The 115343-nt window shown below is 60.3% G+C and carries 74 protein-coding genes and 3 tRNA genes (1 of these 77 running past the window's edge); 41 read left to right on the top strand and 36 right to left on the bottom strand.

Going from position 1 to position 115343, the window contains the following annotated elements:
* From L6R21_21430 to L6R21_21410, 5 genes are all read right to left on the bottom strand, one after another.
* Window positions 1-1110 carry the 5' portion of an FAD-binding oxidoreductase gene (locus L6R21_21430; GenBank protein ID MCK6561768.1) on the bottom strand. Its footprint begins 297 nt before the window's first position, so 1110 of the gene's 1407 nt are visible here — the first part of the coding sequence; it begins with the start codon at window positions 1108-1110; the stop codon falls past the left edge of the window.
* 360 nt (window positions 1111-1470) lie between these two features.
* The gene (locus L6R21_21425) at window positions 1471-2448 is read right to left on the bottom strand and encodes an SMP-30/gluconolactonase/LRE family protein (GenBank protein ID MCK6561767.1); all 978 of its coding nucleotides are present in this window, start codon (window positions 2446-2448) and stop codon (window positions 1471-1473) included.
* A 117-nt stretch (window positions 2449-2565) separates the two neighbouring features.
* On the bottom strand, window positions 2566-3261 hold the full coding sequence (locus L6R21_21420) for a cyclase family protein (protein MCK6561766.1): 696 nt from the start codon (window positions 3259-3261) through the stop codon (window positions 2566-2568).
* Window positions 3262-3532: 271 nt separating this feature from the next.
* Window positions 3533-4429, bottom strand: a complete 897-nt coding sequence (locus tag L6R21_21415; protein ID MCK6561765.1) for a class I SAM-dependent methyltransferase — start codon at window positions 4427-4429, stop codon at window positions 3533-3535.
* A 200-nt stretch (window positions 4430-4629) separates the two neighbouring features.
* Window positions 4630-5763 carry a hypothetical protein gene (locus tag L6R21_21410; protein MCK6561764.1) on the bottom strand — a complete coding sequence of 378 codons (1134 nt, stop codon included), beginning with the start codon at window positions 5761-5763 and terminating at the stop codon, window positions 4630-4632.
* A gap of 1191 nt (window positions 5764-6954) precedes the next feature.
* Between L6R21_21410 and L6R21_21405 the strand changes: the two genes are divergently transcribed.
* Window positions 6955-9903 (top strand): Ig-like domain-containing protein, encoded by a 2949-nt coding sequence (locus L6R21_21405; protein MCK6561763.1) that lies wholly within the window; start codon window positions 6955-6957, stop codon window positions 9901-9903.
* A gap of 143 nt (window positions 9904-10046) precedes the next feature.
* On the opposite strand, the gene L6R21_21400 is transcribed toward L6R21_21405, so the two are convergent.
* The 3 genes from L6R21_21400 to L6R21_21390 all read right to left on the bottom strand — a co-directional run bounded on the left by L6R21_21400 (window position 10047) and on the right by L6R21_21390 (window position 14279).
* Window positions 10047-10853: a hypothetical protein gene (locus tag L6R21_21400; protein ID MCK6561762.1), complete on the bottom strand. Its 807-nt coding sequence runs from the start codon at window positions 10851-10853 to the stop codon at window positions 10047-10049.
* A 13-nt stretch (window positions 10854-10866) separates the two neighbouring features.
* Entirely contained in the window at window positions 10867-11442 is a 576-nt protein-coding gene (locus L6R21_21395) for a hypothetical protein (protein ID MCK6561761.1), read from the bottom strand.
* Between the two features lie 128 nt (window positions 11443-11570).
* The gene (locus L6R21_21390; GenBank protein ID MCK6561760.1) at window positions 11571-14279 is read right to left on the bottom strand and encodes a tetratricopeptide repeat protein; all 2709 of its coding nucleotides are present in this window, start codon (window positions 14277-14279) and stop codon (window positions 11571-11573) included.
* Window positions 14280-14489: 210 nt separating this feature from the next.
* On the opposite strand from L6R21_21390, the gene L6R21_21385 reads away from it, so the two are divergent.
* From L6R21_21385 to L6R21_21370, 4 genes are all read left to right on the top strand, one after another.
* Window positions 14490-15224, top strand: coding sequence for an SDR family oxidoreductase (locus tag L6R21_21385; GenBank protein ID MCK6561759.1), 735 nt, complete (start codon window positions 14490-14492; stop codon window positions 15222-15224).
* A 379-nt stretch (window positions 15225-15603) separates the two neighbouring features.
* The gene (gene typA / locus L6R21_21380) at window positions 15604-17448 is read left to right on the top strand and encodes a translational GTPase TypA (protein MCK6561758.1); all 1845 of its coding nucleotides are present in this window, start codon (window positions 15604-15606) and stop codon (window positions 17446-17448) included.
* 15 nt (window positions 17449-17463) lie between these two features.
* Complete coding sequence (locus L6R21_21375) at window positions 17464-18366, top strand: YihY/virulence factor BrkB family protein (GenBank protein MCK6561757.1); 903 nt, start codon at window positions 17464-17466, stop codon at window positions 18364-18366.
* A 132-nt stretch (window positions 18367-18498) separates the two neighbouring features.
* Window positions 18499-19878, top strand: coding sequence for an SPOR domain-containing protein (locus L6R21_21370; GenBank protein MCK6561756.1), 1380 nt, complete (start codon window positions 18499-18501; stop codon window positions 19876-19878).
* A gap of 128 nt (window positions 19879-20006) precedes the next feature.
* Here the strand turns inward: L6R21_21370 and L6R21_21365 are convergent, their stop codons facing one another.
* The 5 genes from L6R21_21365 to L6R21_21345 form a co-directional block, all read right to left on the bottom strand.
* Entirely contained in the window at window positions 20007-20693 is a 687-nt protein-coding gene (locus L6R21_21365; GenBank protein MCK6561755.1) for a zinc metallopeptidase, read from the bottom strand.
* Between the two features lie 90 nt (window positions 20694-20783).
* The gene (locus L6R21_21360) at window positions 20784-21065 is read right to left on the bottom strand and encodes a hypothetical protein (protein MCK6561754.1); all 282 of its coding nucleotides are present in this window, start codon (window positions 21063-21065) and stop codon (window positions 20784-20786) included.
* 391 nt (window positions 21066-21456) lie between these two features.
* Window positions 21457-22374 carry an ATP-binding protein gene (locus L6R21_21355; GenBank protein ID MCK6561753.1) on the bottom strand — a complete coding sequence of 306 codons (918 nt, stop codon included), beginning with the start codon at window positions 22372-22374 and terminating at the stop codon, window positions 21457-21459.
* 459 nt (window positions 22375-22833) lie between these two features.
* Window positions 22834-25605: a DUF5666 domain-containing protein gene (locus L6R21_21350; GenBank protein MCK6561752.1), complete on the bottom strand. Its 2772-nt coding sequence runs from the start codon at window positions 25603-25605 to the stop codon at window positions 22834-22836.
* Window position 25606: 1 nt separating this feature from the next.
* Window positions 25607-26035 (bottom strand): hypothetical protein, encoded by a 429-nt coding sequence (locus L6R21_21345; protein ID MCK6561751.1) that lies wholly within the window; start codon window positions 26033-26035, stop codon window positions 25607-25609.
* A 110-nt stretch (window positions 26036-26145) separates the two neighbouring features.
* On the opposite strand from L6R21_21345, the gene L6R21_21340 reads away from it, so the two are divergent.
* From L6R21_21340 to L6R21_21325, 4 genes are all read left to right on the top strand, one after another.
* On the top strand, window positions 26146-27138 hold the full coding sequence (locus L6R21_21340) for a carboxypeptidase-like regulatory domain-containing protein (GenBank protein MCK6561750.1): 993 nt from the start codon (window positions 26146-26148) through the stop codon (window positions 27136-27138).
* A 506-nt stretch (window positions 27139-27644) separates the two neighbouring features.
* Window positions 27645-29129, top strand: a complete 1485-nt coding sequence (locus L6R21_21335) for a sigma 54-interacting transcriptional regulator (protein ID MCK6561749.1) — start codon at window positions 27645-27647, stop codon at window positions 29127-29129.
* Window positions 29130-29406: 277 nt separating this feature from the next.
* Entirely contained in the window at window positions 29407-31029 is a 1623-nt protein-coding gene (locus L6R21_21330) for a protein kinase (protein MCK6561748.1), read from the top strand.
* A gap of 76 nt (window positions 31030-31105) precedes the next feature.
* Entirely contained in the window at window positions 31106-33202 is a 2097-nt protein-coding gene (locus L6R21_21325) for a prolyl oligopeptidase family serine peptidase (GenBank protein ID MCK6561747.1), read from the top strand.
* Between the two features lie 80 nt (window positions 33203-33282).
* Here the strand turns inward: L6R21_21325 and glgA are convergent, their stop codons facing one another.
* The 7 genes from glgA to L6R21_21290 form a co-directional block, all read right to left on the bottom strand.
* Window positions 33283-34737, bottom strand: a complete 1455-nt coding sequence (gene glgA, locus L6R21_21320) for a glycogen synthase GlgA (GenBank protein ID MCK6561746.1) — start codon at window positions 34735-34737, stop codon at window positions 33283-33285.
* A 97-nt stretch (window positions 34738-34834) separates the two neighbouring features.
* Window positions 34835-35176 (bottom strand): hypothetical protein, encoded by a 342-nt coding sequence (locus L6R21_21315; protein MCK6561745.1) that lies wholly within the window; start codon window positions 35174-35176, stop codon window positions 34835-34837.
* Between the two features lie 76 nt (window positions 35177-35252).
* Window positions 35253-36227 (bottom strand): hypothetical protein, encoded by a 975-nt coding sequence (locus L6R21_21310; GenBank protein MCK6561744.1) that lies wholly within the window; start codon window positions 36225-36227, stop codon window positions 35253-35255.
* A 60-nt stretch (window positions 36228-36287) separates the two neighbouring features.
* Window positions 36288-37448: a PLP-dependent aspartate aminotransferase family protein gene (locus tag L6R21_21305; protein ID MCK6561743.1), complete on the bottom strand. Its 1161-nt coding sequence runs from the start codon at window positions 37446-37448 to the stop codon at window positions 36288-36290.
* A 152-nt stretch (window positions 37449-37600) separates the two neighbouring features.
* A tRNA-Leu gene (locus L6R21_21300) sits at window positions 37601-37687 on the bottom strand.
* A 19-nt stretch (window positions 37688-37706) separates the two neighbouring features.
* Window positions 37707-37779, bottom strand: a tRNA-Cys gene (locus tag L6R21_21295).
* A 109-nt stretch (window positions 37780-37888) separates the two neighbouring features.
* A tRNA-Gly gene (locus L6R21_21290) sits at window positions 37889-37963 on the bottom strand.
* Between the two features lie 136 nt (window positions 37964-38099).
* Between L6R21_21290 and L6R21_21285 the strand changes: the two genes are divergently transcribed.
* On the top strand, window positions 38100-38321 hold the full coding sequence (locus tag L6R21_21285; protein ID MCK6561742.1) for a hypothetical protein: 222 nt from the start codon (window positions 38100-38102) through the stop codon (window positions 38319-38321).
* A gap of 50 nt (window positions 38322-38371) precedes the next feature.
* Here the strand turns inward: L6R21_21285 and L6R21_21280 are convergent, their stop codons facing one another.
* Window positions 38372-46618, bottom strand: coding sequence for an FG-GAP-like repeat-containing protein (locus tag L6R21_21280; GenBank protein MCK6561741.1), 8247 nt, complete (start codon window positions 46616-46618; stop codon window positions 38372-38374).
* A gap of 481 nt (window positions 46619-47099) precedes the next feature.
* Here L6R21_21280 and L6R21_21275 point away from each other — a divergent pair, with 481 nt between their 5' ends.
* On the top strand, window positions 47100-47735 hold the full coding sequence (locus L6R21_21275; GenBank protein ID MCK6561740.1) for a radical SAM protein: 636 nt from the start codon (window positions 47100-47102) through the stop codon (window positions 47733-47735).
* A gap of 308 nt (window positions 47736-48043) precedes the next feature.
* Here the strand turns inward: L6R21_21275 and L6R21_21270 are convergent, their stop codons facing one another.
* The 7 genes from L6R21_21270 to L6R21_21240 all read right to left on the bottom strand — a co-directional run bounded on the left by L6R21_21270 (window position 48044) and on the right by L6R21_21240 (window position 60170).
* Window positions 48044-48766, bottom strand: coding sequence for a lytic transglycosylase domain-containing protein (locus L6R21_21270; protein MCK6561739.1), 723 nt, complete (start codon window positions 48764-48766; stop codon window positions 48044-48046).
* 975 nt (window positions 48767-49741) lie between these two features.
* Window positions 49742-50500, bottom strand: coding sequence for a hypothetical protein (locus L6R21_21265; protein MCK6561738.1), 759 nt, complete (start codon window positions 50498-50500; stop codon window positions 49742-49744).
* Between the two features lie 47 nt (window positions 50501-50547).
* Window positions 50548-52110 (bottom strand): tetratricopeptide repeat protein, encoded by a 1563-nt coding sequence (locus L6R21_21260; protein ID MCK6561737.1) that lies wholly within the window; start codon window positions 52108-52110, stop codon window positions 50548-50550.
* Between the two features lie 32 nt (window positions 52111-52142).
* Entirely contained in the window at window positions 52143-53330 is a 1188-nt protein-coding gene (locus L6R21_21255) for a hypothetical protein (protein ID MCK6561736.1), read from the bottom strand.
* A 372-nt stretch (window positions 53331-53702) separates the two neighbouring features.
* On the bottom strand, window positions 53703-55475 hold the full coding sequence (locus L6R21_21250; GenBank protein MCK6561735.1) for a type IX secretion system membrane protein PorP/SprF: 1773 nt from the start codon (window positions 55473-55475) through the stop codon (window positions 53703-53705).
* A gap of 208 nt (window positions 55476-55683) precedes the next feature.
* Window positions 55684-59100: an FG-GAP-like repeat-containing protein gene (locus L6R21_21245; GenBank protein MCK6561734.1), complete on the bottom strand. Its 3417-nt coding sequence runs from the start codon at window positions 59098-59100 to the stop codon at window positions 55684-55686.
* Entirely contained in the window at window positions 59097-60170 is a 1074-nt protein-coding gene (locus L6R21_21240; protein MCK6561733.1) for a tetratricopeptide repeat protein, read from the bottom strand. Before L6R21_21240 ends, L6R21_21245 begins: the two co-directional genes overlap by 4 nt.
* Before the next feature lie 476 nt (window positions 60171-60646).
* Between L6R21_21240 and L6R21_21235 the strand changes: the two genes are divergently transcribed.
* Together L6R21_21235 and L6R21_21230 are read left to right on the top strand one after the other, a co-directional pair.
* Window positions 60647-61315 carry a tetratricopeptide repeat protein gene (locus L6R21_21235; GenBank protein MCK6561732.1) on the top strand — a complete coding sequence of 223 codons (669 nt, stop codon included), beginning with the start codon at window positions 60647-60649 and terminating at the stop codon, window positions 61313-61315.
* Window positions 61316-61543: 228 nt separating this feature from the next.
* Window positions 61544-62767: a response regulator gene (locus L6R21_21230; protein ID MCK6561731.1), complete on the top strand. Its 1224-nt coding sequence runs from the start codon at window positions 61544-61546 to the stop codon at window positions 62765-62767.
* Between the two features lie 193 nt (window positions 62768-62960).
* Here L6R21_21230 and L6R21_21225 read toward each other — a convergent pair whose 3' ends face one another.
* A complete protein-coding gene (locus tag L6R21_21225) occupies window positions 62961-64148 on the bottom strand; it encodes an acetyl-CoA C-acetyltransferase (protein ID MCK6561730.1) in 1188 nt (395 codons plus the stop codon).
* A gap of 784 nt (window positions 64149-64932) precedes the next feature.
* On the opposite strand from L6R21_21225, the gene L6R21_21220 reads away from it, so the two are divergent.
* The 9 genes from L6R21_21220 to L6R21_21180 all read left to right on the top strand — a co-directional run bounded on the left by L6R21_21220 (window position 64933) and on the right by L6R21_21180 (window position 77711).
* Window positions 64933-68025, top strand: coding sequence for a choice-of-anchor J domain-containing protein (locus L6R21_21220; protein ID MCK6561729.1), 3093 nt, complete (start codon window positions 64933-64935; stop codon window positions 68023-68025).
* A gap of 96 nt (window positions 68026-68121) precedes the next feature.
* Window positions 68122-68349, top strand: a complete 228-nt coding sequence (locus L6R21_21215; protein ID MCK6561728.1) for a hypothetical protein — start codon at window positions 68122-68124, stop codon at window positions 68347-68349.
* A gap of 488 nt (window positions 68350-68837) precedes the next feature.
* On the top strand, window positions 68838-69725 hold the full coding sequence (locus L6R21_21210; GenBank protein MCK6561727.1) for a dihydrodipicolinate synthase family protein: 888 nt from the start codon (window positions 68838-68840) through the stop codon (window positions 69723-69725).
* A gap of 88 nt (window positions 69726-69813) precedes the next feature.
* On the top strand, window positions 69814-70557 hold the full coding sequence (locus L6R21_21205) for a nucleoside 2-deoxyribosyltransferase (protein ID MCK6561726.1): 744 nt from the start codon (window positions 69814-69816) through the stop codon (window positions 70555-70557).
* Between the two features lie 142 nt (window positions 70558-70699).
* Window positions 70700-71851 (top strand): M4 family metallopeptidase, encoded by a 1152-nt coding sequence (locus tag L6R21_21200; GenBank protein ID MCK6561725.1) that lies wholly within the window; start codon window positions 70700-70702, stop codon window positions 71849-71851.
* Between the two features lie 101 nt (window positions 71852-71952).
* Window positions 71953-72261, top strand: a complete 309-nt coding sequence (locus L6R21_21195; GenBank protein MCK6561724.1) for a hypothetical protein — start codon at window positions 71953-71955, stop codon at window positions 72259-72261.
* Between the two features lie 37 nt (window positions 72262-72298).
* Window positions 72299-73012, top strand: a complete 714-nt coding sequence (locus L6R21_21190; protein ID MCK6561723.1) for a hypothetical protein — start codon at window positions 72299-72301, stop codon at window positions 73010-73012.
* Between the two features lie 43 nt (window positions 73013-73055).
* Window positions 73056-75464: a carbohydrate binding family 9 domain-containing protein gene (locus tag L6R21_21185; GenBank protein ID MCK6561722.1), complete on the top strand. Its 2409-nt coding sequence runs from the start codon at window positions 73056-73058 to the stop codon at window positions 75462-75464.
* A gap of 210 nt (window positions 75465-75674) precedes the next feature.
* Window positions 75675-77711, top strand: coding sequence for an oligopeptide transporter, OPT family (locus tag L6R21_21180; GenBank protein MCK6561721.1), 2037 nt, complete (start codon window positions 75675-75677; stop codon window positions 77709-77711).
* 152 nt (window positions 77712-77863) lie between these two features.
* Here the strand turns inward: L6R21_21180 and L6R21_21175 are convergent, their stop codons facing one another.
* The 4 genes from L6R21_21175 to L6R21_21160 all read right to left on the bottom strand — a co-directional run bounded on the left by L6R21_21175 (window position 77864) and on the right by L6R21_21160 (window position 84464).
* Complete coding sequence (locus L6R21_21175; GenBank protein MCK6561720.1) at window positions 77864-79519, bottom strand: carboxypeptidase regulatory-like domain-containing protein; 1656 nt, start codon at window positions 79517-79519, stop codon at window positions 77864-77866.
* 340 nt (window positions 79520-79859) lie between these two features.
* Window positions 79860-81038 carry a hypothetical protein gene (locus L6R21_21170; protein MCK6561719.1) on the bottom strand — a complete coding sequence of 393 codons (1179 nt, stop codon included), beginning with the start codon at window positions 81036-81038 and terminating at the stop codon, window positions 79860-79862.
* A gap of 72 nt (window positions 81039-81110) precedes the next feature.
* Entirely contained in the window at window positions 81111-83540 is a 2430-nt protein-coding gene (locus L6R21_21165; GenBank protein MCK6561718.1) for a PP2C family protein-serine/threonine phosphatase, read from the bottom strand.
* A 24-nt stretch (window positions 83541-83564) separates the two neighbouring features.
* On the bottom strand, window positions 83565-84464 hold the full coding sequence (locus L6R21_21160; GenBank protein MCK6561717.1) for a toast rack family protein: 900 nt from the start codon (window positions 84462-84464) through the stop codon (window positions 83565-83567).
* A 178-nt stretch (window positions 84465-84642) separates the two neighbouring features.
* Here L6R21_21160 and L6R21_21155 point away from each other — a divergent pair, with 178 nt between their 5' ends.
* The 6 genes from L6R21_21155 (at window position 84643) to L6R21_21130 (ending at window position 93684) form a co-directional block, all read left to right on the top strand.
* Entirely contained in the window at window positions 84643-84840 is a 198-nt protein-coding gene (locus L6R21_21155; protein MCK6561716.1) for a hypothetical protein, read from the top strand.
* 550 nt (window positions 84841-85390) lie between these two features.
* Window positions 85391-88006, top strand: a complete 2616-nt coding sequence (gene clpB / locus L6R21_21150; protein ID MCK6561715.1) for an ATP-dependent chaperone ClpB — start codon at window positions 85391-85393, stop codon at window positions 88004-88006.
* Window positions 88007-88261: 255 nt separating this feature from the next.
* Window positions 88262-88513 (top strand): hypothetical protein, encoded by a 252-nt coding sequence (locus tag L6R21_21145; protein MCK6561714.1) that lies wholly within the window; start codon window positions 88262-88264, stop codon window positions 88511-88513.
* A gap of 151 nt (window positions 88514-88664) precedes the next feature.
* Window positions 88665-91964: a S41 family peptidase gene (locus L6R21_21140; protein ID MCK6561713.1), complete on the top strand. Its 3300-nt coding sequence runs from the start codon at window positions 88665-88667 to the stop codon at window positions 91962-91964.
* An 8-nt stretch (window positions 91965-91972) separates the two neighbouring features.
* Window positions 91973-92353, top strand: a complete 381-nt coding sequence (locus tag L6R21_21135) for a DUF2255 family protein (GenBank protein MCK6561712.1) — start codon at window positions 91973-91975, stop codon at window positions 92351-92353.
* 284 nt (window positions 92354-92637) lie between these two features.
* Entirely contained in the window at window positions 92638-93684 is a 1047-nt protein-coding gene (locus tag L6R21_21130; protein MCK6561711.1) for an alcohol dehydrogenase family protein, read from the top strand.
* Window positions 93685-93767: 83 nt separating this feature from the next.
* On the opposite strand, the gene L6R21_21125 is transcribed toward L6R21_21130, so the two are convergent.
* Together L6R21_21125 and L6R21_21120 are read right to left on the bottom strand one after the other, a co-directional pair.
* The gene (locus tag L6R21_21125) at window positions 93768-94418 is read right to left on the bottom strand and encodes a class I SAM-dependent methyltransferase (protein MCK6561710.1); all 651 of its coding nucleotides are present in this window, start codon (window positions 94416-94418) and stop codon (window positions 93768-93770) included.
* Window positions 94419-94428: 10 nt separating this feature from the next.
* On the bottom strand, window positions 94429-95547 hold the full coding sequence (locus L6R21_21120; GenBank protein MCK6561709.1) for a HupE/UreJ family protein: 1119 nt from the start codon (window positions 95545-95547) through the stop codon (window positions 94429-94431).
* 273 nt (window positions 95548-95820) lie between these two features.
* Here L6R21_21120 and gcvP point away from each other — a divergent pair, with 273 nt between their 5' ends.
* From gcvP to L6R21_21090, 6 genes are all read left to right on the top strand, one after another.
* Window positions 95821-98709 (top strand): aminomethyl-transferring glycine dehydrogenase, encoded by a 2889-nt coding sequence (gene gcvP / locus L6R21_21115; protein ID MCK6561708.1) that lies wholly within the window; start codon window positions 95821-95823, stop codon window positions 98707-98709.
* 402 nt (window positions 98710-99111) lie between these two features.
* A complete protein-coding gene (locus tag L6R21_21110; protein ID MCK6561707.1) occupies window positions 99112-99582 on the top strand; it encodes a hypothetical protein in 471 nt (156 codons plus the stop codon).
* A gap of 119 nt (window positions 99583-99701) precedes the next feature.
* The gene (locus L6R21_21105; GenBank protein MCK6561706.1) at window positions 99702-100421 is read left to right on the top strand and encodes a hypothetical protein; all 720 of its coding nucleotides are present in this window, start codon (window positions 99702-99704) and stop codon (window positions 100419-100421) included.
* A gap of 132 nt (window positions 100422-100553) precedes the next feature.
* Entirely contained in the window at window positions 100554-100718 is a 165-nt protein-coding gene (locus L6R21_21100; GenBank protein MCK6561705.1) for a hypothetical protein, read from the top strand.
* A gap of 172 nt (window positions 100719-100890) precedes the next feature.
* Complete coding sequence (locus L6R21_21095; protein ID MCK6561704.1) at window positions 100891-103053, top strand: patatin-like phospholipase family protein; 2163 nt, start codon at window positions 100891-100893, stop codon at window positions 103051-103053.
* A gap of 61 nt (window positions 103054-103114) precedes the next feature.
* Window positions 103115-104194: a cytochrome c gene (locus L6R21_21090; protein MCK6561703.1), complete on the top strand. Its 1080-nt coding sequence runs from the start codon at window positions 103115-103117 to the stop codon at window positions 104192-104194.
* A 103-nt stretch (window positions 104195-104297) separates the two neighbouring features.
* Here the strand turns inward: L6R21_21090 and L6R21_21085 are convergent, their stop codons facing one another.
* A complete protein-coding gene (locus tag L6R21_21085) occupies window positions 104298-105125 on the bottom strand; it encodes a hypothetical protein (GenBank protein ID MCK6561702.1) in 828 nt (275 codons plus the stop codon).
* Window positions 105126-105660: 535 nt separating this feature from the next.
* Between L6R21_21085 and L6R21_21080 the strand changes: the two genes are divergently transcribed.
* The 7 genes from L6R21_21080 to L6R21_21050 all read left to right on the top strand — a co-directional run bounded on the left by L6R21_21080 (window position 105661) and on the right by L6R21_21050 (window position 115285).
* Entirely contained in the window at window positions 105661-106344 is a 684-nt protein-coding gene (locus L6R21_21080) for a response regulator transcription factor (GenBank protein ID MCK6561701.1), read from the top strand.
* Window positions 106338-107726, top strand: a complete 1389-nt coding sequence (locus tag L6R21_21075; protein MCK6561700.1) for an ATP-binding protein — start codon at window positions 106338-106340, stop codon at window positions 107724-107726. The genes L6R21_21080 and L6R21_21075 overlap by 7 nt, the downstream gene beginning before the upstream one ends.
* A gap of 302 nt (window positions 107727-108028) precedes the next feature.
* Window positions 108029-109111 carry a sigma-54 dependent transcriptional regulator gene (locus tag L6R21_21070; protein ID MCK6561699.1) on the top strand — a complete coding sequence of 361 codons (1083 nt, stop codon included), beginning with the start codon at window positions 108029-108031 and terminating at the stop codon, window positions 109109-109111.
* Between the two features lie 255 nt (window positions 109112-109366).
* Window positions 109367-109642 (top strand): hypothetical protein, encoded by a 276-nt coding sequence (locus L6R21_21065; GenBank protein MCK6561698.1) that lies wholly within the window; start codon window positions 109367-109369, stop codon window positions 109640-109642.
* Between the two features lie 364 nt (window positions 109643-110006).
* On the top strand, window positions 110007-112616 hold the full coding sequence (locus L6R21_21060; protein ID MCK6561697.1) for a carbohydrate binding family 9 domain-containing protein: 2610 nt from the start codon (window positions 110007-110009) through the stop codon (window positions 112614-112616).
* 171 nt (window positions 112617-112787) lie between these two features.
* Window positions 112788-113765 carry a hypothetical protein gene (locus L6R21_21055; protein MCK6561696.1) on the top strand — a complete coding sequence of 326 codons (978 nt, stop codon included), beginning with the start codon at window positions 112788-112790 and terminating at the stop codon, window positions 113763-113765.
* A 560-nt stretch (window positions 113766-114325) separates the two neighbouring features.
* Window positions 114326-115285 carry an efflux RND transporter permease subunit gene (locus tag L6R21_21050; GenBank protein ID MCK6561695.1) on the top strand — a complete coding sequence of 320 codons (960 nt, stop codon included), beginning with the start codon at window positions 114326-114328 and terminating at the stop codon, window positions 115283-115285.
* The last annotated feature ends 58 nt before the right edge of the window (window positions 115286-115343 follow it).

The following is a 115343-nucleotide window of genomic DNA, read 5'->3' as shown; positions in this document are numbered from 1 at the left end:
ATCATCCGGGAGTCTGCGGATCGCGCCGTCGATCGGAAAGAAGATGATGGCCGCGTGCGGCGATTTGAAATCCTTCGCGTGCGCGATCGCGCGCGGGAAAATCTCCGCGTCGAGCTTGGACAGATACTCGGATTTCCAGTAATACCGCCGGCCCTTGGGCTGGGTGGCATCCAGCAGACTTTGCTGCGCCACATAAGGCCGCCGCTGCACAATATCGCCCACTGGCGCGCCAAACGCTTTGATTGCGGCCACCACCTTCTCCCCCTCTGCAATCGGTCCGGAATAACACACGAACAAGGCCACGATGGGCCGGCCGTGAATTTCCTTCGGCAACCAGGGAGCCGGCGGTGCCAGGCGCAAGGCCGCCGCGCAAGTGAGTTCCGGCGGCGCCTGTTGCGTGAGGGCATGATACATCTGCAGCACTTCGGCAGCGTCTTCACCACGCCAGGCAATTCCGCCGGCAATGACCTCCGGGCCGATCGCATGGAGTTGGTATTCGAAATTCGTCACAATGCCGAAATTGCCGCCGCCGCCGCGCAATCCCCAAAACAAATCGGCATTCTCCTTCTCGTCCGCCCGCACCACTTGCCCGCCGGCAGTGACCATTTCCACACTCAGCAGGTTGTCCGTGGTCCAGCCGAAGCGGCGGGTGAGATACCCGAAACCGCCGCCCAGGGTGTAGCCCGCAATGCCCGTGTTCGAAACGAAGCCCATCACCGTTGCCAGGCCGTGGATCTGTGTCTCGCGATCGACATCGCCCAACAAGCAACCGGCTTGGGCGCGGGCCCTGCGGGCGGCGGGATCCACCCACACGCCGCGCATGAGGGAAAGATCGATCATGAGTCCGCCGTCCGTAACCGCAAGTCCCGAAATGTTGTGGCCGCCGCCGCGGATCGAAAAGGGCAGCCGGTGCTCGCGGACAAAATTCACGCACGCCTGCACGTCGGCCACGCCGAGACAACGCGCGATCAGCGCCGGCCGCCGGTCGATCATTGCATTCCAAATGGAACGCGTTTCCTCGTAAGCGGACTCAGTGGGGAAAATGAGAGGACCGCGCAGGCGGGACTTGAAATCGTCGATGACGTTTTGTTTCAGCTTGAGGTCTGGCATTGCTTCTCCTTGGGATTGTGGTTCACCGCTGCGCACGCTTCTCCTGCTCGTGAATGCTCCGCAAACACCGGGCTTGCTTCACCAGAAAGTAGGAGAGGGTGCGTCGAATAGACGCACGCGTCTGAGCCTGCCCTCACTGCCGGCTGATCTCGATGCGGAAGGCGGCACCGGCAGAAAGGGAATGTGAACACCAAAGGTCGCGCGGTCGTGTCTGGACAGCGGCGGGGAATATACGCAGGCATATGCCAGTTGTTCCAGCGCGCTTGCAACTTGGGGTGTCTCTCCAGGCACGACGCGAGTGGGGGAATCTCCGGCGAGGTCAAAATCTTGGCCGCAGGCGGCGTTGGTATGCGGTTACCATCATTTCCCATGCCCGCCCAGATGAAGCTTGGCGCCGCGGGCGCCGACCTGCAGTCGGAGCACGCGACCGCCGCGAATCTGCATCGCATAAAGAGATTGATGATCGAATGCGCCCCGGCCAAACGCAATGCTCGCCAAACCGGGCAGCTCGTCTACCAGCAATTCGCCTTTGCCGGATTGCGGCGTAATGCGCCAAAGCTGGCCGGCGCGTGCCGCAGCCAGGTAGATTCGCCCCTCCCCATCCACCGCCAAACCGTCCGGCCCCGATTCTCCACCGGTGCGAAAAATCACTTCCGGTGATGCTGCCGGCCGGCAGTTGCGCAACGGCAAGCGCCAGACTTCATCACTGAAGTCCTGAAAACGCGCCGGCGCCGGCAAATCAGGCGCGCGGCGGAAAATGCGCGCCACGTAGAGCACGCCGGCGTCAGGGCTGAGCGCGAGGCCGTTGGGAAACGGAATCGCCTCGGTAAACACACTCACTGTGCCTGCTGGTGTGACCTGGTAGATGAAGTGCGTGAAGTCGTCGGAAACGAGAAACGAACGGTCGGGCAGCACGACGATTGCGTTGGGATCACCGATGCCGCTTGCCACGGTCGTGGTGTCGCCCTCCGGCGTGAGGCGATACACGACGCCGTCATGATTGGGGCCATGTTGCGGGAACACCAGCGGGCCAAAATCCGCCTTGAGCAGATCACGTTCGCCGATGGGTGCCATGCCCAAATTCGAAGTGAACTCTGCCAGCTTGCGGGCTTCGCCCTCGGGCGTGATTTCCCACACGGCGCGGTTGGCGCCGACAAACAGGCGGCCCTCGCCATTGAAACACAATCCCTCACCGGCGTTGAAGCGATTCTCAATCAGTACCTCGACCGGCACCCGCTGGCCGGCGGCCGGGCTTGCCAGCGCAATGGCCAGGGCCAGCCGGAGTGCGAGGCCGGAGTGAATCGGATGGCGGCAGCGTATCGATGGCTTCAGGTCCAACACTATTTCCCTCTCGGTTACACATTGTGTGCGCGCTTGCAGCATGAGACGCGGGGCAGCGTATTCCGTTCAACTCGTCCGAACGCCGGCGCGGGAATCAACGGCAACTCTTCTCGCTCATTCTTCCCAGACCGCCACCGCGCGCACCGGCGAGCCGGTTCCACCGCGAATTTTGAGTGGCAACGCAATGAAGCGAAAACGGCCGCGGCCGATGAGCTGATGCAAGTTGATCATGTTCTCATAATGCGTGAAACCCATTTCGCCGCAAATATGATGAACCTGCTGGTTGGAAACATGGCGCACGCCCGGCGCAGCCGGTTCCACACCGAACGCGGCAATTTTGTGTTGCCCCAGCCAGCGCGCGGCTTCCGTGCTCAGGCCCGGTCCGTGGTGCCAATCATCGGTGCCGAAGGCGCGGCGATAGTGATCGGTGTAGAGCAGCACGGTATCGCCCGGTTTGATCGCAAGCGCCGCGGCGGCCAGCGCCCGTTCGAGATCCTCCGGCGTGATCAGCTCGCGCAGACGTTTGTACGACAAATCCAGGCAGAGGCCTGCGGTGTAAAACAGCGTGAGCGGCATCGTGTCGATGGATTGCCCACGATACTGCCGGGCCATGTGATTGAAGGCATCGACGTGCGTACCGGTGTGTTCGCCCAGTTCGAGGCGATTCACCGCGGGTGAGACGATTTCGTTTCCTGCGAGGCCGTCCCACTCTTCGTGCGAAACGTGCATGGTGATCTTGACTGCCGGCAGGCCGGGAAACACCGGCATGTCCGAAAAGATTTCCTGACTCAAATCAACGATCTCCAGCATGCTTTTCACTCCGGTTGGTTTGGTGGACAAAAGGCGGCGGGCGGCAAGCTCGATAAGCGCATGCACTCCTGCTGTCATCCGGCAAGGATTTGGTGAATGGTTGTAGCAAGAGAGACGCGGGGGAGAAACCACGGCCTTGCCGCCTCTCGCGGCGGGGTCGCGAGAGGCGGATTCGCCGGCAAGGGCCGGCGTGCCGGGCAACGCTGCAAGAGGCGCTGGCGATCAGGGGGCTTGCGCAGGCCATGGTACCGGGCCGGCGTAGCGCAGCAAGTCACGCCGTTTTTCTGAGCCACAGGCTGCCGCCGGCATTCTTCAGAGCGAGCGGCATCTTTTCCCGGAGCCTCTCATGATGCCGTACCGCCATGTACGAATTGAAGTAGACGATCTCAAAGGCGGTGTTGAACTGCAGAAAGGAATGGAGAAAATATGCTTCATTCCAGGCATGTCCGCCGAACACCCATTCTTCCGGATATTCAAACGGCCAAAAAATGTCGTGGAAGTGCACCACCACGCCGGCGCGCAGGCGCGGCAAAACTTGGCTGAGAAGATGCCGGACATCATTTCCGATCTTGACGACGTGGGAAGAGTCCACAAAGAGAACGTCACCGGCCGCGAGTGCAGCGAATGTTGCCAGATTTACTTTTTGCACCGGCATTTGCAGCACCGAGCACCGGTGCAAATCCTGCTGCCGCAACAACGCCAGCAGCCGTTCCGGATGCGGCTCGATGAAGGTAAACTGCGTCTTGCCGCCGAGAAAGCGCTCGTCAATATCCAGCATGGCCGCCGAGGAAAATCCCGAACCCACCTCCACGACTCGCTGCGGCCGGAGGCGGCGCAGCATGGCATACAACACCACCGCATCGCCATATGAGAAATAACGATTCTCATAGTGGTAGCGAAACAAAGGGTCGGGCGAGGCCGGGAATGGGAGTTCATCGTAGAAGACCGCCAGCTCATCGAGCACTTCTTGCTGCTGTGCCTCGCGGAGGTCGACACCGGGGCATTCGGTGGCGGTGCGGTCGAAGAGAGCACGCCGTTGGCGGCGCAGCCATTTGACGTCGGGCAAAGGTGAATAGAAGTGGCCGGCAGAAAAATGCTGCACAAACGGCGACATCGTTGATTGGGCGGCGTTGGCGAGCCGCATCGCCAAACGGGCAATAGCCTTCATTCCAGGAATCCTCCTGAGTGCGTCCTGCATGTTGTCCTCATAGAATTGTTGCGTCTTCCAAGCTGTTGCTGCAACCACGGCCGCTCCCCCCGGCACCTGGTCAGTTGCATTGAAATAGAGAGGCGCCAAAGTGCCGGCACGGCTCGGGGAGAAATCGCGACGGGCTCCAGCGTCCACGACTTCTCCCGCCGGAATCGTTCCTAGGCCCCGTAGAGATCGAAAGCAGTATAATCCCTGAAATCCCAAAACGGGATTGCCCCTTCCTGCCTGACTTTCTCAATGACTTTCAGCAAAGCATCCTTGATCGCCTCCGTGAGATTCACCTCTTGGTCGCGATCGAGTATTTCGATGACAATAACTCTGCGCTCGTCGCGCGTGGCCTGCGGATTGAAACTCTTCTGCTTGTGTTGAAACTGGCCCAGGCTGAGGCTGTACAACGCCGGCACATTGTTGAATTCTTCGCGAAAGATGATCTGCAGCCTTTCGGCGCGGCCTTTGGCGCGGGATTCTTCTTCTCCCCTTTCGCCCTCGGAGGAGGCCGTGCCGACGCAAACAATGCCGAACTTGGCGTTGCTGATGTTCAATTTTTTCACGTGAGCTCGCGGATCAATGGGAGGCGAGTAGGCTTCCACCACATCCGAACGTGCAAAGACCCAGCGGTATTCCTGCGTCAGCGTGTTGATTCTCACCCGCACCCGCCGGCCGGCCGCGTCCCGGCCCTCTCCTTCATTGCTTTTCCACGCGCTGTCACATTCCTTTTCAGGAAGCCAGTTGTGCGACCGGGCGATGGCACTCCATTCCGAGGCTTTCAACTGCTCCAAGCGCGACTGCGCTGCCTGCACTTCCTGTTGAAGCTGTTGGATCGCTTCCCGGGCTTGCACCAGCTCGTCTTGTTTGGTGGCGTTGCCCGCCTCCGGCTTGGTCCCCGGGAAGGGATTCTCGCTTTTCCATTTGATGAATTCTTCGGCGGTCGGACCCGTGCGCATGAAGCTGGTCAATTCTTCCAAGTACGCTGCCTGTTCCTTGGTGTAGCCGTCGCGATGGATGGCCAGGCATCGCAAGTAGCTGCTGATTCTGGAATCCGTCACCGCCTTGCTTGCCAGGGAAATGACTTCGGGATTGGTTTTGAGGTTGATGTCGCCGGTGACGATTTTGCCGAATTTCGATTGCGCGAATTCGGCGTCAATGCCCGCGGCGGTGAACACCGAGGGTGGCGGTTCCTGGCAGCCAAATTGATCCGTTTCACCAGTAACCCGGGCCGCTTTGGGGCCGCAACTGTTCAATACCCATAGGCAAAGCGCGATACCCAAAATCCACGAGATCTTCTTCAGCATGTCACATTCCTCCCAACAATCTTTGTTAATGTCAAAAGCTAAATGGAATGATCTGCTCGCTTGACACTGCTTCCGGCTGCACTTGCCGCGGAGTGTTTCGGCGTCGCCAATGCAAATACGCCGGTGGTAAGCACCAGCCGCAAACGGCTTGCGTTTCTTGCCAGAACTGGTCGTGTTGTTTGAATGGGGGATCATTGACTTGCCCCGCAGGCACCCGAAGCGCCGGCATGACCAAACTCCTCCTGTTCTGCCGGCCTCTCGCTTGGTTGCACGCAGCAGCCCCTCAAGCCAAGTGGCGGCAGTTTGCGAAAACAGGGCCTCTTTGTCAAGAAGATTCTGATGGAATTTTCAGAGCGCGGCTCGGCTGCTCTCCAATCGCGTCGTGCCCTAGCGCCTATTGCTCGCCGGTCAAGTGCAGGACGGTGGAAAACGTATCAGGAGAATTCACTGTAGCAAGACCGGCCAAGCCTGAAACAACGGCCCGCCGAATCAAACCAAAGAAAACCAGCCGAATGCGGTGTGACCATCAAAAAGAACTCCCACTGCCGGCCTTTTTTCGTTTCCAAGGAGTTGCCGCTCTTTCCAGGAGGGTCTCCTTGATGCTGCTCTCGTGCTGCGCGACGCGATGCGGACAAGATCCGGTGTACGTGTTTGCATTGGATTCATTCTGAAATGCAGATATCTGCTGCCGGCCTGCGCGAGAGGCCCGCTGCCATCATGGCCGCGTTGATCGAGGTACGGAGTCACCTGGACGATTTCAGTCCGTCTGATTTCGCAAACACATGGGCACGTCACTTGCTGTAGATGCGCAGGAGGGGCGAAAGCATGCAGCAAGTCTGGCGGTTCCAGCCTCGCCCCGAGCAGTGAGTTCCCGGACCGCATTCCGACAGCAAGAGTGGCGGGCAGTGATTCACCCGCCGCGCTTTCCGCAGTCTCTGCGGCTCAACGCTAGTATTGCCTTTGAGTTTTGCCAGGCAAGGCAGCAGGTGCCGGCTCCCGCCCCCAACGCGGAAATGGCCCGGTCTATCGCACGGTTGCGATCACATGACAAATTTCCTTGAACCTTGCCGGGCGCTGACAATGAAACGAAGCCTCCTTGCAGTTCTTGGCGTGAGCGCAGCATTCTGGGTGAACGCAGCAACAGCAATATCTCCTTCCGATTCAAAACAAACCAAACCGGAACCAGCGCACGTGGCCGCCTTGCGGCGCGAGCTGGGCCTGTCCGACCATCTCCAACTCGAATGGCGCACCAGCAGCAGCGGCATGGATACCCTGCGGGTGGTGGACAATTTCAACCGCAGCGAGGTCGGGCCGGATTGGGCCTACGATCCGCAATACTGGCAGATTGTCGACGGTGAGTTGTGGCTCACACCGGCCGCGATCTACGAATGGCGCTACCTGGCGGTGTTCAAGCCGGTATTCAACCAACCCGGGCGCACCATCACTTCGGTCTCCTACCGCTGGGGCAAAAACGCCGATGCCCTGGGCATTCGCGAAGGGGCGCACGCGCTCATGCTCGATGACGCCTCTTCCGATGCCAGCGGCTATTGGCTGTGGCATCGCAACAACTGGAATCAAGTCTGGTTGTGGATCATCAAGAACGGCACGTGGGAATACTATCCCCGCCAGGGCAAATCCGTGGATCAGCAGCCCGCCCATGCCAATCCGGTGGCCGGCGACGTGGTCACCGCCTACATTCGCCAGCAGCCGGAAGCAGTGTACTTCGATTACTACGTCAACAACGATTGGGACGCCACGCTGGAAGACCGCAGCAAGGAATTTCCCAAGGACAACTATTGGTATGCCGGCGTTTTCATTCACGGCGAGCAATTGAACAACCAGGTCGATGACTTCACCATCACCTGGGTGCAGAGCGATGCGATTCCGCCCGGCGAGGTGAAGGACTTGCGCGCGATCGACAGCACGATGAATTCCGTGACGCTGCAATGGACCGCCACCGGCGACAATGAGAACGCCGGTCGCGCCAACAGCCTGGAGATTCGTTATGCCACCTGGCCGATTGCCGCCTACAATTTCAACACCGCCACGCTGGTGCCCAATCCGCCGGCGCCGCTGGCCGCCGGCCTGACCCAGACATTCACGGTAACCGGCTTGCAGCCGCAGACGCCGTATTATTTCGCGCTGCGCGTGTTCGATGAAGCTGGCAATGGCAGCGGCATGTCCAACGTGGTCGAAGCGGCGACCGTCCGCAACGCCGTGGCGCAGCAGTTGAGTCTGGTGAGCGGTTGCGGTCAAACTGGCGAAGTGGGCTTGGCGCTGGCGCAGCCGCTGGTGGCGCTGGTGAGGGATCAATATGGCAAGCCGTTCAAGAATCATCCCGTGCAGTTTGTGGTGGTGAGCGGCGCCGGCACGTTCAATGGCGTCAATCAAGTCACCGTTGCGACGGACAGTACCGGCAAAGCGGCCGCCCGGCTGACGCTGGGCACCACGCCGGGCGAGGTGCAGGTCGAGATGCGCGCGCCCGGGCTGACCGGCTCGCCGATCTCCTGCCTCGCGAGCGCACATTCCGGCAAACCCGCAACGCTGGCCAGGCTGAGCGAAAGAGAGCAACTGGTGCCGGTCAATTCTCCGGCCGCGCCGCTGACCGTGAAAGTCAGTGATCGTTTCAACAATCCGCTCACGCAACAGCCGGTCACTTTCCGGATTGTCAACGGCAGCGGCCATTTTGCGCACGGGCAGCTTCCGCTCGAACAGACAGTGCTCTCCGACAGCCTGGCGCAAGCGGGCACGGCTTTGATCGCGGGCGACGTCTATGGCGATACCATCCGCGTACTGGTGCGGCCGGACAGCGCCGTGAGCGACACTGTGCGGGCCGAGTTCATCGTGATCACCGCGCCGCCGGACACGATGGCAGTCGTGAGCGGCAACGGGCAAAGCGCGGCCATTGCCACACCGCTGCCGCAACCGCTGGTGGTGCAACTTTGGGATGCCGCGGGCGCTCCGTTGCGCGATTATCCGGTACTTTTCAAAGTCGTGGAGGGTAATGGTTCCCTGGCAAGCTGGCAACCCAGCCAGGAAGTCGTCACGGACAGCGCAGGGCTTGCTGCGGTGAAGTGGACGCTGGGCACCGCTGCCGGTCAGCAGCGCGTGACTGCAACCGCGGGATTCCGCGGCCGGCCCCTGCCGCCGGCGCCGCTGCATTTCGTCGCCACGGCGATCACCGGCGCAGTGAGTCCATTGCGTTCGAAAATCACGCTGGTCAACGGAACCGTCGTACCGGCAGACAGTCAATCTGCCGCGCACATTCAGATCACCCTGCAGGACGATTTCGGCAATCCCGCTGCGGGCAAACTGGTGGCGATCAGCGCCACGGGCGAGAACAACTTCATCATTCAACCCAAAACACCCACCGACAGCTTGGGCGTTGCCATCGCGGAGTTACGCTCGACCAAAGCGCAGCGCAAGGCCGTCAAGGCGCGGGTGATGTCTGACGATCTCGCTTTGCATGACAGCCTGCTGGTTCGCTTCGTGGCGCTGCCGGCAACCCGGATCGAGATTGCCGGCGGCAATCAACAAACCGGCCGGGTGAATCAGTTGCTGGCGCTGCCGGTGATGGCGCGGATCAGTGACCAGTTCGGTAATTTGGTGAATGCGGGCCGGGTGAAATTCACTGTTGTCGCCGGCGGCGGCAGCGTGGCCGGCAACAGCAGCGTGTCTTCCGACAGCAATGGTGTGGTGCAGGCGCAATGGCGCTTGGGCCCGCAGCCCGGCCTCAACCGCCTGACCGCAAGTTTGGATTCGCTGCCGCGCGCCAGCGTGGAGTTCATTGCGCAAGCCAGGGATTCCACCACCGGCGTGGCGGAAAATCCAGTTGTCGTGCCGGAGCAATTCACTTTGTATCAGAATTCGCCGAATCCATTCAATCCTGAAACCGTGATTCAATTCGCGCTGCCGCAGGCGGCGCAGGTGGAACTGCAGCTTTATGATTTGACCGGCCGGCAAATCCGCGTGCTGTTGGCCGAAACCCTGCCGGCAGGACGGCATCGCGCGCGGTGGAACGGCCGCGACCACGCCGGCCAGCCGCTGCCCTCCGGCGTTTATTTCTATGTGTTGCGCGCCCGGCTGCAGAATTCCGGCGAGGAAATGATCGCCACCCGCAAGCTGGCGCTGATCCGGTAGCGTGCAGGCGCAAGCTCTTGCTTGTTCAATTTAACTGGTAATCGCGACGGGCCGGCCGGTTTTCAGGCGCCGGCCCTTTTTTTTGGTGTCATCCAGAAATGAAAAAAACCGCCCGGGCGGTGGTGTTGTGGGAGGGACGCTTTTTAGAAGGAGATGCTGAAGGTGAGCGCAGCCGCCTCAGCGGCGAACTGCACGCGGGTGTGAACCGCACTGCTTTTCTCCGGCGGGGTGACGCGCAAGATCAGCGCATCGAGGCAGGAGGCCCCCCACACGACTCCAAGACCGAGCGCCAGATTGTTGCGTAGCAGATGATAACGATTGAGGGTGTGATAGCGCGCCTGCACCTCTGCGGCCCCGGCCCGCAGGTAACGCTCTTCGGCGCGTTCCCGCAAGACATGGGCGGTGAGCGTGGCGCCGGCCAGCGTGGCCGCAGAGATCAGGAAAACCTGGCCGCGTGTTTTCTGTCCCTTGAAACGTTGCCCCCAGCCCGGCAGCACCAGCGAACGCCAGGCGGCAGCCACCCGCTGATCCGGAATCATCAGGTAGCGTGTTTCCAGGCGCACGGGTGCTTCGGTCTGCGGCATTTGACTGCGGATTTGTTCGAAGCGATGCTGCAGCGCCGGCGAGAAGAAAATCGGATCGAGCTGAATCGTACGCGAGAGCTGCAGGGCCGAGCGGAAATGGGCGTCAACGGCAGCGGCCTCATTGCGCCGGTAAGCGAGCAGGCCGCGCAGCGCATGAATCTCCGCGAGCTGGGCGGGCGCGAAATCTTGAAAATGGGCAATGGCGCTGTCCGCCAACGCCGTGGCAAGCTGAAACTCGCCACGTTGCAACGCCCGCTTGATTTCGGCGCTGCGCTCGACGTTGGCGCTTTGCGGCCACAACCTCACGCACCAGCATGCGGAGAGCACGAGCAGAAGCATCACAGAATGGTGAAACAAACGGGACACGAGGTTTCCTGCATTAACTGAGGGTTGCAATCGACAAGAACAGCAACATGGCCAGCCACGCGGCCACCAACAGAACCAAACTTTCCCAGACGCGGGCACCTTGCCGGCCGGGTACGCGGCGCAGCGTGCGGTAATACACTCCCCAGCCCACGAGCAGCAGCAACAATTCCAGGCCGTGGGCCGCCATCGGCGAGAAGGCCTGCAGCCCAAGCCCCAGTTGGGTGGCCGGGCCGAAATTCGCCAGCGGCAAATCGGCGTGATGCACGAGCCAGTCCAGCGGCCAGTGGGAGAGCACGCCCAGGCTCAGGGGCAGGGCCCAATGCCGCTGCGCGCGCGCGCCAATGAACAGCAGGAACACAACCAGAGAGTAAAATCCCATCCAAAAAAGGGAATGCGAATAGGGGACGTGATCGAATTGCACATAGTGCAGGCCGCCGGCCGGGATCAAACGGCTGTGCTCTTCCCCCAGCCAGGACAGCACCAGCCAAATCCAATCCAACAGTTGCACCGCGAGCAGAATCAACACCATCGGCACGCGCTGAAACCGGGCCTTGATCAACAGCCCAACGGCAAAATGGCCAATGAACATCACTCCTCCCCGCGGCCGGCAGATTTCCCCTCCCGCCACCACCAGCCCAGACTCACGAGCAGCAACAGCGTCGCATAGAAAATCAAGAACTCTTGCACCGTCATTCTCCTCCCGCCGTCAAGCACGTCTTAACGTTTTTGTTTGAGCGCAGCCAGCCGCTGTTGCGAGGCCTGCACCCATTCCGGCTTGATGGGGAATTTCTCGATCACCTGCCGGTAGAGGCGGCGCGCTTTTTCATACTCGCGCAGCCGTTCGCAGGCCTGCGCGGCAGCAATCACGCCTTGCGCCGCCCACTCCGGATAGTCGCCATAAACCGGCTGCAACGCCAGAAATTCTTCCACCGCCTGCCGGTCATTCTGCTCCTGGACGTAACTCTGCCCAAGCTCGAATTGCGCTTCGGCCGCGACTTCAGAGTCAGACAGCTCGCGCGCGGCGCGCAAATGCGTGCGCGCCAGCTCTTCACGATCTTCGGCCAGCGCCAGCTTGCCCAGGCCCAAGAGCGCCAGCGCCTGCACATTCGATTCCGGGTGGGATTGCCGCATGGCGGCAAAGCGGGCGCGGGCCTGGTCGAATTGGCGCAAAGCGATTTGCATCAAGCCGCCGCGATAGTTGGCGCGCACGGCCAGCGAGTGCAGCGGATGCATCAATCGCAATTGTTCGTAGGCAATCAACGCGCGCTCGGAATCGCCGGCTTTTTCCAACAGTCCGGCGGCGCGGAACAGCGCTTCGGCGCTGTAGAACGAAGTGGGATGCGTCTGCGCCTGCTCGAAGTAAGCCGCAATGGCCTGATCGAAATCACCGCTTTGTTCAAAGCAGGAACCGGTTTTGAACCAGGCCTGTTGCGCTGCCGGCGTGGCGGGGCAATCACGCGTGATTTGCCGCAATGCCGCCACCGCACACTCGGTGTGGCGCAATTGCGCACACAACTCCGCCTTCTGCAGCAGAAGCTCCGCAACGTCAGCGGGATCGTCGAAACGGCCGAGGTATTTGTCGACGACCTCGATCGCCTCGGCGCTGCGGCCCTGTTGCGCCAACGCCCATTCCATGCCGGTAACCGCCTCGTCCAGCCGCTCGCTGTTGGGATAGTTGTCGAGCAGCGCCTGATAGGCGGCGCGTGCGTGTTCATATTGCTGCAGCCGGAAATAGCATTCCCCCAGCGCGAACTGCGCCTCCGCGGCATGTTCGCTGTCGCTGAAATGGATCAGCACCGCGCTGAAAGCGCCGAGCGCCTGCTCATAATCCTGCAAATGAAACCAGGCGCGGCCAGTCATGAGCTGGGCGGCGGCCGCGAGCCTGGCTTGCGGATGAAGTTGCACGACGTCCGTGAAACTCGCGATGGCCGGCCGAAGTTGATCGCGCTTGTACTGGCACATGCCGATTTGAAAGTGCGCCTCGGCTTCCTGGCTGGGCAACGGCTGGAGATTGAGCGCCGCGCGATATTGCTGAATCGCCAGTTCGAAGCGCCGTTGTGCAGCGTAAGCGTCGCCGGCGCGCAACAGCGCCGCAATGCGGTCGGACGAGTCCGCGCTGAGTTCCGCAGCGCGACTGAAAAGCGCGGCGGCCTCCGGCATTTCATTGCGTTCCAGTGCCGCCCAACCCTTGCCATAATAGGCCTGACCCGCGTGTCCGGTCTGCGGCCACTGTTGCAGCAATTCTTCGTAATGCTGCTCAGCCTGGGCGGACCAACCGGCTTTGTAGCTGGCTTCGGCTAGCCAGAATTGCGCCTCAGCGGCCAATTCCGGCGCGGGATTCAGCGCGAGCAGTTGTTGAAATCCGGCCGCGGCCTGCTCAAATTTCCCCTGCTGGAATTGCGCCTGCGCCATTTGATAACGGGCGCGCGCGGCCGCGGGATCATCAAGATGGGATTGCAGCGCCGCAGCATAAGCCTGTTCGGCGAGAACATACTCCCCGAGGCCCAGGCGGCACTCCGCGAGCATGAAGGAGGCCGCCGCGGCGTTTGCGCTTTGCGGAAACCGGTCGAGCAGATCCTGAAAATGTCCGGCGGCGGCTTGGTAACGTGCCGCGCGAAATTCCAGCGTGCCCAGTCCATAGCATGCCGCCGCAGACTCTGCCTCGGTTGCGCCATTCTGCCGCACCTGCAGGAAGCGCGCGCGCGCTTGCGCCGTGTCACCCGCCGCGACCGCAACGCGGCCGCTTTCGAGCATGGCGGCATTGCGCAAGCGGTGTTCGGGGAACTCGCGCAGCAGCCGCTCGAAAGCCCGGCCGGCAGCCTCATGCTCTTTACGTGCCAGATGCGCCAGTCCGAGGGCGTGCAGGGCCTCGGCGGCCAGCTCGCCGTTCGGATATTCCTTCAACAGACGGGCATAAGCGGCGAGCGCTGCTTCATACTCTTGATGCTGCAAATAGGCTTCGCCCAGCAAAAATACGGCGCGCTGGTGCAGCGGATGCTCGGGATATTGTGCCAGCGCGCGGGTGAGCGTGCTCACCGCCAATTGCCATTTCCCCAGTAGAAATTCCGCAAACCCGCCACGGTACCACGCGGTTGGTGCGAGCGGGCTGTCGGGATGCAGATCCTTCACCGCGCGATAGACCGTCAGTGCGCGTTCGTACTGTTTGAGCTGCATGCAGGCTTCCGCCAGCAGAAAACGCGCGGGCGCTGCTTCCGGGCTGTCCGGATGCTGCTGCACGAAGGTCTCGAGCTGCTCGGCGGCGGATTGATACGCGCCGCGCTCATGGAGACGCTGCGCCGCGAGAAATTCTTGGTATTCGGGAGCACTGCGCACGGGCACCGTCACAGGGGTTTGGGAGAAAACAACCGGGGCGGCAACCAACAACAGCAGGCGGGTGCAACGGGGAAACAGCTTTGGCATGGCCATGATCATTCCGTAGTACAGAGTCCTCACATCTGCCATTTGAAAAAAGATAGTGAATATGAATCTATATTGCCAAGACTAATTTCGGCCCACCGCAAGCGGCCGCCACTTTGCGATTGCCCTTTGGGTTGGAATTGCCTTATTTGGGCGCATGCCGGGAGGCGTCAGCATTCACCGGTTCACGCAGCAGAAGAAAGAGAGAAGAGGCTGAGCATGACTGAAAAAGTTGCCTTCATTGCCGGTGGCAGCCGCGGCATCGGTCGCGCGCTGGGCTTGGCGCTCGCCGAGGCCGGCTGGGATATTGCGCTGTGCCACCGCAAAAGTCCGGCAGCGGCCGGCAGCGCGGCCGCCGCGATTGCCGCCGCGGGCCGCCGCGTCATCAGCCGGCAGTGCGATGTCTCCGATCCCGAGGCGGCCACTGCGTTCGTGCGGGAGGTGGAAGACAAGTGGGGCCGGATCGATGCGCTGCTCAATTGCGCCGGCGCCTTCCACCGTGTGCCGTTGTTCGAGGAAACCCTCGCCGGCTGGCATGAAATGTTCGATCACAATCTGCATCCGGTGTTCTATCTCAGCCGGTTGGTGGCGCCCGGCATGCAGCGCCGGCGCTGGGGCCGCATAGTCAATTTCAGCATCGTGCATGCCGATCAACTGGCGAGCTCGCCCAATTTGACCGCGCATTACATCGCCAAAGTCGGCGTGCTCATTCTCACCCGCACGCTTGCCAGGCTGCTCGCGCCTGACGGCATTACGGTGAATGCCATCTCGCCGGCATTCATCGACTCCGGCACGGCCCTGCCCGCCGAGTTGGAAAAGACGATGCAGGGAATTCCAGCGGGGCACGCCGGTTCAGTGGCGGATGTTGTGGCCGCGGTCAAATTTCTGCTCTCCCCCGAAGCCGGCTACGTGACCGGCACCAACCTTCACCTGAGCGGCGGCTGGGGAATTTGAGTTGCGCACAGCCGTGGCGAGGCATGCTGCGACAGGATCATCAGGATTGCAGCACTGCACGGACAATCGCATTCAGCAAATCCATCACACCGTCCCACTTGACCTGTGATTCAGTGTCCGCCCGAAAATGTTCCACCCTCGGCTAAGCCGAGGTTTCCAGAACTGCGAGCACCGTGAAGACTCCGAGGCCTTCGGGCAACGGCCAAGTCGTTGCCCCCCGTTGCCACGAACACTTTAGAATTGTGTTTTCAATTTTAGGGTTTATTTCGTATTATTGCCGTTCGCGTTTCCCGGCGCGTCTTTTTGTTCAATCTTATCGAGAACTGCCGGCGGCAGGGCCGGCCGGTTCGCACCTTGTTTGAGGAGCCTCGAGCAGTTTATGGTCAAAGACAGCATTCGCAACATTGCCATCATAGCCCATGTCGATCACGGCAAAACCACCCTGGTCGACGGCATGCTGAAACAAAGCGGCACTTTCCGCGACAATCAAGTCACCGGCGAACGCATCATGGACAGCCTGGATCTGGAGCGTGAACGCGGCATTACCATCATGGCCAAGAACACCGCGATCTGGTTTCAGGACGTCAAGATCAACATCGTCGATACCCCCGGCCACGCCGATTTCGGCGGTGAAGTCGAACGCGCCCTCAGCATGGTGGACGGCGCGCTGTTGCTGGTGGATGCCAGCGAAGGCCCGCTGCCGCAAACCCGCTTTGTGTTGAAAAAGGCGCTGGCGGCGCAACTGCCGGTGGTCGTGGTGATCAACAAAATCGACCGCAGCGATGCGCGCATTCAGGAGGTCACCAACGAGATTTACGGCCTGTTCATCGATCTCGATGCCAACGACGCCCAACTCGAGTTTCCCATCATCTATACCAACGCCAAGCGGGCCGTGGCCCATCGCCGCCTGAACGACGGCGCGGTGAACCTCTTGCCGCTGTTCGAAACCATCCTGCAATCCATTCCCGGGCCGCAGGCCGAGGATTCCGCGTTGCCGCAGTTTCTCGTGACCAACCTCGATTACGATGACTACGTCGGCCAGTTGGCCATCGGCCGGTTGCGCCACGGCGTGCTGGAGATGGGCAGAAACTACTGCCTCTGCGCCGAAGAGGACGAACGCCGGACGGTCAAGTTTACCGCGCTGTATTCCTTCAAAGGCCTGCAGCGCGTGCCGGTGGACCGCGTCGTCGCCGGCGACATCGTGGTGGTGGCGGGCGTGGAGAACGTGCACATCGGCGATACCATCACTGATCTTGAAAATCCCCGGCCCTTACCACGCCTGAATGTCGACGAGCCGACCGTCGCCATGATCTTCGCGGTGAACACCAGCCCGTTCGCAGGCCGGGAAGGCCGCTATCTCACTTCGCGCCATCTGCGCGAGCGTTTGGAGAAGGAGGCGCTGCACAACGTGGCCCTGCGCATTCGACCGACCGAGCGCGCCGATGCCTTCGAAGTCTGCGGCCGCGGCGAGTTGCAGCTCGCGATCCTGATCGAGACCATGCGCCGCGAAGGCTTCGAGTTCATGGCCTCCAAGCCGCGCGTGCTCACGCGCGTGGCCGACGGGCACATCCTCGAGCCGATGGAGCATTTGTTCATCGACATTCCCGAGGAATTCATCGGGGTGGTCACCGAGAAGCTGTCGCAGCGCAAGGGCCGCATGACCAACATGGTCAATCACGGCAGCGGCCGGGTGAACCTGGAGTTTCGCATGCCGGCGCGCGGGTTGATCGGCTACCGCAACGAATTTCTCACCGACACCAAGGGCACGGGCATTTTCAACACGCTGTTCGACGGCTATGCGCCGTGGCACGGCGCCATTCCGCAGCGCAACACCGGCGCGTTGATTGCCGATCGCGCCGGCCGGGTCACCGCCTACGCGCTGCTCGGCCTGGTTGATCGCGGCGAGTTTTTCGTGAACGTGGGCACGGAAGTGTACGGCGGCATGGTGGTGGGCGAGCGCAATCGCAACGGCGATTTGGAAGTGAACATCACGCGCGAGAAAAAGCTCACCAACATGCGCAGTTCCACCGCGGAGAGCACCGAAACACTGCGGCCGCCGCGGCCGTTGACGCTCGATCAGGCCATCGAGTTCATCGGCGAAGACGAGCTGGTGGAAGTCACGCCGGAAAACATTCGCCTGCGCAAAATGGAACTGGATGAAGACAAACGCGCGGCGCAGCGCAAGCGCCTGGCCGGCGCCGCGGAGGAACGCCTGGTTTCGTGAGCCATGATCCGAGCCGTGAAATTCGCCTGGGAAGTCATGCAGGAGGCCGGCCGGCGCTTTGACCGGGATTATGGCGCCTTTCTGGCCTCCGGCCTGGCCTTCGATCTCATGCTGTGCATTCTGCCCTTTCTGCTGATTCTGCTCTCGATCTCCGGCTACGTGCTCGAATCCTCCGAGCAAATGCACCAGGACATCCTCGCCTTTCTCGAACGCGCCCTGCCGGTCACGCTCACCGAACTGCAGCACAACCTGCAGCAGTTCATCAAAGACCGCAAGATCATCGGCGCGGTCGGGTTGATCTCGCTGCTGCTGGCCGCCTCGCGCGTTTTCGGCGGCATCCGCACCGTCATCGAAATCACCTTTCGCCAGAAGCTGCAATTCAATTATCTCACCGGCAAACTGTTCGACATCGGCATGGTGGTGCTCACCGGCGCGCTGCTGTTTCTCTCGCTCGGATTTTCCTATGTCATTTCCGATCTGCAAAACTGGTTGACGAGCTGGCTGAGCGAGCGCGGCTATGATTTCAGCCGCCTCAACAGTTTCATCGCGCTGGCGCTGGCGTTTGCCGCCTCGGCGGTGATGTTCTTCCTCGTTTATCGCCTGCCGCTCGAGCGCCGCGTTCCCACCCGCATCGTCTTGACGCTGGCCCTGCTGGTGGCCGCGCTATGGGAGCTGGCCAAGTGGCTCTTTGGACTCTATCTCGCCAACCTGGGCCGCTTCGACGCGTTGTACGGCTCCTTCGGCGTGCTGGTGATTCTGGTGTTGTGGATTTACTATTCCGCCATCATCTTCGTGGCCGGCGCCGAGCTGGGCAGCGCCTGGTACGATTTGCGCCAGCCGCCCGCCGCGAACCCGGCTGCGGCCCGCCGGCCCGATACGTTGCGCGATGAAACCGGCCGGGCAAAGCGGCGCGCTTGAGTGACATCACGCTTGCTTTTGTGGGGAAAAGCCGTTATTTGTGCCGGTGACGGCGCGCGCCTGTCTTCCGGCAACGCCACCTTGGCTCGTTGCTCCGGCAGTTCAGAAGAATCGCTTGGGAACGCCTCCCTCATGGCAATGTATCGCTGGCTTGTGCTTCGCCTGTTTTGGAGCATCCTGCTGCTCCCTGTGCTGGCCTTTGTCACGCTCTGGATTCTGCACGAGCTGCTTTTCCGCGGCAGCTACTTTCCCGATACCCTCCTCATCGTCATTCTCGCGCTGCTGGTCTTCCCGCTGGTGAGCGCGGTGCTCACGCGCCTGGGCCGCCGGCGCTTTGCCTTCCTGCAGGAACGCGGCAAGGAGCTGCTGCTTTCCGATCATGAAGAGAGCGTGGCCGGGATGCTGCCACTGCTGCGGCGGCTGTTCGACAGCGGCCTGCTGTCGCCGCGCGAGCAGGAAAAATGCGAGCAGGCTCTGCGGCGCAGCTACTTTCCCTTTTATGCCGGGCATCTCGATGACCCGCATGCGCGTACGCAGTTGCTGGCGGCGCTGCGTGAAGGCGTGCGGCCGGAGGAAGCCTATTACGCTCTCAAATCCTACGTATTGAATCAACCCAAGCTGACCATGGGTACCGCCGCGATTGCCGAGGAGCTGCTCGATCACAATCCCGGCGATCAAGCGCTCGCCAACTTTTTCGTGCAGCATTTTCTGGAAAACCGCAGCACGCACTATCGCGCCGAATACTTCTATGCCAACCACCTGGCGCACGACGGTAACCTGAGTGATCAGATTCTCGCGCTGTGCATGGAGAAGATCCTGGGGCGGGAGCGCCATGACGATTTCGCGGGCTGGTGCTATGCGCGCGCTTTTCAAGCGCAATGGGGGGAGGATCCGCGCGTGCGCCGCGCGCTGCATCACTTGCATGCGGCGCATCGGCTGGTGCAACGCGACGATGCGCTCGCGCGCGTGGTCGCGGCCTGTGCTTCCCTGTTGTCACCGGAAGAGATCGAACGCTGGCGGGCAGAGAGCCGGCCGGCTGCGCCTCCCAGCGTGCCGTTGCGGCAGCGGCTGGAGAGCTTCGAACTTGCCGCGCGGGAAGGAAAGCTCTATGCCGTTTCTTGGTTGGGGAAACACCGGCGTTGGGCCTGGGCGGCCGCGGCAGGAGTTGGACTGCTCATGATCTTTCTCGTGTGGCCGGAACAATCGCCCGAGGAAGTTGCGGCACCTGCGTCACCACCGCCAGCCGCCGAGCAACAACGCTACTTCTCGTTTCAAGTCGGTGCAGTGAAGGAACGTCGCCGCGCCGATCGGATGATGCAATCCCTGCAGACCTCCGGATTGGAGGTGTATGTCGTCCCGCCACGCAATGTGGACGGCTGGTATGCCATTCGCGTCGGCCGTTATCCTTCCCAGGAAAAGGCGCGTGCGGCCGCCGACAGCCTGAAGGCAGCGGGAATTGTGAGTGAATATTTCGTGACCAATTACGACCGGCCCGCGGCAACGCCGCCATGATTGCGATTTCAATCCTGCCGGGGCAAAACAAAAGGGAAGACGGGCATCAACCCGGCTTCCCTTTTGTTCTTTGCGACGCTGCGGTGGTCCGGAGAGCATAAGCTCATCAAACCGGCTGCGCGTGAAACTCATTCGTCGCCCTGGCGCAGCATCACCAGACGCACCAGGTGAATCACGGCAACGGCGGCAGCGGCGACATAGGTGAGGGCCGCGGCGGTCAACACTTTCTTCGCCATGCCGATTTCATCACTGGCGAGATACCCGCCGGATTGCAGTTGCGCGAGCGCGCGCCGGCTGGCGTCGAACTCCACCGGCAGTGTGACAAGCTGAAACAACACCGCACCAGAGAACAGCACGATGCCGATATCGAGCAGCAGCGGCATGCGCATGAAGATGCCGATCAGCGCCAGCGGCATTGCCAACGACGAGCCGATGTTGGCCGCAGGAAACAAAGAGGTGCGGAAATTCAGCGGGCCGTAAGCCAACTTGTGTTGAATGGCGTGCCCGACTTCATGCGCGGCCACACTCAGCGCGGCAATGGAATTGCCGTCGTGATTGTGTTCGGACAGCCGCACTTCCTTTCGGGTGGGATCATAATAGTCCGACAACAGGCCCTCGGCGCGGCCGATGTTCACGCCGCCGATGCCGTTGCGATTGAGCAGAGAGGCTGCCACTTCCGCGCCACTGCGGCCATAGCGCGAGCGGACTTCACTGAATTTGCTGTAGGTGCTTTTGACCTTCCACTGCGCCCACAGGGCAAACAACATCGCCGGCACCAGCAGCACCAAATCCATCGTCGAAAAAAAGAATGGCATTGTGCTCCTCCAAAATGAGGTCAGAAAATTTGGTTCCCGATACGCCCATGCCCGCCGCTGGTTTCCGGAAGCCAGGCAAAGACCGCCGCCTCATTCACCCGCCAACTTTCGCTTGAGATCGCCCCAGATTTTCTCCGCATGCTTGGGAAAGATCAGCCAAAACGCGATGCCCAAAAACAACAGCCCGGGTATCACCGGCAAGAACAAACCCAGAAGTCCCAACAGCACGAACCCGGCGGCGGTGCGGTATTTGTTCTTGCGCCAACGCGCCAGCTTTTCATCGAGGCGCGCGCGCGCCGAGGATTGGGAGTGGTCGGTGGTGTGCTCGTCTTGGGCGGCGGTTGTGGGCAATGGCAGGTCAGGGGAGTTCATGTTTCCGGAGTTGGTTGAGTGTACGTCCAGGCCCAATCCGCGTTTTGGCTGAAATGACTGGGCGCTTGGCAATCCTGCTGGGCTGCCGTCACCGGCAGCAAACGAGGCGGCAGATTCAAAGCTTCTTTCTTGCGCTTCTGCCAGCGCGCAAACTTCGCGTCTGCTTGACGTGAACCTGCACGACCGCGGTCTCATCGTATTCAGGGTTCATCCTGGCCCGCCAGTAACCTTGCCGCCGGCGTGCCGCCTTTTCATCATCAAAAGCATGGACTTCCTCAACGAATCCACGCCACACCAGCACGGCCACCCAAATGCCGCGCTTCTTGCTGCCAGGTTTCATGGCAATATTCCCTCCATTTGTTGAGATTTGCCGCGATCGCCGTCTACTCGCTTATCGCAAATTCTTCAGCATGATCAGCCGGTTGCCGTTCACCGCGTCGGGATGATATTCGAGCTGATCGACCGAGCGGCGGATGATGTGCATGCCGAAGCCGCCGGTGCGGCGTTTGGCCACCGCCTCCTGCACGTCGTATTCCGCCGGCGCCTTCAACTGGAAGCTCAGGCCGGTATCTTGAATCACGATGATGAACTTCTCCGGGTTGTAATGCACCGACAAGTCGATCCAATTGCCGGGATTGGAGTGATAGGCGTGTTCGATCACATTCAAGCAGGCCTCGTAGACCGCGATGCGGATCTTGCCGATTTCCCGCACATTCATGCCTGCTTGTTTGGCATGTTCGACCACAAAATCGCACAGTTGATAAAGATTGGCGATCGTGCTCTCGACGCGCAGGGAATAGGTGTTGACCTCCTCCAGGCTGGCGGGATTCGCCGCCACCGCCTCGACGGGCGCGGTTCCGTGCAGCGTATCCTGCAGTTCATGCACCACCGGCGGCTCCGCGATCTCAGCCAGCGCCTGGACGCTGTCCTCATCATGCCAGATGGTGCCGGCGCTGCCGGCATAGGAGGGCCAAGCCGGCGCATCGGGATCTTCGATGAGATAGTCCCAGGCGTTGAACGCTTTGAACTTGTGCTTGGCGGTTTCCGGCAGGTTTTCGACTTTGAGATCACCGTTGCGCAGCCGCGCGCGCGCCGCGGTGGCGATCAACAGTGCGATCAGTTTGGTGGAAGGGAAAAGCACGTTCTCCATATCGACGACATAGTTCACCTTGTCCTGGCTCAACGTCATCTCAAAATAGGAGGCCAGCCGGGTCACCAATTCCGGCATCGGGGCGTTGGTATCAAAGTGGAGCCTGATCACGAAGGGCGGGCCTTCGGCAGTTTCCACGAAAAAAAGTGGCTTCTTCATAACAAAATTTTGGATTCCTGGTTCTGCCCTGCTGCACGCCAACCAATGGAGTGGTGCCCGTGCGGGAGTAGCGCGGGCCGGGCGGTTTCGCCATTACCAGATCGAGAATAACTCGCGCCCGTCCGCAACCGTGAACTTTTGAGAATGTGTTCCGGCAACGGTCTGGCCGGTGCATCAAAATCCTCCGAGCTTTCACGACCCTCGAAGGTTTGGCAACCTCGGCTCAGCCGAGGTTGAAACGTTTTCGGAAAGATATTAACTATACCGGCAAGCCGGCTGAAATGACCATTCCTGCTCGCAAAAAACTGATCATTCCGGCGGGCCGTTGACGGGCAAAAAAGTATGGAAATGCGCCCGGAGAAGCAAGCAAAAGTTCAGGCGCGGCCGGCCCGGAAACAAAAAGGGCGCAGCAGAACGCCGCGCCCTTGGGCTGTGTGGGGTGGGGTAACGGTGGAAGTTCTAGCGCATCAGGGTCAGTTTGCGGGTCTGCCTCTGGCCCTGGGCTTCCAGGCGGTAGAAGTAGATGCCGGAAGCCACTTGCCGGCCGGCCTCATCACGGCCGTCCCAAGTCACCTGGAATTCGCCTGCCGGCCGCACGCCTTCCATGAGCATGCGGATCCGGTGGCCAAGTATATTGTAAACCGCCAACCGCATCTGACCCGCTTGCGGCAGGGCGAAGCGAATCACTGTGGACGGGTTGAACGGATTCGGATAATTCTGCCACAGAGCAAAGCTGCTGGGCGCGGCCGGCGATCCGCCCTCCTTCACGCCGGTGGTGCTCTCGAAAACGATGCGCAGTTTTACGATTTCGAGTTGCGATTGACTGGCTTGCGCCACCAACTCAACTTGCTGGCCGGTGTGCAACTCATTCATGGTCACCGGCTGGTTTTTCGCATCGAGCAGCAGCGAGCTGTCAGTAACCACATGCGGCAAGTCCTGCACGTAGATCGTGTTGCCGCTCACCTGAGTGAGGCTGCCGGCGAGCGCGCGGCGGTCTTCGACCTTCACCTGCAAAGCCAGCAGCCGGCCGCCCTGCTGCCGCGCCTTGACCTGCACGGTCATGCCGAGGTGCAGGTCTTCGATCTTGATCGGCTGTTCGTCCGGGCCGAGATAGACGGTGGCGGCATTCACCTGGAATTCGAAGCCGTCCACTTGCATGGCGGTGAAGCTGAGCGCATTGAGGCTGCCGGTGAACTCGAACTCGTCGTTGCCGGGTTGACTGCGCAGTTCCACGCGCAGAGCGGTGAAGGTGTGATCGGCGATGAGCTGCGCCCGCACTTCGACGAAGGCACCGGCCTGAAGCGCCTCGAACGGAATCGGCTGGTTCTGGCGGTTGACGATCACCGTGGTATTGGTGACGACGAAGGGACGGCCGTAGAGATAGAGCGTGTCGCCGCCGTTGCGCGCAATGCGTTCGATGCGCCCGAAGATTTCGACGATGGGATCGATGCGATCTTCCCCTTGAATGCGCGAGGCCAGCCAGCGGCCGCCCTCACGCCGGGCATGCACCTCCACCACCTGGCCGATGGCAAGCTCCTCGAAAGAAATCGCGTTGCCCTGCTGGTCGGTGATGACGGTGCTGGTGGTGACGAAAAACTTGAGGCCGGTCACCTCGACGAATTTCTCGTTGTTCTGCAAATCGGTGATGACGCCGCGCAGCTCGATTTCGTCGCGATCAAAGTCTTCAATCTTGATACGCGTAGCGAACAGCTTCTGGTCGGCGCCGACCAAAGCCTTCACCTCCACCAGCATGCCGGCGCGCAGCACGGAGAACGGTACCTTGTTGTTGTTCTCATCGCGCACGTCGGTGCTGCTGTCCACCAGAAATGTCAGGCCCAACACGGTCACGCTGTTCTCGGTGAGCCGGTCGATGAAGCCCTTGATCTCGAAGACCGGCGGCGTCTGCTTTTCGATCTTGATGAGGGTGGCGACCGGCAGGCTGCCGGGCAGAATATCGGCGTGTATTTCCACCGTCATGCCGGTGCGCAGCGCGCTGAAGGCAATGAAGTCGTCCTTTTCATCACGAATGATGGTTGCCGGTACGATGCGGAAACGCAGCCCGTTCACCGTCATCGTGGAATCGCCCAAGTCGGTAATCAAGCCGGTGATCTCAATGTCTCCGCCGTTTTGGTCCTCACGCTCAATGCGGGTGGCCAGCGGAACATTGTTGGACCGCGTGCGGCCCTTCACCTCCACCAGTTCACCGACGTGCAAATCGGCAAATGCAATCGGCTCGTTGTCGAAACCCAGAATCTCGGTGCTGGCGATGACTTCGAAGCGCGTGCCGTTCACGACCACATAGCGCCGCACGCTGTCAATCAGCGCGGTGATACGTCCGGTCAGTTCGATTTCGTGGTTGCCGGAGCTTTCGTCCTCAATCTTCAAACGCAGTGCAATCACGACGCCGTTGGCCAGCCGTGTGCCCTTGGCTTCCACTTCCATTCCAACCTTGAAGCCGGCGAGCGTGAGGGGATTGCCCTTGTCATCCAGCAGCTTGGTGGTGGGTACGACAGTGAAGGCGATATTGTTGATGGTCACCACCGAATCGGCGATGCTCGCGACATAACCTTTGGTTTCAATCGGGTAGGAGGTGGAACGCTCCAGCACGAAGATCAGGCGCGCCCACAGCTTGTTATCATTGCCGCGCTGCGCCAGCACTTGCACCTTCCACTCCGGCCGCAGATCGCTGAGCGACAGGGTGCGCGAGCCTTCAATGACAAGAGTGCGATTGTCCACATAGATCTTGTCGTTACCGGACAGGGATATGTAATCCTTGGTGACGGTCTCCAACCGGCCGGTGATGATCAGCGTGTCGCCGACGCCCGGTTGGACTTGAATCACGATCGGCACTTCGGCTTTGAACTGGCCGTTGCGGTGATCGCGAATTTCCGCGCGAAACAGCCAAATGGTCTGCGTCGGGTCTAACCCTGCCAGCGGAATGTGAGCTTCGTAGCTGCCGTTCAGCCGGTTGGAAAACTTGCCCTCCGTCCCGATTCCGCCGCTGGCGGGTTGCAGCCGGAATTCGTTCTTATCCAAGTCCAGGTAGTTGACATTGGCTGCGATCACGCGGGCATGCAACGTGTCGGTGAAGGCAAAAATGCCGTCAGGAGTCGAAAAATCACGCTGCCGTGAAATCTGCAAACTCTGCGCTGCCACCGTGGTGGCGAGCGTTAACACCCAGATGGCCACCTTCAGCCCAAATGCAAAAGCCTGTACCCTTCGTCGCAACATTTCATGGCCTTATGGTAAGGTGATGTGAAAAGTAGGTGATCTTGCGGTCCGATCCGTCTTCAAACTTGATGCCACTACCCGGCATGCTGCCCGCGGCCGATAAATCCATAATCTGTGTTGGACTGGCATCACCGGGTGCGCAATGATGGGCAAAATTTGCACGCCGAGTAGCAGCGCCGCCGCGCAAGTCTTGCCCTTGAACAAAAAACGCAGTATTTTCGCAGAAAATCCGAGCTTCCCACCTGCCAGGTTTGTGCTTGAAATTCGGCGGCAAATCCCTATATTCGCGGCGTTGTTTGTATAGTTGAATTGGCAAACCGGCCTCAACCTCGCATGAACTCGCGTGGCAAGAACTGGTTTGATTCTTGCCTGTGGTAATGGTTTCGCATGGCAAGGCGCTGCCTGTTTGCCATATCGGTGGAATGATCACAGGGCAGCGGTTGTCTCCTCCCCTCGGGCATGTGGTGTATGGTTGATCATATAACAACGGCAAGTTGTGTTCAAAAGCGGCCGGCAGGCCGGGCTAGGCAATTGCGCTGGGTGCCCGTGACCGCCGTATGCTGCTGGCTTTTTTCCTGCACCACGCCGGCCGAGCACAGCAATCCGCTCGATCCGGAATCTCCTGCCTACCTGGACAAGGGCGTTCTCAGCGGAACCGTCACCAGCTTTTATCAACCTTTCCGGCCGCTGCCGGACGTCGACATTCATTTGCTGGAGACCGGCGCCAGCCGCCGCAGCAATGCCAACGGCGAATTCACCTTTGCCGGAATTGCTCCCGGCCGCTACACGCTGCTCGCGACGACAGCAGGTTATGCCGCCGACAGCGCCGAGGTGGAAGTGGCGGCGCGCGAGACCCGGGTGTTGAGTTTTCGTCTCAATGCCCTGCCGCTGGTGGCAGACGCGCGCGTAACCGCAGCACATGTTAAAACGCGCGCCTCGGTGAGCGACACGGATTTCGTTTTCCTGACGGTCACCGCGGAAGTGCTCGACGGCGACGGTAGCAACGACCTGCAGCGCGTGCGCGTGGAGATTCCGGCCGCGGCGTTCGCCGATACCCTGCGGCGCAGCAACTCGAACGGTGCATGGGAACGCACTTTTTCTCCGGAAGAATTGCGGGATCAGAGCGGCAGCCTGATCGACCCCTACAATCTGGTGGGTGAGTCTTTTCGCATTGATGCCACGGATGCGCCCGGCGCGCAGGTGACTTCGGCACCGTTTCAGTTGGTTCGCGTCATCGCCGAGGAGCCACTGCCGCAGGAGCCCGCGAACGGCGAAGTGCTCACCACCAATGCGCCGCAGTTGAAATGGCTCATGCCGCCGCTCACCTTCGAGCATACTCTTACCATTCAAGTCTTCAAACTGATCAGCGGCTTTCAAACGCTGTTGCTGACGATCCCAGAGCTGCCGGCCGGCACCACCGCGGCGCCCTATCCTGGCCGGCTGACCACCGGCTCTTATTTTTGGACAGTTACCGTAAACGACCGCTTCGGCAACAGCAGCCGCTCCAAGGAAGCCACATTTGTGGTGCAGTGAGCTTGCCGAACGTTGACGGTGCAGCGCCGGATGGCCGTGCGCGATGCGGGCAAGCCGCGACCTGCAGCGTTGGCCAAGAGAAAACAGTGCGAACGGGAGGCGCAATGACGGTAAGCCGTGAGGCGCTCAAAGTTGGAATAGAATTCTGAAAGTTTGTGGCAGAACAATTTGCCGGCAGTACGATTCAAAATAATTCTGCCGATGAATCATCCTGCCAAAGTTTTTTCGGAGATGCTCGGTGACTTCGGCGCATTGCGGTGGAAAAACTCTATCGCCGATGGTCAGCGATGACGCCGAATTTCGCCGAGCAGTTATGTGCAGCTTCGCAGAAGCTTCGGTTTGCAGTTTGTCTGCAAATCAGTGTATGATTCTTCTTGCCTTGTTCCTCTCGGTTTGCTCTGTTTTCTCCGTGGCAGGAATCTTGGCATGTGACTCGAAACAAAGCAACTGACCAGGAAACGACGACGCTTGGCCAACACCCAGCAGGCTGCAAGCCCCAGGTGCCTATGTCCGAACCCATTGCGGAATTCTCCGATCCTTTGCTCGCGCTCTCGCAGATCAGCGAAAGCATCAACACCATTTATGACATTGATGAGCTGCTGCAGCGCATTTTGGCGATCGCGCTGCAGACGGTGAACGCCCAGCGCGGCTTCATTCTGATGTCGGAAAAGGATGACCCGGCGGAATTGCAGGTGCGGGTGGCACACAATCTCGCGCCCAATGCGCTCAATGCCGTGGCGCCGTTCTCGCGCAGCATTGTGGAAGCGGCAATGGCCGGCGGCGGGACCTTGATCACCTACAATCCCGCCGACGACGCGCGCTTCCGCTCCTCCGAGAGCATCTTCGATCAGAAAATCGTGGCCGCTGCCTGTCTGCCGTTGCGCGTGAAAACGCGGCGGCTGGGCGCGATCTACATCGACAGCACGGAAACGCGCGGCAAGTTCCGTCCGGAAATGGAGCCGTTTCTCAACGCCTTTGCCCATCAGGCCGCCATCGCCATCGAAAACGCGCAGATGTATGATCAACTGCGCAGCGAAAACCGGCGGCTGCGCCAGGCCATGGCCGAGGCCAGCGAATTCACCGGCATCATCGGCCAAAGCCCGGCCATGAGCAGCGTGCTGGACACCGTGCGCAGCGTGATGGATACCACCGCCACCGTGCTTATCCTCGGCGAAAGCGGCACGGGGAAAGAATTGATCGCGCGCGCCTTGCATTACAACAGCCGCTTGAAAGACAAGCCGTTCATTGCACTGTTTTGCGGCGCGCTACCCGAGAGTCTGCTGGAGAGCGAGCTGTTCGGCCACAAGCAAGGCTCGTTCACCGGCGCCTCGCATGAAAAAAAGGGGTTGTTCGAAGAAGCTGATGGCGGCACGATTTTTCTCGACGAGATCGGCGACATCTCCCCCAAGATTCAAACCGCGCTGCTGCGCGTACTGCAGGAACAAGAAGTGCGCCGCATCGGCGAAACCAGAGTGCGCAAGATCGAAGTGCGCGTGCTGGCCGCCACCAACAAGGATCTCGCCGGCGAGGTGAAGGCCGGGCGTTTCCGCGAAGATCTATACTATCGCCTGAACGTCATCACCATTCAAATGCCGGCTTTGCGCCATCGCGGTCATGACATTGTTCTGCTGGCGCAGCATTTTCTCGACCGCGCCGCTTCCAAGTCCAAACGCCCGATTGCCGGCTTCGCGCCGGAGGCGCTCACCGCGCTGCTCAGCCACGACTGGCCCGGCAATGTGCGCGAGCTGAGCAACACCATCGAGCGGGCGGTGTTGCTCGCCAAAGGCGGCTATCTCACGCCCGCGGATTTACGGCTCGAGGCGCCGTCTTATTCCGAAACCACGGAGCTGCAATCGCTGCGCGATCACGAGCGCCGCATCGTCGAACGCGTGCTGCACCAGCACCAGGGCAATGTCACTGAAGCGGCCAAAGCGCTCGGGGTTTCGCGGCGGTGGTTGCATTACCGGCTCAAGGAGTGGCAGGGCGCATAGTCCGGGGTCTGTCCAAAATCGTGGCCAACTTAGAAAATGTTCCTACAGCGGCTTGGCCGTTGCAGCAAAATCCCCAGCGTTTTTGCGACACTCGAAGTTTTAGAAACCGCGGCTCAGCCGAGGTCGGAACTTTCACGTCGTTTTCGTGGCGATTCTCCTGGGGGGAGACGAGACACAGCCTTGTCGCATTCCCGTGGCGACGGCTGGCCGGCCGGCTTCATCGCAAACTGCAAACCGTGTACACCAGAATGCACGAGCGCACCAAGATCTGGCCAATATGAAAACCCTCGGCAACCTCCAGCTCTTCGCCGAAATCAAGCGCAGTGAAACCGGCGCGACTTATCGCGGGCTGGACCGCCGCACCGGGCAACTGGTGCTGGTCAAAACCTTCACCGTCAACGGCAACGCGCCCGAGGCCGCCGCGCGCTTCGCGCAGGAAGCCGCGATCTACGCCGGCATCACCCACCCCAATCTCGTCAAGCTTATCGATTACGGCGTGGCCGAGGGCCTGCGCTACCTCACGCTGGAATTCATCGAAGGCCAAACCCTGCGGAGCCTGCTGCAGCAGGCTCCGCAGGCCGGCAAACTGCCGGTCGCGATTGCCCTCACCCTGTTCGACGCGGTGCTCGCCGGCGTCGCGGAGATTCACCGCCGCAATTTCATCCATCGCGATCTCAAACCCGAAAACATCCTGCTCGGCCACGACGGCAGCGTCAAGCTGTGTGATTTCGATCTCGCCACTTCGAATGCCGCGCGCCCCGCCGGCAGCGGGCTGACCGGCTCGCCCGGCTATCTCGCGCCGGAAATCATTCTCGGCGAAAACGCCACGCCCGCCGCGGATCTCTTTGCGTTGGGCATTCTGCTTTATGAGATGATTGCCGGTGGCCGGCCGTTTCAATCCGCCACCGCCGGCGGCGAAATGAACGCCATCGTGCGCGTCGCGCCGCTGCCCATCACCACCGTGAGTCCGCACGCGCCGGCCGTGCTCGACGCGTTGTTCGAACGCTTGCTGGCCAAGAAACCCGCTGCCCGCCTGGCCGGCGCGGAACCGGCGCGGATCTGGCTGGCGCAGCATTTCGTACTCGGCACCCCGGAGACGCAGCGCCGGCGGTTGCAGGAGTATCTGGCTGCGCCGGAGAATTGGCCTTTGGCGGCCACGCCCGCCTTCGTACGCGCCGAACCGCTTGAGCAGCAAGCCGCGCAACCGCCCAAGTCCCGCAAATGGCGGTCACTGCTGGCCGCGGCCGCGGGCTTGGCGCTCACGGCGCTGCTGGCTCATTGGGGACTGAATGCGATGAAACCTGAGGCAGCGCAAGAGCGAACGGAGCCTCCCAACACTGCAATGCCCTCGGCGGATTCATCCGGTCTGACGCAGGCAAAGCCACAGTTGGGGCAGCAAGAGAAAGCACCGGCAGGAAAAACGGAACCGGCGTTGCCGCCGCTGCCTCACGAGAATGCCGTTGACAGCGCGGCAATACCGCCGCTGCGCACCTTGTCCATTCAAAGCAATCCCTGGGCCTATGTTTTTGTTGCGGGCGATTCGCTCGGCATGACGCCGCTGTCGGCACCGGTTTCTCTTCCTGCCGGCAAGCACGCGCTCGTGCTCAAGAACCCGAATTTCCCGCCGGTGAGTTTGCTGCTGGAACTCTCTGCCCATTCGCCGGACACGCTGTTCTTTTCGCTCTGGGATCACGTCGCGCAACTCGAGCTGCAAATCAACCCGTGGGCGGAGGTTTACGTAAATGGCCGGCGCCGCGAGCCGCATGCCGGCGAACAAACGCTGCTGCTCCTGCCCGGCGCTTGTGAGTTGAAGTTCGTGCATCCCCAACTCGGGGAAAAAACCGAGATGATCGTGCTGCGCGCCGGTGAAACGCGGCGCCTCGCGATCAACATGTTCTAAGAAAGGAGGGCCACTCGTGTACACGGAAGCCGTTGCCAAGATCAAAAAGTCGTGGACCGGTGTTTGTGCAAGGAGCATGATGATGCTGCTGGGTTCGGTGCTGGCGTTGCCGGCACAGCCGCTGCAATACCCGCACAGCAAAAAGGCCGAAGTGATCGACGATTATCACGGCGTGCGCGTCGCTGATCCGTATCGCTGGCTCGAAGACGCCGACGCCGAAGATACCCAGGCCTGGGTGGCGGCGCAAAACCAGCTGACCTTCAGCTACCTGGAAAAAATCAGCAGCCGGGCGGCGATCAAGCAACGCCTCACCGCGCTGTGGAATTACCCCCGCTATTCCGTGCCGGTGCGCGAAGGCGGCCGCTACTTCTACACCAAGAATGACGGCCTGCAAAACCAGGCCGTGCTTTACCTGCAGGAGGAACTCGACGGCGCGGCCCGGGTCGTGCTCGATCCCAATCAACTCAGCGCCGACGGCACGGTGGCGTTGACCAACCAGGCCTACAGCAAGGACGGCAGGCTGCTGGCCTACGGCCTCTCCAGCCGCGGCAGCGACTGGCAGGAGATCAAGATTCGCAATGTCGACACCGGCGCGGATTTCGAGGAAACGCTGAAATGGTGCCGGTTTGCCGGCATCGCCTGGCGCCATGATCAGCAGGGATTCTACTACAACCGCTTTCCGGAACCGGGCACGGTGGCAAAAGCAGACGAGAACAATTTCAATCGCGTCTACTACCATCGCCTGGGCACGCCGCAAACGCAAGATCAATTGGTGTTCGAGCGACCGGACTTCAAAGAGCTGGGCTTCATCCCGTTCATCACCGACGACGGCAAATATCTCGTGCTCTACGTCTATCACGGCACCGATCCCAAAAATCGCATTTACTATCGCGCGGTCGACAGCGATGGCCCGTTCGTCCGCCTGCTGGAAGAAGCCGACGCCAGCTACACGCCCATCGACAATGATGGCACGATCTTCTACTTTCAGACTGACTTGCAGGCGCCGCGCGGCCGCGTCATCGCAATCGACCTCGAGCAGCCGGCGCGCGAACACTGGCGGGAAATCATACCCGAGCAGCCGGAGGTTATTTCCTTCGCCACCATGGTCAACAACCAGTTCGTGGTGGCCTACATGCGCGATGCCCATCATGTGTTGAAAGTGTACGGCCGCGACGGCGGTTTCGTGCGCGAGCTGCCGCTGCCAACCATTGGTTCGATCTCCGGGCTCTCGGGCCGGCGCCAGGATAGCGAAATGTTCCTCCAGTTCACCTCGTTTCTCTTTCCGGCCACGATCTACCGCTATGATTTCACCACCGATCGCATGGCGGAATTCCGCGGCGCGGCGATCAAGTTCGATCCCACGCCCTACGAGACGCAGCAGATCTTCTACACTTCCCAAGACGGCACGCGCGTGCCGATGTTCCTCACGCACAAACGCGGGCTGGCGCGCAACGGCGAGAATCCGGTGTTGCTGTACGGCTATGGCGGTTTCAACGTGAGTCTGACGCCCTGGTTCTCGGTGAGCAACGCGTTGTGGCTGGAAAACGGCGGCGTGTTGGCGGTTCCCAATTTGCGCGGCGGCGGGGAGTACGGCGAAGAATGGCATCAAGCCGGAACGCTGGCGCGCAAACAAAACGTGTTCGATGATTTCATCGCGGCAGCGGAGTGGTTGTGCGCCAACGGCTACACCAATCCGCGCAAGCTGGCGATCAGCGGCGGCAGCAACGGCGGTCTGTTGGTGGCGGCGTGCCTGGTGCAACGGCCGGAGCTTTTCGGCGCGGCCCTCTGCCAGGTGCCGGTGATCGACATGCTGCGTTATCACAAATTCACGGTGGGGCGTTATTGGATTTCGGATTACGGCGACCCCGACAAACCGGAAGACTTCAAATTTCTCTACGCCTATTCGCCGTTGCATCGCGTGCAGCCGGGCGTGGCCTATCCGCCCACGCTGATCACCACCGCGGACACCGACGATCGCGTGGTGCCGGCGCATGCCAAGAAATTCGCCGCCACCCTGCAAGCGGCGCAAGCCGGCCCGCATCCGATTTTGATTCGCATCGAAACCAAAGCCGGCCACGGCGGCGGCAAGCCCACGACCAAAATGATCGAGGAATCCGCCGATCTTTATGCCTTCTTGTTCAAAACGTTTGGAATGACGATGGCGGGCAAGTGAGGGAACGGACGCCGGGCGGGCAGGCGCGCTTCTGGTTGCGCAGGCGCCTGCCCACGCGCGCGCCCGCACGACAGGCGTGATCACTGCTTGCGGGCGGCCGCGCGGCGGTAAACTTCCAGATACTTCTGCGCCGAGTGCTGCCAGGAAAAATCTTCCAGCATGCCGCGGCGGACAATTTCACGCCAGATGGTCTTTTGCTGAAACAGGCTGAGGGCGCGCTGCACGCTGGTGAACAGCGCGTGCGGGGTGAAATCACGAAACGAAAAGCCGTTGCCCTCGCCGTTGAATTCGTGATAATCGTGCACCGTGTCGGCCAGGCCGCCGGTGCGGCGCACGATCGGCACGGTGCCGTAATTCAGGCTGTACATCTGATTCAAACCGCACGGCTCATAGCGCGAGGGCATCAGGAACATGTCGCTGCCGGCGGTGATCCCATGCGCTAATTCGTTGTTGAAGCCGAGATACACGCCCACCTTTTCCGGATAGGCACTGACCGCCCACTGCAAGAACTCCTCGTATTTCCGCTCGCCATCGCCCAGCACGATGATCTGAATCGGCATTTGCATGAGATCGGAGAACGCGGCCGGCAGCAGCTCCAATCCTTTTTGCGGAGTCAAGCGCGAGATCAGGCCGATCACCGGCACTTCGGGATCGAAGGGCAGGCCGAAGCGCCCCAGCAGCGCTTTCTTGTTCAGCACTTTGGTCTCGAACGAGTCGAAATCATAGTGGTGGGAAATGTGTTTGTCGACGCGCGGATTCCAGTCGCTGGTGGCGATGCCATTCAGAATGCCGTAGAGGTCCGCGCGCCGCATCGCCAAGATATCCTGCAGGCCTTCGCCGTAGGTCGGCGTTTGGATTTCCTGGGCGTAGGTTTCGCTCACCGTGGTGATGATGTCGGCGTGGAGAATGCCGGTTTTTAGGAATGAAAACGAGTTATGGAATTCATAAGGCCCGCCGGGGTAGTATTTGCCGTAGGACAGGCCGGCGGCATCGACGCTTTCGCGGCCGAAGCGGCCCTGATAGCCGAGATTGTGAATCGAGAGCACGCTGGCGGTGCGGTCAAACAGCCGGTCCCAGTAGTATTTGTCTTTCAAATAAACCGGCAGCAGCGCCGTTTGCCAATCGTTGGCGTGCAACACCTCCGGTGCCCAGTGATAGCGCTGCAAGATGTTGATGATGGCCTGTTGCAGCAAGATGAAGCGTGCGTCTTCATCATAGTCCGAAGTGTAGATGCGTCCGCGATGGAAATAATGCGGGCAGCCGATGAAATAGTGTTCCAGACTGAGGCCGGGCGTCCTTTTGTACCAGGTATTGAAAGTGAGATTGAGGTTGCCGATTTGCAGGGGGAGATCGCGCAGTTCCTCAGCAAAGATGAGATCATGATCGAGCACGCGAATGGAATCATACAACGGCAGGAAGACCTTGACTTCCATACCGGCTTCGGCCAGCGCGCGCGGCAGGGCACCACTGACGTCGGCCAAGCCGCCGGTTTTCACATAGGGCACACATTCACTGGTCGCAAATGCGATACGCATCCATCCTCCCGTGTTCAGCAAAAGTTCTCACCGGCTCGCCAGAATTGGACGGGCCGTTGGGCAATCGTAAGACCGGCTCAAGGTATCAAGCAGGCGGCTAAAATGCAAGCAGCAGTCCGGCAATCACCTTATCGGTGCCTGTCCGGCAAGGAAGAAAGCGAAGCAAGAGAATGCCTGAAACTGCGCTCGCTTGAAAAAAGAAGAGAAGCTGGCTCCTTCGCGGTGAAATCGTTGCATCAAAGGCAAAGCAGGATTTCCAATTGATCGAAACAACCCAACTGATACAAATCTCCTCCATCGGCTGGGTGGTTTCGATCAGTTGGCGATTGTCTTCGAGCTGCAGATTGTTCGCGTTGCGGGATGAATTTTCCAACTCAAAATCGTCACGACATTCTCTCGAAGAATTCGTACAGAGACGCCAAGCCGCAAAGGCTCGCAAAGCGTTCTTGATTATCTGTTATCTTCATTCAAGACATGACTGAAGTCATGTTTAGTTTGCGCCTGCTGGCGTCGCCTCAGGGTTGCGGGGCAGGGCCGGCCTCATGCCAAGGCGGACTGTGATCATCATCTTCCAGTTCCTTCAGCCGGCGTTTGATGCGGCGGCGCGTGGCGATGAAGCCCGCCACCACCAGCAGCAGGATCGCGGCGCTCCACAACACGTTGTCATCCAGCAAAAAATACCAGCGAAAATTCGCGCGCAGATAGTCGAAGTATTCGGCTTCAAAATCCCACAGATCCTTCTGGAATGCCGCCTGAAACGCGGCGCGCGGATCGGCGTGCGCGGCCAGGCTGCGGGCATATTGCCCGAGCGCCGCTTCGCCGTGCTGCTGAATGAGATAATTCACCGCGTGAAAGCTGACGGAGTAGGCCAGCCCGGCGCGGGGATTGGGAAAAGTGAGCAACTCTTCGATCTCGTCGAACGAAACCAGCGAGCGGGTCGCCATGGCGCTGGAGATGAGCGTGGGTGAGATGTGCTGCGTCTCGCCGGAAAGCCAGGTGGCAGCGCCTTCATCGAACCAGCGCGGGGCACGGTGCGGCAACACCATCTCGGCGAGCATCAAATGTACGAGCTCATGCCGCAGCGTTGCCGGCTGCAGTGCGCGGCCGTTGTTGGCGACCGGCGATTTGAGAAACATGCGCCACTGGCCCACATCGGCGGCGGCCTCGCCCCAATCCGGCACGAGGTTGCGGGTGAGATAATCGAAACTGTACTGGCTCGGGCAGAGGAAAACGGTGAGCAGGCGGCGGGGACGAAACTGCAGGCGCTCGCTGAGCTGTTGCTGCTGGCGCTCGAGTTCCGCCAGCAGGCCGGTTGCGAGTTTTCGTTCCGCGGGAATGTGGGCAAGCGTGAAGCGGCCGGCGTTGAGGTACTGCCACTCTTGCGCGGGCAGCCGCGGCGCCAGGAGCAGAATGCCGGTCGTGGCCCAGCAGCAGGCCAGGCGCACCAGCCGCGCACCGCCGCCGGGAATCATGTGCGTGTTCAGCTTCACCGAAATCGGAATGAGAGCGCGGTAGCAGGCCGCGCCGGGCGCAGCTCTTCCGCGCGCCCGTCAGGAAATGAGCTGCAAGCCGCGCTGCAAATCGGCGATCAAATCCTCGACATCTTCGACACCGACGGAGAGGCGCACGAGTCCGTCGCGCAGACCGATGCGCTGGCGCATCTCCGGCGGTACGGAGGCATGCGTCATGGAAGTGGGATGGCAGATCAAACTCTCCACGCCGCCCAGGCTTTCCGCGAGCGTGAACAGCTTGATGCCTTTGAGAAACGTCCTGGCGGTGTCGAAATCAGCAAGCTCGAAAGAGATCATGCCGCCAAAGCCGGGCTGGCCGTACGGATCGAGCTGTTGCCGTTTCGCCAGCTCATGCTGGGGATGCGCGGCCAAGCCGGGATAGTAAACCTTCGCGACGCGACGATCGGCGGCCAGGAAGTCAGCGAGAGCCACGGCGTTGGCGTTGCTTTGGCGCATGCGCAGCGGCAGGGTTTTGGTCGAGCGCAGAATCAGCCAGCAATCGAACGGGCTGGGCACGGCGCCCACCGCATTTTGCAGAAAGGCGAGACGCTCGGCGGCCGCGGCGTTGTTGGTCACCACCACCCCGCCGATGACATCACTGTGGCCATTGATGAATTTCGTCGTGCTGTGAATGACAATGTCCGCGCCCAGTTCCAGTGGCCGCTGAAAATAGGGGCTGAGAAAAGTATTGTCAACCACGAGCAGGGCTTGGCGTGCGTGGCACCAATCCGCCAGCGCGCGCAAGTCGGAAAGGATGAGCAACGGATTGGTCGGCGATTCCACGAAGAGCATCTTGGTCTCGCGCCGCCAGACTTGCTTGACTTGTTCGAGCGAGGAGGTGTCGACAAAATCGAATTGCAGGCCGAAATCCGCCATCACTTGCCGGAAGTAGCGTGCGGTGCCGCCATAGACGTTGGCGGTGCAGACGACGTGATCGCCGGTTTTGAGCAGCTTGGTCACCGTGGAGGTGGCGGCCATGCCTGAAGAAAAAGCATAGGCAAACTGGCCGCGTTCCAGCGCCGCGAGATTCTTCTCCAGCGCCAGCCGGGTGGGATTGCCGGTGCGGCCGTATTCATAGCCCTTGTGCACCGCCGGCGCTTCTTGGGCGTAAGTAGCGGTTTGAAAAATCGGCACGATCACCGCGCCGGTGGTTGCTTCCGGATGCTGGCCGGCGTGCACTGCGTCGGTCATGAAGCCCATGGGGTGTTTTCCCGTTGTCTGAGAGAGGTTAACTGCCGTTGCGCTTGCAGCGTCGCGGCGCGAGCGCAGACCCCAAGTACGCCGCGGTGCTTGCCGAAAACAAAAAAGGCCTGTGGACTCACGGGAGTCACAAGCCGCTGAAACTTTTGCTGTGCCGAGGGCCGGACTCGAACCGGCACGGTTACATTGCAACCGAGGGATTTTAAGTCCCTTGCGTCTACCAGTTCCGCCACCCCGGCTCTGGAATCGAAAGCGCTGAGGCGGCGATCGGAGTCGAACCGATGAATAGAGGTTTTGCAGACCTCCGCCTTAACCACTTGGCTACGCCGCCAACCGGCAGGCGGTTCTCGATTGCTTTGCCGATGAGAGGAAACCGCCTGGCTCATTAAAAAGACAGGCAAACGTGGAGTGCGTCTGCCTGTGCTCAGCCTGGAGAATTGTGGAGCGGGAGACGGGGCTTGAACCCGCGACCCCCACCTTGGCAAGGTGGTGTTCTACCACTGAACTACTCCCGCTTAACGACGGCGAATATAACCAAATCTCCCCTGGCGTGCAAGCATTTTTTTGCTTGCAATCCTACCCAGATTCCAGTATAATGGCGGTACTTTTTGCACGAGATTCATTTTCCCCACATCAAAAGCGCCCGAACTCATGGATGGCATCGAGTACACGGAATTAATCATCACCTGCGAAGCTTGTGGCAACGTCAAACGCCATCTCGTTCACAGCCAGGAGGAATGTGATCGCATTTTCCGCGAATTTCGCTGTGAAAACAGTTGCGGACGCAATCTCTACAGTTTCATCACCATTGGCACCTTGAAGCGCGAAGCGGCGCCCCCCATCGAAAGCTCCGAAAAGCCGCTGGAGCAGTAGCGCGCTGTCAACTCTCAACTCCCGCCCCGCCGATTTCGTTTTCCCCAGAACTATTTCAGCAAGGTCAAACGGCGTGTCATCACTTCGCGCTTGCCGGATTGGCCATCGAAGATCACGCGCATGAGATAGATGCCGCTGCTCACCGTCCCGCCCGCGGTGGCGGCGCCCTGCCAGCGAATGACATGATAGCCGGCCGCGAAATACTCGTCATGCAGCCGCAGCACTTCCCGGCCCTGCCCGTCGTAGATGATGGCCTGCAGCCTGCCGTTCTCCGGCAGCTCGAGGTTTACGCGCGTTTCGATATTGAAAGGATTGGGATAATTCTGCGACACGGCAAAGCCCGCCGGCACCGCGCTTGACAGCGTCACCTGCCGAGCTTTGGCGAAATTCACGGCCGCGATCATGCCGGCCGCGGCACCGCTGCTGGTGATGGAAAAATCATCCACGCGCAGAACACCCTTGGTGGAGGTGCGATAGGCGGCGAGTTCATAGTAGAAATTGCTGTCCAGCGTGTAGCCCGTCAAACCAAAGGGCTCGCGGTAGGTATCGATCCAGGTCGCGCCGTCGAGCGAGGCTTCGAAGTGAATTTGCGTTTCATCACAACGCAGCCGCAGATGAACCGGCCCGGTAATCACCAGATTGCCGGTCACTTCGACACCATCAACCACACCATTCTTTTTCCATTGCACATACAGCAGATATGGCCCGCTGGCCTGATCGCGATAGACGTAGAAGCGATACCACGTTGCTTGATTGTAAATGCCGGTGGATGCCGCGAGGTTGTAGGTCGGACTCATGCCGAGCGCGCCATCATCGTTGGGCTGCGTCACCTTCACGGTGACCGAGGTGTTGCGCGGCCGGAATGCGGACTTGGTGATCACCCAGCCGCTTTCCCCGCCGGTCGAGCGCAATTCGAGCTGGCCATTCAACACCGCGGATTGATTCCCCGCGTTGGTGCCGCGCTGCCATTTGGCGGCATCCAGGCTGCCGCTGTTGAAATCATCGGCCAACAACGCAGCCGTGAGGGTGGTGAAGATGAAATCTCCGCTGTTTGCCTGATTGCCGTCTGCGTCCGTCGACTTCACGCGAAAGTGGTAGGTCGTGCCGGCCGCCAGGCCGCTGAGCACAACTTGATGCGAAGTCACCCGCTCGCCGGCGACCGGCGTGGCGAAGCCATAGGCGCTGGTGAGGCCGTATTCCACTTGCGAATCACTCGCTTCATTCGTCTCCCAACTGATCACTGCCGACGACGCCGTGATACTGCCCGCCGCAACATTGGCAATGGCCGGCGGTGTGGTATCGCGCGCCGGCGTGCTGAACGTGAAATCATCACTCACGGCCAAATTGCCGGCCGGATCCTTCGACTTCACGCGATAATGGTAAGTGGTATTGGCGGCCAAGCCGTTAAGCGACACGCGGTGTGCCGTGACCCAAGTCATTTGCAGCGGCGAGGAGAGGCCATAGCTGCTGGTCACGCCATACTCAACCTGAGAATCGCTCACTTCATCGGTGCTCCAGGTGATTTCAGCAAGCGTGCCGGAAGCGCTGACTGCAGCCACGGCGCTGAGGGCCGGACTTTTTTGATCCGCGCTGCGGCCATCGATCACAATCGTTTGATTCGCGGCAACGCGGGAGGCCGTGACGATCGTGCCGTCAGGAAACTTGACGACCAGATCGACGGAATCGCGGCTGCCCAAGCCGAAATGCAAAACCGGATCGTCCTGTCCGAGATAGCCGGCGCTGCCGTGGGCTTCGCGCAGCGCGCGGAAGCTGCCATCGGCGGTCGAGAGGCGGGCGGTGGCGCCGAAGGCGCCGGCGACGCCCTGCGGCGAGATCAGACGCACTTTCAACCAATTGCCGTCGTTGTGATCGTTCCGCACCAGCCAGTTGCGGGAACGCTTGCAGCCCACGGCAAAGTCCAAGTCGCCGTCGCCGTCAATGTCGGCAAAGCCAATGGCGCGGGGATCGTTGATGCCGCTGACCGGAATCGCAGGGCCGACCACGAACATGCCATGTCCGTCATTCAGATAACAGAGATCATCGCCGGCGAAAACCAAATCGAGGTCGCCGTCATTGTCGAGGTCGGCAAAGCCGCCCATGTAGCCGTCGGTATTGCTGAAGCTCTGCTGGAAGCGGAACGTGGCGTTGCCGTTGTTGAGATAAAGATGGCCGCTGTTGTCGCTGGTGAGCAGCAGGTCCAGCCAGCCGTCATTGTCGACATCGGCGGTGTTGATGCCGTCGCCGGCGCCATGGCTCAGGCCGAGCGTACCGGGCGCCACCAGTGTGAAGCTTCCCTGGCCGTCGTTGCGCAGGACGTTGAGCGGTCCGGTGCGGTTGGCGGCGATGATATCCAGATCGCCGTCGCCGTCAAAGTCGGTCGCAATCGCGCCTTGGCCGGCACGCGCCGTGAAGAGGGCGCCGGAATCAATCGAAGTGAAATGCAGGCCGCCGTCGTTGCGGTAGACTTCATTGCGATCGTCCGGCGCATCGTCGCTGCCCAGGTAATCGGTGACGGCGAAAAGATCAAGATCGCCGTCGTTTTCCATGTCGAAGGCGACCACCGCACGGGTCTGCCATTCCCGCAGCGGCATGCCGGTCGCCGCGCTTACGTCGGTAAAAAAGCCATTGCCGTTGTTGCGGTAGAGATTATTGATGCCGGGGATGCCGTTGGTGCCGAGCGTGGTGCCGTTGTACAAATCAAAATGGCCATCGTTGTCGAGATCGGCGAAGAGGGCGCCGTGCGAGCCGCCGTCATAGTCAGCGAGGCCGCGCTGGCCGGCTTCCGAAGTAAAGACATTGCCGCCCGTATTGCGAAAGAAGAGATCAGCGGTTGGGCTTTCCACAACATTGTACATCGTGATATAGAGATCGGGACGGTTGTCGCTGTCGACATCCGCGAAAATCGCGGCGTGGCCGCCGGTTTCAGCCGCGCCTTGCGGTCCGGCAGTCCCGGCCGCCAGTGTGATGTCCGTGAAGGAGAGCGTGGCCGCGGCGGTGGTGAAAGTCTGATCCGCGCTCGTGGCCAGGTTGCCGGAGGCATCACCGGAAATGACGCGATAGTGATAGATGGTGTTCTTCTGCAGTCCGGCAAGCGTTACGCTGTGCGCACGGACCAGGGCCGGATCGAGCGCAGAGAGCGCGCCATAGCTGCTGGTCAGGCCGTACTCCACCTGCGAGTCGCTGACCTCGTCGGTGTTCCAGGTGATGGTGGCGCCGGTCGCAGTGATCTGCCCTGCTGCCACCTGCGTCAGCACCGGCGGCGTGTCATCCGCGCTGTCCGGCTCGGTGGAGAAAATGGCAAAATCGTCGACCACCCACTCGCCGTTGGTCGAGGTGCGATAGCCCGACAACTCGAAATGGAACTGATCATCGAGGGTGTAACCGGTCAGGCTGAACAACTCGCTGTAGGCGGTGAGCCATTGCTGGTCGTCGTAGGAATACTCAAAATGAATCGAGTCGCTGCTGGTGCGCAGCCGCAGATAGAAATTGGAGGTGAACGTGGCGTTGCCGGCGACATCGAGGCCGTTCACGATGTTGTTCTTGCGCCATTGCACATAAAGCTTGTAGGGTTCGCTGCTGCTGTTGCGGTAATTGTAGAAGCGATACCAGCTCGGCTCCTCATAAACGCCGTTGAGTGCTGCGGCCGTTACCGTGGCGGACATGCCGAGCGCCGCGTCGTTGTTGGGCTGCACGACTTTGATTTGCACAATCTTGTTGCGGCCGGAGAACTTGTCGCGCGTGTAAATCCAGCCGCTGGTGGCGCCGGTGGAGCGCAAATGCAAGGCATTGTTTTCCACCGCGCTCAGGTTGCCGCTGTGCGTGCCGCGCCGCCATTTGCTGGTGTCGAGGACCGCGGTGTTGAAAGCGTCGGTCATCAAGGGCGTGAGCGGCGTTCTGAAGCTGTAGCCGCTGCTGACCGCGAGATTCGCGGCAGCATCGCGCGACTTGACTTGGTAAGAGTATGTTTTGCCCGGTCGCAGCCCGGTGAGAACAACCAGATGTTCGAAGACCCGGCTCGTGTCGAGCGTCGAGCTGTGATCATAGCCCTTGTTCAAGCCATAGTCCACTTGGCTGTCGCCCAGCTCACTGGTGCGCCATCTGATCTCCGCTGAGTTCGCAGTAATATTGCCTGCCCTCACGTTGGAAATCACCGGCGGCGTCACGTCGCCGGCGGGCGTGACAAACGTGAAATCCCCGCTCACCGCCAGATTGCCGGCCGCATCTTTTGATTTCACCCGAAAATGATAAGTCGTGTCAGCGAGCAGGTTCGCGAGCATGACGGCATGTTGCGCGACGCGGCTGGTGTCGAGCAGCGAGAGCGCGCCATAGGCCGCGGTCAAACCATATTCCACCTGCGAATCGCTCAACTCATTCGTTTCCCATGTGATCTGCGCAGTGGAATCCGAGAGATTGCCGGCGGCGATATTGGTGATCACCGGCGGCGTCACGTCGGCGGCGGGCGTGACAAACGTGAAATCGCCGCTCACCGCCAGATTGCCGGCCGCGTCTTTTGATTTCACCCGAAAATGATACGTCGTGTCAGCGAGCAGGTTGGTGAGCATGACGGCGTGTTGCGCGACGCGGCTGGTGTCGAGCGGCGAGAGCGCGCCGTAGGCTATGGTCAAACCGAATTCCACCTGTGAATCGCTCAACTCATTCGTCTCCCATGTGACCTGCGCCGAGCTTGAGGAGAGATTGTCTGCACTCACGTTGGCAATCAGCGGCGCAATGGTGTCAGCGCCGCTGGCGGTCGTGAAGCTGAAGATAGCCGAGGCCGCTTCGGCGCCATTGATGTCCCGGGCGCGGGCACGGTACTGATAAGCCGTGCCCGGCCTCAGTCCCGCCAGTGTGATGGCGTGGGCAGTGGCCAGCAGGCTGTCGCCCCGGTGAAAATCGAATTCGGTGCCGGTGTAGGCCGGGAACCATTGCGCGCTCATCAAAGCATAGCCGGAATCGTTGGGATGCAGCCGGTCGGCCATCCAGTCCGTCGCCCAGTTGGGGTTGGCAAGAAACGCTGCGTAGTTGTCCACCAGATAGATGCGATGCCCCGCACTGGCCCGCGCATTGACCAGCGCGGGAAGCTGGGCGTTCACTTCTGCGTTGACCGGTTCATTGGCGTCGGTGCGCGGCACCAAAGTCGAGAGAAAGAGCCGGAGGCCGGGATCAAAACCGAGCGTCTGATCGACGATCGCGGCAATCTCGGACACGACTTGCTCGGCGCTGTTGCCGCCGGAAATGTCATTCGTGCCGATGTGCAGCAGCACCGCCTGCGGCTGCGCCTGCGTGAGAAACGTGGTGAGATTCCCCAGAATCTGATTGGCCGACCAGCCGGGATGGCCTTCATGCTCGGTGTCCGGAAAGCCGGTGCCGTAATTCAGGCTGCCGACGAAATCGAAGCGGCTGCCGAAATCGGTGAGGCGGTGATACAACGCAGAACGATAGCCGGCGCCATCGCTGCTCTTTTCGCCCTCGGTGATGCTGTCGCCCAGCGGCATGATGCGGATCACGCCGTGCGGCCGGTCGTCATATTCGATCGTGCCGTAGGTGAAACGGTCGGTGGTGAAGCTCACTTGCGCCGTGGTTTGGGTGATTTGCGCCACGGCAATCTCGGAGAGCACGGGCAGGTCGGGCGCGCCGGCAGCGGTGGTGAAAGTGAAATCCGCGCTGACGGCGAGATTGCCGGCAGCATCGCGCGATTGGACGCGATAGTGATAAAGCGTGGCCGGGGTCAAGTTGGTGAGGGTGACGGCGTGCGCCGTGGTGCGCAGGCCGTCCAGCGGTGAAGTGAGGCCGTAGGAATCCGTCAAGCCGTATTCCACCTGCGTGTCGCTGGCTTCGTCCGTCGTCCACGAGATAGTGGCGGTGGTGGCGGAGAGATTGCCGCTGGCGATGTCGGAGAGCAGCGGCGGCGTGACGTCGGGCGGCGGCGTTTGTTGCGATTGAATGGCGAAATCATCGACGATCCAGTCACCTTTGAGCGGCGTGTTGTAGGCCGAAAGCTCGAAGGCGAACAAATCATCCAGCGAGTAACCGGGCAGCGCGAAAGTCTCCTGGTAGGCCGTCGTCCAATTCACGCGATCGAACGAGTATTCGAAATAAATCAGATTCCCGCTGGTGCGCAGGCGCAGATGGAAGTTGCCGGTGAAGGTGACGCCGCTGGCAACATCCAGCCCGTTAATCACGCCGCTTTTCCGCCATTGCACATAGAGCTTGTAGGGCTGTGCGCTGGTGTTGCGATAGTTGTAGAAGCGGTACCAGTTTGGTTCATCGTAGAAGCCGTTGGCCGCGGCGGTGTTGGCGGTGGGCGACATGCCGAGCGCGGCATCGTTGTTCGGCTGAACCACTTTGACCGTGATCGTCTGCTCGCGACCGCTGAAACGGTCGCGGGTGTAGACCCAGCCTGAGTTGCTGCCGGTGGTGCGCAACCGCAGCCGGCCATTCTCCACTACCGTGGTGTTCTGCGGATGCGAGCCTTTGATCCACTTGTTGGTGTCGAGCGCCGGGCCACTGAAATCATCGGAAAAGAGCGCGCCGGCGCCCGTGGCTGTGGCGAAGGTGAAATCGCCGCTGACGCTGAGATTGCCACGGGCATCCGAAGATTTCACGCGATAGTGATAGGTGGTGTTGGCAGTCAAGCCGGTGAGCGTGACCGCATGCGCCGTTACCCGGTTGGCGTCGAGCGGAGAGAGCATGCCGTAGCTGGTCGTCAACCCGTATTCAACCTGACTGTCGCTCACTTCGTCCGTTTCCCACGTGATGGTGGCGCGGTCGGTGTTGATTGGGCCGGCCTGGAGGCTGGCCAGCACCGGCGGCGTGGTGTCAGGCAAAGCGGCTTGTTCGCCTTCGCCTTCCTGCAAGGTGAGCTTTTGATCCGCGGCAATGTCATAGTGGCGATCCTCGGTGCCGGAGGGCCATTGAATGATCAGGCTGTCGATGCGCACACTCGCGCCCAAGCCGAAATGCACAGTCAGGTCGCTGCCGGTGCAGAGGTAGGCTTGGCCGGCGATCACCATTTGCACTTGCCTCTGATTACCGATCCACGCGGTCAGCCGCGCGCCCACGCCGTCGCGATTGCTGGTGACGCCCACCGGATCAATCTGCAGCCAGTGGCTGGACGTCCCCTCATTGCGATAGAGCACGCTGCTTTGGCCGGTGTTGGTGAAAAAAATGTCGAGGTCGCCGTCTGCGTCATAGTCGGCAAACGACGGGCTGTAGCCGCGATTGGGATCATTGGCGCCGGAAGCGGCGCTGAGGTCGGCAAACGTACCGTTGCCGTTGTTGCGAAAGAGAAAATTGCTGTTGTTGCGGGTGACGTACAAATCGAGCCAGCCGTCGTTGTCAAAATCAGCGAACAGCGCGCCGCGATTGCCTGCCGCGCCCACGCTCACGCCGGCACTGGCCGCCACCTCGGTGAAAAAGCCACCATCGTTGCGAAAGAGCAAATTCGGGCTGTCATAGCTGCACACGTAAACATCGAAGTCGCCGTCGCGATCGTAGTCACCGACCGCGGCGCCCTGGCTGTGCGGCGTGGGTGCGGCAATGCCGCGCGCCACAGCTTGCTCAGTGAAGGTGCCGTTGCCGTTGTTGATATAGAGCAGGTTGGGCACGAGCTCCTTGCGCGTGACGAAGAGATCGAGATCGCCGTCGAGATCCACATCAAAAAAGACCGGCTGCAAGCTTTCGGAATAGCCGCCGATACCCGCCGCCAGCGTCACATCAGTGAAGGTGTGATCGGGATTCTGACGAAACAGACGATTGTCCTCGGCGGTCTGGGCGGCAAAGAGATCGAGCAAGCCGTCCTGGTCATAATCGCCCCAGGCCACGCCCTGGCCCTGGCCGGTCATGTTCACGCCGGTAGCTTCGGTCACATCGCTGAAGGTGTTGTTGCCGTTGTTGCGGTAGAGCACACTCAGGGTGGATCCGGTCATGATGTAGATGTCCAGATCCCCGTCATTGTCGTAATCGGCGGAGGCCATGCCGCGATCGCGCTCCGCCGGATTCTGCACGCCGGCGGCCGCGGCCAAGTCGGTGAAGGTGCCGCCGCCATTGTTGCGGTATAGCGAGTTGTTCGCGCTGTAGGCGATCACGTAAAGGTCGGGCCGGCCGTCGCCATTGTAATCACCGAAGGAGGCGCCATGGCCGTAACCGCCAGAGGGACTCGGCAGGATTCCGGCCGCCGAACTGACGTCGGTGAAGCGCAAAGTTTGACTCAAAGCAGGGAAGGCGGAGATTTGAGCGAGCCACAACAGGCCACGGCCGAGGCGCGCTGCGAAGCTGCGGGGCGAAAGCGATCTCATGACACGAACTCCAAAGAGTGTCTGCGCTGCGGCAACAAATACGGGGACTTTTCCGAGTGAGAGGTGGGGACTGCAAAAGGCCGGGGTGCCGCGGCTCCTGACCACGGCTTCGCGCGATCATCTCAACAGATGCTCCGGCCTCTAAATCCATCCCTGGAGCGGCGTGAATATTAGGAGAAAACGCAACAATGGCAAGCGAAAACTCGCGCTGACATTCTGGGAATACTACGTGCTCCCGCCATGACTTGCAGAGCGGGTGCAGGAAAAGGCAAGGCGGGCTGGCCGCGCGAAACCGGCGTTTGCGATTTCAGCCGGCCGCGGGCCGGGTTGTGCTTTCCTGGAGAAATCACTATTTTGCCGGCATCATATTCGTCGCGCGGCAGGCGTGGGAATTCAGCCCGGCGGTGGGGAATGCAGCAGAGGCTGCCCTGCTCTCGCGCCTGCCCGAAATTCCGCATTCGACCAGTAAGGCAACAGCATTATGCGAATCACTGAAATCTTCCATTCGATTCAAGGCGAATCCACCTACAGCGGACTGCCGTGTGTGTTCGTGCGCACCACCGGCTGCAATCTGCGCTGCGTCTGGTGCGATACCGCCTACGCTTTCTATGGCGGCCAGGAAATGCGCCTCGAGGAAATCCTGGCGCAGGTGCGAGGCTACCATTGCAAACTCGTGGAGCTGACCGGTGGAGAACCCATGCTGCAAAAGGAAACGCCGGAATTGGCCCGGCGGCTGTTGCAGGAAGGCTTCACCGTCTTGATCGAAACCGGCGGCAGTTTGGACTTGTCTCCGCTCGACACGCGGGTCATCAAAATCATGGACCTCAAATGCCCGGGCAGCGGCGAGGCCGATCGCAACTATTGGCCGAACCTCGCCATCCTGCAGCCGCACGACCAGATCAAGTTCGTCATCAAGGATCGCCGGGATTATGACTGGGCGGTGGGGGTCATTCGCATGCATCGCCTGGAGGAGAGATTTCCGCTGCTGTTTTCTCCCGTGTTCAACGTGATGGATTATCGCCAGCTTGCCGAATGGCTGCTGGCCGACCGCGTCAATGCGCGCTTTCAGCTTCAGTTACACAAGTATATCTGGCCGCCGGACATGCGCGGGGTGTGATCCTTCGGCGCCTTTTTCCGCCAGCATGAAAGTGGAGCATAGTCCACCTGATGGGCGGAAAAGAACGCAACGACCACGCCGAGTTGGCGACCCGCAGTTCGCCCAACCCGGCTGACCGGTACTGCTGCGGGGAAGCTCGAAACCTCAGTAAAGCCTCTTTTGGGACAAGCCGTGTAGCGAAGACTTTGGGGGATTCTTTACATGAATATTGAACTTAACCCGCCCGACTGTCGAACTTTACGGGTGCAAACAAAAAAGCCCCGATCAACCTTGCGATTGATTGGGGCTTGGAAAAGGCGTGCTGCCGGCTACATCGTCATTTGCCGGTATTCGGTGTAGAGTTTCTTGACGGAGGGGATGTACTTCTGAGTTTCGTCCCACAGGATGCCATCTTCGCGGTTGGCCTTGATCCACATGGCCGCGCGGCGCTCGCCGCCGTTGTAAGCCGCCAGTCCACCGTCCAGGTCGTAGTCCGTGATCAGTGAAGACAGATAGCGGCAGCCAATGCGAATATTCTGGATCGGGTTGTAGAGCACGTCTTCCGGGCTGGACCAATTGACGCCTTCATAAGCGGCGACGTACATGCCGGTGGCCGGCATGACCTGCATCAAGCCCATGGCCCCGGCGTGCGAGATGACTTCCGGGTTCCAGGTGCGGCCGCTTTCGTGCGTGATGGTGGCGCAAATGAGGTCGATGTCCAGGTTGGGATACTTCACGCTCATTTCGTAGATCGTGTTGGCGATCTCGTACTTCAGGCTGGATTCCATCCGCGGGTTGAAGCGGTCGATGATGGCGATGACTTTCTGAATGCTGTACTGCCTGACGGTGTCAACATTCATCGCGCCGCGCAACTCATGCAGCACGCGCTCAAGCTCGCCGATCTTGGTGTCTTGCAGTTGCGAGAGCGTGTAGTACTTGATGCTCACGCCCGTCGCAGTAAGGCAGATCGCAACCAAGAGACCATACAGGAAGATTTTGGAAGTGATGCGACGTTTGACGTTCTTTCCTCCCTGATTTTCTCCTGTTGACATCTGTTCCTCCGTAAGTATGTTCAACGTGATGATTGCCAAAAAGAATGGGGTTGGTTGTTCCAACCTAAGGTTCAACAAAACAAATACTAATTTCGTTATTTTCTTGCTAGCCCTGGGGGAGTACGCCTTCCCTTTAAGCAGATACCATGCCATCAAATGAATAAGCTGTTTTATATAGCCTTAACACTTAAAACCGATGCTGTGCTCTTGTGTTTTTATGTTCGAGACTGAATCAGTTTTCGCGCGCAAAGGTCAGAAATCGATCACCCTGAGAAAACAAAACGCGCCCAAGAGGCGCGGAAAGTTGTCTGAATTGGCTACTAGAGCCTTTTTATATTGTACTTATATCAGATCGTCTTCACCTCGAAATGGTCGTGTCCTGGCTTCATTCTGCAAAAAAATTGCTCTAGATGATTTAGTGAACATTAATCCCCTTGTCTTAAAAATGTGCGGGGAGTATAAGCAATCGGGTCAGGAGATGCAAGAGAAATTTTGTGAAGAGCCGGCATCTATATTTCTGAGCTGTAGACTTGTCATACTTACTATATTTTCAATCTAATGCATAAAACACAGGCTATCTGATTTGACCTCACCTTGTGTCGCAATATAAAAATTAACAGGTCTTTATATGATTTAAGAAAGGCCGGAAAGGCGGTTCTCGCCGACCGATTTGTGAGATTTCTTGTTTCAATCCACCTGTCATAATGACCAGAAACAAAAATACACCAAAAATATTTTTTGCCAGACTGAACAGCCACGCGCGCCGGGAGCGCCGCCGAGTGCTACATTTCCAATTCTGGCCCCTTGCTTGAACCGCCTGAAATTTTACCACTGGGGTTTGACCGGCAGGGGTCCTGCATCACTCTGGATGCGGCACAGTGGATGAGATCGACCTGTTTGATGCGAAAAAAAAATCCCCGAGGCCGCATGCGTCCTGGGGATTTTTCGTTTCACCGTGTGCAACGGCGACCAACTCTAATTTTTCTTGCTCCTTGGCTCATGTAGAAATGCGGGGGTCTGACGGCCAGGGTTGACTGCGGGGCTATGGCCGCTGGCCTCGTCAATCCCGACGAACACGGTGTCACTGACCGTGCGCTGAATCAGCAACACGTCATAGAGCGTGGTGTCGGCGACGATGAGGGTGTCCTGCCGCAGTACGTGCACGACATCGTAGGCCGTCACCGTGTCCGGCATCACCGGCGGAGCGGGTTTGTACTTGAGCTTGACCGGGTTGTGGCCCCAGATTTCGAAGGTCGCAGTCTGCTGGTCGCGCTCAAAATAAAGCTTTATGGGGAGATCCTGGTAGTTGCGCTCCAGTCCGCGCAGAAGTCCCGCCAGAATCCCGTTCTGCGCTGCGTCGGTTTTGGTTCCCTCGAAAACCTCTGCCGGGCTGTTCTGGGTCACGACTTGAAAATTGGCGGCAAAGTGCCAGGCGTTCATCACCATCTGTGCCGTGTCCGAGGGCGTCGGCACATAGATGCGCTCGGAGGGATAGCATTTGACGATGTCTTCCACGCCAAAGCCGTTGGCAGTGGCATCGATGATTTCCATTTTCATCACCGGGCTGTCGGTGATGAGAAACTCCATCAAAAAGAAGTCGATCAGCCCCGGTTGCGTGATCGTGGCCACGCGAATCAGTCTCTGGTCGACGCTCGCTTGCGGCTGCGGCCAGGCGGCGAAGGGCAGGCCGGCTACCAGGAGCAGCCGGCAAATCTTCTCGAATCTTTTCGTCATTTCATCTTTTCTGTTCTTGCTGAACTTACGTTGCCGGACGGCGGGCCTCAGTTCGTTTGCCGTCGGCCGCCGCTCACCAGCTCGCGGTATTTTTCAAACTGGCGGCGGGCCTCGTCGAACTTGCCCTGGCGCTTGAGCGCCTGCGTCAACAATTCGTAACCCGTGATTTCTTCCCGCAACTCGAGTTGGTCGGCGGCAGCCAGCGCCAGACGGGCAAACTCCTCGGCGCGTTTGGGATCGTTGGCCGCCAAGCGGGCAAGCTCCAGGTAGCTTTTGGCACGGTAGTTCCAGTCGATCTCCGCTGCTTGCTGAAAATAGGCGAGCGCCGTGGTGAACTTGCGTGCGGCCAGCATTTTCTGGCCCTGATTGAAGCACATGGCGCCGTAGGTATCGCGAAATTTTTGTGCCATACTGTCCGTGTTGGTTGTGGTCTCCTTGACGACTACCTGCATGGCGAGCAGGGCTTTGTCGGGTTGGTTGAGATGATTGAATTCCAGCGTGGCGAGACGCCAGGTCATCTCCTGGCGCGTGCGGCTGGTCTTGAGCATGGGCAGTAGCCGCGCCATGCCGGCAGCGGCTTCGGCGTGCTTCTGCTGATCGACCAGGCCGAGCAGCGTGTCGCGGGCCTCGGCAGCCGCGATGTTGCCGTCGTCCCAGTTGATCCAGCGCAAATTGGCCTGCGCCGCCTCACGGTTTTGGGAATTCTGCGCGAAGGTCACGGCGCGCTGCAGCACCGCCAGCGCGGAATCCGCCTGCCGCATCTTGATGTAGCATTCCCCTTGATAATAAAGATAGAGAAAGCGCTGGCTACTGTCGGTGGCCGCGGCGATGTTGCGTTCCGTCAGCGGCTCATGCGGCGGAACTCCGAAAACCGCGGTGGCCGCCAGCACGCGCTCGGCTTGCTGAAAATTTTGCAGCGCCGGCTGGTATTCCTGCAGGGCAAAGTAGCAATCCGCCAGGCGGGCAAAGAGTCCGTGCTGATCCTTTTGCACGCGCACCAGCGACTCCAGCACTTCCGCGGCCTTGCGGTGATTGCGTTCATCCAAAAAGCGCCGGGCGAGAAGTTGATAAGTGCGCGCCAGCCACAAGCGCGTGGTGGCGTCAAACGGATTCAGCCGCAGAGAAAGCTCGAAACCCGCGCGCGCGGTTTCCAGAGCTTGCAAGGCCTGCCGCCGAATTTGCTCCGGCGCGGGGTCGTTTGCGGCTTTTTTGTCGAGGGCCACAGCGCGCTGCAATTCCCGGCCGGCCTCGTTGAAGCGGTTGATTGCCGCCACCGAATCCACCACCAGCGAATCCGTCCGGCCGCTGAAGATCTCCCACAGCCGATTACTCTTCTCCACCTTGGCAACGGAAGAATCGGCAATCTGCCGGGCCTGCTGCTGCTGTGGGTATTCGACGAACAGCGTTTTCGCAGTGGAATCGGCGGCAGCAGCGACGCTGCTGTCGACGCCGGCGGGCACCAACAGAGGCGCGGCGCGCTGGCCCAGCTTGCCGGAACGGCTGCCGGCGCAGGCGGTCAACAACAAGGCCGCCAACAGCGCCAGCGCGGCCCGGGAGTTCCATTGCACTGCGTAGTTGCATCTCGTGAAATATTGGCGTTGCTGCGACATTCTGCTATTTCCCAAATCCTTTGCCATGCTTTTCATTCGACCTCGTGCCTCACCGTCTCCCACCAGGACAGGAAGATTTGATAGAACTGTTGGGCGCGTTGATCGGAGGCCTCGCGCAGTTCCGAGCCAAAGCGATGAATCGCGCTTTGTCCGGGCACGCGCGTCAACGAGCCGACGCGCAGAAAATTGCTTTGCTTCTTGAAGCCCTGATCGATGAGATAGGTGATTTCATTGCCTTCCACCAGGCAGACGCGCACTTCGTAAGTGGCATCCACGCACAGCAGAAAAATCTCGAAACGCCGCTCACCCACCATGAGCGTCTCGGAGGTCGTCAGATTCCCGGGTTGATAGCCCATGAAGCGGTCAACGACTTCCGCCAGGTCGCGCGGGTTTTTGCGCATCCATTCGGCGAGGGCTTTGTAGATGGGCGTGAAGCTGCGGTAATTGCCGCCAAAGTCTTGCAGGTTCTTCAATTCCACTTTGGCTGCGGCGGCGCCGGTGCCATTCCTGGCGCCGCGGCCGGTGCCACCGCTGCCCGGCAATCCCAACCCCGCATCGCCCCCGCCGGCACCCAGGCCCTGGCCCAATCCGGCCTCGCCGGCGCCGCCCGTGCCGACGCGAATGCCTTCGCCGGTGGCACTCTTGCCGCCGAAACCTCGACTGCGGCCCTCGCCAGGCAACGCGGTTTCCAAATCGGTTCCGCCGAGATCGAGGCCGCCGCTGCCCAATTCGGTATCCCAGGAGGCTGCGAGATCCGTGCGGCCCACGGCCGGCGTGCCGGTCACTGTCCCTCGTCCTGCACCTGAAAGTTTTGGTTGTGAGAGATTCGGCTGGCCCATGCCGAGATCGCCCAACTCGGCGGCGAGGTCGATGCGCCGGGGCACGCCCATGGTGCCGCCACCCGGCTCCGCCAGCACGCGGCCCACGCCCACCGGCTGCGAGCTTGATCCGCCACCGCCCGGTGCGCCGGCTTCAGCCGGAAGAGCAACGGTCTCCTTCTGCAAATTCACCTTCTGCGCCAGCTCGGGATAAAGCTGAATACGCACCACCCGCGCTGGCTCTTCCTCAGGAAAGAAGTAAGTGTAGCCCCGCAGTGCGGCCAGCATCGTGAGATGCAAGGCACTGGCGATGGCGAGCCCCCACGCCACATACCTGCGGTAGTTTTGCTTGAGCTCGGGCGCGCCATATTTGAAAAACGAAATGACACCGGGGTCCAGCATGACCATGTCCTGAGATTATGAAGTCGCCTGAGAATCAATTCTCAGGTTGCTACCGGAAGTCGCTTAAAAGCGACTCGTCAGGCGCCCATGTCCAGTCGGCTTCAGCCGACTTGTGCTAACAGGCTGCGATTTGAATCGCTGCTCGCTCACCACGCGCCCATGTCCAGTCGGCTTCAGCCGACTTGCGCTAACAGGCTGCGATTTGAATCGCTGCTCTCACCACGCGCCCATGGCCAGTCGGCTTCAGCCGACTTGCGCTAACAGGCTGCGATCTGAATCGCTGCTCTCACCACGCGCCCATGGCCAGTCGGCTTCTGCCGGCTTGTGCTAACAGGCTGCGATTTGAATCGCTGCTTGAATCGCTGCTTGAATTCACCGATGCAAAATCACCTCAACCGCATCCGCCGGCGCCGCGCCCGCCTCGAGCTTGCGCTTCACCTCGATCTTCACCGTGCGTTGCAGCTTGCGCACATAGAGCCGGCGCTGCGGCGATTTGCCCAGCGCACCCTCGGCGCCCTCCCAAGTGAGATAGTAGTAGTAAAATCCCGGCGCCACCACTTTGCCGTTCTTCGCCTGCCAATTCCACACAATCTGATTGGGTAAACGGCCGTGGCCGGCGAGGCGCCATACCGGCTCGCCGGCGGCAGTTTCGACCACCAACTCCCAGCGCTGCGGCGGCGTGTAGAAATTCGCGCTGGTGATTTGAAACACCGCCGCCGAGGGCGAAAGTGAAACGCGTTCTTCCTGCGGCAGGATGGCGCTGCGTCCGAGGCGGCGATGGAAGCGCAGACTATCCTGCACACTGGTGAAGCGCGGCAGGCCAACCTGCAATTCACCCAGCGCGGATTTGCCGAGATAGTTCTTCAACGCCAGCGCGCGCGGCATTGCTCGCGGATTGGCCACAATCGTCGCTGCTGTGGCCGGGGTTTGCATCAAGCTGCGCGAGAGCTGGCCCAGCGTCTGCCGGTAGAAGGTCGAATAGCTGCCGGCTAGCTGCGCACTGGTGTCGGTGAGGGCAATGACGCTCACCGGCGTCACCGCAGGAAGGGCTTGCAGCGTGGTGTCGAGACTGCCGAGATCATACACCGAGAGCGCGGCGAGCGCATGCGTCGGCACATCGGGCGCGATGATGCGCTCCAGGCGCTGCGACACAATGTGCATCTCCTCGGCTTCGGCCTTGACCAACGCGCGCGCCGTGGTCAGGAAATAGTCCGGGGAAGCCTCGAAGGGATAATCGAACTGCGGCGCCGGCTCGATCCTGGGCAGCCGCAGCACGCGATCGAATTCCAGCACAAAAGCAAACTCATGCGAGCCGGTGGTGTTGCCGGCCAGCTCGTTGCTGGGATAATCGAAGAGGTAGTTCAAGCTCACCGGGCCGTAAATGCGGCCGCGGCCCTCGATCTGCCAGCCGCGCTGATCGCGGCTGAAACGCGCAAAGCCCAGGTCAGGCCGGCTCCATTCCACGAAGCCGCCGGTGTGCGCCGCGCCGCGTTCACGCGTGTTGATCAACGAAGTCTGCACATTGCCGAGTTGCAGATTCAGCGCAAAATGATTCGCGGCCTGCCAGCGCAGCGCGGGCTCACCCAACGCCAGGTTGGGCTGGTTAAGATGATCGCGGCTGAGAGCAAGCGAGACAAACGGCAGCGGCCGCAGAGTCACGCCGACACCGACATCGAGCGCGCTTTTACTCTTGCCGTTGGCAAAGACCGGATCGTTGGCATCCAGCAAAACAAATTCACTTTGATCATAGCTGCGTGTGAGCACACCTGCTTTCACACCCACCGCCACCAGCGGCGACAGCCGACGGCTCACCGCCACACTGGCATAGGTTTGACTGTAAAGCGGCAGCGACAGGTTTTGCGCGTGTCCGGCAAAGGCCAGTTCCTGCGGCAGCCAGCGCGGCAGCACCAGCGAAATGTAGTTCAACCGGAAGCGGGAAGCCGCACCCTCGATGAAGCCGAGATGATAGAAGCGCATGCCGGCCTGCAGCATGCTGCGCTGGTAACTCATCGCAGCGGGATTGCTCAGACTGGCATGGCCGCTCCAGAGGTCGAGCGGCCGGGGCTCGAGCAGAGTCTGCGCCGGCGCGGCGGCCACGAGCAGCGCCACCAACAGGAGGGCGGAGGTTTTTCGTGCAAGCGTCATCTGTCGTTCTAGTGAATTCACTCGATTTTTCCGTGTCATCCAGCATTCGTACAAGTGATCCCTCGAGAGGTCATGCCGGCGAATCAGGTGGAATGTTTCGCACTGTGCTCGAGTCTTCACAGAATCCCTGCAAGATGACGGTGGCGGTGGATATGCTTCTCAAGAGAGCAGTCACTGCCAGATTTCAGACAAGCTGAAACCTTGATCCTTACCTTGCCAGCACGACATAGCCCGACGCAACCTTCCGGCCGCCAGCCGTGAGCAAATAAAGATACGGGCCGGGGTATTGCTGCGCGCCGCTTTCATTGGCGCCGTTCCAGCGGTATTCCCGGCCGCCGCTCGCTTTGAAGGAACGCAACAACTCGCCGCGCAGGCCGAAGATGCGCAGCTCCAACTCTTCGCCGGCAAAATCCCGCAAGTCGAAGATGACTTCATCATTGTAGCCGTCGGCATTGGGCGTGAAGGGATTCGGCGCCACGGTCAGCGCACCGGCCTCCACCATCACCTCCAGCCGCAACACGTTGTTCGCCTTGTTGATCTCAGGAATGCGATTATCAATATCGACGCGCGCTTCCAGTGTTTGGCGGCCAGTCTCGGCGAAAACAACATCCCGCACAAAGCTGACACGGCGGTCACGGCCCAAACCGTTGAGCGTGGTGTCAGCAAGCAAGGCATTATTGAGAAACAGACCGGCGCGAAACGATTCCGCCACCGGCGCGAGCGAATCGCCGAACACCACGGTGACCGTCAGGGCCTGATTGCGTTTGATCGTGGTGGCATTGCGCGTCAGCGTCTGCACGAACAAATCCGGCAGGCGCTTGATCACGTCGATCGGCACGGTGAGGCTCGCAGTCAGCGGCCCGGCATTCGCCTGCTCGGTGGCGACAAAAATCGCGCGGTAAGCGCCGGCACTGCCGAACGCCGGCCGCCAGGTGAAAGTGCCGCGGCCATTGCCCTGCGGAGCAAAAGCGCTGCCCGGCGGCAGGCTGGTCGCCGCGAGCGTCACTTCTGCACCTTCGGGATCTCGTGCGGCAACGGTGAAGGTGAGCAACTCTTCTTCAAAGACCACAAAGGCGCCGAGCGAATCGAACACCGGCGCATCATTCACCGGCGTGACCAGCACGATGACGGCCAGCGTATCCGCAAAGAAGCCATCGGATGCGATAATGGTGAAAGAGGTATTGCCGTCGCCCTCGCGCGGCGTGCCGCGCACGGTATCGCCGATCGCTGCCAGCCAGCGTGGCAAGTTCAGAAATCGGAACGCCGGTTGCGACCCATCGGGATCGCTGGCGGTGGCAAGGTAGATCGCCTCGACGTCCTCGGTGGCACGCAGTGTATCCGGCGAGGTGATCACCGGCGCGCTCGATGAGCCACAGCCGCGGAAATACACCTTGAGCAACGGCTGGCTGGGATCGGAAGTGCGAATCCGCAGGCTGTCGCTGAATGCGCCCAGCCGGTCGGGACGAAAGGCAAAGGAGGCTCTCACCGCGGCATTGGGCGCGAGGCGCAAGCCGTTCAAATTGGTCAAGGCGATGAAGTTGTTCGTGCTCGTGGCTGCGCCCAGGATTTCCAGCTCGTAGTTGCCGCGATTTTCGAGAATCAACTCCCGAATCGAAGTGGCGCCCGGCGGCACGCACCCGAAGTCGATCTCGGTTTGCGGCAGATGGAGCAGCGGGCGGACGCCGCGGCCTTGCAGGACAATGGCGCAGCTTTCGGAGGTGTTGAGATAGTCATTCAACTTGAGCAGCAAGATCGCGGTGTAGGGCAGGGTGTCGCTGGGCGCGAATTCCAAGCGAATCGGTACGATTTCGCCGGCCGGCAGCGAACCGCGCACCGGCAGCAGGCGGAAATGAATGCTGTCGCTGAGCGTGGCCGTGAACAGGAAATCGAGTGAAGTCGGATTCGCCAGAAAATAGGTTGCCAGCCCGGTACCGCCCACCGGCACCGCACCGAAATCAATGGTGGTGACCGGCGTGCCCAGGGAATCCACCAAACCGCAGGGCGTGACCCGCTGGCCGCCGTTGCGATAGATGACGAGCTGATTGTCGAGATAGTTGGAAACCACGAAGTCATTGTCGCCGTCGCGATCAACATCGAATGCCGCAATCGCCTTGGCGCTGTGCACGGAATCCAGTTCGGCAACGGCAGCAGGATGCAACGGCGCATTGTCGGCATTGCGCAGCCACGCCACGCCATCTTCCCAAAAACGGGTGAAGAGAATGTCAAGATCGCGATCGGGCTGGTAAGGCGAAGCCGGCGTGCTTGCGTCGAGAGAATCGACATCGCAGAGGACAAAGGATTGTGCCCGGCCGTTGAGTGTCAGGCTCTGCACCGCTGTGAAGGTGCCGTTGCCGGCGTTCCATGCAATCACCGCAACCTCAGAGCTGCCCGCGGCCGCGGCGCCGGAGGGTTTGCCGAGAAACGGCAGATCCGATCCCAGCACCACGAGTTCGCGGCGGCCGTCGCCCACGGCATTCGCGCCGCGGCCGGCGAGGTCGCCGGTTTTCAAATCGACGGGCGTGAGCGCCACTGCCACCGTGCCGGCAGCGGAAAAAGTGCCGGCAGCATCATTGCGAAAAATCGTGAGAGCGCGGCTGCCGCTGTTGGCCACGGCGAGATCGAGATCATTGTCACCGTCGAAATCCCAGGCGGTGACTTTGTTGGGCGCCGCGCCCACCGCCAGTCGTTGGGATTCGCTGAAGAAGCCGAGACTGTCGTTGCGCATGAGCGCCAGCCGGTCGCTGCCCGACAAGGTCAGAGCGAGATCGAGATCGCCATCACCATCAAAGTCCTGGGCAATGAGATCGCTGGGATGCTCGCCGGTGTCAAACACGCGCGGCGCGCTGAAACCGAAAATGCCGTCGCCGATGAACACCTGCACGGTGTTGCTGTTGAAATTCGCGACGGCAAGATCCAGCCGGCCGTCGCTGTTGAAATCTGCGGCCGCCGCACTCGCCGGCGTGGATTGCGTCGCCAGCGTCCGCTTCATCGCCACCAACGCCGCGCCTGCGGTTTGCTGAAAGACATTCTGCAGCAGCGTGATTTGATGCGAGCCGCGATGCACCACGGCCAAATCCACGAAGCCGTCGTTGTCGAAATCCGCGGGCAGTATCTGCGTCGGCTCCTGGCTGCGTTCAGCGCTGAGGTCGATCACCGCCGGTTCGAAGCGCGCCGTGCCCAGCGGTGTGGCCACGAGAAACCGCCACACCAGCGGCTGTGCCAGCGTGCTGCCGGAGCGGCTGCGCAGCGGCCGGCGCAGCACCACCGTCACTTCTTCGCCTTCGATGAAACTTTGAAAAGGCGTAAAGGACAACTGATTGGCGAAAGCATCATAGCTGAGCGCGCCGGCATACTCCCCGCGATAACTGCCCCACACCCGCAACGGTCGCAGCGGAAGTGCGGTCTCGTCGAGCGCCTGGTCAAAAGTCACTCGCACACTGGCGTTGGGGGTCGCATGCAGATCGTCTGCCGGTGGAGAAACCGCAAGCACGCGCAACTGCGCCGCGGCGGCGGTAGCGGAGAGCAACACCGCCAGCAGGGCTGCGCCGGCGCGCGGGAGGCAATGCCGACGCGATTGGCGAAACGCGCGGCGGATGGAACTCGGGCGGAAATCGGACATTCTCATTCGATGCTTCCCTGCAACTGTTGAAGCTGCGCTTTCAGCCGTTCGACTTCAGCGGTGCGGCCCAGCGCTTGTTCGGCAATCAGGAGATTTTTTACGGCTTCCACATCAGCGGGCTGGCTGAGCAGCAGCCGCGTGTACCATTTGGCCATGGCCGCAAAATCACCGAGCTGCCAGGCACAATCGCCGAGATAACGCAGCACGTCTTTGTTGCCGCGCTCCAGGCGGGCGGCCTCTTCGAACTGGAGGGCGGCGCTGCGGTAATCGCCGCGGCGATAGTAGTGGCCGCCGAGCGCGGCAAAATCCTCCACACTCATGGAGAGCAGCAGCAGCCGTTTGAGCGCGGCTTCTGCAGCGGCGTTGAGCGAATCGCTGTGGGCGGCGCCGGCCATACGCTCGAGCGCGAGCGCGGCGGCGCGCAAGGCGGACAAGTCATCGCGGAACCGCCGCAGGATTTCTTCGCTGAGGGCGATGGTCTCCGGGTAACGTCCGCTGTCAAAATGCAGGCGCAACAAAGCATGCCGGGAATCGAGATCGTCAGGGTCGAGGCGGCGCGCCTGCTCAAAGGCCGCACGCGCTTCATTGCGTTGCTGATTCGCCAGCAGCGCGGCGCCCAGCAGCGGATAGGCCGCGTGGCGCTCGGGCAGAATCGCGACGGCATGACGCAACGCAACGACCGCTTCGGGAATCTGTGTCAGCGCCAGCGAACGGACGCCTTCATTGTAATTTTCCCGCCAGTATTTCTCTTTGAGATTGAGCGCGGCCTCGCGCCAGCGGCGATCCTGCTCTTCCACGTGCGCCAGGGCCGTCACCATGTCGGCGAATTTCTTTTGGCTGCCTTGCAGCTCAGCAAGCCAGAAGCGTGCCCGGGCATCATTGGGGTGGTCCTGGAGATGGCGCAACAGCGCGATTTCCGATTTGTCCGGCTGGCCGCTGCGCTCAAAGAACTCGGCTTGCTTAAGCAATTGATTTTGACAGGCGGTGGTGAAGAGGGCGAGCGCACACAGCAACGCTGCCAGGGTTTTGATCGCTTGTGAGGCAGGCTGTTCGATGTTGAGACGGTTTTGGGTCATTACCAAATCGCAATGATGAAAAGGCCAAGCAGCACGAATCCGCGTTTGCTCCAAACCGCGGCAATTGTTTTCAGCGGATTTTGGAGAGATTCGTGAACGGGATGTAACAATTGCCCTGGTCTTGCCAGCCAATGCGTGCGAGACCGCCGCGAAAAAAGGCAAATACCATACCGATAGTCACATCATTTCGACAGCCGGCGAACGCCAGGGCGACTGTGAGGCATTTTGAACAATGATTATCTTGACTCGCGCGTTATTTTTTATTATTCTTGCGCCGCCGGACAAATGTCGCGATGACGTGCCGGCGCGCGCGAAGATACTCCCTCCTCCGGATTGAAATCATGATTCACTTACGCGAAGATCAGCCCGCGCATGTAAAGGACAATTCGTAACCGTCTGCAAAACGGCGGGTTCTCCCCTCAGGACGAAGGCCGTCTTCAAAAAGGGACTCGAGTTCTCGAAATTAGGGAAGAAAGATGCGCAAAGATGACAAGCGTTTTGCCGAGGCAGAGCAACTGTGGGAAGACGGGGAGTTTGAGAAGGCGATGGCCATCTATCAAACCATCCTGGCCGACGACAACATCCCCACCATGGCGCGTGCCATAGTGTGCGAATACATCGGCCGCCTTTACATCGGCGCGGGAGAGATTGCCGCCGCGGAAAAATATCTCGCTGCCGCCGTCAAGATGAATCCGGAGGGCGTCGAGCATTACGTGCAACTGGCCAACTGCCTGTGCCTGGCCGGCCGGCAGGAAGAAGCGTGGGAGATGATTCAAAAGCTCTATCAGCGTTTTCCGGAGCATCCCGCCGCCATTCACTACCTGGGCAAAATGCTCGACGAGCGCGGCGAGCACGAGCGCGGCTTTGATTTGATGAAGCAGGCGATCAAACTCGATCCCACCAACGAACGCTTTCTGGCAGACCTGTCCTTCGCCTACATGATGCGCGGCAATGCCGGCGCCGCGATGATTTGCAGCGAAGAAGCCATGGCGCTCAAACCGGATGATGAAGTCGTGCAATTCATCCACGAAGTTGCCCGCGAATTCGAGAAACAGGAAAACGCGAAGCGTCACAAGGCGCGCTCCACCGCCCGCACACAGCCTCCCAAGCTCCGCCAGCCGAAACGCAAAGCCTCGCACCTTTAACCGATTGGGCCGTCGCGCCTGTGGCTTTCGGCGCGGCCAAGCGCTCCCTCCCCGCGGATAAAGTTAAAACGCTGCAACAAAACCGCTCCGGTCTGCCTTGCTCGGCAATGGCATTGCATTTGTAAGGCCAAGATTTCAAATCCTGCAAATGCCGCTCATCCCGGCGAAAGAAATCGTGCCGCCTGCCGCAAATCCCGGCGCGCACATCGATCAAACAAACCTGGCCTCATGGCAAACCGGACCAAACTGTTGGTGGCCGACGACGAGCGCGTCGTGCGGCACGTCTGCCAATTGACCCTGGAGCGCAGCGACTGCGAAGTGCTGGCCGCCGAAAACGGCCTGCTCGCGCTGGAATTGTTGCGCACTCACCCCGGCGTGGAAATCGTGCTCACCGATCTCAAGATGCCCGCGATGGACGGCATGGAGTTGCTCAAAGCCGTCAAGCGCGATTTTCCCCATCTCGAAGTAATTATCATGACCGGTTACGCCACCATCGAAGTCGCGGTGGCCGCGCTCAAGCAGGGCGCGTTCGATTTCCTGCTCAAGCCGCTCAAGGCGGATCAAATCCGGCTGGCGGTCGCCAAATGCCGCGAGAAAATCCACCTCAGCCAGGAAAACTTGCTGCTGAAGCGCGCCAACGAAAAACTGCGCGAACTGCAGGTGATGAAAGACAAATTCATTGCCATCGCCTCCCACGAGCTGCGCACGCCGGTCAGTCATCTCAAGGGCTATCTCGCCATTCTCAGCGAGGCCCGGCAAAACGAGCTGAGCGAAGCGGAACGGGCGGAATGCATGCAAGTGTTGCACGCCGCGGTCGCGGACGTCGAGCAGATCGTCACCGACATGACCAATCTTCTTTACCTCGAGCACAAAGTCTGGCAGCTCCGCCGCGAGCGCGTCGACCTGCCGGCGGTCATCACCCAAGTGGTGCAAGAATTCCGGCTGGCCGCGCGCGCGCGCAACCAAAATGTGAATTGGCAGGCCGCCGGCAGAAACTGCAGCCTCGCCGCTGATCGCCTCAAGATCAAACTCATGCTCGCCGAGCTGGTGCAAAACGCGATTAAGTTCACGCCCGACGGCGGCACGATCGACATTGCGCTGACGCACGACCATGAGTTTTGGGTGATCACCGTGAAGGACAGCGGGGTGGGTATTGCCACGGAGGAATTAGGCAGGATTTTCGAAAAATTCTACGAAGTGCAAAACACCGATCTGCACAGCTCGAGCGCCACGGGATTTTTGGGCGGCGGCTTGGGGATTGGGCTGCCGCTGGCGCGCGCGATCGCCGAGGCGCACGGCGGCGGCATCAAAGTCACCAGCGTGCCGCAACAAGGCTCCGCGTTTCACGTGCTGCTGCCCATGGCGCCAATCGATTCGCCCGCGCTGTCGGCAGAACCGCGCTTTGCGAGACTCGTCCCCCAATCAGAAGCAAATCTCTCTCATCGCTTCTGAACTCCATTTTGCCCACCAAAGCAAAATCCCACCGAAAAAACACAGATTGCTTCGATGGGATTCCAGTTGAGTCGACAGCGTTTCTAAGTGCGCCACTCTGTGTTTGATGATGCCGGCGTCTCCCGGGTTGGGGCGCCGGCAATACTTTCCTCATCGCCAAAGCGCAGCGCGGATCTGCCGCTCCGATCGGCGCCTACTTCACTTCCACGATCACCGTCGCGCCCTGCCCGCCGCCGATGCAGGCCGAGGCCAGGCCGTATTTCTGCCGGCGCCGGCGCAGCTCGTGCAGAATCGTCAGCGTCAAGCGCGTGCCGCTGGCCGCGAGCGGATGGCCAATGGCAATCGCGCCGCCGTTGACATTGGTGGTCGCGCGATTCAATCCCAACTCTTTTTCGACCGCCAGGTATTGCGGCGCAAACGCTTCGTTGATTTCCACCAAATCCATCGCCTTCAATTGGAGGCCGGCACGTTGCAGCGCTTGCCGGCTGGCCGGCACCGGTCCAATACCCATCAAACTCGGCTCCACCCCGGCGAAACCCCAACTCACCAGCCGGCCGAGCGGCTGCAAACCGCGCTGGGCCGCCGCCGTTGCCGTCATCATGACCATGGCCGCCGCACCGTCAACCATGCCGCTGGCATTGCCCGCGGTGATGGTGCCGTCTTTCTTGAAATAAGGCGCGAGCTTCGACAAGATTTCGAGGGTGGTGTCGGGGCGGGGATGTTCGTCGCGCTGAAAGTGTGTGACGCTGCCTTTCTTGCCGGGCAATTCGGCCGGTACGACTTCCTCCTGGAAGAGGCCGCGCTCCCAGGCGGCGGCGGCCCGCTGCTGACTTTGCAGGGCAAACTCGTCGCAAGCCAGCCGGCTGATGCCATGCTTGTCCGCGAGATTTTCCGCGGTCTGCGCCATGGTGAAGCCGCATTGTGCGTCCAGCAGCGATTCCCACAAGTAATCTTCGAGCTTGCCGGCATTCAATCGCAGGCCCCAACGCGCGCCGCGAATGACATGCGGCGCCTGACTCATGCTTTCGGTGCCGCCCACTAAAACAACTTCCGCCTCGCCGAGCTGCAGCAAGCGCGCGCCTTGCACAATGGCTTCGAAACCCGAGCCGCACAGCCGATTCACTGTGAGTGCCGGGGTTTCGATGCGGCAGCCGGCCTGCAGACCCACGTGGCGCGCCAGGTAAATCGCATCCTGTGAGGTTTGCATGACATTGCCGAAGATCACGTGCTCGACCTCGGCGGCACTGATGCCGGCACGGGCAATCGCGGCCTTGGCGGCAATCACGCCCAACTGAGTGGCGGTCAAGTCTTTGAGCGCGCCGCCAAACGCGCCAAACGGCGTGCGCACACCGCTGAGAAAAACCACTTCCGGAGTACTCATCTTCTGCCTCGAGTTATGGTGAAAGACTGATTTCTTCTGCCTGACGCAGGCAAACGAGAAGCGTGAAAGTGCCTGGCCCGCTCGATTCGCTTGAGAAGGTCAAATCGGGTTTGTTGCTGCGCAACAACTCGCTTTGTCCAGCCGCCGCTTCTGAGAGAGAAGAGAGAAGCGAATCAATAGAATGGTTAAGACTCCCCTCTTTTGACAGGAGTGGGAAGTTGGCTCCTTGAACGGGAAATTGTTGCCTCAACCGCAAAGCAGTATTTCCAACTGATAGAAACCTTTTCCATCGCTCGGCTTGCTTCTTTCCGTTGGCAATTCTCTTTGAGTTGCTGTTTGTTCGCGCTGCGAAGTGAGCTTTTTCACTCGACCTGGTCAAGTCAGTGCCGCGCGGAGAACGTCCTCCTCAGCTCTCGTCAATTTCCGCCCGATTTCCCCAGTTCGAATGGCCGGCAAAATAACAAAAAAGCGCTTTGATGCCAAGCGAAACATTGTGCCTCATGACCCGACTCGATCACAGCGAAACCATTGCACCGAGGGGCCGGACGCCGGCGCAAGCGTCCAGACGGCCGCGATTTGTCACTCCTGACCGCGGCCGCCTGCTGCAGTAGGCCGCTTTGCTGGTAGATATATGCTTATGCAAACTGACCCGGTCGGACACGCGCCAGCGCGGTTGAACGCCCGGTCCGCCGGGCGACGCGCGCTCTCCGGCGCGCCGCCTGTTTGCACGCCAGCTCTGCACGACAAACAACCCGTCCGCTGCTCATACCGCAGGAGTTCCGCAATGCCGCGCCTCATCGTCTGCCTGCCCGTGCTGTTGCTCGCCCTCTTCACAAATCTTGCCGAAACTCTGGCGGGTGATCTGAAACGCGACCGGCAACGAGAAGAAAAAATTACCAAACTCAAAGATCTGGAACACTGGCAGCGCCTCAACCGCCCTGCCGGCAGCGCCTCTGCCGGCGCGCCCATGCCAGTGATCTTTCACGATAATTTCGAGGGGGGCGCAATGGCCTGGCAGGTCTCCGCCGGTTGGGGCAGCACCCCGCAGGAAGACGGCTTCGCCAACGCAGGGAAAAGCGACTGGCAACTCATCATCGGCAATGCCAACAGCGGCAGCCGCAGTTGGCGGGAAACCGAGGCGGCTGCGATTCAAACCGACATGTTGCTCTCGCCGGTTATCCGGCTGCCGGAGATTCTCGCGGAAACCGGCGGCAGGCTGCGTCATGTGAACCTGAGCTTTGCGCTGGATTGGGACGCACCCGATCCCGAGGCACAATTGCGGATTTACGCCGGTCGCGCGGAAACGCTGTGGGCCTTTGACAGCCGCAATCCCGGCGCCGGCCGCAGTGCCTGGCGCTGCACTGTTCCCGACACCGGCCACTACACGGAATTCCTCCGGCAGTTTCTCATCACGCCGGAAATTGATCTCACGCGCGCAGCGGAGCCGGTGCGGTTGTCGTTTCTCTATCAGTCTTTCACCGAGGCGAATTTTGATTACAACACCGTCGAAGTCTCCAGCGACAATTTTGCCGGCTACAAAACGCTGATTGCTTTCACCGGCGGCGAGGCCGGCGCTGCCTGGAAGTCCTATTCCTTGAATCTCGCCGCGTTCATCGGCACCAAAGTGAGAATCCGTTTCACCCACAGCGGCGATTTTTCCATCGTCGCGCCGGGCACCGTGTTCGCGCTCGACGAGATCAAAGTCACGGCCGGCAGCACAACGCTCTTCTCCGACAACGGCGGCGAAACCGGCGAGACGCGCATGGTGCGCGCCGGCTTTGCGCCGGGGAATCAGCTTGCCGTCTTGCAAGGCATTCCCAATCCCGCACCTGCCTGGGCCATCATCGCTCCCGGTTGGCTCGGCATTGATCTGCTCGCAGGCTCGAATGGGTCGGTGGTGCCGGGAGACAGCATTCGCCTGGGCCTGGTCTATGTTGCCTCCAAAACTTCGCTGCCACGCCGCGGCATTCAAATTGACGATATCACGGTGAGCGGCATTGCCAAGCCCGATCGCGATGTGGCCGCCGTGGAGATCGTTGCACCGTTTCCAGCCGTGGTTGGACGCGCACTGCGCTTCGGCCTCAAGGTGGCGAACACCGGACTCGAATATCAAACCAACCTCACCTGGCAGGCGACGGTGCGCGATTCCACCGGCAAGGGTGTTTTTCAGCTCAGCGGCGCATCGGCACAATTGCTCTTGCCGGACAGCACTGCCGTCATTCCGGCGCAGCAAACCTGGACGCCGGAAGCACCCGGACTCTACACCCTCACGGCTTACACTCACGCCGGCGGGGATGAAGCAGCGTTCAACGATACCACCAGCGTGCTGCAGGATGACGATGCCCGCCTGCGTGCCGGCGCCTATTCGCGACTGCTGGTACTGCCGGAGCAGCTCGTGTTTGCGGCAAATCTGGAGGAGGCGCCATTCGATTCCACTCCGGCAACTCTGCAACGCATGGGTTTGCAGGTGCAATCCCACGGCGCAGCCGGCGCGGCGACCTGGCATACCGGTCGCAGTCCGCATTATGACTTCCGTGGCGCGCTGATTCTGGCCGACGCTGCCGGACGGCACCAGGTGGAAGATCTGATTATTCCCGATCTGGACTTCAGCAACGCGGCTGCGAACGCCCGCCTGAGCTTCAAAGGCTTGGCAGCCGGCGGCGCAACCTACTCGCGCCTCGCCGTGGGAGTCAGCAGTGACAGCGGGCAGACTTGGAACGAGGTGTTCGATCAGCGCTTGGGCACGGATCCGCAAACGGGCATCAAGTACAGCGATACAACGATCGTGATTGCGCCGATGAATCCGGCGGCATTGGATCTCACGCCGCTGGCGGCCGGCCGGCGGAATGTGGCGATTCGCTTCCGCTATGAAAGTCGGGGCGACGGTTTTTGGCTCTTGTGGCAAATCGCCCTTTCAGGCCGGAGCTTGCAGCCGCCGCAGTTGCGCAGCGTTAGCGATGTTCCCGAAGACCAGGGCAAGCAGGTTCAACTCCTGTGGTCAGCGGCACCGGCTGATGACGCTGCAAGCGGTGCGGCCATCTCATACTACAGAATTTGGCGCGGCCTGCCGCAAGATACAACCGGCAAGTCTCATCGCAGCAGGGCCGCTGCCAGCCTGACCTGGGAACCGGTGGGCACGCTGCCCGCGCGCGGAGATTCGAGCTATCATTTCATCGCGCGAACACGCGGTGACGGCATCGCCACTGCGTTTTACGTTTCCGGCCACGCGGCCAACCCCGAGGTGTTTGCGAACTCCAACATTGTGAGCGGAACTTCGGTGGACAACCTGCCGCCGGCAGCGCCGCATGAGCTGGAGGCGCAAATCACCGCGGCCGGCATCACGCTGCATTGGAATCCGCCACCCAATGAGATTCCGGCGTTCTACACGATCCTGCGCAGCCATACCAGCGGTGACTATTCCAGCCCGGCGCTGGCCAACACGCGTGCGGCCTGGTACGAGGATGCAAGCGCGGCGCCGAACCAGGCCTGGTTCTATGTCGTGACGGCCACGGACAGCAGCGGTAATTCCAGCCCGCATTCCAACGAAGTGGCCGTAGTGGTGACCGGCATTGCAGCAGCGACCGGCGAGAAACCGCCGGCGACTTTTGCCTTGAGGCAGAATCACCCCAATCCCTGCAATCCCGCCACGATCATTTCCTACCAGATGCCGGAGGCCGGCGTGGTGCGGCTGCGCATTCTCAATGCGCTGGGCCAGGAGATTCGTGCGTTGGTGCTGGGCATGCAGCCGGCGGGGTATCACGCCGTGCGCTGGGATGGACTCGACCGGCACGGCCGGCTGGTGGGCAGTGGAATTTACTTTTATCATTTGGAAGCCGGAGGCTTCGCAGCCACGCGCAAGCTGGCAGTGGTGCGATAATTTTGCGCAGTAGCGTTCGCAGTTGCGCGGCGGCGACGCAACGAATCGTTGCGCAAAACGGCCCGGGTGGAACAGAATGTAATTGCGAGTTCACTTTTGTATCGAAACATTTCAATTTTGGCAGTTGAGGCGGTGCACAGCGCCGCTGCCGGTTTCCGGGACAACTGGCAGGAATACAACGGCTTAGTTGAGTGGACGCAAAAACTGCAGGCCCCGCGGCCCCAGAAGCCTGGACGCGGCACGGCACTTGCAAATGAAATAGAGCAGATAAGCAATCGTCGCCGACAGGAAGTCGGCACCCAAGCGCGTCCGGCTCCGTTGTGATGAGCTGGCTTCTGACAACTCAGGACATCTCCAAAGGACTTTGTGAGCAGGAGGCTCAAAACACGCTGCGGCTCTCGCCAAGTCGGACGCCTTCGTCAATAACGCTGTACTTTGGAATTGTGGCTCCCCCTCACAGCCAAGAGGTCCGGGTCGAAAGGCTCGGGCCTTTTTTATTTTCGGTAAAATTTATTCTGGCTTTGCAACCTCAGGCGATTATATTTCGGCTCGAACAAGTATGAGCGCGAATGCGCATCAGGCATTGCCTCGCGCCAAGTCGCGCTGCAAACAATGCCTGCCGAACGGGCAAAGAACTCCTGTCCGTCCGAAATCGCGAACTTTAGAGAGTAGGCTCCTGCAATGGCTTGGCCGCTGCAGCAAAATCCTCGGAGTTTTCACCGCACCCCGCATTTTGGAAGCCTCGGCTGAGCCGAGGTTGAAACGTTTTCAGACCGACACGAAACAGCCTCAAGCAAGAAAGCGAAAGGCCCATGGCGCTCGATCTGCACGGTATCTTCCCGCCCATTCCGACGCCGTTCGAAAACGGCCGGTTTGCGCCGCATCGCCTGGCGGAAAATCTCAACCGGCTGCATGACACCGGACTGGCCGGCTATCTCGTGCTCGGCTCCAACGGTGAGGCGCCGCTGCTCAGCCGCGCTGAAAAACTGGAAGTGCTGCGCGTGGCGCGGCGCGCGATCCCCGCCAACAAAACCATGATCGCCGGCACCGGCCTGGAGTCGACCGAAGCCACCTGCATTTTCACGCTGCAGGCCGCCGACCAGGGCGCCGAGGCCGCGCTGGTGTTGACGCCCGCTTACTACCGCGACAGCATGTCGAACGAGGCCCTGCGCCGGCATTTCGAAACCGTTGCCGAAGCCTCGCCGATTCCGGTGTTGATCTACAATGTGCCGAAATTCACCAACCTCAACCTGGCCGCCGGGCTGGTGGCGCAACTGGCACAGCATCCCAACCTCATCGGCATGAAAGATAGCGCCGGCAATCTCAGCCAACTGCTGGAGCTGCGGGATAAGACGCCCGGAGATTTTCAGATTCTGCCCGGTTCCGATGCCGTGTTCTTTCCGGCGCTGGTGCATGGCTGGCGGGGCGCCATTCTGGCATTGTCGAATATCGCGCCGCGGGCGTGTGTGGCATTGGTTGATTTGGTGCAGGCGCAGCGCTGGCAGGAGGCGGCCGGCTTGGCGAACAAGCTGGCGCCGGTGGGCCGCTTGATCATCACCCGGCTCGGCGTTCCCGGCTTGAAGGCTGCGCTCGACGAGCTGGGCTGCTTTGGCGGCGCGCCGCGCCTGCCGCTGCTGCCGCTGGAAGAAGCCGCGCGGCGCGAGATCCGCGAAGTTTTGCGCCAGGCGGGGTTGTTGTAGTGCCGGCCGGCCAGGCGATCGCCTGACCTCAATATTCACCCCAAAAACCATGGCCCCTGCGAAGCGACAAAAACTCTGCTTTGTGATCATGCCTTTCCACGAAGGCTTGCGACCGGTTTACGAGCAAGCGATCAAACCCGCCTGCCAGCAAACCGGTTTTACCGCGGTGCGCGTCGATGAGGTGGAGGGCGTGTACGACATCAATCGCCAGATCATCGAACACCTTTTCAAGAGTGACGTGATCATCGCCGATCTCACCGATTGGCGGCCGAATGTGTTCTACGAGCTGGGCGTGGCGCATGCCATTGCCAACAAGACGATTATGATCATCAACCAGAAGGATCAGGTTCCCTTCGATGTGAAGATATACCGCTGTTTGTTGTACGAATCCAGCCCGGACGGACTGGCGAAGCTGACGGCCGAACTGGTCAGCGCGCTTGCCAGTCTGGAGGACTGGCAACAACAGCCCGCCAATCCAGTACAGGATCACCATCCCACCATTTGCCTGCCGCAAAAAGAATTGCAGGAAATCCGGGCGGCGCTGCGCAAACGCGAAGTGTCATTGCGCCGGCAGGACGCGGCGATGGCGAAGCTGCAAGCCAAGCTGGCGGAGAAAGACCGACTGCTGCGCAGCACCAATGACAGCTTGCGCCGGATGCGCAAGCAGAGGCAGCGCCAAGACCGGCTGCTGCAAGCGGCGCCCACTGCTGATGAAATTGAAAAGCTGAAGGCGGAGTTGGCACAACGCCGCGCGGAAATCACCGCGCCGCAGAAAGAAATCAAGAAACTGCGCGCGCGGGCTGCCGGCGCATGGAATCCGCCCGCGGCATAACCCGCAATTGCCAATTGACTTTCTGCGCTTTTGTTGTAAGTTGAGGCCGGCCGGAATGAATCTGCCGGCCGTGTCAGCACGGCGCCCTACTCGCCAGCGGGCGCGCTTCCGGGCAGCTCACTCACTCTCAAAAGGTCATACCATGCCTCAGCACACACCCGCCAGCCGGATGCAATGCATCGTTCCGCCGCACATGCTCAAGCGCATCGCGGAGCACGGCACACCGGCCCAGCAGCAATGGGCCAGGCGCACGCTGGAGGTTTCCGAACAGTTTCGCGGCCAGCGCCAAACGCTGACCGAGCATGCCGCGCTTGCCAAATTCGCACGCTCGGAACAACTGGAGCGCGTCATCTACGATGCACGCAACGGCAAGACACTGCCCGGCCAGAAAGTGCGCAGTGAAGGCCAGGCGGCCAGCGGCGATCCCGCAGTGGATGAAGCGTATGAAGGCGCGGGCGCGACCTACCAACTGTTCAAGGAAATCTACGGCCGCAATTCCATCGACGGCAACGGCCTGCGGCTGGATTCCACCGTGCATTATGACCGGGGCTATGACAACGCCTTCTGGAACGGCGAGCAAATGGTCTACGGCGACGGCGATGAAGACCTGCCGGTGGCCGAGCGCCTGTTCAACCGCTTCACCATTTCGGTTGACATCATCGCTCATGAGCTGACGCACGGCGTCACGCAACATGAAGCGCGACTGGTGTATTGGGAACAGGCCGGCGCGCTCAATGAATCGTTCTCGGACGTGTTCGGCGCGCTGGTGAAGCAGCGCCAGCGCAGTCAAACCGCGGCCGAGGCTGACTGGCTCATCGGCCAGGGGCTGCTCACCGCCAATGTCAACGGCACGGCGCTGCGCTCGATGAAAGCGCCGGGCACCGCCTACAACGATCCGGTGCTGGGCGAAGATCCGCAGCCGGCGCACATGAACGCCTACAAAAGTGTCGACTACGACAACGGCGGGGTGCACATCAACTCCGGCATCCCGAATCACGCGTTTTTTGTCGTCGCGCGCGAGCTGGGCGGCCATGCCTGGGAAAAAGCCGGGCACATTTGGTATGTCACGCTGCGCGACAAGCTCTCGACGCGCTCCAACTTTCAGGAGGCGGCCAATCTCACTTATCAGGCGGCAGGCGAGATTTTCGGCAAGGGCAGTGTGGAGCAGAAAGCGGTGCGCACCGGCTGGTCGGAGGTGGGCATTACCATTGCCGAAGAGGGCGGCGGCACCGGCGGCAACAAGGGCTGCCTGCTGATGCCGGTGGGCGTGCTCGCCGCAGTGCTCCGGCGCTGATCGCCGGCAACTGCGCGCGCCAGAAAAACAATTCAACCCTGCAGGTGATGGCCTGCTGCCGCCGTTTCGCGATTGGGGGCAACTTGACAGCGGAGGTCGAAATGCAAATCTACTTCGAGCGCACCGGTGGTTTTATGGGCCGCCGGGTGACGACGGTCGTCGACACGGAAACCCTGCCGCCCGAAGAAGCGGCCGAGTGGCAGGAACTGGTCGAGGCCGCGGGATTCTTTGAACTGCCCAGCCACCTGCAAGATGCCGAGGCCGCTGCAGATCAATTCCATTACCGGTTGAGCGTCACCATCGACGAACGCCAGCACACGCTGGAGGCCAGTGAATCGGCGCTGCCGCCGGCGCTGGAGCCTTTGCTGCTGCGTTTGCGGGTGCGCGGCCAGCGCCGGAAACCCGCATGAGGCCGGCCAAGCACTCATGCCCGCACAGGGAAGAACAATGACGCGGCAGTGGGCATTGCTGCTGCTGTTCGCCGGTTGCTTTTCTGCTCTGCCCGCGGTGGCGGCGGCCGGCAACCCCGGCGATTCGCTGCACGTGGAAGTTTTCCACAACCTGCAAGAGTTGCGCGCGGACACGCTGCCGCCGGAATTTCCCCGCCACCGGCCGTTCAAACTGCTGCTGCGCGCCCGCGGCCGCGTGCAAAGCCGCCTCTCCGTTCTGCAAATCGCCGACAGTCTGGCGGCGCTGCAGCGGCTGGCCGGCCTGCAATATTATTCCCGCACCGAGAAAAAACGCACCACGCTGTTCAAAGCCAGCGCGGTTCTGGCGCATCCGGCGGCGCGCCAGGCCGCGCGCGCTCCCGTCTTTCGTAGCTTGCCTATTGACACCACATTCTATTTTTATCAAATTGACAACCGCCTCGGGCGCATCATCTACCGCGCGACTTTGCACAGTGAACACACCCGCGTGCGCTTCCTGGCGCAAAACGTCGCACCCGTGAGCAAGTGGGGCATACAGTTGGCGGAGATCGGCGATTTTATCGTGTCGGTCGAGCTGCGCCAGCGGGCACCTGGCGACTTTGATTTCTGTCTCTGGCAATGGTCGCGCTTCAAGGGCGGCATTCTCGGCATACTCGTGCAGGAAGAGTCGTTCGTGCATCGTCTGCGCGCGGTTGCCGGATTCTACCTGGAAAAGCTCGGCCAACAGCAATGACCAGCCGGGCATCTCCCAACCGTGTGAACTTGCGTGAGGTCGAATGCGAAAAACTGCTCTACTGCCGATTGCCGTAACATTGTTGACCTGCGCCGCGCTCTTTGCCGGAGACAACGAGCGCCTCGCCATTGCCACGCCCACCGCCACGCCGCCGCAGATCGACGGCCACCTCGATGAAGCAGTCTGGCAAACGGCAACCCCCGTCACCGGCTTTCTGCAACACGAGCCTTTCGAAGGCCAGCCCGAAACCGAAACCACCGAGATTCGCATTCTCCACGACCAACACGCCCTCTATTTCGGCTGCATGATGTATGATGCCGAACCGGACAAGATCGTCGCGCGCCTGACGCGGCGGGACAATGAAATCGAATCCGATCTTATCTCCATCCGCCTCGACAGCTTTCACGATCAAAAAACCGCTTACGAGTTCACCGTGCTGGCCTCCGGCGTGAAAGTCGACATCCTGCAATACAACGACGGCGAAGAGGAAGACGACTCCTGGGACGCGGTGTGGGAAGTGAAGACGCAAATTCTGCACGCCGAGGCGCCCTTTGCGGACGGCACCCGGCCTGCGAGCGGTTGGTCGGCGGAGGTGAAGATTCCGTTCAACATGCTGCGCTACACGCCCGCGGCCAACGGCGTCAACGAATGGGGCTTCAATCTCATTCGCCGCATCAGCCGCAAGCAGGAAATGTCCTTCTGGGCGCTGGTGCGCAAAAGCCAGAACGGTTTCGTCTCGCATTTCGGGCATCTGCGCCTGCAGGGCCGCTTGCCGAATCCCCGGCATGTGGAGTTGTTGCCCTATTCGGTGGCCAAGGGCCAATTCACTAATCGCGATTTGCGGCCGCCGGGGTCGGAAGCGACTGATTTCCGCAGCGAGGCCGGCTTCGATCTCAAATACGGCCTCACCAGCAATCTCACCATCGATCTCACCGTCAATCCGGATTTCGGCCAGGTGGAGGCGGATCCGGCGGTGCTGAATCTGAGCACGTTCGAAACCTTCTATCCGGAAAAACGGCCCTTCTTCATCGAAGGCACGCAGATTCTGCGCTTCACCACTTTTGGCGGTGAATTCGGGCCGGGCCTGTTCTATTCACGCCGCATCGGCCGGCCCTTGCGCGGCCGCAACGAGGCGGCCACCATTCTGGGCGCCGCCAAGATCACCGGCAAGAACAACCGCGGCTTGTCCTTCGGTTTGTTGCAAGCCGTGACCGACGAAGAACGGGCGCTGATCACCGAGCCGGCCGCCAGCTACAGCCTCATTCGCCTCAAGCAGGATCTGCTCGACCATTCCACCGTGGGCGTGATGGCCACCGCGGTGGCGCGCGCGCAACGCTATCCCGCTTTCACCGGCGGCGCGGATTGGAATCTGCGCTTTCAGGAAAGCCGGTATGTGATCAACGGTTTCTGGGCCGGCTCACACACGACGCAAGGTGACACCCGCCGCATCACCGGCTCGGCCGGCAAATTGCGCTTCGGCAAGGATGGCGGCACGCACTGGCTCTACTCCGCCAGCTACGATTTCACCAGCCGGCACTATAACATCAACGACATTGGTTTTTTCTTTCGCCCCAATGATCACGGCACCGTGGTGAATCTCACTTACAAAGAAGACCTGCCCGGCCGGCTGCTGCGGCAGTGGAACATCACGGGCACCAGCCATTTACGCTGGAATTTCGACGGCGCCCGTCTCATCAGTGAAGCCGGCGCCACGGCCAACGGCCAATGGTGGAATTATTGGAACGCCTACCTGGGCGTCAGTTATGCTTATAACAACGCCGACGATCGCGAGTCGCGCGGCCGCGGGTTGTATCGCCAGCCTGATTACCTGCAAGTGCGAGCCGGAGTGGAAACCGACTCCCGCCGGGCCGTCATCGCCGAGCTCAATCAGGACTATCAGTATGATGCCGGCGGTCAGCGCCAGTGGCGAACCGAATTGGAAATCGAAGTACGGCCCACCACCTGGGCGCAAATCAGCAGTGAGCTGGGCTATGGCCACACGCGCAATCGCACTGCCTGGGTGCCCGAGGTGCCCGATTCCCTGTTCGCGCGGAATCCCTACGCCATTTTCGGCCAGCGCGACACGGACGAATACGATCTCACCCTGCGCAGCAATTTGACGTTCACGCGCGATCTCACGCTGCAACTCTACGCGCAAGCCTTCGTGGCCAAGGGCCATTTCGACAACTTTGCGCGGCTGGTTTCACCCGCCACGCTTGTGCCCGAAGACTATCGCGGCAATCACGATTTCAACGACCGCTCGTTTCATCTCAACCTGGTGTGGCGCTGGGAATACCGGCCGGGCAGCACGCTCTACCTGGTGTGGACCCAGTCGCGCCGCGGCGCCTTCGATGATTTCTACACCCCGGTCGGCCGGGATCTGCGCGCTACCTTTTCCCTGCCCGCCGAAAATGTGCTGATGTTGAAGGTGAGCTACTGGCTGCAGCCCTAGCGCACGGTTACTTTGAAAAATGCCTCCACCATCGCTGTTATCCTGTAAGGACGCTGTGGAAATTCATGCTCAGCGCCGAGTACTTCACAAAACTCTTCTGAATAATCCAATGCGAAAGCAGTTTCCTTGTGCGCGGAGCTGGTAAAGACGCGTTGCCGATCTCATCACGAGCTGCTGTCTGAAACCACTTGAACCCGAAGGGAGGAAGGAATGCCGGAAAAACCTGGCGAGCAGCCTTATGTTCCTGCAGAAACCTCGATGCCGGAAATGACGGCCAAGGCGCTCATCCTCGGCCTGGTGATGGCCGCGGTGTTGGGCGCCGCCAATGCCTATCTCGGACTGAAAGCCGGCCAGACCGTATCCGCGACGTTCCCGGCGGCGGTGATTGCCATTGCCGCGTTTCGGCTGCCGTTCTTTCGCGGCAGCATTCTCGAGCAGAATACCATGCGTATCGCCGCGGCGGTGGGCGAGGCCCTGGTGGCGGGCGCCATCTTTACCGTGCCGGCGTTCGTCATCGTGGAAATGAACGGCGAGCGCTTGTGGACGAGTTTCCGCTATTGGGAAACCTCGATGATGCTGCTTATCGGCGGTGTGCTGGGCGTGCTCTTCATCATCTTGCTGCGCCGCACGTTGACCGTCGATTCCGATCTGCCTTTTCCCGAGAGCCGCGCCTGCTTTGAAATCGTCAAGGCCGGCCAGCATGGCGAAAGCGGCGCCAAGTACATCTTCGGCGCCATGGGTTTGGGCATGCTGATCCAAATCTTCAAGGACAGCAAGGGCCTCGCCATCTTTCGCGAAAGCCTGGAAACGGTGGTTCGCCTGCCGCAATCGCTTATTCACCACTTCAGCAGCAATCGCACCCCCATGGGCGACGTGGCGCACACCGGCGCACTGCGCTTGTCGACGCCGGCAATTTCGCCGGCGCTCATGGGCGTGGGTTACATCATCGGTTATGAAGTCGCTGCCATCAATTTTACCGGCGGCGTGCTTGCCTGGCTGGTTTTCATTCCGCTGGCCGTGTTTCTCAATCCGGAACTGCCCGGCCGCCTCATGCTGTCCGGCGCCTCGCCGGAGATGAGTGAAGTCATCTTTTCGATTTGGTACAACCAGGTGCGGCCGATTGCCGTGGGCGCGATGATCGTGGGCGCGATGAAGACCATGTGGGGCCTGCGCGGCGCGCTGGGTGAAGCGTTTCAGCGCGCGTTGCGCAAGGGCAGCCGCGTGGTTTCGCCGTCGCGACTGGAGCAGGATCTCGATCCCAAGATCATTCTCATCGCCACCGCGGTGTTGGTGGTGCCCATGAGCCTGCTATATTACTATTTCAGCCAAAGCGTCACCGGCGCGATCGTCTCGGCGGTGGTGATGCTGGTGATGGGCTTCCTGCTGTCGGCGGTGGGCGGCTGGCTGGTGGGATTGGTGGGCGGCTCGAATCAACCGGTGTCGGGCTTGACGCTTTCCACGCTGGTGATCGCCGCGTTGCTGATGGTGGCTTTCGGCGTGACCGGGCTGCGCGGCGTGGGCGCGGTGCTCGGCGTGGCGGCGGTGGTGGCCTGCGCCACTTCGATGGCCGGCGACATGATTCAAGACCTCAAGGTCGGCCATTTGCTCGGCGGCACCCCGCGCAAAATGGAAATCACCTGTTTATTGAGCACCATCGTGGTCGCTTTTGTGCTGGTGGCGCCCATCATCATTTTGCACGAAGGCAATCTCAAAAGCGGCGGCATCGGCATTGGCGACCGCCTGCTGCCGGCGCCGCAAGCCGGATTGATGGCGCAGCTCGCCAAAGGCATTGTCGGCGGCGAGATGCCGTGGGGCTTGATCATCTTCGGCATGTGCTTCTCCGGCGCGCTGATTTTGATCAAAGCGCCCTCGCCGATGCTGATCGCGGTGGGCATGTATTTGCCCTTCGAAACCACGTTCGCGATTTTCACCGGCGGCTTGATCCGGCTATTTGTCGATCGCTGGGTGGCCGGCAGGAAGTTGGCGGCGGGGGCAAAAGAAAACGTCGAAAATACCGGCACGCTTATCGCCTCGGGCTTGATTGCCGGGGAGGCGCTCACCGGTGTGCTGTTGGCGGGGTTGGTGTTGGCGTTCGAGAATTTCGAGTCGATCACCAGGCTGCTGTTCGGCGTGGCGGAATTTGACTTTGTCGCCGGCAACGGCGGGGCGTGGATGTCGCTGCTGATGTTCGGCGTGATCGTGTTTGCCCTGGTGGTCATTCCGCTGCGCCGGGCGCGGGCGGCCTGAGCTGCGGGAATTGGAATCTCCTCTTGTCATCCAGCAGGGATCCTGTGATGACCCAGGCACGCTGCCTTGCGCCTCACAGGATTCCTTGCTGAATGACGCTCGGAATCACTCAGAAGTATTTCGTGTATTTCGAGTGTTTCGTGGTACAACGCTCACTTCACCACCGTCAACCTCTGCTGCTGCACCTGCGCACCTGCTTGCAGCTTCACGAAGTAAACGCCCGCACTGCAAGGCCGGCCGGTCTCGTCCCTGCCGTCCCAACTCACCTGGTACTCGCCGGCATTCTGAACCCGATCAACCAACGTCCTCACGCGCTGGCCCAGCATGTTCCGAATCTCCAGCCGCACCGGCGCCAGCTCCGGCAACCGGTAGGCGAGCCGCGTGGCGCCTCCCTTCGCCGCCAGCACGCTCGCTGAAAACGGGTTGGGAAAGCCTGGCAGCAGCGCGAAATCGCGCGGCGCAGAAGGCTGCGGCCGGCCGGCCAGCGGCGTTGCTGTCTTCTGCAAGAAGAAATCCACCTGCGTGATGCCGCTGCTCGTCACCTCGACCAACAAAGTGTCGCCGCGATAACCGCGCGCCTCCGCCGCCACCCGCACTTCACCTTCCTTGAACCACGGCAGTTCATAGTTGCCGTCAGCATCGCTGCGAGTGGTGGGGAATTCCTCCGGCAAATAGACATAGGCACCGGCAATCGCAGCGCCGGTGGCCGCCTCCTGCACGCGGCCCTTGAGATTGGCCGCAGGATGTTGATCGAACTCGAAAACGTGCAAGCCGAGATTCATGTCACTCACATAAATATTCCGCGCAAAGGGATAGATGCCCCAGGTCGAGCTGTAACCGCTGCACGGCGCATTGCCGTTCAAATCATACGCTGCGACTTCCACCGGCCGCAGCGGATCAAGAATATCGACGATGCGGATGCCGTCGCAGTAGTAACTCATGTAGGCGTAGCGGCCGCGCACGTAGACGTTGTGCACGATCGCACCGGGCCGGGCTTCATATTCCGCCACGAGATTGAGACTGCCGGGCGCCTGCGCGTCCCAAATTTTGAGATTGTGCGCCGTGGCGCCGATTTCGTCGGTGGTGAGCACGTAGCGCTCGTCTTCGGTCGGCCAGGCGTTGTGCGTGCCCGCGCCGGGATAACGCGCAGTGGCAAGATTTCTTGGCGAGAACGGTTCACGCACATCCGCCAGCCACAGCCCGGCGGGCGGGAAAATGAAGGCAGCGTAGAGCTTGCCGCGTATGACGGTGTTGTCATGCGAAGTGCCAAAGCCCTGATTGATCACCCCTTTGGCGATGAAGTTCCGCCGGTCGGCGATGTCAAAAACACTGATGCCGGGCGCGAAGTTGTCGGCAATGTAGAGCGCGTTGCCCGCGACCCAAAACGTATGCGGGCTGATGCTGGGCGTGCGCGGTTCGAAGTGATTCACCAGTATCGGCGCGGCGGGAACGATGAGATCAAACACGTCAATGTAGTTTTGATTCTGCGCCGCCACAAAGAGATAACGGCCATGCATCTGCACGTCATACACCGAGCCGCTGCTCGGCACCACCGCGAGCTGGCGGGGCGCGGCCGGGTCGCTGACCTCATAGACATACACGTTGCGCGCGACGCCGTTGAAACTCCAGCCGGCGAGAAAGGCGAGATCGCCGCAGCCCGTGACCTCGCTGTAGCGCACGGGATTGCCGGGTGCCGGCGTGGGATCGATCACGCACAACAGCCGCAGATTGGGGGTGTTTTGCGCGAACAGCAGAGAGAAGCTCATGCACACCAGCAGGGCAAGGGCGGGCCGCAAGTGCCGGATCATCAAGACTCCTTTTTGAATTGAGGCGCTGGAGGGAGGCGATGGGTTTGTGCCAGTCAACGTGGAATTCAACAAACCAACTGGGCGAATCGCTTTTGGGGCAAAATGATTGGGCGCTTCTATTTTCATCAAACCGTTGCGGCGCCGGGCAGTCGAGAACCGGCGCAGCAGCGCAGCGGTGGGCAAGTTATCTGGTGTCTGTCCAGAAGTGGAAAAACTGCCCGGGCGCTTGGCCCTGAAGCGTGCACAAGTCAAATGCAACTCGCTCTTGCTCATGACGAAGCGCCCGGGCGGCGGTGTTTTTGGATGGGCACTATCTGCGTCTCCGCGGCGGCCGGGCGCTTCATTCGTACAAGCATCCCGAAGATCCGATCCAATCCTTGTTCTTGTTGTAATCGACTCCCATCATCTTGCCTTTGCTCAGACGGGCGAGCCAGTTCACCAGCCGGGGCTGATCATGCCAAATGAACATCATGCGGATTTCGGCTTTGGCCGGCTCGTTGGGCGTTTGGATGACCGGCGCGTAAGAGATCTTCTCCTGCAGGATGTAGTTGCGGCGTTCGGCTGCCGGAATCGCGTCGAGCTGGTCGCGGCTCAAGTCGATTACCACGCCGCTGCCGGCAAACGAGAACAGCGGCTTCAGAACATAGTGACTGAGCGGCTCGGGATAGCGTTCGAGCGTGTGCAGAAAGAATGTGCGCGGCACCGCCGGATGGTCGAGATAAGGCAGGGAAAATTTGCTGATGCGAAAATACCAGTTCGGATGCCCGGCCCACTCCACCTCCAAGTCATCGCGAAAGTCGAAAGCGATGGGCAGGCCTTTCTTGACGAACTCATCGATGATGACGCGATTGTAGATGCGGTGAATTGGAATCTCCCGGCCGCTGGCGGTGTAGAACAGGCGGCGGCCGCGCTTCTTCACTTGTGTGATGCACACCGCCTTCACCCCGGTGAAGCGTTCGGTGCACACGAAATCCACCGCGGTTTTCTGTTGCTCCGGCTCGATTTCCATCAGGATGACGTTTTCCGGATCATGGCCGGCGAGCAGCGCCGTGCAAAACATGCGGAGGTATTCCGCCTCGCTCAAATCATCCAAAAGATAGCGCAGCTCGCCCAGCTCGTAGGCGCGCATGAAAGTTTGGCACAGCACGAGCTGGTAGGCATAGAGCGAAGGAAAACCCTGCAGCTCGATGAGCTTGGGTTGCATCCGGCCGTTGTCATCCTGTGTGATGGCAAAGTCGATGGCCAAAAACAGGGGATGCTCATCGTCGTGCGGCACGCGGAAGGCGGCGGGCACAGCGGCCAGCGACGCCGCGAGGTAGGCGGGCTGGCTGACCTGCTGCATCAGTTCCAGCGCGGCCTGCTGGAAATTCAACCGCACCGCCTCGGGCATGAACACCGGGGTCTCGCACACGCGGAATTCGACTTTGGCGCCGGCGGCCTCATCCAGCATCTTGAGGAAATTTTGATAGCGCGCAGCGGTGAAGCGGCGGTTGAAATCGTCGCGCAGGTGGGGAACCATGTCTGCTGACTCCTCGAGTAAAGCGGAAAATGGGGATGGGATTCCCGGGCCGCGGCGGGGCGGCGGGGTGCGCTAGCTGATCTTCACCACCACGCAGGTCAAATCATCGTACTGATCCTCGCGGCCGATGAATTGGCGGTGCGCATTGCGAATGGCCTCGAGCAGGCTGCTGGCGCTGCCGTTGTGGTTGCGGGCAATCAACTCCAGCAGGCGGCGCTCACCGAATTCCTCCCGGCGGTGGTTCATGGCTTCGGTGAGGCCGTCGGTATACAACACCAGGGTGTCGCCCGCCGCCAGCGTGTGCTGTTCTTGTTGAATGATGCGCTCGAAGATTTCCCCACGCTCCAGGCCGAGCGCAATGCCCGGCGGCTGCAGCAGCCGCACGCCGCCGCCGTTGCACTGGTGTACGATGATGGGATTGTGGCCGGCGCGCGCGCAGGTCAGGCGGCGGGTGACGGGATCGATCACGAGATAGAACAGGCTCACGAACATGTTGCGATCGGCAGTGGCATAGAAACCGCGATTGATGCGGCAGAGAATCTCCTTGGGCGAGGCGTGCGGTGAGGCATGCGCCTGCAGGAAACCCTTGGTGAGGGTCATGTAGAGCGCAGCCGGCATGCCCTTGCCGGAGACGTCGCCGATCACCACGCCCAGGCGGTTTTCGTCGAGCGTCACGAAGTCATAGTAATCGCCGCCGACCTCCTTGGCCGGCTCGGAGCACGCGGCAATGTCGAGGCCGGCGAGTTGAGGAATGTACTGCGGCAGCATGCGCAGTTGCGCCTTGCGCGCGATTTCGAGCTCCATCTTCAGGCGCTCGCGTTCGGTGAGATAGCGCACATAGCGCGGCGTGATGGCGCGGTCGCTGACCGGCTTGCCGCGGCGGCCGGCGGCATACCCGTAGATCAACAAACCGGCGAGCAGGCCGAGCGACACCACGCCGGCGGCGCGAAAAACGCCGTCCGGCTGCACCGCCATGCTCATTGCGCTGGGCAACGCCGTTGCCATGCCCAAGCCCGCCGTCACCGTGAGCAAGTCATAACGCAGATAGAAAACGTAGATGGCAATGCCGATCACCAACGCCAGCCCTGCTTGCAGCCAGCGATCGTGAATGGTGAAAATGCCGTCGAACACGGTGCCGAAAAAGAACAGTGTGAGCAGAACGGCCGTGAAAGTTTGGCGAAAACGGCGCCGCAAGAAACCCAGCGTGAACAGCGGCGCGTAGGCGGTGAGCAGAATGCTGTTGTAAACGCCGAGCAGTAGCGGCAGGCCAAACGGCACAAACGCGGCAAAGACTTCCTCGTCGTAAGGCCCGGCCACCAGCCACAGCCGGGGCTGCTTCACCAAGAAGTGGGATAGCAGATAGCCCGCGCCCAAATAGATGAACGCCAACCCGCTGCCGCGCAGCAGTGCCTGGCCCAGCTCGGGAAAGAACAGGCGGCCGGTGAAGAGGGCGTCAAAGGCGCGCAGCTTCTCGGGCCAGACTTCCCGGGTGAGCGATTCACCGCTCATCCACACCATGAAGATGCCGACCGTCACCGCCAGGGTCATCAGCAGCAGATTGAGGTAGGTGGCGAAAACGAAGAAACTGCGGTTGTCGGAGAGCAGGCCCTCGCGGATGATCGCCTGCGCCGGCAGCACATTGATGAACAACAACAGCACGCAGATGAAAACGAAACCGGCGAGCAACAGGGCGTTGCGCAAACCGACCTCGCCGGCGCGGAAGCGCAGAACGAAAATCACCAAACTGATGACGAAGATGAGAATGAGCAACACCTGCTCGGCGGCTTTGAACCAGTTGGCGGTGTTGAGGCGGCGGGTATACCACTCCGAAAACTCGCGCGGGTACTGCACCTGCTGCATCCAGCCGCCGACCTTGTCGCCCAACACGATTGCTTTCAAGCGCAGCCGCAAGCCGCCGGCGGCCGGCGCGCGATTTTCCCAAATAAAGTTGTGATCCGTGCGCGCTTCCTGCTTGATCATCTGCGCGTCCACGGTTTCGTAGGCCTGCCAATCGATGCCCTTGTGCTGCGCCAGGAAGTCACGGACCAGCAGGCGCGCGGAGGCCAGCGGGATGCGCTCCCCCTCGACGTTGGAGGGCAGCAAATGCTCGCAGTGAAACACCTGGCCCTGCGGGGAAAGCCGGAGCTCGAAGCGTTCGCTGGTTTCGGGATGGCGAAAAATCACCTCCCACGCCGCCACCGGATGATGGCGGCTGATGATTTCACGCTGTGCCACCGTGGCGTTCTGCGCCTGCAGAAAGCTTTCCAGCTTGTTGTCGATGATCAGCGTGACGTTGTAGTCGAAACCGGCGGCGCTGTGGTCGAGCGCTTTGAGATAATCACGCGCCGTGGCTTCGGCCTCACTGCGGTTGAGTTCGAGGCCCAGTTTCGCGGCCGGGGTCACGCGCTGAAACAGCGCGAAAAACAGCGCCGCGCCCGCGAGCGCCAGCACGAGCAGCAGGAGATTTTCGCGGGGAGAGGCAGGCTTGGCTTCAGAATTCATGATCGTGGCAGCACCGCATCGCAGTTACTTGATCCAACGGATCGAAGTGTGGCCCACGCCCATTTTGATGTCGAAATGGAGCTTGGCCGCGGCATTCTCGTAGTTTTCAGAGTAATAGGTATCGCCCTGTTTGACGAAATCGCGCAAGCTCATGGGCGCCAGAAACGAGCCTTCCTTGCGGATGCGCACGCCCAGCTCGCGGTTGAGCAAGACGGTGTTGACGCCCACGCCGAAATTCAGCTCGACCTCGCCTTCGCCGGCATAGCTGCCGTCGAATTCCAACTCGGACTTGCCGGCACCGCCATTGAACACGAAGCGCCGGAAGTTGGCGAAACACAGGCCGCGCGCGTCCACCGAGGCGGCGCCGGAGTTGATGCGCAGGTCCGGCAACTCCGTATTGGGCCCACTGAATTCAAGATCCAGTTCGCCCGCACCCACGTCGAGCTTGAGGTCGGCGACCTTCAAACCGCTGAAATCGAGCAGGGCATCGAAGGCGCCGCCTTCGATATCAAACGTGATGGGAATCTGCGGCGACAACTTGAGACGCCAGTTGTTTTCGCGCAGGCGGTCGAAGTCAATGTTGTCCGTGTGCTGGCGGGGGCTGCGAACGCGCAGGGTGGCTTCGGCCTCGGTGCTGTCAAATTCGACGGTCGGGCGCAGCTCTTCGCGGGCAAAGGCCAAATCCAGCTCTGCCAGCGCGCCGGAAGTCATTGGTGCCAGTTCCAGGCGGCCGGCGGTACACTCCAATTCCAAACGCAAAGACTTCTGAACCGTCAACGGTATCGTCTGCTTTTCAACCAGGTAATCCTTCTCCATCCGCGCGGCGCGGCGACGATCGCCTGAATTCTCCCGATCGGCCGGCCGTTCGCGGCACCCCAGGGCAAGCATCACACCCAGCAACAAGAACACGCTTGATTTCAGCATATGTCACCTCACACGATAGGGTCGGAAAGGCCGCCGCAGGCTCGGCGCATGCGGACGGCAAGATGGGTTGGCGGCTTGGTTCTACGCAGGGTGACTCCAAAAGTTGGTAGGCAAGTTGCATCGGGCGGAGGACAAGCGCAAGGGATTTTTTGGGAATGGGAGATCGCGTGCAAATGATATGAAGAGAAGAAACCGGCCAGTTGCCGTGACGCCCAAATTCGAACTGGCTGCCGGAAAAACTGGCCTGCCGGGACTCTCCGCTTGTTTTTTTCTCGGACGAGCCTGCGCACTTAAGGATATGCAGGCCGGAAACGTTCGCAAACAGAAGCAGGTTTTCAGGAAGTTGCCTCAGCAGCTGGAGTCCAAGATTGAGTGAATAGGACGTCATCTGGGCGCGGCCTGCGGAAAATGATCTCTTGTTGTAGGCGTGTTTGACCGCCGGAGCAACCTGCATCAGATTTCAGTAGAGAGATTACTTCGCTGAGCCGTTTCCTTCTCCCCAGAACCTTATGCGCTCTCATCCTATTCTTGCTCTCCTCGCCTTTGTGTTTCAGGCTCCTGAAATTGGCCGTTTCGTTTCGCTCCCAAGCATGCTACTTGCGGCAGCGTGTAAGCCGCACAAATCAGTATCCAGGAAAGAGAATTTGAGCGGCAAACAAATTCTATTGGCGGTACGGATTTTCCTTTTGACACCGCATGCACACGAATTCTCACCGATCTTTCCCTCATCTGTCATGATGTCCGGCGGGCCTTTGCCATATTTTGCTGCGGAATTCTCCTTTTTTGCCAGCCTGTCAGGAATTAGGCAGTGGTACACTCTTTGTCCATCACCAGATGAACAGTTGCTATTCAGAAGAAATCTGCTAAATCATTCATGTTTTGCCTTGCGAAAATTGTCCTGAATACAGAAACGCAGAGAAAAGACCATGACCCTCGATAAATTCACTCTCAAAGCCCAGGAAGCCGTGGCAGCCGCGCAGCAGCTCGCCGCCGAGGGCGGACAGCAGCAGATCGAAGTCGAACACCTGTTGCAGGCGATGTTGCGTGACAGCGAAGGCGTTGCTGTCGCAATTCTAAAAAAGCTGGGCGCGAATGTGAGCCTGGCGCAAAGCCGCCTGGAAGATGAGTTGCGGCGCATGCCGCGCGTCTCCGGCGCCGGCGGCAACATTTACGTTTCGAACCGGCTGGCGAATGTGTTCAATCAGGCGCAAAACGAAATGCGCCAGCTCAAGGACGAATACGTCAGCAGCGAGCATTTGCTGATTGCGATTGCGGAAGAAAAACAAGGCGCAGCCGGCCAGCTCTTGCGGCAGCAGGGCGTGACGCGTGACAACATTTTCAAAGTGCTGAAGGAGATTCGCGGCACGCAGCGCGTGACCGACCAGAATCCCGAAGGCAAATATCAGGCGTTGGAGCGCTTCGGCCGCGATGTCACCGAGCTTGCACGCAGCGGCAAACTCGATCCGGTGATCGGCCGCGACGAGGAAATCCGGCGGGCGGTGCAGGTCTTGTCGCGGCGCACCAAAAACAATCCCGTGCTCGTCGGCGATCCCGGCGTCGGCAAAACCGCGATTGTCGAAGGCATCGCGCAGCGCATCGCGCACGGCGACGTGCCGGAATCGCTGAAAAACAAGCGCCTCATTCAAATCGAAATGGCGACGCTGGTGGCGGGCGCGAAATATCGCGGCGAGTTCGAGGAGCGCCTCAAAGCCGTGTTGAAGGAAATCCAAAACGCGGAAGGCGAGATCATTCTTTTCATCGACGAGCTGCACACCATGGTGGGCGCGGGCGCGGCCGAGGGCGCGGTGGATGCCGCCAACATGCTCAAGCCCATGCTGTCACGCGGCGAGCTGCGCTTGATCGGCGCCACGACGTTGGACGAGTATCGCAAATACATTGAAAAAGACAAAGCATTGGAGCGCCGCTTTCAGCCGGTGCTGGTGGATGAGCCGTCGGTGGAAGATACCATCTCGATCTTGCGCGGCTTGAAAGAACGGTACGAAGTGCATCACGGCGTGCGCATCGCGGATTCCGCGATTGTGGCAGCGGCTACCCTGTCACAGCGTTACATTTCCGAACGTTTTTTGCCGGACAAGGCGATTGATTTGATCGATGAGTCGGCGGCAAAATTGCGCACGGAGATCGACTCGATGCCGGAAGAGATTGACGAAATCGAACGCCGGATCAAGCAACTCGAAATCGAACAGGTGGCATTGAAAAAAGAAAGCGATGCCCCTTCGAAAGAACGGCTGGCGAAACTCAAGGAAGAGTTGGGCAATCTCAAAGAACAAGCGACGCAGCTCAAGGCGCGCTGGCAGGTCGAGAAGGACACCATCAAGCAAATTCGCAGCGTGAAGGAGCAGATGGAACAGGCCAAGCTGCAGGCGGAAAAAGCCGAGCGCGCCGGCGATTTGAACAAAGTTGCGGAGCTGCGCTACGGCACGCTGCCGGGCCTGGAGAAACAACTTGGCGTGCTCAATGCGAAATTGGCGGATTTGCACAAAGCCGGCGCGCTGTTGAATGAGGAAGTCACAGAGTCGGATATTGCCGAAGTGGTAGCGCGGTGGACCGGCATTCCCGTGGCGCGCATGCTGGAAAGCGAAAAGGAAAAAATTCTGAAGATGGCCGATCGCTTGCGCCAGCGCGTTGTCGGCCAGGATGAAGCGATTGAGGCGGTGTCATTTGCCGTGCGCCGCTCGCGGGCGGGCCTGAGCGAAGAAACCCGGCCCATCGGCTCGTTCATCTTTCTCGGCCCCACCGGCGTCGGCAAAACCGAATTAGCGCGCGCATTGGCGGAATTCATGTTCGATGATGAGAACGCCGTGGTGCGGCTCGACATGTCGGAATACATGGAACAATTCAACGTTTCGCGCCTGATCGGCGCGCCGCCGGGATATGTAGGTTATGAAGAAGGCGGCCAGCTCACCGAAGCCATCCGTCGCCGGCCTTACGCCGTGATCCTGCTCGATGAAATTGAAAAGGCGCATCCGGACGTTTTCAATATCCTCCTGCAAGTGCTGGAGGACGGCCGCCTGACGGACAGCAAGGGCCACCTCGTGAATTTCAAGAACACGATCATCATCATGACCTCGAACATCGGCGCGGAGGTGATCATGCAGCGCTTCGAGCATGCCAAGGACGAGAATCAGGAGCAGATTTATAGATACACCAAAGGTGACGTGCTGGAGATGGTGCGGCGCAAGCTGCGCCCGGAATTTCTGAACCGCGTCGACGAGATCATCATGTTTCATCCGCTCTCAAAAGCGCATATTCACGACATCGTCGACATCCAATTCAAACGCCTGGTGGATACCGTCTTGCAACGGCAAGGCATTGAGGCAACGCTGACGGACGCGGCGAAGAACCTGCTTGCGGAGCAAGGTTACGATCCGGTGTTCGGCGCCCGGCCGCTCAAACGCTTGATGCAGCGGCAAATCATCAACGAGCTGGCCACCCGCATCCTGGGCGGTGAGCTGGCCAAAGGCGACAAGCTGCGCCTCGATGCGAAGGACGGCAGGTTGGTTTATGAAAGGGTGAAATAGAAGGCAAATTGCTGGCATGCGGTGGGTGTGCGAAGTGAACAGGCTGGCCCAATCAACTGGCCAGCCTGTTTTCGTCTGGGCATGCTTGGGAGCAAGAGAGCTAAAAGCAATAAGGCGAATAGGCGCGCCAAGCCTCCGCCCAAGAAAGGACAAGGTATGAAGAAGTAACCCGATGATGCCGCAATAGAGATACCGGAGATTCCGGCAAGCGCACGGCTCAAAAAATCCCGTCATGACGTGCCCGCCAACTCGAAGATGCCAAAACGAAAAGTCACGCTGGCGCTGGAAGCCGATCTTATTGCCTGGTTTGAGGCGGAAGCCCGACAGGGAGGTCTGACGAGCACCGATCATATCAACAAAGCTTTACGGAAATATATCGTGGATCTGGTTGCTGACAACTCGCCCGAGCCGGCCTCTTCCTTGAGCGCAAGGCAACGCGACGAGGTCAAAAAACTCATCAATGAATCATCGCGCCGGAAGGGTCTGAGCCGGCCTGCGACAGCCTGAGGCTGCAAGAATCGCTGCCGCTTTCCCCCTCAACTTCCGCCTTGCTTTGCTGTGCCGCATTCTGTAGATTGCTTCGCATCAGAACAAGCTCAGCAAAGACGCCTGTCTCTTGCCCCCTCTCACCTCAAGCGCGCGATGCAAGGAGGCTCACGTGGCGGAAGCTCGCCAAGGTTACTATCATCATCCGACGGTGCAGGGCGATCACGTTGTCTTCATTTGCGAAGATGACTTGTGGAGCGTGCCTCTGGCCGGCGGAATTGCACGGCGACTCACGAGCAATCTTGGCATGGTCAGTTTCCCCCGCCTCTCCCCCAACGGTCGCTGGTTGGCGTTTTGCGGCCGCGAAGAAGGCCAGCCCGACGTCTATCTCATGCCCGCGGAAGGCGGAGAAATGCGGCGCCTCACTTTTCTCGGCAACGTCGCCAAGATCGCGGCATGGGCAAAGGACAGCAGCGCGGTGTTGTTTCTCAGCTCGCATCAGGCCGCGATTCCACACGACCGTCCCCTCGTCTATCGCGTTTCGCTGACCGGCGAATATCCGCAACTCTTTTTGAATTGTCCCACGCTCAATCTCTCCCTGCAGCCGGACGGCCCGGGCATGGCGCTGGGCCGCAACAACGACGACAACGCGCGCTGGAAACGCTATCGCGGCGGCACCGCCGGTGAAATCTGGCTCGATCACCAGGGCAGCGGCAACTTCGTGAAATTGCCGCTGCCGCGCGGCAATCCCAATGCGCCTATGTGGATCAACGGCCGCATCTATTTCGCTTCCGATCACGACGGCGTCGGCAACCTCTATTCCTGCACGCTGGCCGGCGGCGATTTGCGCGCCGAAACCAATCATCGCGATTTTTTTGTGCGTCATCCGTCCACCGACGGCCACACCATCGTCTATCAGGCCGGCGCAGATCTGTATGCGCTCGACACGGTCACCCGCCAAACCCGGCTGATTCCCATTGCCTGGCGCAGCCCGATGGTGCAAACTCAGCGCAAATTCACCACCGCCTCGCGTTATCTGGAAAACTATCATCTCCATCCCCGCGGGCATGCCATCGCGCTCTCGGCGCGCGGCAAACTCTTCACCATGCCCAATTGGGAAAACTCCCCGTTGCAATACGGCCCGCGCGAGGGCGCCCGCCATCGCCTGGTGCGCTGGCTGCATGACGGCCAGCGGCTGGTGGCCATCAACGATCAGGATGACGGCGAAGAAAAGCTGGTGGTGTTTTCCAGCGAGCCGCTGCACGAAGCCGAGCGCGTGATTCCTTCGCCACCCGGCCGCATTCAATCACTCATCGCTTCCCCCTCGGCGCTGCAGGTGGCGCTCACCACCAGCCGCCTGGACCTTTGGGTGGTTGACGTGGAAACCGGCAGCGGCCGCCGCCTGGACCAGAATCCTTATGCTGAAATCTTCGACCTGACCTATGCGCCCGACGGCCGCTGGCTGGCGTACAGCAAACCGATCAACGAAAACCAGCGCGCCATTTTCCTGTGCGAGATTGCCTCCGGCGCGATCCATCAGGTGACGCAGCCGGTGTTGCGCGATCTCAGGCCGAGCTTCGATCCTGACGGCCGCTATCTGTATTTTCTCTCCGCACGCGTGCTCAATCCCGTCAATGATTCCGTGCAATTCGTGGTGAGTTTCCCGGGCGCGTACAAACCGTACTTGCTGACTCTGCGCAAGGAATTGGCCAGCCCCTTCATCCCCATGCCGGCCGCGCCCGGCGAAGAAAGCGCTCCTCGGCTGCCGGCAAACGGCGGCAAAGCCAACGGCCAGGCGGCCAAAGCCAATGGCGAGAGCGGAGCCGCGGAGGCGGAAGCCCCCGAAAAATCCAAAGCGGAAGAAACGCTGCAGATCGATCTCGACGGCATGCGATATCGCATGGTGGAATTTCCCGTGAAGGAGGGCCTGTACGGCGAAGTCATGGGCATCAAGGACAAGGTGGTCTTCACTTCCTTTCCGGTGCGCGGCCGCGCCGATCTCGGCGATTCTTCCGCGCTCGAGGACGACGATGAAAAGGGCACGCTGTGGGTCTACGATTTCACCAACCACAAATTGGAAGTGATTGCCAGCGATGTGCAGTCGCTGCAGGTGGCGAACGGCGGCAAAACCTTGAGCTATCGCAGCGGCCGCCGCATACGCGTGTTGAAAGCGGGCGAAAAGCCGGCGGAAAACAGCGATGCCTCGCCGAGCCGCAAAAACGGCTGGCTCGATCTCAGCCGGGTCAAACTTTCGGTTGACCCGCGCGCAGAGTGGCGCCAGATGTTTCGCGAAGCCTGGCGGCTGCAACGCGAATTCTTCTGGAATGAAAACATGTCGGGCGTGGACTGGCACAAGGTGTATGATCGCTACTATCCCCTCATCGATCGCATCGCCACGCGCGCCGAGTTTTCCGATTTGATCTGGGAAATGCAGGGCGAGTTGGGCACCTCGCACGCCTACGAAAGCGGCGGCGATTATCGCCAGCCGCCGTATTATTCCATCGGCCGCCTCGGCGCGGATCTGATGTTCGAGGCGGCGCAGAACCGGTATATCATCAGAAAGATCTATCGCGGCGATGTCTGGCTCAAAGATAACTTTTCGCCGCTCAGCGCGCCGGGCGCCAACATTACGGAAGGCGAGGCGTTGCTGGAAATCGGCGGCGTGACGCTGAGCGCGACCGTGACGCCTGGGCATTTGCTGGCAAACTTGGCCGGACAAGAGGTCACTTTGACGGTGCAGTCCCCGGCGCCGGAAAGCAAGCCGCGCAAAGTGGTCGTCAAGACGCTGTATTCGGAATACCCGCTGCGCTATCGCGCCTGGGTGGAGCGCAATGCCGCGTGCGTGGCCGAAGCCACCGGCAATCGCATCGGCTATTTGCATGTTCCCGACATGGGGACGCAGGGATTGATCGAGTTTCACCGCTCTTACCTGGCGCAATCGAACAAGCTCGGCTTGATCGTTGACGTGCGCTACAACGGCGGGGGCAATGTTTCGCAATTGTTGCTGGAGAAGCTCATTCGCCGGCCGCTCGGTTATGACGTGAAACGCTGGGGCGCGCCCGATCCTTATCCCGAACACGCCATGCGCGGCCCGATCGTCACGCTCACCAACGAACATGCCGGCTCGGATGGCGACATTTTTTGTCACAGCTTCAAGCTGCTCAAGATCGGCCCGCTGATCGGCAAGCGCACCTGGGGCGGCGTGATCGGCATCGACCGGCGTTACAATCTCGCCGACGGCGGCCGCACCACGCAGCCGCAATACTCGTTCTGGTTTGCCGACGTCAAATGGCAGGTGGAAAACTACGGCGTCGAGCCGGACATCGAAGTCGATTTCGATCCTAATGCGCATCTGCGCGGCGAAGATCCACAACTCGAGCGCGCGATTGCCGAAGCCCTGCGCCTGTTGGAAGTGAAAGGTGTCGAGCTGCCGGCCTTCGATGGCCGGCCGCATCTGCCGCTGCCCGAATGAGTGTGGCCATGAACACCCGACGGCATTTTCCCAAAACCGTGCTGGCCGCGCTGCGGACCGCCAAAATCATCGGCCTGCGCGCCGGCTCACAACCGCACCGCTTCACCGGCGTGTGGTTCGTGGTCGTGCAGGATCGCCTCTTCGTTCGTACGTGGAACAACAAGCCGAACGGCTGGTATCAAGCCTTTCGCAAGGAGCCGCGCGGCCGCCTGCAAGTCGCGGAGCGGGAATTGCCCGTCGTCGCGCGCAAAGCCAGAGGAGAACGGCTGTTCGACGCAATCGATCAAGCCTACGGCGAGAAATATCCCACGCCCGGCTCCCGTCAGTACGTGCAAGGCTTTGCCCAACCCAAGCGCCGCGCGACCACGCTGGAGTTGCTGCCAAGCTAGTGCTTTGTTGCTTTGAAGTGCACAGTTACCTTGATATTTAGCAAACCCAACCCCTCGTGGGTCGCTCTTGAAGTCAATGAATTCACGGGTTGGAACAATGCCCCACGAGGCGGCAGGACGACGAAATCACGGCAACCGAGCACGAGCTTCTTCGTCCGCGCTCGCACGGTCATGCTCATCAGGATCATCGCATGTGCCGGTCGCACTGGCTTCCTCGATCCGAATCGTTGTTGCATTGAATTCCAAGTGAATCATCGCGTCCCACGGTGCATCACGACTTTCCCATGCGCGCCCTCACCTTTCACGGCAAACAAGACCTCCGCTACGAATCGGTTCCTGATCCCGCGCTGCAAGCGCCCACCGAGGTCATTCTCAAAGTCCAGCTCGCCGGCATTTGCGGTTCGGATCTGCACGTTTATCACGAGCGCGAAAAAGGCCTGGACCCCGGCACGGTGATGGGGCACGAGTTTGCCGGAGAAATCGTCGCGGCCGGGCGCGAGGTGAAAAAGTTCAAACGCGGCGATCGGGTGTTCGCGCCCTTCACGACGAATTGTGGCGAGTGCTTCTTTTGCCGCATCGGCTTGACGGCGCGCTGCTCGCACAGCCGGCTGTTCGGTTGGGTGCAAAACGGCATGGGTCTGCAGGGCGGCCAGGCGGAGTTCGTGCGCGTACCGCATGCCGAGGCAACGTTGCTCGCGATTCCGGAAAACGTGCTGTTGGAAGAGGCTCTACTGGCGGGTGATGTTCTGGCGACCGGTTATTTTTGCGCAGAGAGGGCGGAAGTGAAGCCGGGCGGCGGGTATGCGGTGATCGGCTGCGGCCCGGTGGGTTTGATGGCGATCATCGCGAGCCGCGAGCTGGGCGCGGAACAAATTTATGCAATCGACAACCAGCCGGCGCGGCTGGCACTGGCGGAATATTTTGGCGCGATCAGCATCAACTTCGAGCAGACGGATCCGCTGGCGTGGGTGGCCGCAGCGACCGCGGGCCGCGGCGTGGAGGCAGTGATGGAGGCCGTGGGCCACGAAGCAGCGATGGAGCTGGCGTTCGCTTTGGTGCGGCCGGGCGGGATCATCGCAGCCGCGGGTGTGCATCACGCGCCCACGTTTGCCTTTTCGCCCGGCGAAGCCTACGACAAAAATCTCACCTACCGCACCGGCCGTTGCTCCGCACGATTCTACGCTGAGCGTTTGCTGCCCATTCTGCAACAAAGAAAATATGAGCCGGCCAGGATCATCTCGCATCGTCTCCCCCTCTCACGCGGTCCACAGGGCTACCAAATCTTCGATGAAAAGCGGGAAAACTGCACCAAAGTGATTTTGCAGCCCTGACCTCCCAACCTGAATCTTTTTTCTTGCCGATTCTCTCGTCACGGCCGGCTACGTTGACTGAGCCGCGCCTTGCCGGCCTTCCTTCAGGCCTCTGCTTCAGCGGTGAGCAACCAATAGTAGTCCAGCCAGTTGAGCTTGAGGCGCAACGCCTGGCGGTGAAATTTTTCCTGCAGGAATTCTGCGGTGGGAAAATTCTTGAGCACGAGGTGCTGTGACCCGTCTTGCAGCGCGCGAATCTGGTAGGTATTGCCGAGTGCGTCCCGCTGGGCAATCGGGTGGCTGCTGCCGGCGACATAGACGTTGTCGATGAGCACGATTTTGCCTTGCGGCCGCAGCGGGCGCCGCAAAGCGGCGAGAAACGCGTCGAGTTGCGGCAAAGGAATGTGCGACCAAATGAACCCGCCAAACACGGCGTCGAACTGCCGGCCGGCAAAAGGCAGCGCGCGCAAGTCCGCGAGCGTGAAGGTGACCTTGCCGCGAGGATGGGATTTCGATAGCGCGAGTTCCAGCACGGCAGGATTGAGATCGCAGGCGTGCAGGCGGCGCGCCGAGGCGCTGAGGGCGGCGGTCCAAAAACCCGTGCCGCAGGCGACTTCCAGCACGGTGCAGCCAGCCAACTCCTCCTGCAGCCAGACCGCGGCCGCGGCCAGATTGGGCTGCCGCTCCGGTTTTCGATAGATGTCTTCGTACTCCCGGGCGCGTTCGGCATAATAGCGGGCCAGATCTTGATTCATGGCGTCGTGCTCAGAAAGGCATGAAGCTCAAGGCAAACGAGCGTTCGATGAACCAGGAAAATCCAAAGATGAAAATGATGGAAGAGAGCGCAAAAACCACGCGGCGCTGAAAGCTGGTTTTGGTGAGCCACAAGACCGCCGGAAACAGCAGGCCGACGATCGCCATCTGGCCCAGCTCGACGCCGAGGTTGAACGAGAGCAGCGAACCGATCAGGCCGCGGGCCGGGAGGCCGAGGTCGCGCAACACATTGGCGAAACCGAAGCCGTGCACCAGGCCGAAGAAAAACGTCAGCAGCCAGCGGTGGCGCGCCAGCCGTTCCGTCTCCGCGCGGTCGTTGCCGGTGAAGATGATGAAATTCTCCGCCGCCACGTAAGCGATGCTGAGCGCAATGCCGGACTCGATCAGGCGCGTGGGCAGTGCGACGATTTCGAGCGCCGCCAGAATCAGCGTCAGGCTGTGGGCGATGGTGAAGGAGGTGACGATTTTGATGAGATCGAGAAAACGTCCGCCAATGGCAATCAAGCCCAACAGGAACATGAGATGATCATAGCCCAGGAAAATGTGGTCGACGCCCAGCCGCACGAACTCCGCCAACTGCGCCAACAGAGAAACCGGGCCGCCGGGGCGAAAGCGATAGCGTGGCTGTTCCCGGCTCAGCACCGCCGTCTGCACGGTATCGCCAGCCACCGCTTTCGCCAGCGTCAGGTGGGCCGCGCCGAATTTCTCGAAGAAGTCCACGCTCAGCGCCAATTCTGCCGGCGGCGGTGAAACCCGCGTGCTGAAGGTGAAATCAATGAACACGTTGCCGAATTCATCCTGATGGAAGCCCGCCGGCTGTTCCGTCAGCGTGGCCGCGGTGTAGCCCAACGCCAGGTTGAAGTGCCCGGCAACGTAAGCCTGCAACTCCGGCATGGCTTGCAGCAATTCCTCCCGGTCGGTGACGCCGTCTTGATTGCGATCGAGCGGGAAGACTCGTTCGAGATCATTGAGATCGAAAGTCAGTGTCAGGGTGATTTCGTTCGGTTGCACGGTGAGCGTGGCATAGCTGCTGTTGATTTGATGCGCCTGCAAGCCGGCCGCGCTCGCACCCAGCAAGCCTGCCACCCAAATCAATAAATATCTCTTCAAAAGAAACCTCCGGCAGTGTTCCTGCTGCCTTGTGATTTACGTTGTGTCGCGCGGCTTCCGCCGCAACCGGCGGGCAGATTGCAACGCCGCTGCCGCCGGGCGAATTTCTGCTGAACAAATATGAAAGGGCACGCAAAGTAATTCACGCGCCGGAATTAGTCAAGCCTGCCCTTGAAATTGACGGGTTAATTTGTTATGCTGCCGGCGCAATGATGTGCTTATCCGCCATCTTCTTCCCGCTTTGACGATATACTTGAGAAGGAGCGTGACCCCATGCCGATCGATCTATCCCGTACCAGCGCCTTCCTGCGCCGCCATATCGGACCAAGCGAGGAAGAGACCGCCGCCATGCTCAAAGCCCTGCATCTCCCCTCATTGGAAGCTTTCATTGCAACCGTGGTGCCCGCTCACCTGCGCACCGCGCGGCCGCTCGAACTGGACGCAATTCGTACTGAGTACGAAGTCACCACCCAGCTCAGATCCATCGCGGAAAAAAACAAGATCTACCGCTCGCTCATCGGCATGGGATACTCGGATACCATCACCCCGCCGGTCATTCAACGCAACCTTCTGGAGAATCCCGGCTGGTACACGCAATACACGCCCTATCAAGCCGAGATTGCCCAGGGCCGGCTCGAGGCGCTGCTGAATTTTCAAACGATGGTGATCGACCTCACCGGGTTGCCGGTGGCGAATGCCTCGCTACTGGACGAGGCCACCGCCGCCGCAGAAGCCATGACCACGTTTTATCGCGCCAAGCATGAGCCGGCCGGCGGCCGCTTTTTCGTCTCGCAGGATTGCCATCCGCAAAACATCGCGGTGATCAAGACCCGCGCGCTGCCGCTCGGCATCGAGATCATCGTCGGTGACCACGAGAAGTTCGAATTCACGCCGGAGGTGTTCGGGGCGCTGCTGCAATATCCGGCGAGCGACGGCGCAGTTTACGACTACCGCGAATTCTGCCGGCGCGCCCACGCCGCCGGCGCCTTGGTGGCGGTTGCAGCCGATCTCATGAGCCTGGTGCTGCTCACCCCGCCCGGCGAGTTCGGCGCGGACGCCGCCGTCGGCAACTCGCAGCGCTTTGGAGTGCCGCTCGGCTATGGCGGCCCGCACGCCGCTTTCTTTGCGGTCCGCGATGAGTTCAAACGGCTGATGCCGGGTCGCATCATCGGCGTGTCGATCGATGCCCACGGCCGGCCGGCGCTGCGCATGGCGCTGCAAACGCGCGAGCAGCATATTCGCCGGGAAAAGGCCACTTCCAACATCTGCACGGCACAGGTGCTGCTCGCGGTGATGGCGGGCATGTATGCCGTTTACCACGGCCCGCGCGGCCTCCAGCGCATCGCCACCCGCATTCACAACATGACTAAAGTGCTGGCGCTCAGTCTCAAGCGCCTGGGCTACCGGCTTTATCATGATGATTTCTTCGATACCATTCGCGTGGAGATCGGGCAGAGCGCGCTGCCCAAAATTCTCGCGGCGGCCGATGCGCAGCGCTTCAATTTCCGCAAGTATGATGACGGCTCGCTCGGCCTGTCGCTGGATCAGATTTCCAGCGCCGAAGAGGTGGCGGAATTGATCAAGATATTTGCGCTCGAGCGCGCGCCGAAATTCACGGTGGCCGAGGTGGCGGCCGCGGCGCCGTCGGGCTATGCCGGCCGAATGCCGCGCCATACGGCTTTCCTGCAGCATCCCGTCTTCAACCAGTACCATTCCGAAACCGAAATGCTGCGCTACGTGCGCCGGCTGGAGTCCAAGGATCTCTCCCTCACCACCAGCATGATTCCGCTCGGCTCGTGCACGATGAAGCTCAACGCCACCAGCGAAATGTTTCCGGTGAGCTGGCCGGAGTTCAGCAAGCTGCACCCCTTTGCGCCGGTTGAGCAAGCCGCGGGCTATCAGGAGTTGTTTCACCAACTCGAAACCTGGCTGGCGGAAGCCACCGGCTTCCATGCGATTTCATTGCAGCCCAATGCCGGTGCGCAGGGTGAATACACCGGCCTGCTGGTGATTCGCGCCTATCATCGCGACCGCGGCGAGCAACACCGCGACGTTTGTTTGATCCCGCAATCCGCGCACGGCACCAATCCCGCCAGCGCCGTGATGGCGGGCTTTCAGGTGGTGGTGGTGCGCTGCGATGAGCAGGGCAACATCGATTTCGCGGACTTGAAAGCCAAGGCGGAACAGCAGCGTGACCGCCTGGCGGCGTTGATGGTGACCTATCCTTCGACCCACGGTGTCTTCGAAGAGGCGATCAAGGACATTTGCGAGGTGATTCACAAAAACGGCGGACAAGTTTACATGGACGGCGCGAATCTCAATGCGCAGTTGGGCTTGTGCCGGCCGGCGGAACTGGGAGCGGATGTTTGCCATCTGAATTTGCACAAAACCTTCTGCATTCCGCACGGCGGCGGCGGCCCAGGGATGGGCCCGATCGGCGTGGCCGCGCATCTCGCGCCGTTTTTGCCCACGCATCCAGTGATCTCGACCGGCGGCGAGAAGGGCATCGGGCCGGTCTCCGCCGCGCCCTGGGGCAGCCCCAACATTTTGGTGATCTCGTGGACTTACATCGCGATGATGGGCGGCGAGGGTTTGACCATGGCCACCAAGATGGCGATCCTCAACGCCAATTACATGGCGCATCGGCTGCAGAAGTATTTCCCGGTTTTGTACAAGGGCGGCAACGGCCGCGTGGCCCACGAGTTCATTCTGGACATGCGCGGCTTCAAGAGCAGCGCCGGCATCGAAGTGGAAGACATCGCGAAACGCCTGATGGACTACGGCTTTCACGCACCCACCGTTTCCTTTCCCGTGGCCGGGACGCTGATGATCGAACCGACCGAAAGCGAATCCAAGGCCGAGCTTGACCGGTTCTGCGAGGCGCTGATTGCGATCAAGGCGGAAATCCAAGAGATCGAGCAAGACAGCGCGGCACGGGGCAACAATGTGTTGGTGAATGCGCCGCACACCGCCGCCGTGGTGGTCGCCGACAACTGGCAAATGCCGTACAGCCGCGAAAAGGCCGCATTCCCGGCGCCGTGGCTGCGGCAGCACAAGTTCTGGCCGGCAGTCGGCCGCATCAACAATGCCTATGGCGATCGCAACCTGGTGTGCGCCTGCCCGCCGATGGAAGCCTATCACAGCGAGACCAGCGGCACCTGAACGCGGGGCAGCCGGTGAACCTGGCCGCTGCGCCGGCGCGAGCACAAACCGGTTGGTGGAAATCGACATGCGCAGAGTAGTCTGCTCCTCCACGCGAATCACGATTCGCGGTTGGACTCGGGCAGACGGCTCTGCGCATTTTTTTCTGCAGGCCAGTGGTGATCATTGCCGCACAAATATGAGGCAATGCGCCTTGCTTTTCGAATTCAACTTCTGCAAAGCAGCAATGCAATCGGGAGGGGGCCAGAGTACTCGCTCACCCTGAGAATATGACAAAAGGGTTGCATCACAATGAATTCATATTATTTTGAAGGCAATGCCGCTTGAGAAACAACACTCGGGCGCGCATTTCGAGTTGTCTGCCAAGCGAGCGATGCTTCTTCACCTCTGCACCTGGGTTTCATGATGCCGCCAGCCAGGATTCTTGCAGCGCTTTTCCTGCTGAGTCTCCCGGCCTGCACAGCGGAACAGCCTCCACCGGAGCGCCGGCCGTCGTCGCAGGTTGCGCCCGCCTCGCTCGCTCATCTGCGCAGCCTGGTGGGCAAATATCCGACGGAAGTCCGGCTCTGGGAAACCTCGCCGCTGCATGAACGGCTCACCGCGCTGCTGGGCGATCGCTTTCCCGATTTTGTGGAAAACATGCAAGTCGCCGGCCCCGTCACGGCCGAGGGTGACATCATCTATGTCACGGGCAACAAACCGCACAGCGGCGGCGCCGAGGCCGCGGCCTTTTGGGTGGAGATGGCGAGCGGCCGCATCAATGTGTGGTTGATGGTCAACGAGCAAGCCCACAGCTATGCGGAAGCCGGAATCGCCGGCAAACGGCCTGCCGCTGTCGAAACGTTGATCAGTGAGTTGTTGCCGGCCCCGTAGGACAGGATGGCCATCGCGAGTGCGCCCCGGCGCGCAAAAGAAACTGCGGAACACGCACCGCAAAAAATGTGATTCAGCCTGACCCGACCAGCTTGATTCATCCCGCTGAGGAGACGGAAATGCTGCGAAACGCCGGATGGATTGTGATGGCAGTTCTCTGCGCCTGTTCTCCGCGTCAAAACACGCCCGCGCACCCTCCCGCGCCGCCGGCGCCACAACGCCCGGCACTGAAAGCCGTGATCAGTGCCGACTACACCAAACTCACCTTGGGAGAGCAGGTCTTGCTGGAGGCCGGGAAGGACGGCTTTCTCTCCATTCACCAAGTGCGCTATTCTCCGGCGCAAGACTATTTCCTGGTGATCGGCTGCGGCTATGAATGCAATGACAATGTCGGATTTCTTTTCGCGGCCGACGGCAGCGGTAAGCGCAAATTCACTGCGCGGTGGGATTTCATCCTGCAAACCGCAGCCGAATGGTCGGCGGACGGCAAGTACGTCTACTACTATCGCATCAACTCCAGCGGCGCCGAAGCACCGGCCGGCACGCCTGCCCCCGGCTGGGTGCAGGTGGAAATCAAAACCGGAACAAAAGCTCCGGCAGCAACACGCGTGTTGAAGCCGGCTGCGACTTATCGCGTTTTCAATGTGGCAAGCGATGACGTTTTGAACGTGCGCGTGGCCGCGGGCGCGGCGGCGCCGATTGCAGGTACGTTGCCTGCTACAGCCGCCGGTGTGCGTGTAACCGGCACCGGAGTGACCGCGGGCGGCAGCGTATGGGTGCCCATCCGGTATGGCGAGCTGGCGGGCTGGATCAATCAAAACTTTCTATGCGAGGAATGAAGCTCTTGCGGCCGGGTCTTGACGGATCGTGAGTCATCGCTTCTGCACCGGAAACACAATTCGCCGGGCCTGCGGGCAATGAGCCCAGCCGCCCGTCTTCAACATACTCACCATTCAAGCAAGGAGTTGAACATGCCCCGCAAGTTGAAACGAACTACGCATCGCAGCGTCGCCGGCAAGAAGCTCTATGCCGTGCGGGACGCCAAGGGGCGCTTTGTTGACATTCAGACGTATGAACGCGCCCACCGCCAGGATTTGAAGCGCAAGAGCAAGAAGGAGAAGGGCAAGAAAGGGTAAGCGCCTCACGGCTGCCTTGCCATGCGGGTCCGGCCTGCGCAAGGCCCGCGCGGCGAACGGCAGTTGCGACTCTATCACCGAACGCAGATCTGCACAGCAACGAGGCGGCACCTGCATGACGCGCTGCCGGAGTTGCTGGGTTCATCTGCGTTCCCATTTCAGGCACAATCGGATGCGAGTGAAGTTCTGGTTCTGGTTCCTGTGCGGTTTGGCCGTCTGCCTGATCGCGGCGCCTCCGGCTGCGGCGCAAGCCGGGCAACCGCGCCCACAAGTCGGCTTGGCGTTGAGCGGCGGCGGGGCCAAGGGTTTTGCTCACATCGGCGTGTTGAAGGTGCTGGAAGAAGCCGGGCTGGCGGTGGATTGCATCGCCGGCACCAGCATGGGCAGCATCATCGGCGGTTTGTATGCCATCGGCTACCCGCCGGACTCGCTGGCGGCGCTGGCGCGCAACGAAAACTGGTCCGGCCTTTTCAACGATGCCATCACCCGGCGTGATTTGCCGATGAAAGAAAAGCCGTGGGACGGCCGCTACCTCGGCACCTTCCCAATTCGCGAACGCAACGTGCAATTGCCCGCCGGTCTGATCACCGGCCAAAAAGTGACGGCGCTGCTCGCGCGTCTGACCTGGCGCGTAGGTGCCCTCGCCGACTTCAAACAGTTTCCCACTCCCTTTGTCTGCGTCGCGACCGATCTCGAAACCGGTGAGGCTGTGACGCTGGGCCACGGCTATCTGCCGGAGGCGATGCGCGCCAGCATGGCCATTCCCACCATTTTCACGCCGGTCAATCGCGACCACCGGCTGCTGGTTGACGGCATGTTGGTGCGGAATTTTCCCGTGACCGAAGTGCGGCAGTTGGGCGCCGGTGTGGTGATCGGCGTCGATGTCGGCGCGCCGCTGGCAACTGCGGACAAGCTCACCTCGGTGTTCAGCATCATCGATCAGGCCATCAGCTTTCGCGGCGCGGAAATCAATGCGCGCGAGCGCGAGCAGTGCAACGTGCTCATCATTCCCGATCTCACCGGCCTGGGCGCTGCCAGCTTCGACCGCGCCGACACGCTGATCCACCGCGGTGAGGTGGCAGCCCGCCGCGTGCTGCCCCGGCTGCGCGCACTGGTGGATTCGCTGGCTGCCTTCGGCCAGCCCGCGCCGCGCCAGCCCCTGCCGCCGGCGGATTCGATCTACGTGAGCGAATTGACCGTGCGTGGGCTGCGCCAGGTTTCCCACCGCCTGGTGATGGCCGAATTCGGTTTGCGGCCGCCCGTGTGGGTCACGGCCACGCAAGTCGAACGGGCCATCAACCGCGTCTACCGCTCCCAATTCTTCGAACGGGTGACCTATCGCTTCGAGCCGCGCGAGGACGGCATGCGGCTGATCATCGACGTCATCGAGAAATCCGCCGATCTCTTTCGCCTGGGCTTACGCTACGACAGCAGTACCAAGGCGGCGCTGCTGCTCGGCACCGTTTTCCGCAACCGCGCCGAGCATGGCTCCTCGCTGAATTTTGATCTGCGGTTGGGCGATCAATTCGAAGTTGATGCCCAATACTACTTGCACTTGGGTCTGCGTTCCCATCTGGGTTTGCGGCAGCGCCTCAATTATGCCCGCACCTCGTTGGACATATTCTCGGGCAGCCGCACCGTCGCGCGTTACCGCCAGCGCATGACCTTTGCAGAAGCCATGCTGGGCAGTTTCTTTTCGAACGTGCTGGTCACCGGGGTAGGCTTCCGGGTGGAGTCCAGCCACTTCACTCCTGAAGTTGCCGTGCCGCTCTTTCCCGAGCGCGACGCCAGCATCATTTCGATCTTCGGCCTGTTTTGGTTCGACTCGCTCGAGCGCGCGGTATTCCCCACGCGCGGGCATTCTTTGCGGCTGCAGAGCGCAGCAGGCTACAATCAACCGGGCCGGGAATTGCGCTACTTTCGCCATGCGGTTGACTGGCAGGGTTTTTACCCGGTCACCCGGCGGCTGACGTTGCTCAATCGCGTGCAGCTTGGCAGCGTCAGCGAAGGTGATCCGCCCTTGCATGATTACTTCTTCCTCGGCGGAGCCAGCTCGTTTTGGGGTTACCGGCCGCAAGAGCTGTCCGACCGCAACCTGCAAGCCCTGCAACTGGGCGGACAATATGAGTTCATGACGAACCGCTATTTGTCGGTGCGGTGGAATATCGGCGGCGTTACGCCAGTGTGGGAGTGGAACTTGAATCGCCGGCGCTTTCACACCGGCGCGGGCCTGATGGTGGGCGCACCCACGATCCTGGGCCCGATCGAATTGACAATCATGCGCAGCAGCCGTCATCCTTTTTTGGCGCATTTGAACATTGGTTACAGATTCTGAGACGGCGCCGATCGCAGCCAGCGGGGTTTGCGGTCGCGGCCGCAAGGGAGGCAGATTTGGCGTGAAAAGCAGACTGTTGGTGTTCGCGTTGGCCGGAACCGCCAGTGCCGGCTGGTCGCAGGAGGAGCACACCGCGGTTTATGCCCGCGGCAAATTCATGTATGAAGATTACGCCGGCTGCGCAAGCTGTCACGGCATGGATGGCAGGGGCCGCGTCGCAGGCCTCACGCTCGACCCGCCCCCGCCGGATCTGAGTGATTGCAGTTTCAACTCGCGCGAGCCGCACCGTGACTGGGCCGCCGTCATTGCGCGCGGCGGCGGAGCACGCGGTCTCTCCATGAGCATGCCCGCCTACGGCGAGGTGTTGACGCCGGCGCAAATCGACACCATCGTCACCTACCTGAAAACGTTTTGCACCGAGAATGGCTGGCCGGCCGGCGAGCTGAACTTCCGGCGGCCGCAAATCACCGCCAAAGCCTTTCCCGAAAACGAAGCGCTTCTGCTGCCCAGCTTCACAAGCGGAAAAAGCGAGGCCGCGGCCACGCGCTTTGTCTATGAACGACGCTGGGGCAAACGAGGCCAGTGGGAGATTGCCGTGCCCTTTGCCCATGAATCCGGCTCGCCGGCAAGGCGCGGCCTCGGTGACGTTGAAATGAGCGCGAAATACGTACTCGCGCAGCATGCCGCTGCGCGGTTTATCCTCAGCGGCGGGCTGGAGACGGGCTTGCCCACGGCCGATCTCGGCCTCGGCGTGGGCAACGGCGCGTGGAAGCTCGTGCCTTATCTGGCCGCGGCCAAGGGTTTCGCCGCTTTCTATCTGCAAGCCAGCGTGAAGTACGAAACGCCTTTGCAGGCCGGCGCAGGAGACCGCGAGCTGCGCTACGATCTTGCCTTCACCCTGCCGCTCACGCGTGAGAAAAAAGGGCTGTTTCCCATGCTCGAGCTCAATGGCCTCACCGTGCCCAAGACCGGCAAAACCGAGTGGTTCCTCACGCCGCAACTGTATCTCGGCCTGGTGCGCCGCGGCCACGTTGCCTTTTCATTCGGCAGTCAGCTTCCGCTGAGCCGCGCACGCCCTTTTGATTATCGCCTCATGGGCTTTCTGCTGTGGGAATATGCCGATGGCGGGCTTTGGTGGTGACTGGCGCTTCCGCCGGGCGGCGGCGCAGCGCACGAGTACGCCGCTGCCCGGCAGGGAGTGCTGCAAGCTCAGTGCCTGCTGAAACGCGCTGCGTTGCAGTCGCTTATTGCGCTGCTGCGGCGAATTTCATCTCACGTAATTCCATCCGGCCGGTCTCGCCGGCCACCTTCTTTTCCAGGATGAGATTGCCAACCGCGCGCGAGTAGAATTTGTGCTCGACCACTTCCGGCTCCAGCGGCGACCAGTCTTTGATGCAGAGACAGCCGGAAAACGTTCCCAAACCAATGGTCACCGAATCATCCAGGCTGAGCACCTCGCCCATGTCTTCCGCCTCACCTTTGAGAAACTCCTGGCGATAACGGTCGCCGGGCTGCGGCTGGGCTTTCATGACGAGTCCGGGTTTGGCGCCGTTGACGCCCGCCTCCCACGAGCCGGCAGTGCTCGCCACCTCGCCGTTTTCTATTTCTTTGGAATCCTCACCAAAGTACCAGACGTTGCCCTGTATGTCCTGGGCAAACCAATCATAGGTGTCCTCCACCAGTTCGCCATTCTCCCACTCGCGCTCCCGCACCACGGTGGTGGCGACACCCAGGATTGTCTTCTTCTCATTCGTGACTTCGATTTCGACTCTTTCCGTCCCGCCATCCTCGTTTTTGCCTTCATAAATCCAAACCCTTCCCGGCGCAAGCGTGAGAAAAGGATGGTCGATGGTGTCGACGAAATTGGCGGCGTCGATCTTCGGGGTGTAATCCGCGCCCTCATTGTCGGCGAGCATAATTGCCGCGCTGCTGCTCATGGCAAGTGCGCTCTCGGGTTGCGCCGCCGTGCCGTCGGCGGTTTGATCCGCGGCATTCTGTCCATGTTTTTGACACCCGGCCAGCGCCAGCACGAGCAGGCAGGCGATCAAACTCGCAGGCCTTGCAGCTTTCATGGGAACCTCCTGTTGCAATGATGGAATCCTGATTGACTGCGCAGAGATTTTTGCCCACCAGATATGTCCCCCGGGGAGAGAGGATTGATACCCATTCCGGCCGGAGCGGTGACGCCCACTCAGCTCTTGCGGCAATAGATTCTGCGCAATTGATTGTAGCAACAATCCTGCGAGGAATCATAAAGAAACGAATAATATTACAAAAACTTCTTGCTTTATTCCGAAGAGTTAGTTACCTAATCGCGCGTCTGTTTCGGCAATCAGTCGACCGCGACCAGCCATGAAAGCCCATTGCGCGAAAACTCCTTCCTCATTTCTCAGACTTCGGTCTGAAATCTTTGGACCTGTTTAGAATTCTCACGTTGCTCAAAAGAAGGCACCTGCGAGCTTGGCATCTTTGACTTCTATTTGCAATTGAGGCGTACGTGTTTATTTACGCCCGAGAATGCTTTTGGGCAAAGCGGCCTGCCGCGCCACCAGCAGTACCTGGACCTGAAACTCAGCAGATTGATGAAACTCCTACGGCAAGACGGCCATGCGTATTCTCGTTATCGAAGATGAAAAAGAAATGGTGGAAGTGGTGCGTCGCGCGATGACGGCAGACTTCCATGCCGTCGACATCGCCTACCACGGCGAGCAGGGCGAGGACATGGCGCTGTCGGGATGTTATGACTTGATCATTCTCGACGTTCTGCTGCCCAGGAAAGACGGCCTGGCCGTGCTGAAAGCATTGCGGGCGCACAGCGTGCAAACGCCGGTGCTGCTGCTCACGGCCCGCGACGGCATCATGGATCGGGTCAACGGCCTGGATAGCGGCGCGGACGACTATCTCGGCAAGCCCTTTGCCGTGGTGGAACTGCGCGCGCGGGCGCGCGCCTTGTTGCGGCGGCAAGCGCACCCCAAATCTTGCGAGCTGACCCTGGGCGAATTGCGCTTGAACACGGCCACCCACGAGGTCCATTGGCAGGACACCGCCATCGCGTTGACCTCGCGCGAATACGCCATCCTCGAATATTTCCTGCATCACAGAGGCATGGTGTTGACCAAGGGCATGATTGCCGAGCACGTCTGGGATTATCATTTCGACAGCGATCTCAACCTGATCGAAGTTTACATCCGGCGCCTGCGCAACAAACTCGAGCAGGACGGCCGGCCGCGCCTGATCCACACCATTCGCTACAGCGGCTATGTCATGCGGGAGCCAGACGGCGCATGTTGACCATTCGAGCCCGGCTGACCATCTGGTATGCGCTCAGCTTCCTTCTCGTTCTGCTGCTCGTGCTCGGCGCGCTGGCGCTGGAACTTTATCAACAGCTCAGCGACGAAGCGCAACGAGCATTGGGTGTGGAGGAAACCTGGATCACGGCTTTGTTCGAAACCGATTTTCTGCCGTTGCTGTCCTTGACCAACGGCAAAACCGACAGCCTGTTCGCCGAGCTGCCCGAGGATCTGGAGGAACGTTACGGCCTGAAGAGCCAGTTTGCCTGCCTGCGCATCGAGCGCGAGGGCGAAGCGCAGTTCTTCAGCGGCGGTCTCCCCAACATTTGCGCGCTGCTGCCGGCGGATCTGCTCGCACGCCAGGCCGGCAGCTGTGACGTGCCGATCGGCGGCCACCGCTATCGCGTACGGGTTTTTCACCGGCACTGGGGGTCAGTGGCGGTCGGCGCAGAAAACGACACCATCTTCCGCGTCGCTTTCGAAGTCAGCAAGTTGCTTGCATGGGTGTTGCCCCTGGCGCTGCTGCTGACCGTCGGCGGCGGCTGGCTGCTCGCCAAGTTGGCGATGCGGCCGGTGATGGCGGCAGCACAAGCGGCGGAGTCCATCACCGTGGCCAACCTGAGGGAGCGGCTGCAGCCCTACACGGGCAAAGACGAGTTTGGCGCGCTGATCGCCACCCTCAACCGCATGATTGCACGCGTGGAACAAGGAGTGAAGCGGCTGCAGCAATTTACCCAGGATGCCGCGCACGAGCTGCGCACCCCGATCGCGATTCTGCGCGGCGACTTGGAACTGGCGTGCCAGAACCTCAGAGGCAAGGAGGACCCGGGGGCATTTCTGCAAAAAATGCTGGATCGCGTCATCAGCGTGGGCCGGATCGTGGATAACCTGCTCTTGCTGGCGCGCTCCGATTCCGGCGAATATCCCGTCAAGAAGACACGCTTTCGGCTGGATGTCGCCGTCCGGGAAGTTTTTGAAGACGTGCAAGTTCTCACCGAGGGCAGTGCAGTGACGGTGCATCTGCAGCCGTGTTCGGTGGTGGAAATTCATGGCGATGAGTTGCTCATCCGCCGCATGCTCATGAACCTGTGCGACAACGCAGTGAAATACACGCCCCAGGGCAAGATCGAGCTGGCGCTGCACCACACGCCGGCCGCTGCGGTTTTCACCATTCGCGACACCGGCGAGGGCATCTCGCCACAGGATTTGCCGCACGTTTTCGACCGCTTCTATCGAGTGGACAAATCGCGCTCCAGCGCCACCGGCGGCAGCGGCCTCGGGCTGGCCATCTGCCGGTGGATTGCTGTTGCCCATGACGGAGAGATCAAACTCGAGAGCGCCGTGGGCAAGGGCACAACTGTGCAGGTTATACTGCCCGCCTGACCCAGGACCGGTAGGAAGAAACGGACGCGCAATTCGTTTCCGTGCCCTTCGCCCGGGCCGAAATCTCACCAGCCAGCCGCCGCGGCCAGCGCAAACCGCAACTTGTGGCACTCGGCGACGGCTGTTGGCAAGTTTCTCCCGATTCGTTCAGCCAAGATTCAGCTTGGCGGCTTAGTTACAGGCGTTGTTTCCGGATTTCTATGGACAGCCCTTGCGCGAAAGATATGTGATATCCCCCCCAGCCTGTCTCAAGCCGCCAATCTCGGACGGACTCTGTTAACATCTCTTCATCAGGAGGCCTGATGCACGGCTTAATTGAACGCCTCCGCAGCACGCAAGCGCTCGCGAAACTCGTCGGCGAAGCGCCGGCCTATGTGGAAGCGATCCGGCATCTGCCGGAGGTGGCCAACAGTGACGCGACCGTGCTGATTTCAGGTGAAACCGGCACCGGGAAGGAGTTGGTGGCACGGGCAATCCATTACCTGAGCCCCAGGGTGACGTTTCCGTTCGTGCCGGTGCACTGTGGCTCGCTTCCCGATATGCTCCTGGAAAACGAGCTTTTCGGCCATGAGCGCGGCGCCTTCACTGATGCGCGAACGCCCAGCCGTGGCCTGCTGGCAGAGGCAGACAAAGGCACGCTCTTTCTCGATGAGATCGAAGCGCTTTCCGCCAAAGCGCAAGTCTCGCTCTTGCGCGTGCTGGAGGAGAAAAAATTCCGGGCGCTGGGATCGACGCGCGAGCAACACGTTGACGTGCGTGTCGTGGCGGCGACCAACACGCCGCTGGCAGACATGATCGCCGCCGGCGTTTTCCGCGCCGACTTGTACTATCGCCTGCGCGTCCTTTCCATCCACATGCCGCCGCTGCGCGAGCGCAAGGAAGATCTCCCCCTGCTCACCCACCATTTCCTGCAGAAGCACACGCCCCCTGGCCGGGAAATGCCGCGCCTGTCCGCCGCCGCTCAGATGGCCCTGGCCACGTATGACTGGCCGGGAAACGTCAGAGAACTCGAAAACGCCATCATCAGTGCCGTTCATTTTTGCAGCAGCACTGAGATTCAGATCGACGACTTGGGCGTTCCGGTCCTGAGCCTGCGCCGCCACGATGTCCCCACGGTCGTCTCAACGGAAGAGTGCTCCTTCAAGACCAAGAAGCAGAGAGTCATCGAAGCGTTCGAAAAGGACTACCTCCTGCGCCTAATGGCGGAGTATCATGGGAACGTGAGCCGGGCAGCCCTCGCTGCCGGTAAAGAACGTCGCGACTTTGGCAAGCTGCTGAAGAAGTATCACATTGACCCCAAAGGCTTCACTTTCTCCAACACCAAATTGCTCAACTGGATACTCCTGGCGCAGATTCTGGGTGAGATTCTCGGCTTTGCTGGGTGAAATCTGACCCACTTCGCTTAGCCACTGCGCGAAAACGACTTATCCCGAGTTGTACATGCCGCACTCCGGGTGCGGCATGCCCCACTGGCCTCCTCTCCCCCTCTCCCCATCTTTCCTAAAACATTGAAATTTCACCGCGGCTGCCCGCAGAAAAAACTGGCTGGAGAGTTGCACACTATTGGGGAATTCTCGGGACAGTTTTTCCGTGCGCCAGCAGCCTGCCATTTCGATACTGAGGGACAGAGCGGATGAGCGATGCAACGAAAACCAAAACCCAAGCAGGAGAGTCGCCTGCGCGAACAAGAAATCACAGAGGCGATTCTGGAATACTTTGCCGAGCACCCCAACGCTTCCGACACCCTCGAGGGAATTGCGGAGTGGTGGATCATGCGCCAGCAGGTGAGGTTCGAGGTCGAAATGCTGGCCAACGTGCTGCGCCATTTGACCGGCGCCGGCCTCCTGCAAAAAGTCGGAGAAGGAGACCAGGCACTCTACCAACTCAAGGCGGGAAAAGACGCGAAGAAGGCGTGATTGCTTGACCAGGGTGCTTTCATTTCCCCTCGCTCAACCGAACAACACAGACTCGAGGCAGATAAACCGCAACCCAAAGGAACTTGCCAACAGTTGGAAACAACCGAGCAGATGAAAATGCTCGCTATCGGTGGGATTGTTTCGATCGGCGGGAGGGAACTGTTGCTCCTGGAACAACGATTTCACTCTCAAAAGTCTAACCGTCCGGTCGCGGGTCACGGCAGGCATTCTTCCGGCAGCCAATGATTGCCCCCTCGCCTCGGGGGCACAGGGTGCGAAACCGGCTACTCGAATATGGCGCCGATGAGGCGAACGGCTATTTCAAACAGAATTTGCTGCTCCCCATAGAGCCGGAGGTTTGAACATGAAATCGCCATGGTCTGTTTGGTTCGTTACCGCCCTAGCCTTGCTGCTGTCGCTCGCGAGCCAGGCGCCGGCCCAAACTGCAGAGGCAATGGTCACGGTCTCAGTGAGCACCGGCATGGCCCCCAGCTTCTCTTGGACGCCGGACAGCGGCATCGGCCGTCTGATCGTGGAAGAGGGTGACCAGGAAATGTGGGGCACGGAGACGGAAGGAACCAACACTTATCATTCTCCGATTCGCTACGGCGTCTATCCTCCCGGCACGTTGGAAGAGCAATTGGAAGAGATGGCGAACCCGCTCGTCGCCGGCCGCACCTACAAAGTTTCGCTGTTTCGCTGGATTAGCTTCGAACCTGAAAGCCTGCAATTCGTCGGCGCGCAGGAATTCATCCCCGCCCCTGCTGCCGAAGGCGAAGAAGCGCCGGTGGCCGGCATCCGGCCCACGTTGCGCGCCGGGGTACTGCCGCCTGATTTCAATTTCGATGGCACAATGAGCGACCCGGCTTGGGGGGAGGGTACCGACGGCATTTCCAATCTCGTCACCATCGAACCCGAGGAAGGCGGCGTTCCCGAAGGCCGTACCGTCGTCAAGGTGTTGGCCAGCCCGCAGGAGATCGTGGTCGGCATCCGCTGCTATGATAGCGAGCCGAATGGCATTGTCGCTTTCTCCAAATCGCGCGATGTCGCGTTTGAAGATGAATATCAGGAAGACCACCTCGCCATCGTGCTCGACACTTTTCTGGACGGCCGCTCCGGCTATGTTTTTTCGGTGAATCCGGTCGGGGCGCGGTCGGAAGGTTTGGTGATCGAGCAGGGTGAGGATGTCAATGGCGCCTGGGACACGATCTGGGAGGCCAAAACCTCGCGCGATGAGGCCGGCTGGACTGCCGAAATTCGGATTCCAATCAAAAGCCTCAGTTTCAAAAAAGATCTGACGGAATGGGGCTTCAACGTGCAACGCCGCGTGCAGCGTTTGCAGGAAACCAGCCGCTGGGCCAGCGCCAAGCGCGACTTTGAAGTCGAACAAACGAGTCGTGCCGGCATCCTGACGGATTTGCCCAAGTTCGATCTCGGCGTCGGTTTGAGCGTTCGCCCTGCAGTTGTCGGCAGAACACGCAAGCCCGAGCCTGGCGCCGAGGCGGAATATGACGGCGACTTCAGTCTCGACCTCACCCAAAAGCTGGGGCCGAACCTTTCCTCGGCGCTGACGGTCAACACCGATTTTGCCGAGACGGAAGTGGATGTCCGTCAGATCAACCTGAGCCGCTTTCCGGTCTATTTCCCGGAAAAGCGCAGCTTTTTTCTGGAGGGCGCGGATATTTTCGAGTTCGGCATCGGCCTGGACGAAGATACGATCCTGCCGTTCTTCAGCCGCCGGATCGGCCTGTTCGGTAGCGCTGAAGCCGATCAATCGCCGATCCCCATCAACGCCGGCGGCAAAATCAACGGTCGGGCCGGCAACACCAATTTGGGCGCGTTGGTCGCCAACACCCGGAAAGTTGAGGAATTTGCCGTGACCGAGGATTCCACCATCGCCGTCGAACAGGCGACGATGGGCGCCCTGCGGATCAGGCAAAATGTGCTGGAAGAATCTTCCCTGGGCCTGCTCGCCACCTTCGGTGATCAACAGGGCCGTGCCGACAGTTGGTCGGCGGGCGTGGACTTCACCTACCGCACTTCAAACTTCATGGATGAAAAGACGCTGTTGATCGGCGTCTGGGGGCTGTTCAACAATCGTGAAGATTTGGCAGGCGACAAGTCCGCTTATGGCCTGCGCCTCGACTATCCCAACGACTTGTTCGACGTCAATTTCACCTCCATTCGCATCGGGCCAGGATTCGATCCCTCGCTGGGTTTCGTGCCGCGCCGGAATATTCATTTGTGGGATTTCACCGGCGACTACAAGCCGCGGCCGAACTGGTCCCTGGTCCGCCAGATGACGCATGAATTCTCCTTCCGGCTGTTCAACACTTGGAACAATTCCGATTGGGAAAGTTATGAGCTGCTGGTCAAACCGCTGGATTGGCTGTTTGAAAGCGGTGATCGCGCACAGGCCGGTTTGTTGCGACATGGCGACCGGCCGCCGGAGGTGTTCGAGCTGGCCGCGGACGTGGACATTCCCACTGGCTCCTACGAATGGACCCGCTATTTCCTGGAAGCCAGCACCGCGCAGAAACGCATGCTCAACGCGCAAATCCGCTGGGAAGGCGGCGATTACTACAACGGCAATCTCAACACGATCGAAGGCAAACTGGTGGTGAAACCCTCGGCTTTTCTCACTCTGGAATTCTCCGGCGAGCGCAATACCGGCAAGGCAATTGCCATCGACGTGGAAGAGGAGGAATTGACCGAGACCGACTTCACCGAGGAACTTTTTGGCCTGCGTTTTCAACTGAATTTTTCGCCGAATCTGCAATTCAGCAGCCTGACGCAGTACGATACCCAGAGCCGCGAGCTGGGCTCCAACAACAAACTGCGTTGGACCTTCGACCCGCTCGGCGATCTCTTTCTGGTTTACAACCACAACTTGATCCGGCGAGCCAGCGACAACCGCTGGGAATTCGTCTCCAACGAGCTGCCGGTGAAGATTCAATATGCCTGGCGGTTCTAGTTCGTAGTAGCGCCTTCAGGCGTTGGGCGTTGGAAGGGAGAGAATGCTTCAATCAAACAAGCACTTTGGTGCCGATGCCAACGTTTCACGCCTGAAGGCGAAACTGCGGGCTTTTAAGGCATGACTACAAACGATCATCAAAAACTTCGTACATCGGAGGAGCTTGACCTCATGAAAGCAACATGCCGCAATACAATCCCTCGTGCGTTGGCGATCGCTTCACCTTTGGCGGTGATCTTTGTCGCCTTGGCTTGCCTCGAGTTGTCCATGGGCTGCGTCAAAGCGCAGGAAAACAAGGCTGAAAAGCAGGCCGCGAGCAAGATCGAGAGCATGGCCGCCGGCCAGACCGCTGAAAAAAAGTGGGAGGATTTCGATCCCAACAACTTCGGCAATCCGGCCCAGATCGACAACACCTACATGCCGATGAAGCCGGGAACGCGCTACACTTATGAAGGCAGCACAGTGGAAGATGACGGCACGGTCGTGCCGCACAAGGTCGTCATCAACGTCACCGACTTGACCAAGGTGATTGGCGGCATTCGCTCATTGGTAACTTGGGATTTGGACTACAGCGACGGCGAGCTGGTGGAGGCCGAGCTGGCTTTCTTTGCGCAAGACAATGACGGCAATGTCTGGCGCATGGGGGAATATCCCGAAGAATACGACGAGGGGAAATTCATCGACGCGCCGACGTGGATTCACGGTCTGGAGGAGGCGCGCGCCGGCATCATGATGAAGGCCAAACCGGCGACCGGCACGCCCAGCTATTCGCAAGGCTGGGGCCCGGCGGTGGATTGGACCGATCGCGGACAGGTGGATCAGTTGGGCGTGGAAGCTGCTGTTCCCGCGGGCCAATACAAAGACGTTCTGGTGATCGCTGAGACCAGCGCCGCAGAGCCGGAGGCGCAGCAGCTCAAATACTACGCGCCCGGCGTGGGCAATGTGAAAGTCGGCTGGCGTGGCGCCGGCGAAAAGACGAAAGAGACGCTGGAGCTGACCAAGCTCGAGCAGCTTGACGCCAAAGCTATGGCCGAAGTGCGCGCGGCGGCACTCAAGCTGGAGAAGCACGCCTACGAAGTCAGCAAGAACGTGTATGCGCACACGCCGGCGCTGGAGCAAGCCTCGAGCGCGACGCCGGTTTCGCAGTGACGGAGAGGGAAATCCGGCAGGCGTATTGAAGGGAATTGGCAGAGCGCCGCAAAGCTGCTCAGCTCCCCGAGCTTGAGGCCGTTCCGCACTTGTGTGATCCCTCACGTCGCGTGGCCGTTCGCAGGGATTCTCCTCCGCGCCGGGTGTGCTTGCGATTGGGCAAAAAACCCGGCGCGGAGAAAACGGCGCACAGAACAAGGCTCGCCTCACCGGCAAGCCCGGCAACGCAGCTACTGCTTTGCATCAGATTCTTGAGGGGAGGAATGCGTCAACTGGCACGGCCCTCTTCGTAGATGACGGGGAAGGGCCAAGCTCTCTCGCACACAAATAAGGCAGCATATTGCTCACGAGGAGGGAAGACTCCTTCAGACCAATTCTAAAGGAGGCGGGCATCCTTTTTTCTGTTTGGAGAGGGGTTCAAACACTCTGCCATATAACAATACGTGCTGAAGCTGAAGTGAGCCTGAAATGGCGAAAGTATTGACCAGGCCAAAAAGATATGATACCAGAATGAATTTGGAAAAGACCAAGTAGTGTCACCAAACCAAGGGAGGTCTGCAATGATGCGTTGGATCGTTGGGTCGAGCATGCGGCTTCGACTCGTGATGACTGCAATTGCGGCGTTGCTGATGGTTTTCGGCTTCACGCAACTGCGCAAAATGCCGGTGGATGCTCTGCCGGAGTTCACGCGGCCGTATGTTGAAATTCAAGCAGAAGCCCTCGGGCTTTCGGCCCAAGAGGTGGAGGCCATGATCACCACGCCGTTTGAGGCGGATATGATGAATGGCACGCCCTGGGCGGAGGAGATCCGTTCTGTGTCGATTCCCGGGTTGTCGTCGGTCACCCTCATCTTTGAGCGAGGAACCGATATTATGAAGGCCCGGCAAGTCGCGCAGGAGCGTATGACAGAAATCTTTGCCCTGCCGCAAGTTTCGAAGCCGCCGGCCATGGTCAACCCCGTTGCCTCGGCCGGCCGCTGCATGGAAATTGGCGTGACCTCGAGCAAACATTCTCTGATCGATTTGTCAGTGCTCGCCCGCTGGACGATTACGCCGCGGCTGATGGGCTTGTCTGGTGTGGCCAATGTCTCTATTTGGGGCGAGCGCGAGCGGCAGTTGCAAGTGCAGGTAGACCCGGAAAAACTGCGCGCTGAAGGCGTAAGCCTGATGCAAGTCATCACCACTGCCGGCAATTCGTTGTGGGCCTCCCCTTTGACCTTTTTGGAAGCCTCGACGCCGGGCACGGGCGGCTGGATTGACACGCCCAATCAAAGACTTGGCATCAGACATATCCTGCCCATTCAAACGGCGGAAGATCTGGCCAAAGTGCCTATCGAAGGCACTCCGTCGAAGCGTCTTGGCGATATTGCCACTGTCATTGAAGATCACCAGCCGCTTATCGGAGACGCCTTTGTCAATGACGAGGCCTCTCTAATTCTGGTGGTTGAGAAATTTCCGTGGGCCAACACCAAGCAGGTGACGCAGGATGTTGAAAAAGCATTAGGGTTTGTTAAAAAATAAGCTTTACAATTAAATATTTTGTGTTATCTTGTAGACATGCACAATTTAAAGGCCTACA

The sequence above is a fragment of the bacterium genome (genome assembly GCA_023150945.1).
Classification (GTDB): Bacteria; Zhuqueibacterota; Zhuqueibacteria; order Zhuqueibacterales; family Zhuqueibacteraceae; genus Coneutiohabitans.
Note: the sequence above shows the minus strand (reverse complement) of the source record. Positions and strands in the feature narration are given on the sequence as shown.

What these genes read in the sequence shown, in the direction of transcription:
- L6R21_21185 (MCK6561722.1), top strand. Translation starts at nt 73,056, where the DNA reads ATGCGAAAAACTGCTCTACTGCCGATTGCCGTAACATTGTTGACCTGC.
- L6R21_21085 (MCK6561702.1), bottom strand. Translation starts at nt 105,125, where the DNA reads ATGAAAGCTGCAAGGCCTGCGAGTTTGATCGCCTGCCTGCTCGTGCTG.
- L6R21_21350 (MCK6561752.1), bottom strand. Translation starts at nt 25,605, where the DNA reads ATGTTGCGACGAAGGGTACAGGCTTTTGCATTTGGGCTGAAGGTGGCC.
- L6R21_21220 (MCK6561729.1), top strand. Translation starts at nt 64,933, where the DNA reads ATGCCGCGCCTCATCGTCTGCCTGCCCGTGCTGTTGCTCGCCCTCTTC.
- L6R21_21410 (MCK6561764.1), bottom strand. Translation starts at nt 5,763, where the DNA reads ATGCTGAAGAAGATCTCGTGGATTTTGGGTATCGCGCTTTGCCTATGG.
- L6R21_21210 (MCK6561727.1), top strand. Translation starts at nt 68,838, where the DNA reads ATGGCGCTCGATCTGCACGGTATCTTCCCGCCCATTCCGACGCCGTTC.
- L6R21_21175 (MCK6561720.1), bottom strand. Translation starts at nt 79,519, where the DNA reads ATGATCCGGCACTTGCGGCCCGCCCTTGCCCTGCTGGTGTGCATGAGC.
- L6R21_21275 (MCK6561740.1), top strand. Translation starts at nt 47,100, where the DNA reads ATGCGAATCACTGAAATCTTCCATTCGATTCAAGGCGAATCCACCTAC.
- L6R21_21165 (MCK6561718.1), bottom strand. Translation starts at nt 83,540, where the DNA reads ATGAATTCTGAAGCCAAGCCTGCCTCTCCCCGCGAAAATCTCCTGCTG.
- L6R21_21370 (MCK6561756.1), top strand. Translation starts at nt 18,499, where the DNA reads ATGGCAATGTATCGCTGGCTTGTGCTTCGCCTGTTTTGGAGCATCCTG.
- L6R21_21190 (MCK6561723.1), top strand. Translation starts at nt 72,299, where the DNA reads ATGACGCGGCAGTGGGCATTGCTGCTGCTGTTCGCCGGTTGCTTTTCT.
- L6R21_21265 (MCK6561738.1), bottom strand. Translation starts at nt 50,500, where the DNA reads ATGACGAAAAGATTCGAGAAGATTTGCCGGCTGCTCCTGGTAGCCGGC.
- L6R21_21105 (MCK6561706.1), top strand. Translation starts at nt 99,702, where the DNA reads ATGCTGCGAAACGCCGGATGGATTGTGATGGCAGTTCTCTGCGCCTGT.
- L6R21_21170 (MCK6561719.1), bottom strand. Translation starts at nt 81,038, where the DNA reads ATGGTTCCCCACCTGCGCGACGATTTCAACCGCCGCTTCACCGCTGCG.
- L6R21_21250 (MCK6561735.1), bottom strand. Translation starts at nt 55,475, where the DNA reads ATGACGCTTGCACGAAAAACCTCCGCCCTCCTGTTGGTGGCGCTGCTC.
- L6R21_21325 (MCK6561747.1), top strand. Translation starts at nt 31,106, where the DNA reads ATGATGATGCTGCTGGGTTCGGTGCTGGCGTTGCCGGCACAGCCGCTG.
- L6R21_21260 (MCK6561737.1), bottom strand. Translation starts at nt 52,110, where the DNA reads ATGTCGCAGCAACGCCAATATTTCACGAGATGCAACTACGCAGTGCAA.
- L6R21_21415 (MCK6561765.1), bottom strand. Translation starts at nt 4,429, where the DNA reads ATGAAGGCTATTGCCCGTTTGGCGATGCGGCTCGCCAACGCCGCCCAA.
- L6R21_21280 (MCK6561741.1), bottom strand. Translation starts at nt 46,618, where the DNA reads ATGAGATCGCTTTCGCCCCGCAGCTTCGCAGCGCGCCTCGGCCGTGGC.
- L6R21_21200 (MCK6561725.1), top strand. Translation starts at nt 70,700, where the DNA reads ATGCCTCAGCACACACCCGCCAGCCGGATGCAATGCATCGTTCCGCCG.
- gcvP (MCK6561708.1), top strand. Translation starts at nt 95,821, where the DNA reads ATGCCGATCGATCTATCCCGTACCAGCGCCTTCCTGCGCCGCCATATC.
- L6R21_21390 (MCK6561760.1), bottom strand. Translation starts at nt 14,279, where the DNA reads ATGGCCATGCCAAAGCTGTTTCCCCGTTGCACCCGCCTGCTGTTGTTG.
- L6R21_21305 (MCK6561743.1), bottom strand. Translation starts at nt 37,448, where the DNA reads ATGGGCTTCATGACCGACGCAGTGCACGCCGGCCAGCATCCGGAAGCA.
- L6R21_21195 (MCK6561724.1), top strand. Translation starts at nt 71,953, where the DNA reads ATGCAAATCTACTTCGAGCGCACCGGTGGTTTTATGGGCCGCCGGGTG.
- L6R21_21125 (MCK6561710.1), bottom strand. Translation starts at nt 94,418, where the DNA reads ATGAATCAAGATCTGGCCCGCTATTATGCCGAACGCGCCCGGGAGTAC.
- L6R21_21155 (MCK6561716.1), top strand. Translation starts at nt 84,643, where the DNA reads ATGAAGAGAAGAAACCGGCCAGTTGCCGTGACGCCCAAATTCGAACTG.
- L6R21_21335 (MCK6561749.1), top strand. Translation starts at nt 27,645, where the DNA reads ATGTCCGAACCCATTGCGGAATTCTCCGATCCTTTGCTCGCGCTCTCG.
- L6R21_21075 (MCK6561700.1), top strand. Translation starts at nt 106,338, where the DNA reads ATGTTGACCATTCGAGCCCGGCTGACCATCTGGTATGCGCTCAGCTTC.
- L6R21_21230 (MCK6561731.1), top strand. Translation starts at nt 61,544, where the DNA reads ATGGCAAACCGGACCAAACTGTTGGTGGCCGACGACGAGCGCGTCGTG.
- L6R21_21245 (MCK6561734.1), bottom strand. Translation starts at nt 59,100, where the DNA reads ATGAGAATGTCCGATTTCCGCCCGAGTTCCATCCGCCGCGCGTTTCGC.
- L6R21_21255 (MCK6561736.1), bottom strand. Translation starts at nt 53,330, where the DNA reads ATGCTGGACCCCGGTGTCATTTCGTTTTTCAAATATGGCGCGCCCGAG.
- L6R21_21095 (MCK6561704.1), top strand. Translation starts at nt 100,891, where the DNA reads ATGCGAGTGAAGTTCTGGTTCTGGTTCCTGTGCGGTTTGGCCGTCTGC.
- L6R21_21160 (MCK6561717.1), bottom strand. Translation starts at nt 84,464, where the DNA reads ATGCTGAAATCAAGCGTGTTCTTGTTGCTGGGTGTGATGCTTGCCCTG.
- L6R21_21055 (MCK6561696.1), top strand. Translation starts at nt 112,788, where the DNA reads ATGAAAGCAACATGCCGCAATACAATCCCTCGTGCGTTGGCGATCGCT.
- L6R21_21065 (MCK6561698.1), top strand. Translation starts at nt 109,367, where the DNA reads ATGCAACGAAAACCAAAACCCAAGCAGGAGAGTCGCCTGCGCGAACAA.
- L6R21_21385 (MCK6561759.1), top strand. Translation starts at nt 14,490, where the DNA reads ATGACTGAAAAAGTTGCCTTCATTGCCGGTGGCAGCCGCGGCATCGGT.
- L6R21_21080 (MCK6561701.1), top strand. Translation starts at nt 105,661, where the DNA reads ATGCGTATTCTCGTTATCGAAGATGAAAAAGAAATGGTGGAAGTGGTG.
- L6R21_21355 (MCK6561753.1), bottom strand. Translation starts at nt 22,374, where the DNA reads ATGAAGAAGCCACTTTTTTTCGTGGAAACTGCCGAAGGCCCGCCCTTC.
- L6R21_21225 (MCK6561730.1), bottom strand. Translation starts at nt 64,148, where the DNA reads ATGAGTACTCCGGAAGTGGTTTTTCTCAGCGGTGTGCGCACGCCGTTT.
- L6R21_21365 (MCK6561755.1), bottom strand. Translation starts at nt 20,693, where the DNA reads ATGCCATTCTTTTTTTCGACGATGGATTTGGTGCTGCTGGTGCCGGCG.
- L6R21_21050 (MCK6561695.1), top strand. Translation starts at nt 114,326, where the DNA reads ATGATGCGTTGGATCGTTGGGTCGAGCATGCGGCTTCGACTCGTGATG.
- L6R21_21070 (MCK6561699.1), top strand. Translation starts at nt 108,029, where the DNA reads ATGCACGGCTTAATTGAACGCCTCCGCAGCACGCAAGCGCTCGCGAAA.
- L6R21_21145 (MCK6561714.1), top strand. Translation starts at nt 88,262, where the DNA reads ATGCCAAAACGAAAAGTCACGCTGGCGCTGGAAGCCGATCTTATTGCC.
- L6R21_21135 (MCK6561712.1), top strand. Translation starts at nt 91,973, where the DNA reads ATGAACACCCGACGGCATTTTCCCAAAACCGTGCTGGCCGCGCTGCGG.
- clpB (MCK6561715.1), top strand. Translation starts at nt 85,391, where the DNA reads ATGACCCTCGATAAATTCACTCTCAAAGCCCAGGAAGCCGTGGCAGCC.
- L6R21_21395 (MCK6561761.1), bottom strand. Translation starts at nt 11,442, where the DNA reads ATGTTCATTGGCCATTTTGCCGTTGGGCTGTTGATCAAGGCCCGGTTT.
- L6R21_21240 (MCK6561733.1), bottom strand. Translation starts at nt 60,170, where the DNA reads ATGACCCAAAACCGTCTCAACATCGAACAGCCTGCCTCACAAGCGATC.
- L6R21_21130 (MCK6561711.1), top strand. Translation starts at nt 92,638, where the DNA reads ATGCGCGCCCTCACCTTTCACGGCAAACAAGACCTCCGCTACGAATCG.
- L6R21_21235 (MCK6561732.1), top strand. Translation starts at nt 60,647, where the DNA reads ATGCGCAAAGATGACAAGCGTTTTGCCGAGGCAGAGCAACTGTGGGAA.
- L6R21_21180 (MCK6561721.1), top strand. Translation starts at nt 75,675, where the DNA reads ATGCCGGAAAAACCTGGCGAGCAGCCTTATGTTCCTGCAGAAACCTCG.
- L6R21_21110 (MCK6561707.1), top strand. Translation starts at nt 99,112, where the DNA reads ATGATGCCGCCAGCCAGGATTCTTGCAGCGCTTTTCCTGCTGAGTCTC.
- glgA (MCK6561746.1), bottom strand. Translation starts at nt 34,737, where the DNA reads ATGCGTATCGCATTTGCGACCAGTGAATGTGTGCCCTATGTGAAAACC.
- typA (MCK6561758.1), top strand. Translation starts at nt 15,604, where the DNA reads ATGGTCAAAGACAGCATTCGCAACATTGCCATCATAGCCCATGTCGAT.
- L6R21_21330 (MCK6561748.1), top strand. Translation starts at nt 29,407, where the DNA reads ATGAAAACCCTCGGCAACCTCCAGCTCTTCGCCGAAATCAAGCGCAGT.
- L6R21_21100 (MCK6561705.1), top strand. Translation starts at nt 100,554, where the DNA reads ATGCCCCGCAAGTTGAAACGAACTACGCATCGCAGCGTCGCCGGCAAG.
- L6R21_21060 (MCK6561697.1), top strand. Translation starts at nt 110,007, where the DNA reads ATGAAATCGCCATGGTCTGTTTGGTTCGTTACCGCCCTAGCCTTGCTG.
- L6R21_21205 (MCK6561726.1), top strand. Translation starts at nt 69,814, where the DNA reads ATGCCTTTCCACGAAGGCTTGCGACCGGTTTACGAGCAAGCGATCAAA.
- L6R21_21270 (MCK6561739.1), bottom strand. Translation starts at nt 48,766, where the DNA reads ATGTCAACAGGAGAAAATCAGGGAGGAAAGAACGTCAAACGTCGCATC.
- L6R21_21360 (MCK6561754.1), bottom strand. Translation starts at nt 21,065, where the DNA reads ATGAACTCCCCTGACCTGCCATTGCCCACAACCGCCGCCCAAGACGAG.
- L6R21_21285 (MCK6561742.1), top strand. Translation starts at nt 38,100, where the DNA reads ATGGATGGCATCGAGTACACGGAATTAATCATCACCTGCGAAGCTTGT.
- L6R21_21420 (MCK6561766.1), bottom strand. Translation starts at nt 3,261, where the DNA reads ATGCTGGAGATCGTTGATTTGAGTCAGGAAATCTTTTCGGACATGCCG.